The sequence below is a fragment of the Fibrella musci genome (assembly GCF_041321105.1).
Taxonomy (GTDB): domain Bacteria; phylum Bacteroidota; class Bacteroidia; order Cytophagales; family Spirosomataceae; genus Fibrella; species Fibrella musci.
The window spans coordinates 1-115,343 of record NZ_JBGGWD010000006.1; the positions used below are offsets into that span (position 1 = coordinate 1).

The 115,343-nt window shown below is 56.3% G+C and carries 82 protein-coding genes, 3 tRNA genes and 2 pseudogenes (1 of these 87 running past the window's edge); 49 read left to right on the forward strand and 38 right to left on the reverse strand.

Annotated elements, in window-relative coordinates; all coding sequences use genetic code 11:
- Positions 1–87: 87 nt before the first annotated feature.
- Complete coding sequence (locus tag ACAW74_RS19490; RefSeq protein WP_370699904.1) at positions 88–1,317, reverse strand: tetratricopeptide repeat protein; 1,230 nt, start codon at positions 1,315–1,317, stop codon at positions 88–90.
- A 338-nt stretch (positions 1,318–1,655) separates the two neighbouring features.
- On the opposite strand from ACAW74_RS19490, the gene fusA reads away from it, so the two are divergent.
- On the forward strand, positions 1,656–3,764 hold the full coding sequence (fusA, locus tag ACAW74_RS19495; RefSeq protein ID WP_370699905.1) for an elongation factor G: 2,109 nt from the start codon (positions 1,656–1,658) through the stop codon (positions 3,762–3,764).
- A gap of 125 nt (positions 3,765–3,889) precedes the next feature.
- Positions 3,890–4,195 carry a 30S ribosomal protein S10 gene (gene rpsJ, locus ACAW74_RS19500; protein ID WP_015329401.1) on the forward strand — a complete coding sequence of 102 codons (306 nt, stop codon included), beginning with the start codon at positions 3,890–3,892 and terminating at the stop codon, positions 4,193–4,195.
- A 59-nt stretch (positions 4,196–4,254) separates the two neighbouring features.
- Here the strand turns inward: rpsJ and ACAW74_RS19505 are convergent, their stop codons facing one another.
- The 7 genes from ACAW74_RS19505 to ACAW74_RS19535 form a co-directional block, all read right to left on the reverse strand.
- Entirely contained in the window at positions 4,255–5,133 is an 879-nt protein-coding gene (locus ACAW74_RS19505) for a MerR family transcriptional regulator (RefSeq protein WP_015329400.1), read from the reverse strand.
- Positions 5,134–5,334: 201 nt separating this feature from the next.
- Positions 5,335–5,889: a carotenoid biosynthesis protein gene (locus tag ACAW74_RS19510; protein ID WP_370699906.1), complete on the reverse strand. Its 555-nt coding sequence runs from the start codon at positions 5,887–5,889 to the stop codon at positions 5,335–5,337.
- 133 nt (positions 5,890–6,022) lie between these two features.
- Positions 6,023–6,101 (reverse strand) — tRNA-His (locus tag ACAW74_RS19515).
- A gap of 115 nt (positions 6,102–6,216) precedes the next feature.
- Entirely contained in the window at positions 6,217–6,831 is a 615-nt protein-coding gene (locus ACAW74_RS19520; RefSeq protein WP_370699907.1) for a superoxide dismutase, read from the reverse strand.
- Between the two features lie 113 nt (positions 6,832–6,944).
- Positions 6,945–7,382, reverse strand: coding sequence for a nucleoside deaminase (locus ACAW74_RS19525; protein ID WP_370699908.1), 438 nt, complete (start codon positions 7,380–7,382; stop codon positions 6,945–6,947).
- Between the two features lie 133 nt (positions 7,383–7,515).
- A complete protein-coding gene (locus tag ACAW74_RS19530) occupies positions 7,516–12,429 on the reverse strand; it encodes an Ig-like domain-containing protein (RefSeq protein ID WP_370699909.1) in 4,914 nt (1,637 codons plus the stop codon).
- A 221-nt stretch (positions 12,430–12,650) separates the two neighbouring features.
- Positions 12,651–14,210: an ABC transporter permease/substrate-binding protein gene (locus tag ACAW74_RS19535; protein ID WP_370699910.1), complete on the reverse strand. Its 1,560-nt coding sequence runs from the start codon at positions 14,208–14,210 to the stop codon at positions 12,651–12,653.
- A 58-nt stretch (positions 14,211–14,268) separates the two neighbouring features.
- On the opposite strand from ACAW74_RS19535, the gene ACAW74_RS19540 reads away from it, so the two are divergent.
- On the forward strand, positions 14,269–14,721 hold the full coding sequence (locus ACAW74_RS19540; protein ID WP_370699911.1) for a DUF1016 N-terminal domain-containing protein: 453 nt from the start codon (positions 14,269–14,271) through the stop codon (positions 14,719–14,721).
- A gap of 42 nt (positions 14,722–14,763) precedes the next feature.
- Positions 14,764–15,141 (forward strand): annotated as a pseudogene (locus tag ACAW74_RS19545) (PDDEXK nuclease domain-containing protein); the annotation flags it as partial.
- Between the two features lie 129 nt (positions 15,142–15,270).
- Here the strand turns inward: ACAW74_RS19545 and ACAW74_RS19550 are convergent.
- A complete protein-coding gene (locus ACAW74_RS19550) occupies positions 15,271–17,169 on the reverse strand; it encodes a YgiQ family radical SAM protein (protein ID WP_370699912.1) in 1,899 nt (632 codons plus the stop codon).
- Between the two features lie 234 nt (positions 17,170–17,403).
- On the opposite strand from ACAW74_RS19550, the gene ACAW74_RS19555 reads away from it, so the two are divergent.
- Positions 17,404–18,171, forward strand: a complete 768-nt coding sequence (locus ACAW74_RS19555) for a class I SAM-dependent methyltransferase (RefSeq protein ID WP_370699913.1) — start codon at positions 17,404–17,406, stop codon at positions 18,169–18,171.
- Between the two features lie 59 nt (positions 18,172–18,230).
- On the opposite strand, the gene ACAW74_RS19560 is transcribed toward ACAW74_RS19555, so the two are convergent.
- Positions 18,231–19,145 (reverse strand): SMP-30/gluconolactonase/LRE family protein, encoded by a 915-nt coding sequence (locus ACAW74_RS19560; protein ID WP_370699914.1) that lies wholly within the window; start codon positions 19,143–19,145, stop codon positions 18,231–18,233.
- A gap of 133 nt (positions 19,146–19,278) precedes the next feature.
- The gene (locus ACAW74_RS19565) at positions 19,279–20,547 is read right to left on the reverse strand and encodes an asparagine synthetase B (RefSeq protein ID WP_370699915.1); all 1,269 of its coding nucleotides are present in this window, start codon (positions 20,545–20,547) and stop codon (positions 19,279–19,281) included.
- 140 nt (positions 20,548–20,687) lie between these two features.
- Here ACAW74_RS19565 and ACAW74_RS19570 point away from each other — a divergent pair, with 140 nt between their 5' ends.
- The 4 genes from ACAW74_RS19570 (at position 20,688) to miaA (ending at position 26,407) form a co-directional block, all read left to right on the forward strand.
- Positions 20,688–22,124, forward strand: a complete 1,437-nt coding sequence (locus ACAW74_RS19570; RefSeq protein WP_370699916.1) for a Gfo/Idh/MocA family protein — start codon at positions 20,688–20,690, stop codon at positions 22,122–22,124.
- 186 nt (positions 22,125–22,310) lie between these two features.
- A complete protein-coding gene (msrB, locus tag ACAW74_RS19575; RefSeq protein ID WP_370699917.1) occupies positions 22,311–22,700 on the forward strand; it encodes a peptide-methionine (R)-S-oxide reductase MsrB in 390 nt (129 codons plus the stop codon).
- Positions 22,701–22,792: 92 nt separating this feature from the next.
- The gene (locus tag ACAW74_RS19580) at positions 22,793–25,429 is read left to right on the forward strand and encodes a T9SS type A sorting domain-containing protein (protein ID WP_370699918.1); all 2,637 of its coding nucleotides are present in this window, start codon (positions 22,793–22,795) and stop codon (positions 25,427–25,429) included.
- Between the two features lie 114 nt (positions 25,430–25,543).
- Positions 25,544–26,407, forward strand: a complete 864-nt coding sequence (gene miaA / locus ACAW74_RS19585) for a tRNA (adenosine(37)-N6)-dimethylallyltransferase MiaA (RefSeq protein ID WP_370699919.1) — start codon at positions 25,544–25,546, stop codon at positions 26,405–26,407.
- 103 nt (positions 26,408–26,510) lie between these two features.
- Here miaA and ACAW74_RS19590 read toward each other — a convergent pair whose 3' ends face one another.
- A complete protein-coding gene (locus ACAW74_RS19590; RefSeq protein ID WP_370699920.1) occupies positions 26,511–27,122 on the reverse strand; it encodes a thymidine kinase in 612 nt (203 codons plus the stop codon).
- Between the two features lie 147 nt (positions 27,123–27,269).
- On the opposite strand from ACAW74_RS19590, the gene ACAW74_RS19595 reads away from it, so the two are divergent.
- Positions 27,270–28,478 carry a DUF8457 domain-containing protein gene (locus ACAW74_RS19595; RefSeq protein WP_370699921.1) on the forward strand — a complete coding sequence of 403 codons (1,209 nt, stop codon included), beginning with the start codon at positions 27,270–27,272 and terminating at the stop codon, positions 28,476–28,478.
- Positions 28,479–28,570: 92 nt separating this feature from the next.
- Here the strand turns inward: ACAW74_RS19595 and ACAW74_RS19600 are convergent, their stop codons facing one another.
- From ACAW74_RS19600 to ACAW74_RS19630, 7 genes are all read right to left on the reverse strand, one after another.
- Positions 28,571–29,482, reverse strand: coding sequence for a TIGR01777 family oxidoreductase (locus tag ACAW74_RS19600; protein WP_370699922.1), 912 nt, complete (start codon positions 29,480–29,482; stop codon positions 28,571–28,573).
- A 107-nt stretch (positions 29,483–29,589) separates the two neighbouring features.
- Positions 29,590–30,147, reverse strand: a complete 558-nt coding sequence (locus tag ACAW74_RS19605; protein ID WP_370699923.1) for a hypothetical protein — start codon at positions 30,145–30,147, stop codon at positions 29,590–29,592.
- Between the two features lie 40 nt (positions 30,148–30,187).
- The gene (locus ACAW74_RS19610) at positions 30,188–31,348 is read right to left on the reverse strand and encodes a DNA polymerase III subunit (RefSeq protein ID WP_370699924.1); all 1,161 of its coding nucleotides are present in this window, start codon (positions 31,346–31,348) and stop codon (positions 30,188–30,190) included.
- 129 nt (positions 31,349–31,477) lie between these two features.
- A complete protein-coding gene (locus tag ACAW74_RS19615) occupies positions 31,478–32,671 on the reverse strand; it encodes a putative sugar nucleotidyl transferase (RefSeq protein WP_370699925.1) in 1,194 nt (397 codons plus the stop codon).
- Positions 32,672–32,811: 140 nt separating this feature from the next.
- Positions 32,812–33,414, reverse strand: coding sequence for a cytochrome c oxidase subunit 3 (locus ACAW74_RS19620; protein WP_370699926.1), 603 nt, complete (start codon positions 33,412–33,414; stop codon positions 32,812–32,814).
- Between the two features lie 105 nt (positions 33,415–33,519).
- Positions 33,520–34,347, reverse strand: a complete 828-nt coding sequence (locus ACAW74_RS19625; RefSeq protein WP_370699927.1) for a 4-(cytidine 5'-diphospho)-2-C-methyl-D-erythritol kinase — start codon at positions 34,345–34,347, stop codon at positions 33,520–33,522.
- Between the two features lie 46 nt (positions 34,348–34,393).
- Positions 34,394–34,897 (reverse strand): VOC family protein, encoded by a 504-nt coding sequence (locus ACAW74_RS19630; RefSeq protein ID WP_370699928.1) that lies wholly within the window; start codon positions 34,895–34,897, stop codon positions 34,394–34,396.
- Between the two features lie 225 nt (positions 34,898–35,122).
- On the opposite strand from ACAW74_RS19630, the gene ACAW74_RS19635 reads away from it, so the two are divergent.
- Entirely contained in the window at positions 35,123–35,335 is a 213-nt protein-coding gene (locus tag ACAW74_RS19635; protein WP_370699929.1) for a hypothetical protein, read from the forward strand.
- 28 nt (positions 35,336–35,363) lie between these two features.
- Complete coding sequence (locus tag ACAW74_RS19640) at positions 35,364–35,717, forward strand: DUF6970 domain-containing protein (protein ID WP_370699930.1); 354 nt, start codon at positions 35,364–35,366, stop codon at positions 35,715–35,717.
- A 3-nt stretch (positions 35,718–35,720) separates the two neighbouring features.
- Here the strand turns inward: ACAW74_RS19640 and ACAW74_RS19645 are convergent, their stop codons facing one another.
- Entirely contained in the window at positions 35,721–36,899 is a 1,179-nt protein-coding gene (locus ACAW74_RS19645; protein ID WP_370699931.1) for a glutathionylspermidine synthase family protein, read from the reverse strand.
- 130 nt (positions 36,900–37,029) lie between these two features.
- Between ACAW74_RS19645 and ACAW74_RS19650 the strand changes: the two genes are divergently transcribed.
- Together ACAW74_RS19650 and ACAW74_RS19655 are read left to right on the forward strand one after the other, a co-directional pair.
- Positions 37,030–39,777 (forward strand): DUF7133 domain-containing protein, encoded by a 2,748-nt coding sequence (locus ACAW74_RS19650; RefSeq protein ID WP_370699932.1) that lies wholly within the window; start codon positions 37,030–37,032, stop codon positions 39,775–39,777.
- A gap of 36 nt (positions 39,778–39,813) precedes the next feature.
- The gene (locus ACAW74_RS19655; RefSeq protein ID WP_370699933.1) at positions 39,814–40,851 is read left to right on the forward strand and encodes a sugar phosphate isomerase/epimerase family protein; all 1,038 of its coding nucleotides are present in this window, start codon (positions 39,814–39,816) and stop codon (positions 40,849–40,851) included.
- A gap of 109 nt (positions 40,852–40,960) precedes the next feature.
- On the opposite strand, the gene ACAW74_RS19660 is transcribed toward ACAW74_RS19655, so the two are convergent.
- The gene (locus ACAW74_RS19660) at positions 40,961–41,602 is read right to left on the reverse strand and encodes a Cj0371 family chemotaxis-regulating polar lipoprotein (protein ID WP_370699934.1); all 642 of its coding nucleotides are present in this window, start codon (positions 41,600–41,602) and stop codon (positions 40,961–40,963) included.
- Between the two features lie 347 nt (positions 41,603–41,949).
- Here ACAW74_RS19660 and ACAW74_RS19665 point away from each other — a divergent pair, with 347 nt between their 5' ends.
- From ACAW74_RS19665 to ACAW74_RS19685, 5 genes are all read left to right on the forward strand, one after another.
- Positions 41,950–42,318 carry a YtxH domain-containing protein gene (locus ACAW74_RS19665; protein ID WP_370699935.1) on the forward strand — a complete coding sequence of 123 codons (369 nt, stop codon included), beginning with the start codon at positions 41,950–41,952 and terminating at the stop codon, positions 42,316–42,318.
- Between the two features lie 396 nt (positions 42,319–42,714).
- Complete coding sequence (locus ACAW74_RS19670) at positions 42,715–45,948, forward strand: efflux RND transporter permease subunit (RefSeq protein ID WP_370699936.1); 3,234 nt, start codon at positions 42,715–42,717, stop codon at positions 45,946–45,948.
- A 12-nt stretch (positions 45,949–45,960) separates the two neighbouring features.
- Positions 45,961–46,272 (forward strand): DUF952 domain-containing protein, encoded by a 312-nt coding sequence (locus tag ACAW74_RS19675; protein ID WP_370699937.1) that lies wholly within the window; start codon positions 45,961–45,963, stop codon positions 46,270–46,272.
- A gap of 55 nt (positions 46,273–46,327) precedes the next feature.
- On the forward strand, positions 46,328–47,428 hold the full coding sequence (locus ACAW74_RS19680; protein ID WP_370699938.1) for an efflux RND transporter periplasmic adaptor subunit: 1,101 nt from the start codon (positions 46,328–46,330) through the stop codon (positions 47,426–47,428).
- A gap of 52 nt (positions 47,429–47,480) precedes the next feature.
- Complete coding sequence (locus tag ACAW74_RS19685) at positions 47,481–48,929, forward strand: efflux transporter outer membrane subunit (RefSeq protein WP_370699939.1); 1,449 nt, start codon at positions 47,481–47,483, stop codon at positions 48,927–48,929.
- A gap of 148 nt (positions 48,930–49,077) precedes the next feature.
- Here the strand turns inward: ACAW74_RS19685 and ACAW74_RS19690 are convergent, their stop codons facing one another.
- The 10 genes from ACAW74_RS19690 to ACAW74_RS19735 form a co-directional block, all read right to left on the reverse strand.
- Positions 49,078–49,848 carry a hypothetical protein gene (locus tag ACAW74_RS19690; RefSeq protein ID WP_370699940.1) on the reverse strand — a complete coding sequence of 257 codons (771 nt, stop codon included), beginning with the start codon at positions 49,846–49,848 and terminating at the stop codon, positions 49,078–49,080.
- Between the two features lie 78 nt (positions 49,849–49,926).
- Positions 49,927–50,553: a DedA family protein gene (locus ACAW74_RS19695; protein ID WP_370699941.1), complete on the reverse strand. Its 627-nt coding sequence runs from the start codon at positions 50,551–50,553 to the stop codon at positions 49,927–49,929.
- A 102-nt stretch (positions 50,554–50,655) separates the two neighbouring features.
- Positions 50,656–52,542: an ABC-F family ATP-binding cassette domain-containing protein gene (locus ACAW74_RS19700; RefSeq protein WP_370699942.1), complete on the reverse strand. Its 1,887-nt coding sequence runs from the start codon at positions 52,540–52,542 to the stop codon at positions 50,656–50,658.
- Positions 52,543–52,696: 154 nt separating this feature from the next.
- A tRNA-Gln gene (locus tag ACAW74_RS19705) sits at positions 52,697–52,767 on the reverse strand.
- A 218-nt stretch (positions 52,768–52,985) separates the two neighbouring features.
- Entirely contained in the window at positions 52,986–53,276 is a 291-nt protein-coding gene (gene gatC / locus ACAW74_RS19710; protein WP_370699943.1) for an Asp-tRNA(Asn)/Glu-tRNA(Gln) amidotransferase subunit GatC, read from the reverse strand.
- A gap of 29 nt (positions 53,277–53,305) precedes the next feature.
- Positions 53,306–54,073 carry a lysophospholipid acyltransferase family protein gene (locus tag ACAW74_RS19715; RefSeq protein ID WP_370699944.1) on the reverse strand — a complete coding sequence of 256 codons (768 nt, stop codon included), beginning with the start codon at positions 54,071–54,073 and terminating at the stop codon, positions 53,306–53,308.
- 13 nt (positions 54,074–54,086) lie between these two features.
- Entirely contained in the window at positions 54,087–54,440 is a 354-nt protein-coding gene (locus ACAW74_RS19720; protein WP_370699945.1) for a DUF5615 family PIN-like protein, read from the reverse strand.
- Positions 54,440–54,676: a DUF433 domain-containing protein gene (locus ACAW74_RS19725; protein ID WP_370699946.1), complete on the reverse strand. Its 237-nt coding sequence runs from the start codon at positions 54,674–54,676 to the stop codon at positions 54,440–54,442. Before ACAW74_RS19725 ends, ACAW74_RS19720 begins: the two co-directional genes overlap by 1 nt.
- A 60-nt stretch (positions 54,677–54,736) precedes the next feature.
- Positions 54,737–56,254, reverse strand: a complete 1,518-nt coding sequence (gene purH, locus ACAW74_RS19730) for a bifunctional phosphoribosylaminoimidazolecarboxamide formyltransferase/IMP cyclohydrolase (RefSeq protein WP_370699947.1) — start codon at positions 56,252–56,254, stop codon at positions 54,737–54,739.
- Positions 56,255–56,326: 72 nt separating this feature from the next.
- Positions 56,327–56,725 (reverse strand): hypothetical protein, encoded by a 399-nt coding sequence (locus tag ACAW74_RS19735; RefSeq protein ID WP_370699948.1) that lies wholly within the window; start codon positions 56,723–56,725, stop codon positions 56,327–56,329.
- A gap of 388 nt (positions 56,726–57,113) precedes the next feature.
- Between ACAW74_RS19735 and ACAW74_RS19740 the strand changes: the two genes are divergently transcribed.
- Positions 57,114–58,736 carry an MATE family efflux transporter gene (locus ACAW74_RS19740; RefSeq protein ID WP_370699949.1) on the forward strand — a complete coding sequence of 541 codons (1,623 nt, stop codon included), beginning with the start codon at positions 57,114–57,116 and terminating at the stop codon, positions 58,734–58,736.
- Positions 58,737–58,797: 61 nt separating this feature from the next.
- Here the strand turns inward: ACAW74_RS19740 and ACAW74_RS19745 are convergent, their stop codons facing one another.
- Positions 58,798–59,190: an Hsp20/alpha crystallin family protein gene (locus tag ACAW74_RS19745; RefSeq protein ID WP_370699950.1), complete on the reverse strand. Its 393-nt coding sequence runs from the start codon at positions 59,188–59,190 to the stop codon at positions 58,798–58,800.
- A gap of 264 nt (positions 59,191–59,454) precedes the next feature.
- Here ACAW74_RS19745 and hemC point away from each other — a divergent pair, with 264 nt between their 5' ends.
- The 3 genes from hemC (at position 59,455) to ACAW74_RS19760 (ending at position 62,230) form a co-directional block, all read left to right on the forward strand.
- The gene (gene hemC, locus ACAW74_RS19750) at positions 59,455–60,381 is read left to right on the forward strand and encodes a hydroxymethylbilane synthase (RefSeq protein ID WP_370699951.1); all 927 of its coding nucleotides are present in this window, start codon (positions 59,455–59,457) and stop codon (positions 60,379–60,381) included.
- Positions 60,382–60,409: 28 nt separating this feature from the next.
- Positions 60,410–60,850: a GNAT family N-acetyltransferase gene (locus ACAW74_RS19755; RefSeq protein ID WP_370699952.1), complete on the forward strand. Its 441-nt coding sequence runs from the start codon at positions 60,410–60,412 to the stop codon at positions 60,848–60,850.
- Between the two features lie 72 nt (positions 60,851–60,922).
- Positions 60,923–62,230: an ABC transporter permease gene (locus ACAW74_RS19760; protein WP_370699953.1), complete on the forward strand. Its 1,308-nt coding sequence runs from the start codon at positions 60,923–60,925 to the stop codon at positions 62,228–62,230.
- 103 nt (positions 62,231–62,333) lie between these two features.
- On the opposite strand, the gene ACAW74_RS19765 is transcribed toward ACAW74_RS19760, so the two are convergent.
- On the reverse strand, positions 62,334–63,740 hold the full coding sequence (locus tag ACAW74_RS19765) for a carbohydrate porin (RefSeq protein WP_370699954.1): 1,407 nt from the start codon (positions 63,738–63,740) through the stop codon (positions 62,334–62,336).
- Positions 63,741–63,964: 224 nt separating this feature from the next.
- On the opposite strand from ACAW74_RS19765, the gene ACAW74_RS19770 reads away from it, so the two are divergent.
- The 4 genes from ACAW74_RS19770 (at position 63,965) to ACAW74_RS19785 (ending at position 70,485) form a co-directional block, all read left to right on the forward strand.
- Positions 63,965–65,308 carry a TolC family protein gene (locus tag ACAW74_RS19770; RefSeq protein WP_370699955.1) on the forward strand — a complete coding sequence of 448 codons (1,344 nt, stop codon included), beginning with the start codon at positions 63,965–63,967 and terminating at the stop codon, positions 65,306–65,308.
- 11 nt (positions 65,309–65,319) lie between these two features.
- Positions 65,320–66,441, forward strand: a complete 1,122-nt coding sequence (locus ACAW74_RS19775) for an efflux RND transporter periplasmic adaptor subunit (RefSeq protein WP_370699956.1) — start codon at positions 65,320–65,322, stop codon at positions 66,439–66,441.
- A gap of 147 nt (positions 66,442–66,588) precedes the next feature.
- On the forward strand, positions 66,589–69,735 hold the full coding sequence (locus ACAW74_RS19780; protein WP_370699957.1) for an efflux RND transporter permease subunit: 3,147 nt from the start codon (positions 66,589–66,591) through the stop codon (positions 69,733–69,735).
- 210 nt (positions 69,736–69,945) lie between these two features.
- A complete protein-coding gene (locus tag ACAW74_RS19785; RefSeq protein ID WP_370699958.1) occupies positions 69,946–70,485 on the forward strand; it encodes a low affinity iron permease family protein in 540 nt (179 codons plus the stop codon).
- Positions 70,486–70,580: 95 nt separating this feature from the next.
- Here the strand turns inward: ACAW74_RS19785 and ACAW74_RS19790 are convergent, their stop codons facing one another.
- Both ACAW74_RS19790 and ACAW74_RS19795 read right to left on the reverse strand, forming a co-directional pair.
- Positions 70,581–71,759 carry an acetyl-CoA C-acyltransferase gene (locus ACAW74_RS19790; protein ID WP_370699959.1) on the reverse strand — a complete coding sequence of 393 codons (1,179 nt, stop codon included), beginning with the start codon at positions 71,757–71,759 and terminating at the stop codon, positions 70,581–70,583.
- 287 nt (positions 71,760–72,046) lie between these two features.
- Positions 72,047–72,119, reverse strand: a tRNA-Phe gene (locus ACAW74_RS19795).
- 207 nt (positions 72,120–72,326) lie between these two features.
- On the opposite strand from ACAW74_RS19795, the gene ACAW74_RS19800 reads away from it, so the two are divergent.
- From ACAW74_RS19800 to msrC, 5 genes are all read left to right on the forward strand, one after another.
- Positions 72,327–73,715 (forward strand): 4Fe-4S dicluster domain-containing protein, encoded by a 1,389-nt coding sequence (locus ACAW74_RS19800; protein ID WP_370699960.1) that lies wholly within the window; start codon positions 72,327–72,329, stop codon positions 73,713–73,715.
- Between the two features lie 93 nt (positions 73,716–73,808).
- Positions 73,809–75,080: a hypothetical protein gene (locus ACAW74_RS19805; protein ID WP_370699961.1), complete on the forward strand. Its 1,272-nt coding sequence runs from the start codon at positions 73,809–73,811 to the stop codon at positions 75,078–75,080.
- Positions 75,081–75,094: 14 nt separating this feature from the next.
- Positions 75,095–75,898 carry a (Fe-S)-binding protein gene (locus ACAW74_RS19810; RefSeq protein ID WP_370699962.1) on the forward strand — a complete coding sequence of 268 codons (804 nt, stop codon included), beginning with the start codon at positions 75,095–75,097 and terminating at the stop codon, positions 75,896–75,898.
- Between the two features lie 88 nt (positions 75,899–75,986).
- Positions 75,987–76,505, forward strand: a complete 519-nt coding sequence (locus tag ACAW74_RS19815) for a hypothetical protein (RefSeq protein WP_370699963.1) — start codon at positions 75,987–75,989, stop codon at positions 76,503–76,505.
- A 9-nt stretch (positions 76,506–76,514) separates the two neighbouring features.
- Positions 76,515–77,015 carry a free L-methionine (R)-S-oxide reductase MsrC gene (msrC, locus tag ACAW74_RS19820; RefSeq protein WP_370699964.1) on the forward strand — a complete coding sequence of 167 codons (501 nt, stop codon included), beginning with the start codon at positions 76,515–76,517 and terminating at the stop codon, positions 77,013–77,015.
- 27 nt (positions 77,016–77,042) lie between these two features.
- On the opposite strand, the gene ACAW74_RS19825 is transcribed toward msrC, so the two are convergent.
- The gene (locus ACAW74_RS19825; protein WP_370699965.1) at positions 77,043–77,993 is read right to left on the reverse strand and encodes a GNAT family N-acetyltransferase; all 951 of its coding nucleotides are present in this window, start codon (positions 77,991–77,993) and stop codon (positions 77,043–77,045) included.
- Between the two features lie 210 nt (positions 77,994–78,203).
- Here ACAW74_RS19825 and ACAW74_RS19830 point away from each other — a divergent pair, with 210 nt between their 5' ends.
- From ACAW74_RS19830 to ACAW74_RS19910, 17 genes and pseudogenes are all read left to right on the forward strand, one after another.
- The gene (locus ACAW74_RS19830; protein ID WP_370699966.1) at positions 78,204–80,642 is read left to right on the forward strand and encodes an SdrD B-like domain-containing protein; all 2,439 of its coding nucleotides are present in this window, start codon (positions 78,204–78,206) and stop codon (positions 80,640–80,642) included.
- Positions 80,643–80,805: 163 nt separating this feature from the next.
- On the forward strand, positions 80,806–83,217 hold the full coding sequence (locus tag ACAW74_RS19835; RefSeq protein ID WP_370699967.1) for an ABC transporter permease: 2,412 nt from the start codon (positions 80,806–80,808) through the stop codon (positions 83,215–83,217).
- Positions 83,218–83,238: 21 nt separating this feature from the next.
- Complete coding sequence (locus ACAW74_RS19840; RefSeq protein ID WP_370699968.1) at positions 83,239–85,620, forward strand: ABC transporter permease; 2,382 nt, start codon at positions 83,239–83,241, stop codon at positions 85,618–85,620.
- Positions 85,621–85,856: 236 nt separating this feature from the next.
- Complete coding sequence (locus ACAW74_RS19845) at positions 85,857–88,244, forward strand: FtsX-like permease family protein (protein WP_370699969.1); 2,388 nt, start codon at positions 85,857–85,859, stop codon at positions 88,242–88,244.
- Between the two features lie 37 nt (positions 88,245–88,281).
- Complete coding sequence (locus tag ACAW74_RS19850) at positions 88,282–90,672, forward strand: ABC transporter permease (RefSeq protein ID WP_370699970.1); 2,391 nt, start codon at positions 88,282–88,284, stop codon at positions 90,670–90,672.
- Positions 90,673–90,832: 160 nt separating this feature from the next.
- Positions 90,833–93,205, forward strand: a complete 2,373-nt coding sequence (locus tag ACAW74_RS19855) for an ABC transporter permease (protein ID WP_370699971.1) — start codon at positions 90,833–90,835, stop codon at positions 93,203–93,205.
- Positions 93,206–93,754: 549 nt separating this feature from the next.
- Positions 93,755–96,184: an ABC transporter permease gene (locus ACAW74_RS19860; protein ID WP_370699972.1), complete on the forward strand. Its 2,430-nt coding sequence runs from the start codon at positions 93,755–93,757 to the stop codon at positions 96,182–96,184.
- A gap of 146 nt (positions 96,185–96,330) precedes the next feature.
- Positions 96,331–98,736 (forward strand): FtsX-like permease family protein, encoded by a 2,406-nt coding sequence (locus ACAW74_RS19865; protein WP_370699973.1) that lies wholly within the window; start codon positions 96,331–96,333, stop codon positions 98,734–98,736.
- Positions 98,737–98,825: 89 nt separating this feature from the next.
- Positions 98,826–101,255 (forward strand): ABC transporter permease, encoded by a 2,430-nt coding sequence (locus ACAW74_RS19870; RefSeq protein WP_370699974.1) that lies wholly within the window; start codon positions 98,826–98,828, stop codon positions 101,253–101,255.
- 84 nt (positions 101,256–101,339) lie between these two features.
- The gene (locus tag ACAW74_RS19875) at positions 101,340–103,793 is read left to right on the forward strand and encodes an ABC transporter permease (RefSeq protein WP_370699975.1); all 2,454 of its coding nucleotides are present in this window, start codon (positions 101,340–101,342) and stop codon (positions 103,791–103,793) included.
- An 11-nt stretch (positions 103,794–103,804) separates the two neighbouring features.
- Entirely contained in the window at positions 103,805–104,446 is a 642-nt protein-coding gene (locus ACAW74_RS19880) for a GIN domain-containing protein (RefSeq protein WP_370699976.1), read from the forward strand.
- Positions 104,447–104,609: 163 nt separating this feature from the next.
- Positions 104,610–104,968 (forward strand): annotated as a pseudogene (locus ACAW74_RS19885) (ABC transporter permease); the annotation flags it as partial.
- A gap of 80 nt (positions 104,969–105,048) precedes the next feature.
- Positions 105,049–105,450, forward strand: a complete 402-nt coding sequence (locus ACAW74_RS19890) for a GlcG/HbpS family heme-binding protein (RefSeq protein WP_370699977.1) — start codon at positions 105,049–105,051, stop codon at positions 105,448–105,450.
- 245 nt (positions 105,451–105,695) lie between these two features.
- The gene (locus ACAW74_RS19895; protein ID WP_370699978.1) at positions 105,696–106,802 is read left to right on the forward strand and encodes an OmpA family protein; all 1,107 of its coding nucleotides are present in this window, start codon (positions 105,696–105,698) and stop codon (positions 106,800–106,802) included.
- A gap of 344 nt (positions 106,803–107,146) precedes the next feature.
- Positions 107,147–109,564, forward strand: a complete 2,418-nt coding sequence (locus ACAW74_RS19900) for an ABC transporter permease (protein WP_370699979.1) — start codon at positions 107,147–107,149, stop codon at positions 109,562–109,564.
- A 130-nt stretch (positions 109,565–109,694) separates the two neighbouring features.
- Positions 109,695–112,112: an ABC transporter permease gene (locus ACAW74_RS19905; RefSeq protein ID WP_370699980.1), complete on the forward strand. Its 2,418-nt coding sequence runs from the start codon at positions 109,695–109,697 to the stop codon at positions 112,110–112,112.
- A 23-nt stretch (positions 112,113–112,135) separates the two neighbouring features.
- Entirely contained in the window at positions 112,136–114,517 is a 2,382-nt protein-coding gene (locus ACAW74_RS19910; protein WP_370699981.1) for an ABC transporter permease, read from the forward strand.
- Between the two features lie 19 nt (positions 114,518–114,536).
- Here the strand turns inward: ACAW74_RS19910 and ACAW74_RS19915 are convergent, their stop codons facing one another.
- Both ACAW74_RS19915 and ACAW74_RS19920 read right to left on the reverse strand, forming a co-directional pair.
- Positions 114,537–115,124 (reverse strand): SH3 domain-containing protein, encoded by a 588-nt coding sequence (locus ACAW74_RS19915; RefSeq protein ID WP_370699982.1) that lies wholly within the window; start codon positions 115,122–115,124, stop codon positions 114,537–114,539.
- A 65-nt stretch (positions 115,125–115,189) separates the two neighbouring features.
- A protein-coding gene (locus ACAW74_RS19920; protein ID WP_370699983.1) for an efflux RND transporter periplasmic adaptor subunit crosses the window boundary here: on the reverse strand, positions 115,190–115,343 show its final stretch. It continues 983 nt past the right edge of the window; the window shows 154 of its 1,137 coding nt (coding positions 984–1,137); its start codon lies beyond the right edge, outside the window; it ends in the stop codon at positions 115,190–115,192.

Below are 115,343 nucleotides of genomic sequence, written 5' to 3' on the forward strand. Positions count from 1 at the left end.
GGCGGACCGCTGACGCTAGATGTTTTTGCGTCAGCGGTCCGCCGCCCGGCCCATTGTGCATCGTGCATTATTCATTGTGCATTAATTCTACTCCCTCCGCTTGCGGCGTTCGTCGCGGCGGGCCTGTTTGCCTTCTTTGATGGCTTTTTTGGCTTCCTGGTATTGAGCCGATTTCTTCTCGGCGTTGTCCATCACCTCCGTGTAATAGACTCGGGCCTGATCGTAATTTTTCTCGCTGTCGGCAATCCGTGCCAGACCCAGCAGCGACGACCAATAGTAGCCAGTGCCTTTCTGGTTGGTCTTCAACGCAAAATCGACCGACTGCTGATAATACTTCTTGGCTTCAGGTACGTTGCGGTAAAAATTTTGATAGATATACGCCAGAATGTAGGCCGCCGTTCGACCACTTACGCCCTCGTACCCATCCTTGCCCGCTGAGATCTTAGTCAGAATATCCTTTGAGATGGTTTCCGCCTCGGTGAGCCGCCCACGCACAAAGGCCGATCGGGCGTAATAGCGCTCGAAAAAGGGGTTATCAGGATACTGCTCAGCCATGAACTTGGCCATGTCGTAGGCCTTGTCATACTGGTTTTCCATGCTGTAGATCTGTAGCAGGAAGTACCGGGCCTCAACTCGAGTGTAAAACGCATTGTTAGCCGTTTTCTCCAACTGCTGAATCCCTTCCTGTTTGTTGCCTTTCGGGAAGAACATTAGAATCGGTTTGAGCAGCGCGTAGTTTTCGGGGATCCACTTGGCGTAGTAGTTGTACAGGCCATCGCCAAACATCAGCTCGGGGTTCAGATCGCCGTTGCCTTTGCACTTCTCGAAATACTTCAGCGCGTTTTTACCGGCGAAGGTGGCTTTGGTCCATTTCTTCCGCTCCGAATAGATACGCCCCTTGAACGCATAGGCGCCCGCCAGAAAGAAAGACGCTTCGAGCTTGTCTTCGCTTTTGTCGTACAGCTCTTCGGCCAATGTAATGGTGGTATCCATGAGGGCTAAGCAGCGATCATCATAATCCTCGACGTCGGTGTTGGGCACAATCTTCCACCACTCGGCCATGCCCATCAGGAAATAGGGCATCGGGTGGCTCGGGTAACGTACCCGGAGCCAGCGAAACTCGCGGTCGGCCAGCGCGAATTTGTAGTTATACATGTAGTTGATGGCTTCGGCCGACTCAATCTGCACGCCGGGGTGCTTCAGCAGGCCATCATACTTCTTATCAAAATCCGCCGACGAGTACAGCTGCGCTTGGGCCGGCAAGGTCGCCAGCAGGCTTAGGCAGCCGAAGAAGACAGACAATAGGAAAGACTTCATAGTTTGGTTACTGACGTTGAACAGGCACTGCGGGCGATGGGGCAGGGCTTGATTGGCTTGGAAATAAGCCCACCAGTGCTGTTGATTATCGGAATATTAACGTTGATGCAAAGCGATCCGTTTGTTTGGGTATAAAGAAGTTTGACGAGCGGCAAACGGCGGTTGGGAAAGGGCCTGTTTGCCGTTGTTTCCTGATGATACCTTTATACAACTTGCTTGATTTTGTCGTTGTAAGTCAGTAATTTTGCGTCCTGATTTGAAGGGGTGGCTTGTTTTGCAACTGCCTGAAGCCCTTTGAACTACCTTATTTTTACAAACATTCTCTGTTTAACAAGCTAATGGCTCGCGATCTATCATTGACGAGAAACATCGGTATCGCCGCTCACATTGATGCGGGCAAAACAACGACCACCGAACGTATTCTTTATTACGCTGGGGTAAGCCACAAAATTGGGGAGGTTCACGATGGAGCCGCCACCATGGACTGGATGGAGCAGGAGCAGGAGCGTGGTATCACGATCACCTCAGCTGCTACGACCGTTGACTGGACCTACCGCGATCAGAAATATCACATCAACATTATTGACACCCCCGGCCACGTTGACTTCACCGTTGAAGTAAACCGCTCACTGCGCGTATTGGACGGGCTGGTGTTTTTGTTCAGTGCTGTAGATGGCGTTGAGCCCCAGTCGGAAACCAACTGGCGTCTGGCCAACAACTATAACGTAGCTCGTCTGGGTTTCGTCAACAAGATGGACCGTGCCGGTGCCGACTTCCTGAACGTTTGCCGTCAGGTGAAGGAGATGCTGGGTAGCTACGCTGTACCCCTTCAATTGCCGATCGGCGAAGAGGATAGCTTCAAAGGGGTGGTTGACCTCGTTAACTTCCGTGGTATCCAATGGAACGAAGACGACAAAGGCATGACCTTCCGTGAGGTGCCCATCCCCGACGATATGTTGGACGAGGCGACCGAATGGCGCGAAAAACTGCTCGAAGCCGTTGCTGAATTCGACGACACGCTGATGGAGAAGTACTTCGAAGATCCCGAGTCGATCAGCGAAGACGAAATCCTGGCCGCCCTTCGTAAAGCAACGATCGCGATGAAGATCGTGCCGATGCTTTGCGGTTCGTCGTTCAAAAACAAAGGTGTACAAACGATGCTCGACTATGTGATGGCCCTGCTGCCGTCGCCGCTCGACAAAGACAACATCGTTGGTACAAACCCCGATACGGGTGCTGAAGCCGTGCGTAAGCCGTCGGTTTCTGATCCGTTCTCAGCGCTGGCCTTCAAGATCGCTACTGACCCCTATGTTGGTCGTCTGTGCTTTATCCGGTCATACTCAGGTGTGCTGGAGTCGGGTTCATATATCCTGAACAACCGCTCGGGCAACAAAGAGCGTATCTCGCGGATTTTCCAGATGCACGCCAACAAGCAGAACCAAATCGATCGCCTCGAAGCAGGCGACATCGGTGCGGTTGTGGGCTTCAAAGACATCAAAACCGGCGATACGCTGTCGGATGAGAAAAACCCGATCATCCTCGAATCAATGGTGTTCCCCGATCCCGTTATCGGTTACGCCATCGAGCCGAAGAAAACGGCCGACCAGGATAACTTCTCGAAAGCCATTGGTAAGCTGATCGAAGAAGATCCCACGCTGAAGGTTGAGTCGAACGAAGAAACTGGCCAAACCATCATCCGGGGTATGGGTGAGCTTCACCTCGAAATCATCATCGACCGGATGCGTCGTGAGTTCAAGGTAGAAGTGAACCAGGGTGCGCCGCAGGTGGCTTACAAAGAGACCATCACCAAGAAAGTTGAACACCGCGAGGTGTACAAAAAACAAACGGGTGGTCGTGGTAAGTTTGCCGACATCGTGTTTGAACTGATGCCGCGTGACCCCGAAGAAGATGGCTCAGTGAAAGCTGGTCTGCAATTCGACAACGCTATCGTGGGTGGTGTTATCCCCCGCGAATTCATCCCTGCCATCCAGAAAGGGTTTGCCGAAGCGATGAGCAACGGCCCGCTGGCTGGCTACCCGGTCGATGCCATGAAAGTGCGCCTGTTCCACGGTTCATTCCACGACGTTGACTCAGACTCATTGTCGTTTGAATTGGCTGCCCGGATGGGCTTCCGTGAAGCCGCTCGTCAGGCGGGCCCGAAACTGCTCGAACCGATCATGGCCGTTGAAGTACTAACGCCTGAAGAGTACACCGGTCCGATCACAGGTGACCTGAACCGCCGCCGCGGTATCATGAAAGGCATGGACACCCGCGCTGGCTCGCAGGTGATCAAAGCCGATGTACCTCTGTCGGAACTGTTCGGCTACATCACCGAACTCCGGACGATGTCATCAGGCCGTGCTACGGCTAACCTGACGTTCTCACACTACGAAATCGTTCCGCAAAACATCGCGGACGGCGTTGTGAAGAAAGAGAAAGGAAACTAGTTGTGTTTAAGGGTCAATCTCTACCGTTAACGAGTAGAGATTGACCCTTGAATTTAAAATATCCCCGCCCCGGAGTAAATGGCTCTTTCGGTGGCAGGTTTTATCGCTAAACGAGCCGCATTTTTATGAATCAGAAGATTCGCATCAAACTGAAGTCGTTCGACCACATGCTGGTTGATAAGTCGGCTGAAAAAATTGTTAAAGCCGTTAAATCAACGGGTGCGGTGGTAAGCGGGCCTATACCCCTGCCGACCGACAAAGAGATTTATACGGTGCTGCGTTCACCGCACGTCAACAAGAAGGCCCGCGAGCAGTTCCAGCTTTGCACCTACAAGCGGCTGGTAGACATCTACTCGACTTCAGCCAAAACGGTTGACGCTCTGATGAAACTCGAACTCCCCAGCGGAGTTGATGTTGAAATCAAAGTTTAATGAAATGAAAAAGCCCGGCTAAGTAGCCGGGCTTTTTCATTTCATTAAACTTTGAAAACCTACGTACTGGCTATTCGGATCAGATCGTCGATGTTATTGACGATGGTGCCATTTTCAGGCATCTGAATGTCTTGCCCAACTACCTGATAACCCGTCAGAAGCAGGTGTGATTCGGGAAACTGGGCCGCTAATTTATTGACGTAAAGCTGGGCTTCGTGGTTGGCCGGTACGGACGTAATGGCCGAGAAGATATAGTCGGGCTTGTGCACGTTATAAGCGAAAACAAGCTCGTTAAACGGCAGGCTTTGCCCCAGATACACTACTTTGTTGTAGCGTGCCCGGATGATATAGTTCGCAAAAAGCAGGCTGATTTCGTGCAGTTCGCCTTCGGGCAGGAATAGCATGTATTTCTTGCCGTTGGGCCGTTGCTTGCTCACCTGTCCATCAATCGCCACAATGAGCTTCTGCCGGATCAGGTTCGTGATGAAATGCTCCTGCGCCGGCCCGATCGACCCCGTCACCCACAACGTACCTATACGGCTCAGGAACGGGTAGATGATATGAATCATCGTATTCTCAAAACCGAATTGCAGGATATTGGTGCTAATGATCTTCTCGAAACGATCTTCGTCAAGGTCGATCATCGAAATCGTCAACGCATGAATCTGATCCGGGTAGTTAAGTTGCTTGTCGGAGATCTTGATAACCTCCTGATACATTTCCTCAACCGATAACTTCGATATCTCCGAAATTTTGTAACCGTGATCTTTCAGCAGCGAAATGTTCAGAACCAGTTTAAGATCCTGATCATCGTAAGTGCGAATATTGGTATCCGTTCGTTTGGGCGAAATGATATTGTAACGATGCTCCCAGATCCGCAACGTGTGGGCTTTGATGCCAGAAAGCTGCTCTAAATCTTTTATCGAGTAATTACTCATGGGGCAGTCGGATTATAGAACGGTGCACTAAGGAGAGAGAGGAGCGCAGAGCAAGCGATTTTAACTAGTTTTTGCTCTTTATACGAGAATGCAACGTCTAAGCTAATCAGCAGGTCAAACATTTGCAATAGCGACCTATAGAATCAACCGTTTATGTACGTTTTTTCTGTAAACAACTTAGTAGAAGGCTAGTTTGTTCAATCATTTTGTCAGGTGAAGCAGGATCAGGTTACCTGCGAAGAAGAAAACCTGCAAACCAATTAGTAAACCAGCCAGTCGATTTTCCTTGCGAAAAGGCAGGCCGTACCAGATGCTGAGCAACACGGAAGCTACCAGCCACCAGCCTACATAATTTTGAATAGGTATCGGCCGACTATACCAGTTCCAGAAGTCAAGATGAATGGCTACTGGCTCAATGATCAGATCGAGCGCGACCATACCCGTTGCCGCGATGGCCGTTTTGACGTAGACACGCCAGGGAAGCCGGTCGCATACCGAACCAAAGGCGTACGTCAAGACGAGCCAGTTGATACCAATTACGGGGGGCACGCCGAGGATTTTGGGGCCGAGTCCCGCCCCGTACACATAAGGACCGCCGAAGATAGTGCCTGTCTCAACCCCCAATACTTCAACGAAAAAACCCGTCAGGATAGCGAGCGCGATATAGAAATAAAAGGAGCGCTGCCAATCAGTATGGAAATAAAGCAGGGCGGCCAACGTACCCAGCAGGTTGAGGGGCGTGAGCAGCTTGAACAAGGGTGCTACGGCCGGAATTTGCAGCCCTATTAGCCCTGCGATATAGGCTAGAACCAGAACGATTGTTATCGGCTTTTCGTAACGCACAGCAGGTAAGGTCAACAAAAAAGTCCCGACAAGACTGCCAGGACTTTGGGGGTGGGAGACGGGGCTCGAACCCGCGACCTTCGGAACCACAATCCGACGCTCTAACCAACTGAGCTACAACCACCGTGTGTTTGGGAGTGCAAATTTAATGAAAAATGTAAAATGAAGCATGTAGAATGAGGTTTTTAGTCATTTTTTTCGACTAGACCATTTTACATGCTTCATTTTACATTTTTCATTCTAGGCGGCCTTGGCCTTCTGGTAAGCAGTTTCGGCGGCATTCCAGTCAACTACGTTCCAGAAAGCGGCAATATAATCGGGCCGTTTGTTCTGGTATTTGAGGTAGTATGCATGCTCCCACACGTCGAGTCCGATAATAGGCGTGCCTTTCGTATCGGCCACATCCATCAGCGGGTTATCCTGGTTGGGTGTCGACGTCACGGCCAATTCACCAGCAGGGGTCACAATCAGCCACGCCCAGCCTGAACCGAAACGCGTCGTAGCCGCTTTGGTGAACTCTTCTTTGAAGGCATCAAATGAGCCAAACTTCTGGTCGATGGCTTCGGCAAGCTGACCTGTGGGCTGACCACCGCCGTTGGCCGAGAGAATGTTCCAGAAAAGGGTGTGATTGAAATGGCCGCCGCCGTTGTTCCGAACGGCTACGGGGTACTTACTTACGTTAGCAACCAGCTCATCAATCGACAGGTTTTCCATTTCGGTCCCTGCGATTGCGTTGTTGAGGTTCGTTACGTATGCGTTATGGTGTTTACCATGGTGAATTTCCATGGTCTGCTTGTCGATGTTCGGTTCGAGCGCATCGCTCGGGTAGGGCAGCGGGTCTAATACAAAAGCCATAAAACTGTGTATAACCGGTACGCCGGCACGGTTTAAGGTTTGACGATTCATGTTGGCCAAAAGCACCTTAGGGCACTAGCGCAACTCACCGGAACTAACACGGCCCTTCTGGTTTATGTTCTTAGACGGCCGAAAAAGTTCGTCAACAACGCCCGACACTCGTCAGCCAGGACACCCGCCTCGAGTCGGGTTTTGGGATGCAGGGGTGAGGGCTGTAGACGCGAATAGCCGCGTTTGGGGTCGTCGGCGCCGATCACGATGCGGCCAATCTGTGCCCAAAAAAGGGCACCCGCACACATCACGCAGGGTTCGAGGGTTACGTAGAGGGTGCAGTCGGTGAGGTATTTGCCGCCGAGCGTCTGCGTGGCTGCCGTAATTGCCAGCATCTCGGCGTGGGCAGTTACGTCGGTGAGTTGCTCTGTCTGGTTACGCCCTTTTCCGATAATACGGTTCCGACAAACGACCAGCGCCCCCACCGGAATCTCGCCCGCTTCCCCCGCCTCTTCGGCCAATGCCAGCGCCATACTCATGAAATACTCGTCGGAAAACATAAACGTAAATGTGGGAAAAGTCGTAGGAAAAAGAAGTCCGAAGTCTGGAAAGTCGGTTGAGTGATTGTTTTTTCTCCACTCAACCGACTTTCCAGACTTCGGACTTCTTTTTCTAATCAACTCTTCAGACTACTTATAACTTCATCACCTTCCGGACAACACGTCGATCACCGACCTGCACGTTGAGCAGATAAATACCGGCGGGTTGCTGACTCAGATCGAGCTGCGTCTGCCGGGTCTCGGTGGTGCGGTTCAGGACAGGGCGACCGCTAAAGTCGCTCAGTAACAGTTCGGCTGGTTGTTGCGCCGACAAGGGCAGGTCGATAGAAACCGTCAACACGTTCTGGGTCGGAACCGGGTACAGCGAGAGCGCACCCGTAAGCGGGTCTTCAACCGCCAACAGCGGCAACACTGTCACGACTGCCGTACCGGATACCGGGCCTGATCCGCAGTTGTTGGTGACAGAAGTCAGCGTATAAGTTGTGTTTTTGGTCGGCTGGAAAGTCAGAATATGCGGATTTGCGTTGGTGTTAATGGTGCTCGTTTGGCCACCATCAATCGTATACGTAATGGCCCAAGGGCTGTCACCAACCAGTGCAATGCTCAAACTGGCTGGGTACGTTTCATACACATCCTGCGTACCGGTCAAAGTAGCCGCGGGTAACCCTTTCACCGTCAGGATCGTCGGGCTTCGCTCGCCGGGGACTTCGGCACCGGGGTTAGTGGCCAAGATCCGGATAAAATACGGCCCGCCTTTGAACGACGATGGAATCGTAGCCGTGATAGGGCTGGTTGCACTTTCTGCCGAAATATCCGTGTACACTTTTGCGGTCGAATCGGCAATCTGTACTTTGAAACGGTTACCCTGATTGAACGTACCTGCGGTCGAGAAAGCGACCGATAGGTTCGTGCCCGCGCAAAGGCTGGTTGATCCTGCCAGCGCCTGAGTCGTGATCGTCGGGATGTTAACGAATACAGTCGCCGTGGCCGGGTTGCCCGATAGGCCAATGCCACAGACGTTTGAGACGCTGGCTACCTGATAAATTGTTGTGCGCAGGGGCTTCACCGTCTGCCGGTAAACCGAGTCGGTTGTTGTGCCCGTGGTGCCATCAGAGAGCGTGAATGAATAAGGCGGCTGGCTGGTAAAGCGCAGTGTGAGCTGTGTCGTCAGGCCGTAGTTGACCGTGGTGGAGCCAAACAGGCTAAGCGTCGGGTTGGTGTTGACGACCAGCCCCACCGTGGCGCGTGAACTGAAGCAGCCGTTGTTGCCCTGCGCATACACCTGATAGGTCTCACCACCTTTGGTCGCGTTCAGCGTGGGCGGCGTAGGCGTCTGCGTGCTCACAAACCCATTCGGATCGATCCAGTAAAGCGTTGAGCCACTGGCGGCCGTTACATCGATGGGGCGCGACACGTCGTTGCGGCAATACGTCAGCAGCGAGGTGGCCAGAATGGGTGTTGGTGTGGTCACGATCCGGACGGTAACGGTAGCGTTGTTGCTCTGGCAATTGTTGACCGTCTGGGTCACGAAATACCGCTCAGTGCGCAGGCCATCGGGTTGTGGATTGGGTGCACCTCCCAGCACGGTATTGTCCGAATTGTACCAGCGAATGTTAGCTCCTTCAGCCGTAAGCGGCTTCACTTCCTGCTGAGGCTGGTCGCGCTGCACGAGGCAGTATTGAATGTCACGCACGGAAGGCGGGGCGGGTACGGCGTAAACGATGACGGGGTAGTCGACCTTCGGGCTTTCGCAGCCTTCGCTATTGGTCTGGCTCACTTTGTAAACAACCGTTGTCACCTGCGCCGTGCTGGGTGTGGGATTGCCACCCAGCAGATTGTTGTTGCTATCGTAATACTTAGGACGCTCTCCCTGCACGCTCAATTGCCGCGACGGTCCTCCCTGACAGAGCGTAAACAGGTTGACGCCCGGCTGTCCCGGCGTTGGCTTCACCCGGACTGTGAAGGGCGCGTTGTCGCTGCGGCAGCCGTTCAGCGTTTGGGCCACGGCGTAACTGTAGGTGGCAACGCGGTCGTTGGGAGCGGTTGGTGCGTTGGACGTTTCGCGACCATCGACCACCCAGATCAGGCTGGCACCGTTTTCGGTCGTGGCGGTCAGCGTTGGCGCACCGTAGGTCTGGCAGAATTCGGGATTGCCGGGTACGTTGCCGGGCAGGCCGGGTTTCCGCTTGATCGTTACCTGAATCTCGCGGCGATCACTTTCGCAGGAGGCAACGGTTTGCGTCACATAGTATGACCGGACGGCCGTCACGTCGCTGGGGTTGGGCGACGTGCTGGGTCGAATGGCATTCGTGCTGCCGTTGCCGCCGCTTGCCACATCATACCAGCGCAGATCCTGGCCGTTAGCGGCCAGCAGATCGGCAGTTTCGCCCGAACAATACTGGCGAGGCGTCGTAAAGGTGGGTTGCCCCGGCACAGCGTTGATCGTCACAGATACCAAAGCGGTGGTGCTGGTGCAACTGGCACTGTTGGTCTGGGTCACATAGTAGCGCTGGGTACCCAGATTGGTAGTCGATGGTGTTGGCGCGCCCGGAAGTGCAGTTCCAGTGGCATCGGTCCAAGCCAGGTTTTCGCCCGTAGCGACTAGTTGCTGCGCGCTGCGCGTCTGGCAAAAAATGGGGTTGGCGCTGGCCACAAGGGGCGCGCCGGGTGTTTGGCGTACAACCACGACCACGTCCAAAAATTCACTCTGGCAATTCCGGGCGTCGGTCTGGGTAACTTTGTAATTATACGTGTTGGCTGTATTTGGCGCTGGGTACGTACTGCCAGGGGCTAGAAACCCACCGGCCTGCGTATACCAGCGGATGGCGCTTCCCGATGCCGACAGCGTCGCTGGTGACTGCGCCGAGCAATAATTGTAGGTGCCAACCGTCGGCTTGTCGGGTAATCCATACACCGTTAACCGTAGCGTTTCGGCGGGGCCTTCGCAACCGTTGATAGTCTGCGTTACGGCAAAGGTTGTCGACGTACCCACCGAACTCGTGGCGGGCCGATACGTACCTGACCGTTCGGTGCTACCCTCAAACCAGCGCAAGCCTTGTCCCGTAGAGACATTGCTCAGCGTCTCGGCCTGGGCGTTCAGGCAGGCTGAATACGATTGGCTCACCGACGGCTTAGCGGGCGTGGGGTTGATCGTGATAGCGCGTGAAATGCGGGTACTGGCGCAGCCATCGACGCGCTGCTGAAAATAAACCAGCGGGTCAGGATCGGCTGTAGCAGTTGAGACTGTGAAGCTATTGCTGGCAGATAAAAGAGTCGAGGACGTTAGGTTGGCATACCACTCGATCGTTGCGTTGGCGTCACCAGCAGCGGTAATGGTCTGAACACTACCAGTGCCCGAGTTCTGGCAGAAAGCGGTAGCGCTGGTCAGCCGCAGCGAAGCCGTACCGGGATTGCCTTTTACCGTAACGGTAACCGTAGCGCTACGAGGACTTTCGCAGCTACCTAGTAACTGCGTCACCTGATACTGCTTGGTCGATGACGGAGCGGCCAGTGTCGCTTCCGTTGAGGTTGTGTTGTCTGTCAGGTTATACCATTTGATCGTAGCCCCACTGACTAGTGTAGCGTTCAGCCGGGGTTGAGCCCCAGCATCATTCGCGCAGTAGTTATTGGGCGCATTGATTGCCGTTGGCGCGGCGGGCGTAGGGTTGATCCGCACCGTTGCCGAAACAGGTGTTGCACTGCTGAAGCAGCCTTGTATGCTACGCTGCCGGAAATAGATAGCGACGTCGCCGCTGTTGGCTGTCGATACTGTGTAGCTGCTGCCTTCGGTAGGCGTTGTATCCGTAGGCGAGTCGTACCACAAAATCGTGCCTGCCCCTGAGGCCGTGATTGCTTGCACGTTGTTTGTTCCCGAAAACTGGCAGAACGGACCGCCATTAGTCAGTGCAGGGTTGTTGGGCGGCGTATTAATCGTTACCGTTACGGTAGTTGCTGCACTAAAACAGCCATTGCTATTACGTTGAACGACCGAATAGGTACCTGATGCCGTGGCAGAAACAGGCCCCGTAGTGGTTAGCTGGCTGTTGTTTGGGAAAGTCCAGAGCGCAGTGTTGTTCGCGCCAAGGTTTGTTACAGACAGGCTCGTTGGGGTGTCACCCTGGCAATACGCGGCAGCCGTTGTGTTTAGAACGGGTTTATCAGGAATACCGTAGACGGTGACGTTTACCTGTCCGCGCGGTCCTTCACATGTAACGCCGTTGGCTGTATTGAACTGGCTGACAGAATAGCTGGTCGTAGCTGATGGAGCATTGATCGTCGCCGTCGTCTGCGCGCTGTTATCGGTCAGGTTAATCCACCGAAACGACGTACCTGAGCCAGATGCTGTAAGTTGCCCACCAGCACCCGGGCAGTATTCCCGCAACCCAGACACGGTCGGTGTCGTGCTGGGTGGATCGGTCAAGACAACATTAATGGGACGCTTCTCGCTTTTGCACCCGCCTACTGTCTGCGTGACATAGTAAGTGCCCACGGCAGAGGTCGATACAGGGTAAGTTGTCCCTGAGAAATTCGGTGTTGTTGCCGCCGAGGTGTTGTACCATTCAAGGGTTGAACCGCTTGCCGTAAGGCTGAGAGAGCCGCTGTTTCTACAAGCGGCAAAGGTGGCGTCACCTCCGGGGAGGGTCGTACCGATGGTTACGCCCGCGGGGGTTTGTGCGCTTGTGCGCGCTGGTGCGCTTGACGTTACACGGAACCGATAACCCGTTCCGTAAGTGACGCTGCCCAACGTACCAGCTATCGACAGGGTGGTAGCGCTGGCGCTGGCAGGCGAGGCCGTCAACGTGGTGACACTGACGGGTGAGGCAGGGAAAGTGCCATCGGCTTCAGAACGCTCCAGTCTGAACACGTTGCCCGCCGTGAACGTACCTGATGTGGTAAACGTAAGCGTTACGGTAGAGCCGGTACAGAGGCCATTGGTGGGCGAAATGTTCTGGTTGACAGTGATAGTTTGCGCCAGCGAATGACCCACGAAGGCCATCATCAGCGCAAGAATTCCCAGAAATTGGCGACAGGTAAGCGTCCAATTCATATGCACTATTTATGAGTTAGTAAAACGCAATTAGCTATTATACTACAAATTTAGGCAGATAACGTCACCTTACGTGGCCGTTAGATGGTAAATTATCCGGGTTTCGTCCTATTCTATAGTACTTCGCTATAGTAAAAGCAAAAACTAGGCCGTTTGTCGAAAGTGCCTGAACGACAACGGTTCAGCTATCCGGTAACATCGGTCGCAAGGGGTAGTTGGCGTCAACGCCCCAGGTACTGGGTCAGCTGCGAGATCGTCTGGACGCCCAACTGTTGAGTATCGGCACCACGCATCATCAGGCAATATGCGTTGTTGAACCCAAGGGGTTGACCCCATCGCAGGCCATAGCGTTGCAGAAACTGGCGTTGAACGTACCCATATACGGCATCGGGCGTACTACCGATCGAGTCGAGTGTGGCCTGGCCTGGTTGCAGAATCACCAGCAATCCCGTGCCGGTGTATTCCGGGTAAAAATCGATGGCCCCGGTGCGTAGGGCGTCGAAACAGAGTTGGGTGCCGCCGAAGCCTGTTTTCAGCACCACGCGCAACGGCGTATGCCCCTCAATGAGTTGCCGGTAGATTTCGGCCAGAATGTACTGTTCGGTGAAAACCTTCGAGCCCATCACCACCTGTCCCACACGCTCGCCGGTCGGCTGCTGCCACAGGCCTGCCCGTTGCAGAAACTCGCGGGCGATGCGCTCGGGCGACTGATGCAGATAGTCGGCGCGGTAGTTCAGGTCAGTCATGACCGAGTCGGAAAGGCGACCCGCCAGCAAATCGAGCGCCGGACCGAGGGCTGGGTACGTTGCCAGCGTCTTTTCGCGCACGACCGGAGCGGCGGCGTAGGGCGGAAACGCATGTTTATCGTCAGTCAGCACGCGCAGGTCGAACGCCCGGATGCGCCCATCGGTCGAGTAGCCACTGATCACGTCGACCTTGCCCGTTCGGATAGCCTCATACATCAAGTTCTGATCGAGCAGGCGGTGGGTAATCTGAAGGTTGTAGGTCTTCTGCAAGCCGGGGTAGCCATCGGCCCGCCCGCCAAACTCATGGGCAAAACCGGCCAGTAGTTTCGTTTGCCGCCCCGCTGGCCACACGACCGCCGCCGAGCCTAGCAACAGCACCGCGAGTAGCCCCACTTTCACTCCGCGCCCCAAACGCTTTGCGCCTCGCCAGTTTACGCGCTGTAACTGGGCTAGCCCCACATCAAATAATACCGCCAATAGCGCCGCCGGAATAGCCCCGGCCAGAATCATGGGTGTGTTGTTGAGGGCAATGCCGCCGAAGATGAATTCGCCCAACCCGCCCGCCGCCACGTAAGCCGCCAGCGTAGCTACGCCCACGTTGACGACCGCCGCCGTGCGGATACCCGCAAAAATGACCGGCAACGCCAGCGGCAGTTCGACCTGCCAAAGCACCTGCCGGTCGGTCATGCCCATACCCCGCGCGGCCTCGGTGGTGTTGGGGTTCACCTCGGTGATGCCAACGTAGGTATTGCGGATAATGGGGAGGAGGGCATACAGAAACAGCGCCGTCAGCGCCGGGCCCGCCCCAATGCCCAGGAGCGGAATAAGCACGCCCAGCAGGGCAATGCTCGGTACGGTTTGCAACACTCCCGCGATGCCAAGCACCACCGTAGCGCTACGCCGGCGCTTGGCGATCAACGTACCCAGTGGCAGGCCAATCAGCAAGGCGAGCAGTAACGACCCGATCGTCAGCCCGATGTGTGTCAGCGTCAGGTCGGTGAGCTTAGCCCAGTTGTCGCGCAGGAAAGGGAGCATAATAGACAGTCAAGATTAAATACTAGTTTTAGCTGCCCACACAAACCGGCTATCAGCCATGACTCAGGAAACCAGTCCGTTGTTCGATGCCATAAAAGATGTAGTCAGTCAGGCCCGGCAGGCGGCTTACAGGTCCAGCAACACCATTTTGTTAACGATGTACTGGCAGGTAGGGCGACTCATTGTCGAAGATGAGCAGCAGGGGCAGACAAAGGCTACCTACGGGAAAGGTACACTCAAAAAGCTGTCGAAATTATTGACGCTCGAATTCGGAGCCGGTTTCGATGAAAGTAATCTTCGGAATATCCGCCAATTTTTTCTGGCTTTTCCAATTCGTGACGCACTGCGTCACGAATTGAGCTGGACACATTATCGGCTTATCAGCCGGGTCGAGGGCGCGACGCAGCGGAATCAGTATGTTCAATTAGCGGCTGAAGGGAACTGGGACACCCGTACGTTGCAACGAAACATTCAATCGCAGTATGTCGGCCGGATGTTGCCAACCGCCTAAGCGGCTACGCCTCAGCCGCAAAGCCTACTCAAAGACCCATACATTTTTGAATTTCTTGGCTTACCGACTCAAAGCAAACTATATGAAGGTGCGCTGGAAAAGGCGTTGATCACCCACATTCAGCAGTTTATAATGGAACTGGGCCGCGGGTTTGCCTTCGTGGCTCGTCAGCAGCACATCGTCACCGATACAGCCGATTTCTATATCGATCTCGTCTTCTACAACTACATCCTGAAATGCTTTGTCCTGATTGATTTGAAAACGAGTGCACTCTCGCATGCCGATATTGGGCAGATCGATATGTATGTGCGGATGTATGATGACCTTAAAAAAGGCACCGACGACAACCCCACCATCGGGATTATCCTTTGCACCGAAAAAGACGAGACTATCGTGAAGTACAGTGTACTGGCCGATAACGCACACCTATTCGCCAGCAAATACCGTCTCTATTTGCCCAAAGAAGAAGAACTGAAGCAGCTTATCGAGCGGGACCGGCTACAATTCGAGCTAAATCAGGAACAAGCCGACGAGTCACAGCAAAACGCGCTACTTCCGAAACTTGCCCCCGCCCTTCTTCTGCGCGTTCCGTTGCTGGTAGTTGGGCTGGTAATTACCGAGCAGTTGCTTCGCCAGATCGGGCCGTTTGAGCTTGGTGAGCCGGTTTTTGATCCAGTCCTTAAACTCGTGCTTATACCAGAAGAAATAGTTGTTCTGGTTCTGTTTCTCCTCGCGCGTTTTGGCCGTGTAGACTGGTTGGAGCGTATACGGATGCACACCCGTGTAATAGATCACCTCGGCGACGGTCATAGGCGTTGGCGTGAAATCCTGCACCTGTTCGAGCCGGAAACCGAGGTCTTTGGTTTCGGCGGCGAGGTTGGCCATATCCTGCTCTTCGCAGCCGGGGTGCGAGCTGATGAAGTACGGAATCAGCGGCTGATTCAGGTTGTGCTTGTCCTGAATCTGATCGTACTTCTCCTTAAACTTGCGGAAATATTTGAACGACGGTTTCCGCATCACCTTGAGCGTCGCGTCCGACGTATGCTCCGGCGCGACTTTCAACCGACCCGATACGTGGCGCGTGATGAGCTGCTCCATGTACTCGTCGTGGTTACCGTCGGCGTTGTTCTTGTTGAAATCATCGACCAGCAAATCGTAACGTACCCCGGAACCCACAAACGCTTTCTTGACCGACGGATGGTTATCGACCATCTTGTAGACTTCAGTGAGCGGGGTGTGGGACGTATCGAGGTTCGAGCAGATCACCGGGTTGATGCAGCTTGGGGCCTGGCAACGGGCGCAGATCGACTCGTCTTTGCCTTTCATCTTGTACATGTTGGCCGACGGGCCGCCCAAATCGGAGATATACCCCTTGAATTCGGGATGCTTCGCAATTTCATCAACCTCTTTCATGATCGACTCCTGCGAGCGCGACGCTACAAACTTGCCCTGGTGCGCCGAAATGGTGCAGAAGCTACAGCCGCCGAAACAGCCCCGGTGCATATTGACCGAGAACTTGATCATGTCGTAGGCCGGAATAGGCCCCCGGTTTTTGTATTTGGGGTGGGGCAGGCGCGTATAGGGCAGATCAAACGAACGGTCCATTTCTTTCTCGTCCATTGTCTTAAACGGCGGGTTGATCACCAGCGTCCGCTTGCCCACTTTCTGCAAAATGCGGTTGGCCTGCCACTTGTTCGACTCCACCTCGACGATCTTGAAGTTGGCGGCGTATTTCAGCTTGTCTTTCAGGCAGACCTCATGGCTCGCCAGCTCCACTGTGTTCCAGGCATCATGCTCAGGTACGTTGTGAGTCTCGTCGAGGTACGCAATCTGATTGACGTTACGTACCTGATTGAGCGGCACGCCGCTTTGCACCAGCCGCAGAATCTCGCGCAGGGGTTGTTCGCCCATGCCATACACGAGCAGGTCGGCACCCGAATCTTCCAGAATTGTCGGCATCAGGCGATCCTGCCAATAATCGTAGTGCGTGACGCGCCGTAGCGAGGCTTCGATGCCTCCAATCAGTACAGGTACGTCGGGGTACAGTTCTTTCAGAATTTTAGTGTACATGATGGTGGCGTAATCGGGTCGGAAACCCGCTTCGCCGCCGGGCGTGTAGGAGTCGTTGGAGCGCAGGCGTTTGTTGGCGGTGTAGTGGTTCACCATCGAATCCATACAGCCGGCCGTTACGCCAAAGAAATACTTGGGTCGCCCAAACTTCTTGAAGTCGCGGAAGTCGTCTTTCCAGTTGGGCTGGGGCACAATGGCCACCCGAAAACCCTCACTCTCAATGATCCGCCCGATTACAGCCGTGCCAAACGACGGGTGATCGACGTAAGCATCGCCGGAGATCAGCACCACATCGACGTCGTCCCAACCCCGCTGCTCAACCTCTTTCTTCGTAATGGGCAACCAATGTGTAATCGGCCTCTCGCGAACTGTGATCATACTACAAAAATACGTCTGTTGATTGTATTGTGGGAGGGCCGGTCGTGCCTGGATGCAGGTGCAGCAAGATCGTACCTCTTTACAAGCATCAGCAACGGGTTTGCCACTTACGAATGACAGGTACGTTATTAGCTGACGCCGGTGAGACGCAATTCGTTGCGTCTCTACGAGTGGCAACATTCCAAAGGCTGGGTACGTTCGGAATTGCCCGCTTAGACCCGTAATTTTGCCCCTATGTACAAGACCACTGAAATTACTTCCGCTGATATTACGTCGGACAACCCTGTTCACCAGCGGTTATTATATCCGTATACACAAGCTGCGCAATTGGTGAGCGGCAATGTGCTGGAAATCGGCTGTGGCTGGGGGCGTGGTCTGGAACTGCTCACCAAAGCCGCCGATCGGTACACCGGCATCGACAAAAACGCCGAGCTGATTGCCGCCCTAAGCAAAGCGTACCCCGAATCGACGTTTATTCAGGCCAATATTCCCCCGCTCGGTACGTTAGCCGACAACTCGTTCGACTATATCGTGACGTTTCAGGTGATTGAACACATTGAGAACGACGACCTGTTTATCCGCGAATGTTACCGGGTACTGAAACCCGGTGGTAAACTGCTGCTGACGACCGTCAACAAGACGTTTTCATTGACGCGTAACCCCTGGCACGTGCGCGAATACCTGGCCGATGAGCTGAAAGCGCTGATCGGGAAGTACTTCCCGACGGTGGTCACGGATGGCGTGCATGGTAACGAGAAAGTGATGACCTACTACGCCCAGAACAAAGCGTCGGTCGCCAAATTCACACGCTGGGACTTCCTGAACCTGCAACACCGACTGCCCCGCCGCCTGCTGCAAGTGCCTTACGATTTGATGAACCGGATGAACCGGAATCGCCTGCTGAAACAGGATGGCCTTGCCGCCGAAATCGCCGTCACCGATTACATGACAAGCCACGACCCGGCCGGAAGCCTCGATTTCTTCTACATCGCAACGAAGTAAGGCCTTAGGCGCGGGGATAGTATAGCCCCTGCTAGCCATGCGCCGAAGGCATTCCCTGCTCATTCCACCCCACGTACCTGCATGGCGATGGTGAATATGGCATCGGTGGCCGTGATGAAGAGCGTGCGGCGGTCGGCTCCGCTGAAACACAGATTACCCACCCACCGGGCTGGCACGGGTATGACCTGAAGTTTGACGCCCGCCGGGCTATAAATCGTTACGCCCCGCCCCGACAGATAGACGTTGCCCCGTTGATCGATGGTCATGCCGTCGGATCCCTGTTCGACAAACAACTGCCGGTCGGTTAGTCGGCCGTCGGGTTGGATGGTGTAGCGGTACGTTTTCCCGGCACCAGCATCCGCTACGTATAAGGTTTTACCGTCGGGCGAACCGACAATGCCATTCGGTTTCACCAGCGTGCTGTCGACAATGCGGGCTTCGGCGGCCCCTTTCGGCAGGTAATACACGTGCTGCCCCGCGAGTTCGGGCATTTTGTGGGTCCAGTAATCGCGGGGGTAAAGCGGGTCGGTGAAGTAAATGCCGCCCTTGGGCGTTATCCACAGATCATTGGGCCCGTTGAAGTGCTTGCCCTGATAATTCTTCAGCAACACCGTTACGCGTTTAGCCGGGCTGATCGACCAGAGTTCGTTGTTTTCGTCGGCGCAGGCGAGCAGGTTGCCTTTTGCATCGACGTACAGGCCGTTGGCGCGCCCCGTTTTGTCCATATACACCGACAGATTGCCTTTGGTGTCGTAGCGCCAGATTTTATCGTTGGGCTGATCGGTGAAGTAAACGTCGCCCTTTTTGTCGACAGCGGGCCCTTCGGTGAAGGTAAACTGCCGGGCCACCAACTTCAGCGCCGCGCTCGGTGCTGTAACAGAGTCGCCGGGAGCCAGCGAACGGCTCAGGCCAAGGTGAGATAACATCAGTAGACAACAGGCCGTCAGCAGTCGGGTAGGAGCAAAAGAAGTCATGCAGGTACGTTTTACGGGGAAAGTACCCGCCCCCCGCGCTTTACTAATCGAACAGAAGCCGCAGGCGTTTGCTGACGCCTTGGCCCGTTGCAGAGGCAGTCATCAGCAAATCGTTGCTAAGTAGGCAATTACCTTACGTTTTACGCTTCTTTTTCTTGGCCGAGGGGAACAGCACGTTGTTGAGGATCAGCCGGTAACCGGGCGAGTGGGGGTGTAGGTGCAGGTCGGTGGGAATGCGCCAGTTGCCACCGCCACGCAGGCCTTCGGGGTCGTGGCCACCGTAGAACGTCCATTGGCCGCGCCCCATTTCACCGTAGAGATAGCGGTCCGAGGTTTTGCCTTCGCCCATGACCAGCACATTGGATTTGACGGATGCCTTGCGGAAAGCGGTCGTCTGCCCAAAAAATTCCTTGATCACGTTTTCATGGTTCTGGGTCAACATGGCCGGCACGACATCGTAGCGGGCCGAGAAATTAAACAGCTGGAAATACCCGCTCGATTGGCCGTAGCCGCCACCCGACGTTGCGTTGATGTCAGAAAACGTCGAGAAGCCGCCGCCGTAGTCGCTCTCCAGCTTGAAGTTCTGGAAGGCAAACGTTTTGCTGAAGTCGAGCTTGGCCTGCCCGTCGGCATCTTCGCCGTCGCCGTCGTAGCTGCTGCCCACAATATCGAGGCCCTCGGCGGCCAGCGCAATATCCAGGGTTTCGGTGGCCGAACACATGGCAAACAGATAACCACCTCCCGCGCAAAACGCCTTGATGGCTTTGGCAACGGCCAGTTTCATCTGCGAAACTTTGGCGTAGCCAAACTGCTTGGCTATGGCTTCCTGCGCTTTCACGTCGGCCGGGCTGAGCCGGTTGAGGTTACGGCCAAACTGCCCCGTGAAATCTTCGTGGTGAAGGTGGAGCCAGTCGTATTTGGGCAGGTCGCCGCTCAATATCTCCTGATCGTAGACCACATCGTAGGGGATTTCGGCGTAGGTGAGCACCAACAGGACGGCGTCGGTATTCTCAAAGGCCGCCGGACTGGTTTTGATGGGCGAATACACCACAATCTTGGCCGCTTTGTGGAGCGACACCACGTCGGTGTTCTGGTCGGGGTTAGCGAGTTGTTGCTTCAGCGAGGCGGCCCCGCCGGTGGTCAACAACTGAAACGAGACGCCGCGAATCCGGCATTCCGATTCGAATTTGGTGCTGAAGTCGATAAGAAAACTGCCGCCCCGGTAATTGAGCAGCCAGTCGACGTCGCCGTCGGCCTGAAGTACGGCGTAGGCAATGCCGTAGGCTTTCAGGTGATCGGTCTGCTGATCGTCCATCGGGATCAGGATCGAATTGGCCCGGGCGGGCGCTGCCCAGCAGGCCATGGCCCAGCTAACTAGCAGAAACAGAGAGAGTCGCTTCATAACGGGATTGGTCTGACAGGTATATAGCCAAACGGATAAGGACGTCGTTTTTACCGCCTGCGAGCCAATATTCCAGCTTGCGGTACAGCAATCGGGGTAGTAATTGGAAACTCACGCTTTTTACGAAAAAAGACCCTGTTATGACCGCTACACGCAGGACATTTATCAAGACACTCTCGGCTGCTTCAGCACTAACGGCCGTGGGGGGCGCGCAAACCGTATTGGGCAATACGGCCCCGGCTTACATTCCTAATTTACGACGCGTTAGTCCAAACGACAAAATTCGCATCGCCACCATTGGCATGGGCATTCAGGGCAACTACGATACCATGGCCGCCCTGCGCAACCCCGACGTGGAGCTGGTAGCCGTGGCTGACCTCTACGACGGCCGGCTCGAACACGCCAAAACAGCCTTTGGTAAAGATAAAGACTTGTTTGCCACGCGCGATTACCGCGAAATACTCACTCGCCCCGACGTAGATGCCGTGCTGATCGTGACACCCGATCACTGGCACGATCACATCACCATCGCGGCCCTGCAGGCGGGTAAGCACGTATACTGCGAGAAGCCGATGGTACAACACCTCAACGAAGGGAAAGCCGTAATCGATGCGTGGAAAAAATCGGGTAAGACCATGCAGGTGGGTAGTCAGCGGATCAGTAGCGCGGCCTTTCAGGAAGCGAAGCGGATGGTGCAGGCGGGTGAGATCGGGCCGATCAACTACGTCGAGTCGAACAACGACCGATTCAATGCCATCGGGGCCTGGAACTACTCTATTCCGACCGACGCTTCGACTGCTACTCTCGACTGGGATCGCTTCCTGGGTGACGCGCCGAAGCGGCCGTTCGACGCCAAACGGTTCTTCCGGTGGCGCAACTACAAAGACTACGGTACGGGTGTCGCCGGCGATCTGTTTATCCACCTCATCACGGGCGTACATTTCGTAACCAACACACTCGGCCCCACGCGCATTTTCTCGTCGGGGAATCTGGCCTACTGGAAAGATGGCCGCGACGTACCTGACGTGATGACAAGCATCATGGATTACCCCAAAACCGATCAGCACGACGCCTTCCAGATGGTGTTGCGGGTAAACTTTGCCAACGCCGGGAAAATCAGCAACGTGACCCGTATCATCGGCAATGAAGGGACGATCGAGTTTTCGGAAGAAAACCTTATCCTGACGAAGAAAAAGCTGCCCAAAGCACCCGGCTACAATGGGTACGACAGCTTCTTTACCTTTACGCCGCAGGTGCAGGAAGAATTCAAGAAACAGTACGACACGCAGTACCCGCCCGAAACCCGCACGGCTGAACCGGTGAAGGAAATCAAGTTTGAGTCGCCCAAAAACGACGATGCGCATGCCGCCCACTTTGCCGATTTCTTCAAGAACGTGCGTGAAGGTAGCCAGGGTACCATCGAAGACCCAGTGTTTGGTTTCCGCGCCGCTGCGCCAGTGCTGGCCTGTAACGAAAGCTATTTCGAGCAGAAAGTGGTGGAGTGGGACCCCGTTACGATGACTAAAAAAGGCGGGGCGGCTAAAGGCGCGCCGCCAGTTGCCAAGCGAAAAAAATAGCGTTATCGAAACCCCGGTTCAGCCACGAGCCGGGGTTTCTTTTTGGCACGAACCGCCCACACGGCTACAGGTACGTTGGCAGGTTGGATAAATAGAACAAAGTGAGGCCAATACGGTATTTATCAGCAAAAGATGGCAACCCGCCATCAACGTTTCCCGTATAGATTACGTAAAACAGAGTAACCGATGGAAAAGGTGATCAAAACCGAAGAAGAATGGCGGCGCATCCTGACGCCGGAGCAATTCAGAGTAGCCCGCCAGAAAGGGACGGAGCGGCCTTTTACGGGCGAGTACTGCGAAAGCAAAGACCCTGGTATCTATGCCTGTGTCTGTTGCGGCACCGAGCTTTTTGAGGCAACGAGCAAATTTGAATCGGGCACGGGCTGGCCGAGCTTTACGGACCCAATCGACCCGGAGCGAATTCGCCTCGAAAAGGACTACAGCTACGGCATGTACCGGGTCGAAGTGCTTTGCAACGTATGCGATGCGCACCTGGGTCATGTGTTCGACGATGGCCCCCCGCCAACGGGCTTGCGATACTGCCTCAATTCGGTATCTTTATTATTGAAACAATAAGTAGTGGGTATTGCGCATTCGTCATTCGTGAAGATAACAGGCACAACTGACTGATGCCCAGTACTTATTACTCCGATGACCCAACTACGTTTATGACAAACTATTACGCGTTGCGTTTGCTGGCTTGCTTGCTCCTGCTGACGTCGCCTTTGCTGGCGCAGAAGAAACCGGCGTCGATCAAGACCCGGACTACTTACGAGGAGTTTGCTTTCCGGCAGCGGCAGGCCAAACTGGACCCGATTATCTGTTACGGCCTCAAAGAAAATGCCTTCACCAGCATTGGTGCGCCACAAGGCTTTGGCGACGGGCGCGCACGGCGGGCGGCCACGTCTACGTTCATCGTCGACTACATCGGCTATCCCGAAGATGCTAAGGCGGCCTTTCAGCGGGCGGTCGATATCTGGTCTACGCTCATCAGCAGTCCCGTACCCATTCGGATCAAAGCGACCTGGCAACCGCTGGGCAATGGCAGCGACCGGTTCGTGACGCTGGGTAGCGCCCGCCCGGCCACCTATTTCTATTCGTCGGACGGTGCCCAGAAAGCGCAAACGTTCTATCCGGTCGCTTTGGCGGAGAAGATCGCCCGCCGCGCCCTGAACCACCCCGACAGTGCCGACATCGTTGCCAACTTTAATAGCGAAAACAACTGGTATCGGGGCCTCGATGCCAAACCCACCGCGGGTACGTCGGACCTCGTGACGGTGATCCTGCACGAGTTGGGCCACGGGCTGGGCTTCACCGGGGGGATTTTCGGTGATGCAGATGCGCGCAGCGCGTCGGTGTCACCCGTCGTGTTCGACCGGTTTGTCGAGACCAATACCGGTGCCAAGCTAACCGACCCGACCGCTTTCAGCACAGGAGCACTGGTCTACAATCAGTTGATTGGCCGTAACCTGTTCCTCAACGGACCCGTACTGCAACAGAAAACCGGGGGCAAAGCCAGGCTGTATGCACCAGCTACCTACAGCGCGGGGTCTACGCTCTACCACCTCGACGAAGCAACCTACGGACAGGGAACGCCCAACTCGCTGATGACCCCCAACGTCAACAACGCGGAAGCTATCCATAATCCTGGCCCCATTGTGCTGGCCTTTTTTGAGGATATGGAGTGGAAAACAACCTCGCTGCTGCACGACCCCATTCTGGACACCGAATCACCCAGCGACATCATCGTGTCGGCCCGGATCATCAGCGATACGGCGCTGGGCAGTGCCCCGCCTAAATTCTTTTACCGTCAGGGCTACCCGACTCAACTCGACAATACCTTCCAGGGATTCGATATGACGCGGGTAGGTAACACCAACGAATACCGCTACACCATTCCCGCCGCCCAGCTGACCAACCGGATCGCCTACTTTCTGCGCGTACAGGACGTAGCTGGTCGCATTTATTCAAACCCGGGTCGCGACGTCAACGACAACCAGTTCTTCTATTCGTTTGTGCCGGGTGCCGACCGCAAAGCCCCAACCATTACCCACGTACCTGATCAGACGGTGCTATTTGCCGCTGCTGCCGATACCATTCCGATTATCGCCAAAATCGTCGACGATCGACGCTTAGGAACGCGGTTCAAGCAAGGCATTGATACGGCCTACGTGGAGTATCAGGTAAACGGCGTGGCACGTCCGGCGATACCGCTACGGTATTTCAATTCCGATCTGGTGCCCGACAGCACCTGGGTTGGGCTGCTCACGTTGCCCCAGAATTCACTGAAAGCAGGTGACAAAATCAGTTACCGCATTGTCGCCCGTGACTTGTCGGCAGCGCGAAATCAGGCCATCAGCCCGGCTACCGGTTTCTACGACATTACCATTGTGGGGCCACAAGCCACGGTTCGGTCGCAATACGTCAATGATTTTGCCTCGACGGCTACGGCATCTGACTTTGCGGGTAACAACTTCCGAATCGAAACACCGACGGGCTTTACCAACCCCAGCATCAACTCCGACCACCCGTATGCCAACGGCGCGGATATTTTCAACGAGAGCAACTTCACCTACTCACTGCTGGCACCGATTCGGGTGAAGGCTAACCCCGACAGCGCTAAGATTCGGTTTGACGAAATCGTACTGGTAGAACCGGGCGAATCTGGAACAACGTACCTGGACCAGGGATTTTATGATTACGTGATCGTGGAGGCCAGCAAAGACAACGGACGTACCTGGCTGCCGCTAATCGATGGGTATGACGCCACCAGCCGATCGGAGTGGTTAACGGCCTGGAATTCGCGGTCGTCGGCGCAGGACCCAACTACAGGCGAAGTGAATTCAACCGCTGTTGGTACCGCCGCTTTGCTCAAGCGCCGTGAGATTGGTATCTACGACAAAGGCTTGTTCCGGGCTAACGACGTCATCCTGATCCGGTTCCGGCTCTTCGCCGATCAGCTCGCCCACGGCTGGGGGTGGCAGATCGACAACCTTCAGATTCAGGTACCGGCACCAGTGGTGCTGGCGACCGAACCCACGCCCGTTGCCAATTTCGACGTCTTCCCGAACCCGGTCAGCAACACCGTTCGCGTAACGGCCGAACTAACGCAACCCGCCGCCAGCGGCACGCTCACGTTGAGCAGCCCCACCGGGCAGGCTCTGCGCCAGCTATCGATAGCCGTGCGCGATGGCAAGCAGATCAACGAGCAGATGGATTTGAGTCAACTGCCCACCGGCATGTATTTCCTGCAACTAAAAGCAGGCGAAGCCAGCCAGGTGAAAAAGATTATGGTCACGCATTGATCAAAGGCGTTCAACGGTCAAGGTCCCATGTTCAAGGTTGGCTGGCGCGTTAGTGATTGTGCGCCAGCCAACCTTGAACATGGGACCTTGACCGTTGAACGAACTCACACCCCTATGCTTGTAATCCTGGGGCCAACGGCTAGCGGAAAAACGGCGCTGGCTGTGCAGATGGCCCGGCAGTTGAACGGCGAGATCCTGAGCGCCGACTCGCGGCAGGTATACCGAGGCATGGACATCGGTGCAGGTAAAGATCTGGCCGAGTACAGTGTCGGGGGCCCGGCGATACCGTACCACCTCATCGATATTGTCGATGCGGGCGACGACTACAACGTGTTTCGGTATCAGCGCGATTTTGATGTAGCCTTGGCTGATGTGTTAAGCCGTGGGAAAACGCCCATCATCTGTGGTGGTTCGGGCCTGTACATTGAGGCGGCGCTGCGTCCCGAAGCGATGCTGCCCATTCCCCCCAACGACGAGTTGCGTGCCGAACTTGACCAGCTCACCGACGCCCAGCTACTCGACCGCTTTCGAGGCAATCCGTCGCCTCACACACCACTAGCCGACACCAGCACGCGCAAACGCCTGATCCGCGCCATCGAAATCGGAACGTACCTGAACGCAGTTGAAGGCTCTGGCAACGTACCTGCGTTGCGCCGCGACCTGCCGTCGTATCGGGTAATAGGCCTCGACCCGCCCGTGCCGGTTCGCCGGGAGCGTATCAGCCGCCGCCTGCGCGACCGCCTGCACCACGGCCTGATCGAGGAGGTCAACCGGCTGCTAGATGCAGGTATCTCGCCCGAAAAGCTGATTTTCTACGGTCTGGAATACAAGTTTGTGACGGAATATGTGCTGGGTACATTGCCCTACGACGCCATGGTGTCGCAGCTCGAAACCGCCATTCACCAGTTTGCCAAACGCCAGATGACCTTCTTCCGCAAACTTGAACGCGACGGCCTGGTGATTGAGTGGAAAGGGTAGTTTACCGTCCCCTGTCCAAGGTTCAACGTCCAAAGTTGGCTGGCGCGTTGGTAATCGTACGTTAGCCACCTTTGGACGTTGAACCCTGGACTTTGAGCATCAACTACTCGTACACCCACTCCCGGTGGGTGGCTTCGGTGCCGAGGTTGAAGCAGCGGCGGCAGCGGGCTTCGTAGCTGTTGGTTTCGCCGAGCAACACGCGCTCCTGTGATGGCACAAGCCGATAGGAATAATGGGCTACGTCGCCGCAGACGACGCAGATGGCATGAACTTTGGTCACAAACTCGGCAATCGCCATTAATTGCGGAATGCAGCCAAACGGTTTGCCCGAGAAATCCATGTCGAGCCCTGCTACGATCACCCGTTTGCCTTCGTCGGCTAGCTGATGGCAGACGTGCACCACATTCGGGTCGAAAAACTGCGCTTCGTCGATACCGACGACGTCGCAATCAGTGGCTAGGGAGAGGATATCGGCAGCTTGCGGTACCGGAATCGACGCGATCGCCGAGGCATTGTGCGACACAATGTCGTTGGCGTCGTAACGCGTGTCGAGACTCGGTTTGAAAATACCAACGTTGAGCTTGGCAATGCGCGCCCGGTTGAGTCGGCGGATTAGCTCTTCGGTTTTGCCCGAAAACATCGATCCGGCGATCACTTCGATCCAGCCGGTGCGAAGATGAGGCGGCTCCCGGTGGCGCGAGGGTTCAATAAACATGTACTGATTGACGAAGTTAGGCCCGGAAACAACTTACGATTTTATCGCCGGAAAAAGGCTTACTGGCCGAATTAGGCGCACATAATTGTAATTCGTATATCGTAAGTCGTAAATCCCAATATATTTACAAAGCAAAGCATTTACCCAATGTCGAACAAGTTCAATACTAACGCCCTCAACGAATACAGCAAGTCCTACGCCCGGCGCGTGACGGCCGATTTTTACCATGCTCATACGACTATCAGCGGTAAGCAAATCCTGAATCTGACGCCTATTCAGCAAGTTAATCTGTTCGTTGTAAGCACGTTGTTCGACAAATGGAAAGGGGAGGTCGAGAAGTTTCGTAGCCCGTATTTCGACTTCAGCAACCCGGAAGTGGAGGAGGCACTGCGGTCGTTTATGAACGTGGTCTCTCAGCACATTGCCGTGCGCCGCGAACACCTCGAACCGCTGCTCGCCGACGCCACCCGCCGCACCCTCATTGCCCTGTTCGACCCACGTTTTTACTACGACGATCTGCTGCGTAATCAGCCCGATTTCACCCTGACGGCCGATAACCTCAAGCACATCAATCGCTATACGCAGGTCAACAAGCTGATTCCGCTGACGTTGGAGCAGAAGATGAACGGCCGCCCGTTTGTGTACGTCAATCAGGCACTTGGGTTTCTCGACGAAATCCTGACGCAGCGGGCGCAGGACCTCGAACGCCCCGAAAAATACATCGAACTCTTCTCGGAAAAGGTGGCGATGGACCTCTCGACGCTGCTCCGTGGGCACGTAGTCGACAATTACGCGCCTACGGCAAAATCGTTTTTTGATCTGGACGAGGAAGCCCCCAAACAAAACCCCATACTGGTGCCGCCCCCACCGCCAGCGCCGGTTGCGCCGCCCGCCGCGGTTCAAAGCGCGTTGCCGCCAAGTCCACCGCCCTCCGACGACGACGTACATACGAGCGGAACGGTGGCGATCAATGGAGGGGGCTACCAGGCTGACCCAACGGCCCCGGCCAATCAGCCCAATGTGCTGTCGACCAATGCACCCGCCCCTACCCTGTCTACGCCGGTGAGCACACCGACCGTGACGCCCGAAGGGGTAGCCACGCTGGGTGATAGTCTGCAAAAAGCCTCAGGAAGTATTGCCAAGAGTATTTCGTTGAACCAGAAATTCCGGTTTATCAATCAACTGTTCAACGGTAGTGCCGACGCTTACAACGAAGCCATCGCCGAGCTTGATCAGCTCACTAATTACGGGCAGGCGCTCGACCTGATCTCGTATCGCTACGCCAACCAGTTTATGTGGAACATGGATAGCGACGAAGTAAGTGAACTGGTTGAGATCCTGAAACGGCGCTTCTAAAGAAAATTCACCACAGAGCCACGGAGAGCACAGAGTTGATGGTAATACTTCTGTGCTCTCCTTGGCTCTGTGGTAAACGCACGATCCAGCGATTATGTCAACAAATTCTCCAGCGCTTTACGCAGATCGGGGAATTTGTATTGAAAATTCGTTTCGTCGGCAACTCGTTTATTAAGTACGTAACTGCCTCCCAGCACGGTTATAGCCATTTCGCCAAACAGCAGCTTGATAGCAAACGCCGGGATGTTGGGCAAAATCTGGGGCTTGTCGAGGACGTCGGCGATGCGGCGCGTCAGGTCTGCGTTGGTGACCGGACCGGGAGCTACGCCATTATAGACGCCGCTCCACTGTTCATTTCGAATCGCTTCGATGTAGAGCTGGCAGATGTCGTCGAGGTGTATCCAGGAAATGTATTGATCGCCCGATCCAATGGGTGCGCCTACGCCCAGGCGAATCGGCTGCGCCAGCTTAGGCAGTGCTCCGCCGTCTTTTGCCAGCACAACACCCGTCCGGATGCGCACAGTGCGAATGCCCAAATCAGTAATCGGGTCGACAGAGCGCTCCCAGGCCCGCGTTACCTGCGCGAGAAAATCGCTACCAGCCGGGCTGTTTTCGCGTAGGGGGCGGTCGCCGGTATCGCTGCCGTAATACCCAATGGCCGACGACGATACGAAGCTCTTGACGTGATGATTCGTGCTCCGCAGGGCTTCGGCCAGCAGGGCTGTCGATTGGGTGCGGCTTTCCAGAATTTCTTTCTTGCGGGCATCGGTCCAACGACCATCGGCCACGCCAGCACCGGCCAGATGAACGATATGATCGGCGGTTTCAATGGCCCGCGGGTCCAGCTCGGAGGTATCGACATTCCACTGGTACGTCTGCACGCCATCGTGGTTAGCTTTCGGGCTTCGGCTCAGATGGGTTACGGTATACCCTTGTTGCAATAGCAGTTGGGTGAGCCGCCGACCAATGGTGCCGGTGCCGCCCGTGATGAGAACGGTGTTCATAATGCACAATGTATAAGGGACAATGGATAATGGCCGATAGCCGGACAAACGCTGGCCTACGTTCACCATCATACATCGTACACTATACCCTGTACATGCCTAATTGTTTAGGACCATTCCTTCGGAGTACCCAGTTGCCGGGCGTAGTGAAGGGGCGCGTTGTGATGCACAAACCGGAGCAGCCGGTTCATGTCGTCGGCAAATTCGAGGTGGTAATCCGGGTCAAGCTTGGTCAGCTTTTTTAGAATGGCGTCGGTGCGTTTGGCTACGTAAATGGCGCACTTCTCGGTTCGGCTATTGAGCTTCTGCAACAGATCGCCGTGCTGTTCCAGAAACCGATTAAGCATCAGAATCGTCAGGTCGACCTCGCCATAGGTGTCTTTCGTCACCTTTACATGCCGGGTGATGTAGCCGCTCACCGTCCGCATGTCCATCATCAGCCAACCGGCCGTGTCGGGGTCGAGGCGGGCTGTGCGTTCGATCAGGTCGCGGATGAGCTGACGGCGGTGGTCGAGCGTCGTCTTTTCCTCGACCAGTTCATACTCCATCTTCTCGGCCAGAATCGGATCTTTGGCAATCAGCCGAACAAGCAGTTTGTCTTTCTCTTTGTCGGGTAACTGCGCAATGGCGCGCTTCAGGTCGGGGCTAAGGGCGGTGGTGGGCATGGGCTAACGGTAATGGATGGTCATTGACAGTCAATGATGCCTATTTAATCAACCTCGTAAAGGTCAATGACATATCGAGCAGGATCATTTTGGCGCGGGCGTTTCGTTCGAGGTGGTAAGCGCCCTCGTTGATGTCGCTCACCATCCGCTCGATCAGAGCGGGCCGGAGCACTTTCCCGAAATTACGGACGAAGTTGAGTTCGTCGTCGGGTAGGCGCAGCAGTTGCTCGGCTCCCTGTTGCCATAGAAACAGATCGCGGCACAGGCGAAGACTGTAGTCGAACAAGCCTTTCTGGCGCTCCTTGGGCAATTTGTCGAACTCATCGGCCTGCTTTACCAGGTACGTTAGGTCCTGTCGGTAGCAGGCGCGCATCCAGTCGGCAAACCAGGTATGCTGCGTGTTGGTCGCGCCTTCGTCGGTTTTGGTCTGCGCCATGCTCATCGCTTCGGCCAGATCACCGTCGACCAGATACGCCACGCGGCGGGCGCGGGTTTCGTCGAAATTGAGCGTTTGCCGCAGGTACGTTGCCACTTCCGTATCCGAGAAATTCCGAACGGCCACCCGCTGGGTACGTGACAAGATGGTGATGAGCAGCTTATCGGGCTGGTTAGTCACGAGCAGAAAAAGGGTGCGTTCGGGTGGTTCTTCCAGTACCTTCAGCAGCGCGTTGGCCGATGTCACGTTCATCAGCTCGGGGAGCCAGATGAGCATGATCTTGTAGCCCCCCTCATACGACTTCAGCGACAGTTTTTGCAGGATATTCCGCGCTTCTTCAGCCGAGATGTTCGCCTGCTTGTTGTCGCCGCCGGTGGTGTCGAGCCACTCTGTAAGCGTGCGGTAGGGGCTTTCGATCAGAAATTTCCGCCACTCGGTGAGCAGGCTTTCGCTGGTGTTTTTGCCCTTACCGAGATTGGCCACCGGAAACACCATGTGCAGATCGGGGTGAACGAGCCGGGCCATTTTGGCGCAGGAGGCACATTGCCCGCAGCCGTCGGTAGCCGGGCCGGTGTTGCCAAACAGCGAATCGCCCCCGTTGCGGTTTTCGCAGTTGACGTAGGTGGCCAGCGCCAGCGCGAGCGCCAGATTGGCACTGCCCGTTCGCCCGTCGAACAACAACGCATGGGCAAGGTGGTTGGTCTGCACCGCCCGCACCAGCGTCTGTTTCGTGTCGTCGTGGCCTATAATGTCAGCGAAACGCATAGGTTAAGGGATGATGAGTAATGCACAATGAATAATGTACGATGTACAATGGGGGCTGGCGGCGGACCGCTGGCGCGAAGCTGCTCATGCGCCGGCCCCCATTGTACATCGTACATTATTCATTGTGCATTATTTAGAATGCATTGAATAAATCTCCCGCAGGATGGCCTCGTCCACTTCGGTAAAGGGCACATTGCGGCGGCTTACGGTCTCGCGGACGACCTGCAACGCTTTGTCGAGCCGGTATTGACTGAACCCTTCGGCAGCCCCGCCCCACGAAAACGACGGGACGTGCTTCGGCTGGAAACCCGCGCCAAACACGTTGACGTTGACGCCCACCACCGTGCCCGTGTTGAACATGGTACTGATACCCGCCTTCGTGTAATCGCCCATCATTAACCCGCAAAATAACCGTCCGGTGTCTTCCAACTGGCCCGTGGCGTAGCTGTGGAGCTTCACGTTGGTGTAGTCGTTCTTGAGGTTCGAGTTATTGACGTTGGCCCCCAGATTACACCATTCGCCTACCACCGAGTTGCCCAGAAAACCGTCGTGTCCTTTGTTGCTATAGCCGAAAAAGACCGAATTGCCCACCTCGCCGCCGACCTTGCAATAGGGGCCAATGGTGGTGTTATTGCGCATTTTACCGCCCCAGTTGACCGTAGCGTTGTCGCACAAGGCAAAGGGGCCGATCATAATCGTGCCCTCGCTGATGGTGGCGTTACGACCGATGTAGATAGGACCGGCTTCGGCATTCAGCACGGCAGCGCGGATAGTAGCCCCTTCTTCGATAAACAGGTTCTCGGCTCCGTAGACGCGGGTATAAGGGTCGGTGAGGGGGGCTGAGGTACGTCCAGCCCGTTCGTGGGCCGCCGTGAGTTTGGCAAAATCGGCCCGGATCTGATCGCCGTTTTGCAGAAAAATATCGGGCAATTGGCGCACCACCGTCGGGGTTTCGATAGTCGTTTGCACAACGTACCCAGCCGCCGTGGGGGCGGTGTCGAGCTGTTGCTGGGTACGTACCGCTACCAGCGTCTGATCGGCAAGCAGCAGCGCCTGTCCATCATTGAGTTGCTGAATGGCCGTTACCAGCGCGTCGGTCGGGCAAATAGCGCCGTTGATATAGACGTTATCGTCGGCAGTCTGTTGCGGAAATTTGGTTTGCAGATACGGTTCCGTCAGGTGCGAAACGGAGCTCCCGAGCCAGTTTTGCCACTTTTCAGTAAGCGTCCAGATGCCGATGCGGATATGTGCAACGGGCCGGGTAAACGTAAACGGCAGGAGCGCCGTTCGAATGCCCGGCTCATCAAAGAGAATGTATTGCATAGACTGCAAAGGTAAAACGCCAGCGAATGCACAATGAATAATGTACGATGCACAATGGGGGCTGGCGCATGAGCAGCTTCGCGTCAGCGGTCCGCCGCCCGGCCCATTGTGCATCGTACATTATTCATTGTGCATTCCCATTACACTAGCCGCCAGTCGACGCGATGGTGGAACAGCAGGAAGACAAATAGTACGATCCACAGCACATCGACAAAGTGCCAGTAGAGGGTCAGTAGTTTGATTTTAAGTTGATTGGGCGGGTTGACGCTGTACACGAACGCTTCGACGTAAGCCCGGCGGCGTAAAGCTTCTATCAGCGCGATGGTCAGGAAAATCAGGCCGATCAGAATATGGAGCAGGTGCAGCCCCGATAGCACATAGACAAAGCCGCCGGCCGGGTTGCCTTCCAGTCCAACGCCCGCCCTGACCATCTGCCGCCAGCCCCAAGCCTGCAACAAAATAAACAACGTACCCAGAATGAGCGTCGTAGCTACGTTGATGCGGTAATTGGCAAATTGCTCGTGTTGGAAAGCGCGCGTCGCGTTGTGCAGAGTCAGGCTACTGAGAAGAATGACCAACGTGCTCAGAATAAACACGTTCGGCAAGGCCACGTCGGCCCAGCCGGGACCGGTCTGCCGCACGATATAGATACCCAGGAGCACCGTAAACAGCAATACGCTGCCGCCGATACCCAGCCACAACATAAACCGAAACGGCTCCCGCCGCTTTGTCAGACGACTCATAGTGTACAGTTTCGAGTTTGTTGTTCATTGTTTGATGTTAACTGTGGCATCAAAAAAACTGCTGCGAGCCAACGTCAAACCCGAAACCCCAAACTCGAAACTATTTTAAAGCTTGCTTTCCCAGACTGTATAACCCGAAAAAGCGTCGGTTCTATCCGGGGGCGACGAAAAAATGCCGTAGATCGTCGAACCGCTGCCGCTCATGCTCGCGTAAACGGCCCCGGCGTCGTAAAGCTGTTGTTTCACTTGGGCCAAAACGGGGTATTTTGGAAAGAGGCTGTCCTCAAAATCGTTATGGACCGTATCGCGCCATTGGTCGATAGGCGCTTCGATCAGCGTGCGTAGCGGAACGGCTGGCTTACGGGGCGTCACGCCCGCGTAGGCTTCGGCGGTTGAGATAGCCAGATTGGGATACACCAACTGAATGAAATACCCTGATAAGTCGAGGTCGATGGCCTCGAACACATCGCCTTTCTCGACACAATACTGCGGCTTATTCTGAACGAAGAAAGCGCAGTCGCTACCCAACTGTCGGGCGTAGGCTTCGCGTTGGTCGGCCGTCAGTCCCAGCGAAAACTGGCTGTTGAGTAGATTGATCGTGGCCGCGGCATCGGCCGAACCGCCACCCAGCCCAGCGCCAATCGGTACTACTTTGTGTAACTGCATCTGAACCGGCGGCAGGTCGAAGTCGGCCCGGAGCAGGTTATAAGCCCGTACGCACAGATTTCGGCTCGGGTCCGGATCGCCCGGAATGGGCAGGCCGCTCGTAGTAAACTGAACCGCCGCCTTGGCTTCGGCCTGAGCGGGAATGATTTCGAGTACGTCGGACCAGTTGATCGGATAAAAGACCGACAGCAGGTTATGAAATCCGTCGGGGCGGCGCTCGGTAAGCTGAAGACCTAAATTGATTTTACAGGCCGGAAAGGCAAGCATAGACAGGTGTGAAGAGGATTACCGGTGGAAGTGGCACAATCGGTGTTTAGTCAACGGAAGTAATTGATTTCCAAAACCATTTGCCGGCCGACTGAATGAATCCTGGTTTATTGGCTTTGCCTTCATATAGCTCGATCAGATAGCCGTCGGGATCGTTCAGTTGCAGCACCGGCAGACCCGACGCGCCCGTTTGCCGGATTACGGCGGCGCTATGCTGTTTGAGCAGTTGCTCGGCTTGCCGCAACGAGCCAACCTGCAACGCCACGTGTACGCCGCTCGTCCGCAGGCTGCTCACGTCGGTTCGGCGCTCGACCAGCCGGAGCTGCTGCCCCCCGCCAATATCAAACCAGGCCTGACTACCCGAGAGCGTTCCCGGCACAGCCACGCCCGTCAGGCCCAGCACATTCCGATAGAAAGGCAAACTCACCCCAAGCTCCCGAATGGGCAACACCACATGACTGAATCCTTGTAAACTGGCCTGCGCCCGGGTGATGTTGGCCGAAAAAAGCAACAGCCCCACTAGCCCAACCCATAGCATTCGTTGTTTCATAAGTTGACGACGTCCTTTTGCAGGATCGTCCGCGAATATAGACTTCATTTGTACTGAGTAGCCCCGGAATTGTTGGCCCGCAGCCCATTCGGAAGATGCCAGCCCGCCGCGCCGCGTTGCACCGGCATCGGCTAAATAAAATAAACGGGCCAGCGTATTGGTTGCAACTACACCAACGTACCTACGCGACGACGCCGGTTTGTTCACACATAGAACGTACCTACCATGCAGACACTACCTCGCTACACAGCTTTGTTGCTCCTGATCGGTTGGCTAGCAGGCGCTGCCTGCTCATCACCCAAACAGACCCCCGCGAACGACCCCGCCGACCCGGCTGCTGACAGCGTAGCCGATGGGCTGATTCTGTCGGACACGACCGTCGTCGACGACGATACGCTGGAAGTGGCCCTTCCCGTTCAACCAAAAATTAACAAGTAACGTTATATGTAAAATCAATAAGCTGTTGATGATGAGTCGATTGGTTGTTTATCTGGTTCTCGTTGCCTTGGCGGGGTTGTCGTGTAAGAACGAACAGATCCTCGCCAACGTACCTGCGTGCATACGGCAACGTATTCAGCAACTGGAAGCCGCGCCCGTCCGGAATCCGCCGGGGAGCATCTATCGCTATACCTACAAAGGCAAAACGGTCTATTACATTCCTCCTGACTGTTGCGATGGGTTCAGCGAGTTAATCGACGAGAACTGCGCCTCGCTCTGTGCGCCCGATGGAGGGCTGGGTGGTGTAGGCGATGGTCGCTGCTCTGATTTTGGGAAAGAAGCGACCAATCGGGAGTTGATCTGGCAAGACCCGCGTAAGTAGCGCCTAGTCGACCACCACGTGCCCTACAAACTGGGCCGTGTTATCCAGAATCTTACCGCCCCGCCGAAACCCGAGCGCACAGGCTTCGCCCGCAAAAAATACGCCCGCCTGATACCGATGTCCCGCTGCATCGCCGGGGAAATCGATGTATTCCTGATAGATTTTGGGGTAATCGCCATAGTCACCCTCGGCGGTTTCGGTCGGGTGGCCGCCTGCGTCGAGCAACCGGATATTAGCTCCTTCGCGCCCGAACAGCACTTTTTCGACCGATGGTACACCGGCCAGTGGCTTCGTTTCGGTACGCAATAACAGCGGGTGGTTGGGGTATAACTCCCAGAGAACAGACAAAATGGCTTTCGACTGAAAGAGCAGCGCGTAAGCCGGGTTCAGCACTACGGCCTTCCGCCCTTTCACGATCTGGGTCAGCAATTGGGTAAGTTCGGGCTCATCCTCGGCGATGTATTCCCAGGGCACGAGCTTAAACCAGAAATCGTAGCGCGTAAACTGCGGACGGCCGTCTGGGTCTTTCTCGAAGCGGTAAATGCCTTCTTCCGCCGAAAACTCGACCTCATCGATGTAGGCAAAGGCCACCTCGAATCCGGCTTCCCGGGCGGCTTCACCCAGCAACGCCACATTGGTGTCGTCTTCAGGCGCTTCGCGCATGGCCGAAAGCAACAGCGTGGGCGTCAGGTCTGCGTTCTGTGCTTTCAGCTCGTTAAACTGGCTCACCAGCGCCTCAAACAGGCCATTGAACTGCTGATCATCGTCGAGACCATTAGCCCGCAGGTGCGCATATTGAACCACCGCCGTTTCGGGCAGGCAGGTTGCCGTATCGGCATTGAACTCGATCAGCTTGATACCCGAATCACCCCCGGCCAGATCGAACCGGCCGTAGAGCAGGATATTCCGGTCGTCGTCCCACGAGTGGCGGATCAGGTCGATCAGATTGGCCGGGATACCCAACTCGGCGAAGCGGTTCTGATCGATCACCTGCTGCCCCGCGGCTACCAGCATCTCAAACAGTTCGTTAGCCGCATCCGCATAGGCATCGGCCTGCGCGACCGAGACTTCTACGGCCTCGTTGGTCAGATAGGGGAGGGTGTCGGTGCCCAGCATCCATTCCCAGCCAAGCTGACGAAGCTGCGCGTTGGGCGATTGAGTAAGGGATCGTAGTGAAATCATAGTAGCTTCTGGCTGTATTTTCCTTAGGATAAATGGTAATTCAAGGTGGTCGATGCGCGCAGGCGCAAGGGCTATCCGGTAACAAATTTGATTCAGGATTATGTTGATACGTCCTATTAACCTCCTTTGTTTGACCGGTGCCCTGCTCATCGGCGGTTTATCGGCTTACGTCGACACCAACCCCGTCAGGCAGGTGCGCCTCCGGCAGCTGCAGGCGGCCGATACGCTCCCCAAACTGAGCCTGCCCGAAGGCGCCGACCCCAACGATCCCGACTGGAAAGACATCGATCTGGAGGCGAAAGCACCCGTGCAGCCGCTGTCGCCCGCCGACGAAGCGAAGCAGTTTCTGCTGCCGCCCGGCTACCAGATCGAACCTATCCTGACCGAGCCGGCCATTCAGCAGCCCGCCGCCATCTCGTTCGATGCCAACGGGCGAATGTACGTACTGGAACTACGTACCTACATGCTCGACGCCGACTCAAAAGGCGAATTAGCGCCCACTAGCCGCATTTCGCGGTGGGAAGACAAAAACAACGATGGGGTCTATGAAACCGGCACCACCTTCGTCGATAACCTCATCTTCCCGCGCTTTGTGCTGCCCTACGGCAAAGACTGCATCCTGACGATGGAGTCCGACGCCGACAATGTTTACAAATACACCGATACCAACGGCGACGGCAAAGCCGACAAAAAAGAGTTCTTCACGAACAAATATGGTCGGTCGGGCAACGTCGAGCATCAACAGGCCTTCATGTATTGGGGCATGGACAATTGGCTGTACAGCACGGTCAACGCCTTTCGGGTGCGGGAAACGCCCAACGGCGTGATCCGTGAGAAAACGGGCTTCAACCGGGCGCAGTGGGGCGTCACGCACGACGATAACGGCAAACTGTGGTTTCAGGGTGGGGCCAGTGGATTGCCCTCCTACTTCCAGTTTCCGATTCACTACGGCAATTTCGACGTACCCAACGAGTTTGCGAAGGGCTTCGACGTACCCTGGGGCGCGGCCGTCAAACTGGCCGATATGCAGGGCGGGATGGACGAAGTGCGTCAGCCCGACGGGTCGCTCAAGCGCGTGACGGGTTCGGCCGGTAACGACGTCTACCGGGGCGACCGCCTGCCCGCTGAGCTGAAAGGTCAATATTTCTACGGTGAACCCGTTGCCCGGATCGTCCGGCAGATCAACCCCGTCGTGAACGAGGGCCTCACTACCCTGCACAACGTCTATCAGGATCAGCAGTCGGAGTTTCTACGCTCGACCGATCCGCTGTTCCGCCCCGTCGACATGACTACCGCGCCAGATGGCACCCTGTACATTACCGATATGTACCACGGCATCATTCAGGAAGGGCAATGGACGCAGCGAGGAACGTACCTGCGCACCAAAATCGAACAGTATCAACTCGATAAAGTGGTGGGTCTGGGCCGTATCTGGCGCATCACCTACACCGGTAAGGAGCGCGACAAAACCCGGCCCAATATGTACGGTAGCCCGTCGGCGGCGCTGGTCAAGCACCTTGCCCACCCCAACGGCTGGTGGCGCGATGCGGCCCAACAGGTGCTGGTGCAACGCAAAGACCTGTCGGTGGTGCCGCAACTAACGGCGTTAGCCCGCACGAGTTCCAACCAGTTGGCACGTACCCACGCCCTCTGGACCCTCGAAGGGCTCGGCGCTTTATCCGCTGCCACTGTACAGCAACTGCTGAAAGACCCCGATCCGAAAATTCGGATTCAGGCCCTGCGCGCAGGTGAGACGCTTTACAAAACGGTCGATAAAACCCTGGAGCCCGCTTTCAAACAAGCGATGGCCGACACGGATACCGACGTGCAGATTCAGGCGATGCTGACGGCCAAAGTGCTGAAACTACCTGATCTGGAAACCGGCATCAAGGCAGCAATGGCAAGCAACACGGCGGCGGGTGTCAAACTGGTGGGCGAGCAGATTCTGACCCCGGCCCGTCCGCGCAACATGGGGCCGTTTGGTGCGCCAGAACTGAGTGCCGTGCAGAAAGCATCAGTCGAGCGGGGCGCGCTGATCTACAACGAACTCTGTTCGCAGTGCCACGGCAACACGGGCCTGGGTACACCGGCGGGTAACGGGCGGCTGCTGGCCCCGGCGCTGGCGGGATCGCTGCGGTTACAGGGGCATCCCGAATACGCCATTCGGGTGGTATTGCACGGGCTGGAAGGGCCTATCGAAGGCAAAACCTATGCGGGGGGTATGATGGCGAGTATGAAAGAGCAGTCCGACGAATGGGTGGCCGACGTGCTCTCCTACATCCGCAATGGGCTGTCCAACGATGCGCCGCTCGTATCGCCGCAGCAGGTGGCTGCCGTTCGGGCCAAAACCGCCGATCAGAAAGGATCATACCAATATGCCAGCCTGACTAAACTGACACCCTTTGAGTTGCAACCCCAGACATTGAAAGCCACCGCCAGCCATACCACGTCTACGCGTATCGGCGGCAACGTTTCGCCCGCCAGCGCCTTTACCTACGAAGGCTGGTCGACGGGGGGGCGGCAGGAGAAAGGCATGTGGTATCAGATTGAACTACCGCAGGATGTGCGCGTAGCCGAACTGCATTTCACGGCCAATCCGGTTCGTCGGCCGGGCTGGAAACCCACGCCTGGCGCACCACCCACGCCGCCCCCGATGATCCAGACGTACCCACGTACCTACACCGTCGAAACCTCGACCGATGGACAGCACTGGCAGGTGGCTAAAGCCGATCAGAAAGGTGTCGATGGCGACAATATTTTGCTGGTCAATACCCCCAAAACCCGGTACCTGCGGCTGAGCCTCGCCGAGAACGTACCCAGCAATCCCGATGACGTACCCTGGTCGATGCGTCAGCTAAAAGTATTCGCCCAACAATAAGACAGTCAAACACAGCATATAAACCGCCTTGCTCGCATGGATAATCAACAGTCACGTCGTCATTTTCTGGGTACGTCGGCGGCCCTCATCTCCGGTGCCGTTCTGGGTACCAACAAGTTGTTTGGCGCCCCCGCCATCGTGCGCCACCTCGACAAGCCCAACTCGCTCATCAGCGGCGTTCAGATCGGGGTCATCACCTACTCGTTCCGCGACATGCCCGACCAAACCGCCGAGGCTACGCTGCAATACGTGCTCGACAGCGGCATCAATGCCATTGAACTGATGGGTGGCCCCGCCGAAACTTTTGCCGGTGCACCCAAAAACACGGTCGATATGCGTGCGCTCTTCCCGCTAATGCGCAAGCGCCGGGAGAATCAGCCCCTGACCGACGACGAACAGAAGCAACTGGCCGAAGCCGATAAGCAAATGAAAGCCTATCGGGCTGAACTAGCTACCTGGCGGCAATCGGCATCGATGAGTAAGTTTGAGCAGCTTCGTAAGCTATACAACAAAGCCGGCGTGAGCATCTACGGCTTCAAGCCCGATGCGTTTGGCATGCAAAACTCCGATGCTGAAATTGCCTACGGCATGAAGGCTGCCAAAACGCTGGGCGCCAACCAGGTGACGCTCGAACACCCGGCTAACGACGCGCACACGCTCAAGCTGGGGCAGATGGCGCAGAAGCACGGTATCCGCGTAGGCTACCACGGCCACGAGCAGCAAACGCCGACGTTCTGGGATACGGCGCTGGCGCAGTCGCCCGGCAACGCCATGAATTTCGATCTGGGTCATTACGTGGCCGCTGGTCAGCCCGATCCGCTAGGATTGATCCGCCAGAAGCACGACCGGATCGCCAGCATGCACATCAAAGACCGGCAAGACCCGGCGCATGGCAAAGGCAACCTGCCGTGGGGGCAAGGCAACACACCCCTGACCGACGTGCTGAAGCTGCTGCGCGACCAGAAATACACGTTCCCGGCCACCGTCGAGCTGGAATACAAAGTGCCCGAAGGCTCAACCGCCGTTGCCGAAGTCAGAAAGTGCGTCGACTACTGCCGCAATTTGCTGGCGTAGGGTAAAGAATGAGTCTAAAGTTCAGGGTCCAAAGTCCAATGTAGCTGACGCCCAACTATTGATGCATGAGCCACATTGGACTTTGGACCCTGAACATTGAACTTAGTCCTCATCCGCCAAAGCCCCGGCTGAAGCCGCCACCGCTTCGGCTGCGGAAGAAACCGCTGCGACCACCGCTGGGGCGGCTCGTTACCACCCGCGATGAGGTGATGGTGCGGCCCAATTGCTGCGACCGGTTGTAGAGATTCGAGTTGGTATAAAAGCCCGAACTATAGCGCTGCTCGTTGTAGTTGGCGCTGTTTCGGCCCAGCATATAGCCCAGACCGCCCCAGAGCAGCGCGTTGGCCAGGCCATTGTGGTGGTAGCTGCCATACTGGTTTGGGTTATTAAAATACTGCTTCGTCGACGGGTCGTTCTGCACGAGGCGGCGGGCGGCTTCCACGCTCAGCGTATCAGAGTGCCCATCGCGGTACTTCACAATCGCCCCCGACTGACTGGGATCGGCCTCGACCTCGTCGGTAATCTTGAATTCGCCGGGTGCCATTTCGGTAATCACCGACCGCACACCTTTTTTATAGGTAACCACATCGCCTCCGGCACCATCGTCGTAGTCGCCCTCGGCGCGGTCGTTATTGTTACCGCAGCTTTGCAGCGTAATGGCCGCGCCCCCGAGCAGCGTCAGCGAGAGCGTAGCGCCCAGCGTGATGTCTTTTACGCGCCGGATCAAAGTGGATTGCCGAGTGGGTGTCATGGCGATGTATTGTTTATAGCTACTAAACTACATCGGCTGACAGGAGGTTGCAACGCGTTGGTTGGCAGGCGGCGTAAGGGTCGGATGAGGGGTCGCTGCTGATTACTAATCAACCTGAATTTGACGGGTAGTGCGCTGTTCGCTAGTTAGCGGACACAATCTGTGGTTGTTGTCCCGATCAAACCACAAAATCGAGTAACAATACCCACACTAGTAAGTTGTAGAGTTTATTCTACTTGGATATAAATTGTTGCTAGTCAGTGAGTTGATAAATTAAGCGATGTGTGGCACGATATTGACGACTGAGTAACCGTACCATCACTGTGCACTAGCACGTCAACAATACCATGAATTTCGAATCACGGAAAAGCCCACAGGACTATATCTCGGATCTCATCAGCAGCGATCGCGGTTACGTAACCGGCATCCTGACCGGTTTGGTAGCAGGCGTGGCTATCGGGCTGCTGTTTGCGCCGAAGTCAGGTAAAAAGCTGCGTCGGCAGATTGCCAAGGCGACAGGAGACCAAGCCGATGGATTGCAAAAAACGTGGCGTAAGACGACTGCCCGCACCCGCGAGACACTAGCCGACGCCAAAGACAGCGTTCAGGATAAAGTAAAAACGTACAGCCACGACGCTGAAGACAAAGCCAACAGCCTGATCGACGGCCTGAAATCCGGTATCGATAAGGCAAAAAATTCCCTGCATATCGGCTAAACTAGCCCGATACGCACCAATCAACTCAACGTTAGGAAAAGAAACACCCCGGTTAGCTCAGGCTATCCGGGGTGTTTTGCGTTTAAATCAATTCTCGTTCAAAATATGGTCATGTGCCAATTATCTCAAACGCCGACTCTGCCATAGCAATGCAGTTAATAGGCTATCAACTCTTTCTTGTTATTGTACAATTATATTTTTCGATTCTGCTCTTTCCTTGTTAAGATAACTATTTCGCTGGCAACCATTTTTGCCCATCAATTGTTGGCGGAATAGATTATTTTCGATCGATTTTCTTGAAAATATACAAATTTACTTACGCTGGTGCTATCGGCTAAGTAAATGCAGTTAGCGCTTTTACCTAGCCACCGTTTTTCATAAACCAGCTACGCCCTCATGTGGATTGTACGCCTCGCGCTTGAAAAAAAATATACCATTGCGGTGATGGCGCTGCTAATCCTCATTATGGGGACGGTAGCGAGCCTGCAAATGCCCACCGACATCTTTCCGCGTATCAACATCCCCGTCGTGACGGTGCTGTGGGGCTACTCGGGCCTGTCGACCAACGAGATGGAGAAGATGGTGACCAACTTCTCGGAAACCTCGCTGATTAACAACGTGTCGGATATCCAGCGGGTCGAATCGCAGACCTACAACGGTACCGCCGTTATCAAGCTTTATTTCCAGCCGACCGTCAAGATTGAAGAAGCACTGGCGCAGGTCGCGGCAATCTCGCAGACGATCATCGTCAGAATGCCACCCGGCACGCAGCCCCCACTCATCGTCCGCTATAACGCGACCGACGTACCTGTGTTGCAGCTTGGCCTCTCGTCGGACAGCCTGACCGAATCGCAGATTACCGACTACGCCGCTACGCGCATCCGGCCGCAGATTGCCACCGTGTCGGGGAGCCGGATGTCGCAACCCTTCGGCGGACGTACCCGGCAAATCATGGTTGATCTGGAACCCGAGCAGTTGCTGGCCCACGGACTTACGCCCGAAGACGTGACCAACGCCGTGTCGGCCCAAAACCTGACGCTGCCCAGTGGTTCGCTGCGGATGCAGGAACGCGAGTACACCGTGCGCCTCAACAGCAAACCCGACGTGATTTCGACGCTCAACGACGTACCTATCAAAGTGGTTGGCGGCACCACCGTTCACATGCGCGATGTCGCTAACGTACACGATGGCTCAGCCGTGCAGGCCAACGTGGTAAAGCAAGACGGTAGCCGGGGGGTGCTGCTGAGTATTGTGAAAACAGGGAACGCTTCCACCACGCGTGTAGTCGATGAAATCAAAAACCGGGTGCTGCCTACCGTGCGGGCCTCGGCACCGTCGGGGCTGCGGCTGGTCGATCTGTTCGATCAATCGGTGTTTGTGCGGGCGTCGATCAAGGGCGTCGTGGTCGAGGGCATTATCGCGGCTTTACTTACGGCGGCCATGATTCTGCTCTTTCTGGGCAGCTGGCGCTCCACGCTCATCGTCGCCACGTCGATTCCGCTGTCCATTCTGGCCTCACTCACAACGCTGTACCTGCTGGGTGAAACGCTCAACATTATGACCCTCGGCGGGCTGGCGCTGGCTATCGGGATCCTGGTCGATGACGCCACGGTAACCATCGAAAACATCCACCGAAACGAAGAGCTGGGCCTGCCACTCCGGGAAGCCATTCTGGTCGGGGCGGCGCAGATTGCCACGCCTACGCTGGTCGCAACGTCCACTATCTGTATTGTGTTCGTCTCGGTGCTCTTTCTGGAAGGACCGGCGCGGTTCCTGTTCGGGCCGCTGGCGATGGCCGTCGTGTTTGCCATGATCGCGTCGTATATACTCTCCCGGACGCTCGTGCCAATGATGGCCGACCTGATGCTGCGGGGGGAAAAGAAGCACGGGGCAGGGAATGCCTCTGGCGCAGGGATGGCGGGGGATGGCTTACAAGAAACCCCTGCGCTCCCTGCTACCCCTGCAATCCCCGCGCCAGAGGCACCCCATGCCCAAAGCGCTTTCAACCGGGGCTTTGATCGCTTCCAGAACAACTATATGAAAGGGCTGACCTGGGCGCTCAATAACCGCAAAACCGTATTGGTGCTGTTTGCGCTGATGGTAGGCGTTACGGTGGTGATGCTGCCGTTTGTAGGGCGTGATTTCTTCCCGCACGTCGATGCCGGGCAGATCAAACTACACTTGCGGGCTCCGGTGGGGGCTCGGCTCGAAGAAACCGAACGCGTAGCCGCCGAAACCGAAGCCATCGTGCGCGAAACCATTCCCGAATCGGCCATCGAATCGGTTATCAGCAACATCGGGATCACGTCGGAACGGTACAACTTCATCTTTACTGATAATGCCGCAGCCGGTCCGGGTGATGCCGAACTACTGATTTCGTTGCGGGAAGATCGTGAACTTCCTACCGACGACTACGTGCGTGAATTGCGTAGCCGCCTTCGCGACGAGATGCCCGACGTGACTTACTTCTTCCTGGCGGCCGATATCGTGAGTCAGATTCTAAACTTCGGGCTAACCTCGCCAATCGACGTGCAGGTGAGTGGGTTCGACCGGGGTAACAACCTCAAGATTGCGCGGGAGCTTCGGCAACGGATCGCCCAGATTCCTGGCACGGTCGACGTGCACCTGCACCAGGTTCTCGACGCCCCCGAACTATTCCTGACCGTCGACCGGGAGCGGGCGGCCCAGTTTGGACTGACCGAGCAGCGCGTGGCGACCAACCTGAACATTTCGCTCAGCGGCACGGCGCAGGTACGTCCCAACTTCTGGCCCGATCCGGTCACGGGCTTCCCTTACCTGATCGCCGTACAGACGCCGCCCTACCAGCTCGATTCCTACGATAAGCTGCTTCGCACGCCGCTCATCAGCAACCAGCAAACGCTCACGCCCCAACTGCTCAGCAACGTAGCGACGATCAAACGAAGCACCACGCCGCAGATTATCAACCGGGTGAACACACAGCCGACCTACGACGTATACGCCGCCGTCGAGCGTACCGACCTGGGTTCGGTGGCTAAGGAATTGGAAAAGCTGGCCAAGGAGTTCGAACCACAGCTCAAGCCGGGCAACAAGATTGCCATTCGTGGGCAGGTCGAGAGTATGGAAAGTGCCTTTAGCCGTCTGGGCATCGGTATCGTGTTTGCGGCGGTGCTGGTGTATCTGCTGATGGTCGTCAATTTTCAGTCGTTCAAATACCCGTTCATCATCATCACAGCGCTGCCCGGTGCGCTTTGCGGCATGGTCTGGATGCTCTTCCTGACCGGCACCACGTTCAGTATCCCATCGCTGATGGGCGCCATTATGAGCGTGGGGGTTGCCACGGCCAACTCCATCCTGATGGTGAGTTTCGCCAAAGACCACCTGCCCGACGTCGGTAACAACGCTTACGAAGCGGCCCTTGAAGCCGGCCGGACGCGTCTACGCCCCATCCTGATGACGGCCATCGCCATGATTATCGGGATGTTGCCGATGTCATTGGGTTTGGGTGAAGGGGGTGAACAGAACGCGCCCCTGGGCCGGGCCGTGATTGGCGGCCTGCTCCTGGCGACCTTTACCACACTGCTGTTTGTACCCACGGTATTTAGTTATTTAGCTACTTCCAAACCTATAAGGTCTTCTGAGACCTTATAGGTTTTCGCCAATATGATCTACCACATCACAACCCGCACGGATTGGGAAAAGCAGGCTAATGAACTGCTTTACGAAGCCGGCAGCCTGCACACAGAGGGGTTCATTCACCTGTCGACAAAAGAGCAGGTCGCGGGTGTATTAGACCGGTATTATCAACACGTACCTGACTTGTTGCTGTTGCACGTCGACCCCAATAAACTGACCGGCGATCTACGCTACGAAGTCGCAACGAATAACGAACACTTTCCGCACCTCTACGCGGCGCTCAACAAAGACGCCGTAGTGAAGGTGGAACCCATAACGCCGACGCTCCAGCTTCGGTGATAAAGGCATTTCGATTGAATCATGGCCGGGGCTGAAGCGTCGGCGTTACTGTCCTATGAAACGATTACTCCTCTTCCTGATTCCGCTCGGCCTGGTGGCGCTTTTTGTCTTTGTGGGTGTACTGCCGCGCATCAAAAACCAGCAGGAGCTTCGCGCTGAGGCCGAAGCCGAACGTACCCGTGAGCTGATTGTCAATGCCGTGCCGCTTCGGCAGGGTAACGACTCGACCGGCCTGACGCTGCCCGGGCAAATCCGGCCATTTATGGAAAGCCCTATTCGCGCCCGTTCACAGGGATTTGTGCGCAAGCGGACAGCCGACATTGGCAATACCGTTCGGCAGGGGCAGGTGCTGGCCATTCTCGACGTACCTGAAATTGAGCAGGACATCGCCCGCGCCCGCGCCGACCTGGATCTCGCTCAGACCAACCTCACCCGCGTAACGAGCGTGACGCTGGCCGGGGCCATTTCGAAGCAGGATATCGACAATCGCCGCGCCGCCGTGCAGGTAGCCGAAGCCAACCTGCGCCGTTTTCAGTCGGTGCGGGGCTTACAGGAAATCCGGGCGCCCTTTACGGGCATCATCACCACCCGGGGTGTGGAAGTGGGCGATCTGATCTCGCCAACGAGCCCGCAGCCCATGTATACACTCGCCCAACTCGACCGGCTGCGTGTGTTCGTAGATGTACCCCAGTCGTATTTTCAGCAAATCAGCGTGGGGATGCCCGCTGTCGTGCAGATTCCCGAATTGCAGAATCGCACCCTCACCGGTACCGTAGCCCGTACAGCTGGCTCGCTCAGCAGCGATTCGCGCACGTTGCTGACCGAAGTGGTTATTGCCAATCCGGGCCGTAAAATTCCGGCGGGGCTCTACGCGCAGGTGAAATTCGCACCCCGTGGCAGTGCTGGTGCTAGCGTAATGCTGCCGGCCAACGCCTTGAAAATGACGCCGCAGGGCGCACAGGTGGCTATTTTGGAGCCTGATATGAAAGTACGTTTTCAGGCCATCAAGCTAGGCCGCGACTACGGTAACATGATCGAAGTGACCACCGGCCTGACGGGCTCCGAGCGCGTGATCACCAACCCGAACGACCGCCTGCGCGACGGCATGAAGGTGCGCCTCCGCCAGCAAAAAGCAGCTAAGCCCAGCGCGGCCTAGCCTTAAGAGTAATGCCGTGTCGGACCTGGAATCCGGCGCCCTACCGAGACTTATGAATCGACTTATTTTACTCTTTTTAGTAACGGGCACGGTCACGTTCGCGCAGGTATCGCCACCGAGTGGGGCCGTGACCTTGCAGCCCGGTGCGGGCACTGTGCAGCCCTCGACCCCCGCTACATCGGCGAACGTACCTGTCGGGAACGGGACGGGCAATGCGAATGCCATTAGTGATCTACCGACTAACGGCGTGCTGCGTTTCAGCGATCCCATACTGGCCGATCTGGTGCAGCAGGGCCTGGCCAACAGCCCCAATCTGCGCGCCGCTGTCAGTCGCATTGAAGAGTCGCGGGGGCGTATCCGGATTGCGCAGTCGTTCCTGCAACCATCCATCCGCAGCAGCGCCCTCATCACCACGCAGAGCCTGTCGGAGCACCGCCCCGTAGCCATTCCAACCGCCACCGACCGGCTGCCGCGCTTTCAGCTCAATACGTTTCAGTTGTTGCCGGTCGATGCCAGTTGGGAACTCGACGTGTTCCGGCGCATTCGGGGGGGCGTCACGGTGGCGCAGTTGCAGGCACAGTCGTTCGAGGCCGATCTGAACGCGCTGCGCCTTACCCTCGCCGCCGACATTGCGCGGACGTACTATCTGATCCGGGGGAACGAAGCCGAGCAGGCTGTTTTCCTGCGCAACATCGCCGCCCGCGATTCAACCGTGCGGATCGTCCGCGAGCGTTTCCGGGTGGGGCTGGTCAATCAGATTGATGTGCAGCGGGCCGAAACCGATCTGGCCCAACTGCGGGTGCAAATCTCGGGCCTGCAACGGGCGCGGGTCGAGCTGGTCAATGCGCTGGCGCAACTCACGGCGCAGGACCCGGCTACGTTTACCTTGGCAACAGGTACGTTGCCTGCCTCGGTACCTACGTTTCCTTACGCCAACATTCCGCCCGATCTGCTCCGTCGTCGTCCCGATCTGTTGCAGGCCGAGCGCGCCATCCAGGTCGCTGACGCCCAACTGTTGGTGCAGCAGGCGAGTACGCAGCCGCGCGTTACGCTTGTGGGATCGGGCGGTGTGCTGTCGGGACAGATCGCGTCGTGGTTTGTGCCGACCAGTGCTACGTACCTGCTGGGCGTCAATGCGTCGGTACCGATCTATGAAGGGCGCCGTAACCGCGAAACCGTGGCCCTTTCGAAGCAGCAAACCCGCACGAGTCAGCAGGTGTACGAGCAGACGCTCCAACTCGCCCAGCGCGAAGCCGAAACAGCACTGGATAACCTGACGTACCTGCGCGAACAACTCAACCTGCAAAACCAGACTGTTGCGCTGGCCCGTACCACCGAACAGTATAACCGGGAACTGTATGTGAAAGGCTTTACCACGTACCTGGAAGTGCTCGACGCTCAGCGGACGGTATTGTCGGCCGAACAGCAGGCCGTTCAGCTACGCAGCCAGGAAGTACAATACGTAGTGTCCCTGCTGCGCGCACTGGGCGGTGATTTTTAAGTGCAGTCAACTACAATAGGTCCAGGCTGCTGGAAAATCAGATGCCGGAAGCATAGTTATGAAACTAAAAAGGACCTCGACACAATCGCGTCGAGGCCCTTTTTGATGATGTACTGGCGGCTCGGGGACTAGGTCCGTTGAGCCCATCTTATTTTTTCGCAAGACCCGCCGATGTAATGGCTAGGCTGGTCAGATCTAGTTTGAACAGCGAACGAAACGCCTTGTCGACCAGCGAGGCGTAGGCCGGTAGCCCGCCCACCTTCATGGCGTCTTTCCAGCCCGCATTAAGCAACACCGTTCTGATTTTTAATTCCTCGGCGTTGACCGTCCGGGCGGAGGCATCATTGGCCAGCTTCGTATCGGCAAGGGCATTGGCCCATTGCTGCCGTACCCCCGCAATCTGAGCTGACGATAAGTCCGTCTGTTTATTATTGACAATCATCCAGCTTTGCACCGTATAGGCAGCCAGCACGTCGGCCAAGTTGTTGGTCGCCAGGCCAGTGCCCGAAAGCAGCCCATTGAAGATAGCATCGTAACGGTACTTCGTGAATTGCTCACGTAACTTGGCGGCCAGACTAGCGTTCGTTTTAGCCACTGACTGAATATACCCATTGAGTATCGATGCTTTCTGGGCGTCGGTCGCTTTGTAGGTGTATGTAGCCACCGACACGGTACGGCTCGGGCTTGACGTAGTGGTCTTGCTGCGCGACCTGCTTTTCAGCTTATCGGCGCCCGTCATCCGCTCAATCTGATAATTCATGATGGCGGTGTTCGTCGTATTCATGGTCATGTTGGCGTAGTCCATGGGCGTCGGACCAATCCAGTCCTGAGCGAGTGTCGGAGCCGAAACGCCGAGAATCAAGCCTGCGCTGAGCGCAATGGCGAATCGCCGGGAAGCATTACTGCGTTCTTGGTTCATCTTCTTTGTCGTTTTACTACGGTTTACACTGAGCAGGCACAGTGCCACAAGAAGAGAAGTACACGTGCGGTTCTTGGGCTATGCCTGCTTTCGGGAGTTTAGATACCCCTTGATCACTGTAAACGTAGTAACACCCAGAAAGAAGAGAATGATCCAGTGAACATAGTTGATGATGCCCGGAAACTGCACGCCAAAGTAATAACCACCGCCTACCAGCACGAACGTCCACAGCGCGCCGCCGATGAGGTTGTAGCTCATGAAGCGGATAAAATTCATGTGGATGATGCCTGCCAGCAGGGGCGCAAACGTACGCACAACCGGCAGAAACCGAGCGACAATCAACGCCTGATTGCCGTAGCGCTCAAACGTCTTGCGTGTGTTGGTGATGTATTCCTGCTTGAAAAACAGCGAATCGGGCCGATTTTGAAGCCGTCTCCCAAAGAAATAGCCAACTCCGTAACCCAACAATGCGCCCAGTACCGCCGCGCTGAAAATGCAGGTCAGCAACAGCAGCAGCGATACCGCCAACACTTTGGTGCCCGCAAACACACCCGCCAGAAACAACAGGTAGTCGCCGGGCAGAAAGAAACCGAAAATGACGCCGTTCTCGATGAAAACGATCAGCGTTACAACAACCAGCCCTCCGGTTCGAATAATCTCCTCCGAGTTGAGCAGGTAGCGGAAAAAGTCAACGATCTCTTGCATACGTAGTGAATGAACAATGTAAAGTGAATAATGTACAACGGCCCTGCTTTAGCGCCTAATTGTACATTGTGCCGCGCGGCGGACCGCATCATACATTGTACATTAAATAAACTCCGCCAGCGTGAGCCAGCGGTCGGTTTTCTGGGCAATCTGGTTATCGAGTTGCTCGATCTCCGTGGCCCAGGCGGTGAGTTGTTCGTGGTGGCCGCCGCCGTTCAGCAAGTTAATCACCTCGGCCTTTCGTTGTTCCAACTGCTCGATTTCGCCCTCCAGCGACTCGTATTCGCGCTGTTCTTTAAAGCTTAGCTTTCTTTTCTGAGTAGGCGCTTCTGGTTTTGCTGCCGACAGGTCAGCCGGGGCCAGTTTATGGCTGGCTGAAGCCGATTCTTTAGTCGCTGTGTTTTTCTTCGGTTGGGCATCGCGCCACTCGCGGTAATCAGTGTAGTTGCCGGGGTAGTCGCGCACTTTACCCTGCCCTTCCAGCACAAACACGTGTTCTACGAGCCGATCCATGAAATAGCGGTCGTGGGTCACAATGAGCACGCAGCCGGGGAAATTCAGCAGAAAATCTTCCAGCACGTTGAGCGTCGTGATGTCAAGGTCGTTGGTCGGCTCGTCGAGAATCAGGAAGTTGGGGTTCTGCACCAGCACCAGCAGCAGTTGCAGCCGCCGTTTTTCGCCGCCACTCAGTTTGGCCACAAAGTCGTACTGCTTCTGCCGGTCGAACAGGAAGTGATGAAGCAGTTGGCTAGCCGTGATGGTTTGGCCGTCGGCCAGTTTCATCACTTCGGCCACGTCCTGCACCACGTCGATCACCCGCTGATTGTCGGGAATGTCGAGTTCGCTCTGCGTGTAGTAGCCAAATTTAACCGTACCCCCCGCCACAATCTTACCCGAATCGGGGCGCAACTCGCCGGTGAGCATGTTGAGCAGCGTGGTTTTGCCCATGCCGTTCTTACCGATCAGCCCTACGCGATCCTGCCGTTTGAAGGTGTAGGTGAAATGATCGAGCAGCACTTTATCGCCGAAACGTTTGCTCAGGTTCTCGACTTCCAGAATCTTGCTGCCCAGCCGTGACACACGCAGGTTCAGGTCGAGTTCGCCTTCCGTGCGCCGGCCTTTTACCTTGCCCTCCAGGTCTTCAAACGCATCCTCGCGGTATTTGGCTTTGGTGCCCCGTGCTTTGGGCTGACGACGCATCCACTCCAGCTCGCGACTGTACCGGTTTTTGTTCTTCTCGAATTCGGCGGCATCGGCGGCCAGCCGTTCGGTTTTCTTTTCCAGAAAATAGGCGTAATTACCCTTGTAAGCGTATAACTGCCCACCGTCGAGTTCGACAATCTGGTTGCAAACGCGATCGAGGAAATACCGGTCGTGCGACACCATCAGCAGCGTACCGTTCTGCGTATTCAGGAAGCTTTCGAGGTATTCGATGGCTTCCAGGTCGAGGTGGTTGGTGGGCTCGTCGAGAATCAGCAGGTCGGGATTCTGAATCAGCACCCGCGCCAGGGCCACGCGCTTCCGCTGCCCACCCGACAACGTACCCACGCGCTGCTCTACGTCCTGAATACCCAGCTCGCCCAGAATCTGCCGGATCTGGGCTTCGTAATCCCAGGCCTCGAGCTTCTCCATCTGGTTCATGGCGCGTTCCAGAGCGGCGGGGTCATCGTGGGTAAGCGCTTTCTCATAAGCGCGTACAGCGTCGAGTTGGGCACTTTCGCCCGCCAGCACTTCTTCCATCACCGTCAGCGCCTCGTTGAGGTCAGGCTGCTGATCAAGGTAGCCCACCGTGATGTCTTTCCGAACGCTCACCAGCCCGTCGTCGGGTGGGGTGGCTCCGGCCAGAATCGACAGCAGGCTCGTTTTACCCGACCCATTGGCCCCCACGATCGCAATTTTATCGCCCCGGCTAATGCCAAAATTGACGTTTCGGAAGAGGGTCCGGTCGCCGTATGTTTTCGACAGATTTTCGGCTGAAAGGTAATTCATGGTTATTGATCTTAACGCGAAGGCGCAAAGGATGTCGCAAAGAACGCAAAGCCCTTTTACAAGAAGATAAACGTCGCGGCCTTTGCGATGCTCTTTGCGCCTTCGCGTTGAAAAACAAAAAAAGCCGATTCGGTGAGGAATCGGCTTTTGTAAGTAGCTCGACCAGGATTCGAACCTAGACAAACAGAACCAAAATCTGTCGTACTACCCTTATACTATCGAGCTATTTCGCATTTGCGAGTGCAAAGATAACAAGCCGGAAGGTCTAAAATCAAGCCAATTCAGAAATTTTTTGCCCCTTGTAGAGACGCAATCCCTTGCGTCTCCCCCGCGTCAGCAATAGAATTTTCCTATCTGGTTGATTGGCAATACGTTATTGCTATCGCTGAGCAGACGCAAGGGATTGCCGCACCGGCGGACCGGTCTCTACGAAGGTCCAACCCTTACATAACCTTCGTTACTTTGAAAAACTGCTCGTCGTGGGCGGGGGCGTTGGCGAGGGCCTGCTCGCGCGGTAGCTGATTGGCCACGACATCATCGCGCAACACATGTTCGTCGTTCAGTTCCGACAGGTGCGTGAGGGGTTCAACGCCCGTAGTGTCTACTTCATTGAGTTGCTCCATCCAATCAAGCACGCTGTTGAGGCTGCTAAGCATGGCGGCTTCTTCGTCAGGCCTAACCTCGAGCCGGGCCAAATGGGCAATCTTGTGTAAGGTTTCAGTATCGACTTTCATAGGTACGTTCAAGGTGTAAAGTGCAAGGCTCAACGTTGAACACTGGACGTTGGACTTTGAACTAGTAATGCTTCTTCAATGACCCGGTAGGTACGTTCGCGGAGGTCATCGACGTCTTTGGAGGTCAGACCGGCGGTGGCGATGGGTTCGTGGACAATGATTTTGACGGCCCCCCAATGCACCCGAAACGGACTAGCATCGGGCAAGTGTCGGTAGTTATTCAGCAGCGTGACGGGCACGATGGGCACCTGCTGCTGAATCGCCATCGTAAAGGCGCCGTCTTTAAACGGATAAACCATCGTGGGGGGCGAACCATCGGGTTTCAGCGGGGCTTTGATGCCGCCTTCGGGGAAAATAATGATACTTCGCCCGCTCGCCAGCGTCCGCATGCATTTAGCGAGCGAGTAAGCGCGGCTCTCGGCGCTCGACCGGTCGACCATCACGTGCAGCTTGGCAAACATGTAGCCGAAGAGCGGGATCTTTTTCACCCCGATTTTCCCGATGAACGCGTAAAGGCCAGGGATAATCACGCCCAGCACGGCAATATCGAGGTAGGAGAAATGGTTGGCGCAGTAGACGTAGGCCTTGCCACGCTCGGGCCGGAACCGCCAGTCGACCCGGATGGGCATACCCACCAGCGGAAACGCCAGATACCCCCAGGTACGTATGGCACCGTGAGCTAGCCGCAGCCCGAACGAGCTTTTGTTTGAGGCCAGCCAGCTACCCAGCAGCACAAACGGCACCATCAACAGAAACGTCAGCGAAAAGACCAGTACGCACCAGGCCGTGTAAAGCATCGATTAATCAAGTTTAATGAAGTACCTGCATCCCGGCCTGACTCAATTCCACCACACTGTTCTGTGACAGCTGTTGTATCAACTCTGGAAGTATCTGACGGAAAAGGTCTAACAGGGCTTTGTTTTTTATGTTGCCGGTCACGACATAGATCAGCTTGGGCGGTTGATTACGCAGGATAAAACTAGCCAGGAAATCGGCGTCTTTAGTAATAACGGTATAGCCCTCTTCAACGCTTTTCTGGATGATGGCTGTATCGGTAATTTGATGTCCCGTTCCTAACGACAACGCGTGAATGGCTTCATGCCCTTTACTGATGAGTACCTCGCAAAGCAAAGGGGGCAGCTGCTCATCAACCAGAAAGCGCATCAGGCAGCAGATATATGTGGAATAAATTGAAAATTTACCAGGCGCGTGGCATAGGCCAGACACGCTCGCACGTCGTCTTCTTCAAGATTGGGGTAATCTTCTTTTAGCTCATCGAAGGTTGAGCCGGCACTCAATAACTCCAGGATCGTAGCCACCATAACACGCGAATGGCGAATGGTAGGCTTGCCGTGGCACACTGCCGGGTTGAGTGTAATGCGGTGAAGTAAGGAGTCCATAGAAGAAAACGGGTTCAACGTCCGGGAGTCGATGCTGACTCCCGGACGTTGAACGTCTTATTAATGTTTAAAATGCCGTATGCCGGTCGTGACCATGGCCAGCCCGTGCTGATTGCAATAGTCGATGCTGTCCTGATCGCGGATGGAGCCGCCGGGTTGCACAACCGCCGTAATGCCCGCTTTGTGCGCAATTTCGACGCAGTCGGGAAAGGGGAAGAACGCGTCGGACGCCATCACTGAACCCGTCAGGTCAAAGCCGAACGAATGGGCTTTCTCGATGGCCTGCCGCAACGCATCGACCCGGCTCGTCTGCCCGACGCCGCTTGCCAGCAACACACCGGGCTTAGCCAGTACGATGGTATTCGATTTGGTGTGTTTGCACACCTTGAGCGCGAATTCGAGGGCCGTCAGCTCGTCGGCTGTCGGGGCTTTTTCGGTAACGGTCTTAAACTGATCGGCGGTTTCGGCGACGTTATCCTTATCCTGCTCGAGCACCCCGTTCAGAATGGTTTTGACCAGCTTGGTAGGCAGCTCAACAGGCCGGCGGGTCAGCAGAATGCGGTTTTTCTTCGATTTGAGCAGTTCCAGAGCATCCGGTGCGTAGGCGGGCGCAATCAGGATTTCCATGAACAGCTTGTTCAGTTCCTGCGCCGTTTCCAGATCGACAGGTACGTTGGTAATGACCACGCCACCAAAGGCCGAAACCGGATCGCAGGCTAGTGCCTTGGTATAGGCTTCCACGGCCGTGGGGGCCGAGGCGATGCCGCAGGCGTTGGTGTGCTTAATGATCGCGAAGGTGGGGCCGTCGTTCCGGAACTCGTCGATCAGGCCTACGCAGGCGTCAACGTCGACCAGATTATTAAACGACAGCTCTTTGCCATGCAGCTTGTCGAACATGGCGTCGAGGTCGCCGTAGAACGTCGCTTTCTGATGCGGGTTTTCGCCGTAGCGTAACGAGACCCCACCCCGGCCCTCGCCTTGGTAAGGGGAGGGAGTTACTCCCGCAAACCAAGCGTTGATGGCGGTGTCGTAGTGCGACGTTGTGGCGAAGGCTTCCATCGCATAGCGCCGCCGCGTTTCCAGGTCGGGCTGCCCGTCTGTTTCGGTGAGTACGCGCAGCACGTCGGCGTATTGGGTACGTGACGAGACGATGAGCGAATCCTGGAAGTTTTTGGCGCCCGCCCGGATGAGCGAAATGCCCCCGATGTCGATTTTCTCGATGATATCGTCAGCCGATGCGCCAGACGCTACGGTTTCTTCAAACGGATACAGATCGACCACCGTCATGTCGATGGCGGGGATGCTGTGCTGTTGCGCCTGCGCAATGTCGCCCTCGTTGTCGCGGCGATAAAGAATGCCCCCAAAGACAGCCGGGTGTAGCGTTTTGACACGGCCTCCGAAGATCGACGGGTAGCCGGTGAGCGATTCGACGGGAATAACGGGAATGCCCAATTGTTCGATGAACGTCTGGGTACCGCCCGTCGAATAGAGTGTAACGCCCTGTTCGTGAAGCAGTCGGACAATGGGTTCGAGGCCATCTTTGTAATACACAGACAGCAGCGCAGCAGAAATTTTCATCAGGATTGTAAAATGGAGTAACCGAACCCGGCAGGCTCGCTACCCGGTTCATTAACAGGCCACAAAGATAACCTAATCTGCTGCGATCTTTTTGTATAAGCGCTGGGTACGTATCCGCAGATCGGCTTCGGTATGCTTTCCGCTGGCCAAATTAACCAGCTCGTCAGTGAGGGCCACCAGTTCACCCATCAACGAGTGCGGCGATGGCGAATAGGTTTTGCCAGACCAAACGCGCCCACCGTCTGAAGCCACGAAGTCGTAAGTAATGCCATCGACGCCCTCATCGAGTTCGAGTAACGCCGGTAACCCTGCCATCGCGATTGGGCGTTTGCGTTTCGGGTAATGCGCCTGATTCGTGCAGGTAATGAGCAACTCGGTTAACTGCGCAAACAGCGATGGGTCGATCAACCGCCGTCGCTCGACAAGCGGTAAACTAGCTACGCTATCAGTTCCATTCGGTTGCTTTAACAAGGACCAAATGATGCGATGACAAGTACGAAACGCAAGTGTGTAATCCGGCCCTTTCCGGGACAACAGGAGTATATATTCTGGCCGAAACGAAGGCCGAACTACGATTAAAGCCATCTGTCCTCTGTCGTCGCTCAAGCCGGTTAGCAATTTCTGCCGTACCGTGCGGTGGTAGGCCTGTTCAGAACCTGAAGTTGTATAATAGCCATCTGTGGGTACTAAATGAATCTGGGCTATTGCGGCGTGGCCTTTAAGGACCAATACGATAGGCAAGACGAGGCAGAAGCGCATGGCCCGTGAATGGGGTTATCGACAAGTGGATGCGTTAATTTTTCTCTTTTCATAAGGCGTCGGTATTGGTGGACGCGAAGAAGCCAGTTCTACGGACGGCATGTGTCATCGGGCTGATGTATGGTGTACTTTTGCAACGTACCTGGCGGGGCTGGGTACGTTCCCGACGAGACTTTTACTTCCCTTGAGTGCATTTAAGAAATTAGCCAGCGATACGGCCCTCTACGGTATCAGCACCATTGCGGCGCGGTCGGTCAATTTTTTGCTGACGCCCATCCAAACCTATGCGTTCAAGCGGGCAGGTACGTTGGCGTCGAACGTGACGCTGTATGCGTGGATCGGCGTCTTGCTAACAATTTACACGCTGGGGCTGGAAACGGCCTTCTTCCGGTTTGCGGCGCGCAACAAAGGAGCCGAAAATGAAGCCGAACGAACACTGGTCTTTAGCCGTACGCTGAGTATCGTAGCGACCATCAGCGTGGTGACGACCGCACTTATCCTGATTTTTTCGGTGCAGCTTGCGCAGGCAATGGGCTACCCCGACGAAGTGCTGTTCATTCAGTGGGCGGCCTTGCTCGTCGGGATCGACGCCATCATGGCGATTCCATTTGCGCGGCTGCGGGTCGAGGGGAAGGCAAAGCAGTTTGTGGTTGCCAAACTCATCAATATTGGCCTGAACGTGCTGCTAAACGTGTTTTTCGTGATTCTCTGCAAAGACATCACCGAGGGCGATTACCTGCCTCAACTGCAACCGCTGGCGGCGTTTTTCTATCGGCCCGGCATCGGCCCCGGCTACATCTTGCTGGCCAACCTGCTGGCCAATGCGCTTTATTTCCTGATTCTGCGTAATGCCTTCCGGGGCTTTCGGTTTACGCTGGCGTGGCCCGAAGCCCAAACGCTCATCGCGTATGCGTTCCCCATTATGCTGACGGGGCTGGCGGCCGTGCTCAATAACCTCACTGACCGGCTTTTCCTGCGCGAGTTTTTGCCCGATAACTTTTATCCCGGTCGCTCGGCTGACTGGGCGCTTGATGTGTACGGTCAATGCTTCAAGCTATCCGTCTTCATCAGTCTGGCGATTCAGTCGTTTAAGTTTGCGGCCGAGCCGTTCTTTTTTGGGCAGGCCGAAAACAAGGAAGCTCCCGATTTATTGGCGCGGGTCACCAAGTGGTTTATCATCGTGTGCGTATTGCTATGGGTAGCCGTGAGCCTGAACATGGATCTGGCCGGGCTGCTGATCAACGCCGAACGGCGGGTGGGGCTGAGTGTGGTGCCGCTCCTGATGCTGGGCAATCTGTTTCTAGGTGTGTATTATAATATATCATTCTGGTTCAAGCTATCAGACAAAACGAAGTATGGCACGCTGATCACCGTAGTGGGGCTCGGGGTAACCTTCCTGCTCAACTGGCTGCTGATTCCGCAAATGGGCTATATGGGTTGTGCCTGGGCGTTTCTGATTTCCAGTTTTGTGATGATGGCCCTGTGCTATGCACTGGGTGAGAAACATTATCCGGTACCTTACAACGTGGCGTCGGCAGTTGGGTACGTTGCCGGTGGGGGCCTGCTGATTTACCTGGCGTCGTTCATCCAGATTCATAACCTCTGGCTGGCCATACCGTATCATCTGGCCCTGTTTGGCCTGTTTATCGGCTGTATGGTGGCGGTAGAATGGGATACTATAGGGCCGTTGGTGCGTCGGGCAAAAAAAAGCCCAACCTCGTAAGGCTGGGCGGCACGCATCTATGGTTGACAGGGCAACTTAGGTAGCCCTGAGAGGCAAAACATTAGAAGAGATTTTTGATATCGATCTTGCGGTGCAGATGCTCTTCGTCTTTGAAAGGCAGGTACACCATCACCTGACCGTGTTCGTGCTCAGCTTCGATCTGCTCGGCATCGACAAACTCAGGAATGTCTACCACTTTCAGGAACATCGGTACGGCAAGACGTTGCGACGCTTCGTCGCTATCCTGTACCAGTAAGGTATACAGTACCAGTTTACTGCCTTCAACCAGCACATTGAATGCGTTGGCACTAACACCAGGGGCCGACAGCTTGATGACCAGACGCTCGTCTTCACGTTTTACGTCCATACTGGTCATACTCGACCCACCATATAAGGTGTTCAGCAGGTCGATCTGACCGCCGTTCCCTTTAAACACATGATCTATGGCTCTCATCGTATTGGTTGTTTACTGTTCGTACTACCCAATAGTCAAATCCTGTGCCGACCTGAAAAATGACCAGATTTAACGTCAATGTGGCAGGCGAAATGGCCTTTGTAGCTCAGAATCGGCCTTTTTGGCGGAATGTTGCTTCGTTTAGGGTATGTGTGGGGGTGCGGAAACAGTGTGGCAGAAATTACGCAGAATTGTAGAGACCACGACGGCCGACAATCCGCTGTGGCTCATCATGCATCAGCCAATGCGTTGTACCTTTGCACCATGCATATTCGGATTGGAACCCGTAGCAGTCGGCTGGCACTCTGGCAGGCTGAATACATACAGGAGTTGCTTCAGGCAGGCGGATTAACGTCTGAATTGGTATTGATTGAAACGAAAGGCGATCAGATTCTGGATCGGTCGCTGTCGAAAATCGGGAGCAAGGGCGTTTTTACGCAGGAACTGGAAGATCAGCTCCGCGCCGGACAGATCGACATCGCCGTACATTCGGCCAAAGATCTGCAATCGAGCCTCCCCGCCGACCTGAGCATCATTGCCTTTACGGAACGCGAACGGGTAAACGACGTGCTCGTTAGCCGTAATACTACACTCTCGCTCACAAGCGGGCAGCCTTTTGTGGTGGGTACGTCGTCGACACGCCGGGTTGCCATGCTGAGGCAGTATTGTCCCCATATTAAAGTCGTAGACATGCGTGGCAACCTGCAAACGCGCCTGCGTAAACTCGACGAGGGCCAATGCGATGCGCTGCTGCTCGCCTACGCTGGGGTTCACCGGATGCAGTACGACGACCTGATTGCCGAACATTTGCCCACCAACGAGTTTACGCCCGCCGTAGGGCAGGGGAGTGTGGCGATCGAAGCCGCCGATACATTGCCCCTCGACAAACTCGACGCCGTCCGCCGACTGACCAACCACGAACCGACCGAAGTATGCCTGAAAGCCGAACGCGCCTATCTGCGGCGGCTGGAAGGAGGGTGCAGCATTCCGGTGTTTGCCCTGGCTACCCACACGAGTGAAGGCGACGTTAGCCTGACGGGCGGCATCATCAGCCTTGATGGCGACGAGTGGCTACGCGAAACCTTTGTTGGTCCTCCCGCTGAGGCTGAGCAACTGGGGCACGACCTCGCCGAAGCCGTACTGACGCGAGGTGGCGACGACATTCTGCGCAGCATTCGGGCGGCACTGTAACGGCTTCACACGACTCTCATCCATCGTTATGCTTATTCGTCTTGCCCAAACCGAAGCCGATCTGCGCCGTTGCCTGACAGCCCTGTTGGCCCTGCGCCCCCACCTGACCGCCGAACAGATTTTGTCGCTTGTGCAGGAGCAGCAGGCCCACGAGCGGTTTAGTGTGGCTTTTGTGGATCTCGGCGACGAAACTGACGCGCCCGCGGTGATCACCTTCCGGAAGATGACCTTGCTGGTGTCGGGAAAAACAATCTATATCGACGATCTCTCGACGCTGCCTGCCGCGCGGGGCAATGGCTATGCGGGTGCGCTGCTCGACTTTGTGATCGACCACGCCCGGCAGGCTGGTTATCAGATGGTTTCGCTGGATTCGGGGCACGGCGAAAACCGGGCCGATGCACACCGCCTCTATCTGAATAAGCGGTTTCGGATTAGCAGCCATCATTTTTCTCTACCCATCAACGGCTAATCCACGTCCGCGAAGGGTTACGTTACCGAAGCCCCGCCATAGATCGTCCGTTTACTCGTTCACTCTTTACTTATGAACCTCGCCAAGATTTCGTGGAGTAACCTGAAAGACAAGCCACTGAGCAGCTTCCTGAGCGGGCTGCTGATGACGCTGGGTATTGCCATTATTTCGTTGCTGCTGCTGCTCAACAAGCAGTTGCAGGATCAGTTTAGCCGCAACGTGCGCGGCATCGACATGGTTATTGGGGCCAAAGGCTCGCCGCTGCAACTGATTCTGTCGAGTATCTATCAGATCGACTCGCCCACGGGCAATATTCCGCTTGAAGAGGCCCAGCACCTGACGCGCAACCCGCTTGTTAAAACGGCGATTCCGCTGGCGATGGGCGACAGCTACCGGTCTTTCCGGATTGTGGGCACCAACCAGAAATACCTCGACCACTTCGGGGCTACCGTCGGGCAGGGGAAACCCTTCTCGGCCGATCTGGAGGTGGTGATCGGCCCCCGCGTGGCCGACATTACGGGCCTGAAGGTAGGCGATTCGTTTGCCAGTCAGCACGGGCTGGATGCCAATGGGGAAGAACATGGCGACAAAAAATACAAGGTAGTGGGTATGCTGGCTCCCAGTAACAGCGTTTGCGATCAGCTCATCCTGACCAACGTATCGAGTATTTGGGCCGTGCACAACCACGAGGAACACGAAGAGGGTGAAGCCGGCCACGACGAGCATGAGGGCGAGGCGCACCATGAAGAGGTAGCCGCTAACGTACCTGCGGGCATGGCCGCGCCGGATGGCGCTGCGGTGGCGGACGAAGGCTCCGATGAGCACGAAGCTGGCCCCGGTCCCGAGATCACGGCCATGCTGATCAAATTCCGTAACCCGATGGGCATGATGCTCAAGCGGGGCATCGACAATAACTCGAAACTTCAGGCAGCCCTGCCTGCCATCGAAGTAAACCGGCTGTTTGAACTGTTGGGCGTTGGGGTACAAACCCTGCGCGGTCTGGCTCTGGCCATTATCATTGTGGCGGGGATCAGCGTGTTTGTATCGCTCTACAATTCGCTCAAGGAACGCCGCTACGAAATGGCGCTGATGCTCTCGATGGGGGCCACGCGGGCGCAGTTGTTCGGTATGTTATTGCTCGAAGGCCTGGTGCTGGCGCTAATCGGCTTTGTGGCCGGGCTGGCGATTAGTCGGCTGGGGCTGTGGTTGTTGTCGCAGTTTGTCGAGGGCAATTACCACTACAGCCTCGCCAACCTCGCTATCCTGCCCGACGAATGGTGGCTGCTGGCCGTGGCAGTTGGCATTGGCGTGATTTCTGCCGCCCTACCCGCGCTGGGCGTCTACCGCATGAACATCTCGCGCGTGCTGGCAGAAGAGTAAAAAAACAGTTCTCTGTTTACAGTTCACAGTCCACTGTTGGCTGGTGCAAGCTTACTCCGGCTTTAGCCAACAGTAGACTGTGAACTGCAAACAGAGGACTGTTTTAGAATTCGACGTGGGTACGTATGGCGAACAGGTTTACCGGACCGCGATCACCGTTGTAGCCGGGGTTGTCGATCAACTGGTAGTCGGCGGTTAAGAACAGAGTACGGGTGAGGCGGGTCTTGTAAAAGACTTCCAGAATCTGCTCGGTCTGGTAATTGGGTAGTCGGCCGTCGCCGAGCATAAAGGCTGTGCCCCCCGCATTCAGGAAAGCCACATGTTCGGGCGACAAGCCGTTGACGACCCCAGCGATACCCAGGGCGTCTTCGGGCCGCCCCCAGGCATGACCAGCCAGAAAAGCACCCGCTGCCAGGCTCCGGTCGATTTCGGTAAAAGCCCAGGTAGCCGTTTTACCATCGTTCCAGCTGACGCGGGCAAACAGACCACTATTCCGCGCGATAGGCTGCTCGAGACTCAGCCCAACGCCATATTTCACGCCTCCGTATTGCTCACCGTATATAATAAGCGGACGGTCCGGGTTGTAGGTGCCAGTAAGCAACCGTTGCGTGGCATCGGCATAGTTGGGCGCTTTCGAGGTGTTGCGGAACCCAAGCAACCGCACCGTACCGGGCTGTTTCAGCAGCCGATACCGGCTTTCCAATTCAACCGTTAGTCCGCCCGACTGCCCTATGTTCCAGTCGAGAATGCCTCCGTTGGCTGTCTTGGGCATGAGGCTGTATGCCATGCGTAGTTCGTAGGCGGGCCGAACGTATTCCATCGCCAGCCCCCAGGTGTAGCCACGGGTGTTGGCGGGGTAGTCCCAGGCGCCGTAGCTCATCAGCGACCAGTTCATAAACTGGGTACGTGGGTCGTGCGAATACCGATTATTGTCGAAAATGTCGGCCACCGAAAATTTGCCCGCCGTAACAACCACGCGGGCGTCGGGCCGTTGCTGCTTCACATGGTTGGCTTCCGACTCAATGTTTTCGGGCTGAGCGCCGGGCAGCGCAAATACCTGTTCCATATAAAAGCGAGCCACATATACAGCGGGTTTGGCACTCCCGATCCGAAACGACTCGCCGTTGGGAAAGCCCCCCAGTCCCACCGCCGCATTATACAGGTCTTCATCGTAGGGCGCAGCCGGGTCGCGGTGACCTACCCCCCGCCCCCCGGCAATCTCCGGGTTAAGATAAAGGCCGGCTCCCTTCCAGAGCCGACGGCCCACAAACAGAGTTGTCGTGACCGAAAGCGTGGTGTCGGGGAGGTCGCTGAGCGTATTGCGGCCAACGTACCCAGCGCCCCTGAATCCTGTATGGCCCTGCACAATGGTCGTGAATTGGTAATGCAAGCTCCAGTTGCGCGATGAATCCAGGTAGTTGTTGTTATTGTCTTTCTGCGCGTTGGCGGTATAGGAAAGCACGAAAAGAAGACTGGCAAAAAGAGGGGTACGACTGATAAAAAAGCGCATGGCTTGGCGTGTCTGACGAAAGCGCGCAACCTACCGGGGTGGTATTAAAGACAGATGAGGGGTTAATTAAAAGGCTATGATAAAACTAGGGAGAAACTACAAGGTATTTAAGACAGGCTTAATAGCTCTTTAAGCGGCCCTTAACAGCACCACGAGTACTTGCAGCCGGAAAGCCGATGTAATTCTACATAGAGCCGACTACTACATTGAACGCTGTGATCACTATGACTTTTAGCATTGGAAGCGGCCCCAAAATCTGGTTGTTTTCTAATCTGTTTTGGCTGGTCGGCCTTGCCGCTCAGGCCCAGCCCCACACCACTGATGTTCCTACCACGCCAGCGGCTACCGACACGATTCGCCTGAATTTGCCGCAACTGGAAGCGCAGGTGCTGGCTCGTAATTACCAGTTACTGGCTCAGAAGTACCAGATCGACATTGCCGGGGCCAACATCACGCAGGCCGGGTTACGCCCTAACCCAAACCTGTGGTTTCAGACCAACCTGTATAATCCGAACACAGGAAAAGTACTGCCGTTGGCAACGCCGTCGCAGGCCGAACTCAACGCGCAGACGTTCAACAGTGGGTACGTTGCCCTGCAACTTCAGCAGGTGATCCTGCTGGCCGGTAAGCGCAGCAAACTGATTGCACTGGCCGAGAGCAACCGGAGTCTGGCGCAGATTGCCTTTCGCGACGTACTGCGGTCGATCCGATACCAGTTGTATAGCACCTATGCCGATTTGTATTTCGACTTACAGGCGCTGAACCTGTTTCAGGCCGAATTGGCCCGGCAACAGCGCCTGGTTGAGTCGACGCGCATTGCGCTGCAAACGGGTGGGGCTGCCCAATATGAAGTAACCCGGCTCGACGTGGCCAACCGCGATCTGCAAGCCAATATCTCGAACTATCGGGCGCAGATTGCCGACGAGCAGGCAACGCTACGAGTGCTGCTTCGCCAAAGTGCAGGTACGTTCATTCTGCCAACCGAACTGCCCGTAACGTCCAAACCGATGCCTGTGCTGGCTTCGGCGATCGACTCGGCTCTGACCAACCGGCCCGACCTGGCCCTGACGCAGGAGCAGATTACCAATGCCCAACGCAGCCTGACCCTGGAAAAAGCCCGCCGCACACCCGACCTGACGCTGGGCGTGCTCTACGAGCGTTACGGTAACGCCTTTACCAATTTTACGGGTCTACAGGCGGCCATGGACCTGCCCGTACGAAATCGTAATCAGGGAGCTATCCGGGCCGCCGAACTAGCTACCAAAACGGCCGAAGCGGGGGTTGAAAATCAGCAGGCAGTCGTGCAGAGCGACGTGCTCAACGCCTATGATAAACTCAATGCCTATTACGAACAACTAAACGCCCGCCCGCCTGGCTACCTCGATCGCATTCAGACCATCTCGACGGAGGCGACCCGCGCCTACAATGGCCGGGTTATTGGTCTGCTCGATTACCTCGATAAGATCAGGACCTACCAGCAGGCGCAACTCAACCACATTAACCTGCTGAATAACCTGTTTCAAAGCCAGCAACAGCTCGATTACGTAACCAACACGCGCTTCTTTTAATGAGTGAACGAATGAAAACGACACACCTCATCATCCCCGCACTTCTCTTGCTGGCTGCCTGCGGGCATAAACAGGACGAAAAAGCCGCCAACGTACCCACGTCTGCCGCCGACTCCACGGCCAGCTTCCTGACGGATTCGGTACGGCGTATGAATCCTGAAAACGAGCTGACGCTCAACGGCACCGTTACCTTCGATCAGGACAACGTGGTACGGGTGTTTCCGCTGGTATCGGGTAACGTCGAGAAAGCCAACGTGACGCTGGGCGCTTACGTGAAAAAAGGGCAGGATCTGGCCGTGATCCGCTCGGGCGACATTTCTAATTATGTGAACAACTACCAGTCGGATAAGGCCGATCTGGAAGTGGCGCAGCAGGCGGTAAAGAATACCGACGCGCAGTTTAAGGCCGGGTTTGCCTCGCAGACCGATATGCTGACGGCCAAAAACAACCTCAAGAAAGCGCAGGAAGAGTTGGGCAAATCGGCCAACGTGCTACGGGTTTACGGCGGTACCAACGCCAGCAACGGGCAGCCGTATTTTACGGTGAAAGCGCCCATTGGCGGCTACATCGTCGAGAAGAACGTCAATACCGGGCAGGACCTACGGGCCGACAACCAGAACCCGCTCTACACGATTTCGAGCCTGCAACGGATCTGGGTGATGGCCAACGTGTATGAACAGGATATTCCGCAGATTCGGCAGGGTGAAGCCGTCGACGTACAGGTGCTGGCCTACCCCGACCGGACGTTTCGGGGGCATATCGATAACATCAGCAGTGTGCTCGATGACCAGGCACGGGTGCTGAAGGTGCGGATCGTGCTCGACAACAAAGACGGGATGCTTAAACCTGACATGTTTGCCACCATTCATGTGCATGTGGGCAACAATGGCGGCGCTGGCCCGGCGGGCGGTACGTCGGCCAACGCGCTGGCTGTTCCTCAGAAAGCCGTTGTGTTCGACCGCGATCATTACTATGTGATCTTACAGACGGGCAAAGACAAATACGAAGTGCGGGAAGTGACCGTGCAGAAAAACACCACCCGCTATGCCTTCGTGGAAGGTGGCAATCTGAAACCCGGCGATACCGTCGTGACGGAAGGTAGTCTGCTGTTATACAATGATTTAACGGATTAATACCCGTAGAGACGCAATCCCTTGCGTCTCATTGCCGGATGGTTTTTACACGATACTAATTCATTTGGTGGGTACAGGCCCATTGCTGACGCACGCCGAGACGCAACGGGCGGTCCGCCGCTGCGGTTGCGTCTCTACATAACGACCATGAACAAGTTCATTCGCAGTATCATCACCTTCTCGCTGACGAACCGCTTTGCGGTATTCTTCGGCATTCTGCTCCTGATTGTGGGCGGCGTGGTGAGCTTTCTCAATACCCCCGTCGAGACGTTTCCCGACGTGACCAACACCAACACCATTGTGATCACGCAATGGCCGGGCCGATCGGCCGAAGAGGTGGAGCGCTACGTGACCATCCCGCTCGAAACCGAGCTGAACTCGGTGCCGCGCAAGACGACCCTACGGTCGGTGTCGCTGTTTGGGCTATCGGTCGTCACCATGATCTTCGATGATGGCGTCGACAACTTTACGGCGCAGACCAACGTAGCCAACCGTATCGCCAACGTCGATTTGCCCGAAGGCGTACAGGCCGAAATTCAGCCGCCCTATGGCCCTACCGGTGAGATTTACCGCTTCACGCTCGAAAGCAAAACCAAAGACATCACCGAACTGAAATCCATTCAGGACTGGATCATCGAACGGCAAATCAAGAGCGTACCTGGCATTGCCGACGTGGTGAGTTTCGGCGGGAAAGTAAAAACTATCGAAGTGAGTCTCGACCCCACGTTGCTGGCCAACTACGGCTTCACAACCCTCGACGTCGACAACGCCATTCACCAGAGCAACATCAACGTGGGCGGCGATGTCATCAAACAGGGAAATCAGTCGCTGGTGGTGCGGGGCATTGGCCTGCTCACCAAACCTGAAGACGTGGCCGGCATCATCATCGATAACGTCAACGGCGTACCAGTGCGGGTACGTGATGTGGGCACGGTGCGCGAGTCGTTCCAGCCCCGGCTGGGTATCGTGGGGCGCAACAAGCAGGACGACGTGGTCGAGTGTATTGTGGTGATGCGGAAGGGCGAAAACCCCAACGAGGTGATCCCGGCCCTGAAAGAGAAGATCGACGAGCTAAATAACTCGATTCTGCCGAAGGACGTGAAGATCAAAACCTTCTACGACCGCACCACGCTGAATAACTACACCATGCATACGGTGGGCGAGAACGTGTTCCTGGGCATTTTCCTCGTCACGGTTATTCTGCTGCTGTTCCTGGCCGACTGGCGCACCACGCTCACCGTGGCCATTGTGATTCCGCTGGCGTTGCTCTTTGCCTTTGTCTGCCTCAAAGCGCGGGGCATGACCGCCAACCTGCTCAGCATCGGGGCGCTCGACTTCGGGATCATCATTGACGGGGCCGTGGTGATGGTCGAGGGTGTGTTTGTGATGCTGGCTCACCGCGCTGAACACCTCGGCATGATGCAGTTTAACAAGCGGGCGAAGCTAAGCTGGATTGCCGGTACCGCCACCGAGGTGGGCAAGTCGATCTTCATCGCCAAGATTATCATCATCACGGCGCTGCTGCCCATTTTCGCCTTCCAGAAAGTCGAAGGCAAGCTGTTTAGCCCCCTCGCCTGGACCATCGGCTTTGCCCTGCTCGGTGCTTTGATCGTGAGCCTTACGCTTATTCCGCTGCTGTGCTCGCTGTTCCTGAAGAAGAACGTACGCGAGCGCCACAACCCGCTTGTCGAAGGCCTCACGAAAGGCTACACGCCCGCCCTCGACTGGGCCATTCGTAAGCCCAAAACCATCATCGGTATCGCCGTAGGGGCCCTGCTGGTATCGGGTTTCCTATTCCTGACGCGTGTGGGCTCTGAGTTTCTGCCGGGGCTGAACGAAGGTTCGATTTACGTGCGGGCGTCGCTGCCTTACTCAGTATCGCTCGACGAAAGCTATGCCTATACCCGCAAGTTCCGGGCGGTGTTCAGCGAATTTCCCGAAGTGCGCGGCGTAATCTCGCAGACGGGCCGCCCCAACGACGGTACTGACCCGACGGGCTTCTTCAACAACGAATTCTTCGTAGACCTGTACCCGAAGGAAGACTGGCCCGAGCGCAACAACGGCAAAGCGGTGAGCAAAGAAGAGCTGATTGAGCAGATGCGCCAGAAACTGGCTCGGTTCCGGGGGGTCACGTTTGGTTTCTCGCAGCCTATTTCCGACAACGTCGAAGAAGCCGTATCGGGCGTGAAAGGGTCAATGGCAATTAAGATCATCGGGCAGGACTTGAACGTGCTCGATAAGGAAGCGACTCAAGTGTACAATGTGATGCGGACGATCAAGGGCGTGGAAGACCTCGGGGTGTTCCGCAACCTGGGGCAGCCGGAGTTCCGGATTACGCTCGATCCACAAAAACTCGCGCTGTATAACGTACCTACGGAAATGGCGCAGTCGGTCATCGAAACGGCGATTGGTGGTAAAACCGTGACGCAGTATTTTGAGGGCGAACGCCGGTACGACGTAAAGGTGCGCTACGGCGAACAGTTCCGCTACTCACCCGAGCTGATCGAGAACCTGCTGGTGCCCACCCGCTCGGGGGCCAAAGTGCCCCTGAAAGAGATTGCCACGATTGGTACGCAATCGGGTCCGGCGTTTGTGTATCGGGAAAACAGCGCCCGCTTTATCGCCATCAAATTTTCGGTGCGGGGTCGCGATTTGGGCAGCACCATCGCCGAAGCGCAGAAAACCGTGGCCCAGAAAGTAAAACTGCCCGATGGGTACCGGATGCGTTGGGCGGGTGAGTTTGAAAACCAGACCCGGGCCGAAAAAACGCTGGAAATGGTCGTGCCTATTTCCATCGTCATGATCTTCCTGATTCTGCTTTTCACGTTTGGCTCGGCCCTGGATGCCACATTGGTTATCCTGAACGTACCGTTTGCGCTGATTGGCGGATTTCTCTCGCTGTGGCTGACGGGCATCAACTTCAGTATTTCGGCAGGGGTTGGGTTTATCTGTCTCTTCGGGGTATCGGTGCTGAACGGGGTGATTCTGCTGGGACGTTTCAAGGAAAATCAGCATAACAAGATGAACATCAACGATGCCGTGCGTGAAGGGGCCATTTCGCTGGTACGACCCATCGTGATGACGGCCCTGATGGCTTCGTTGGGGCTGCTACCGGCGGCCCTCTCAACGGGCATCGGTTCCGAAACGCAGAAGCCGCTGGCCACGGTCATGATCGGCGGACTGATCACCAGTACCATCCTGTCGCTGCTGATCCTGCCGGTGATGTACGACCTGATTTACACCCGTCAGCATCGTAAAAAACAAGCGAAGCGGGAAGAGGCCCTGTCTGCCTGATTAGTTAAGTAATAGTAATGGGGGATTGATGTATTACTGACGCGTCAGCCTGAGCTTGTCGAGGGATTGCGCGTCAGTAATCATTTACAAGCGATAGCGACGGTACTCGTTACTCGGTTTAAGGGCAATTTAATGGATTGCGGCGGATGGCTTCGCCGGAGCAGGCGTTTATACGTAAGCCAACGTTCACAACAAAATAAGCCATTGAGTATGACAGACATGACCCTTTCCCATGACGCCAAGCCCCGTAAAGACTGGTCTGAACGGTTCGATCAGTTTGCGCTCAAGATTACGCGCATCACGGGCAGTTCAACGGCCTTTCTGCTGGCATTGGGCACCGTACTGATCTGGGCTATTACCGGCCCGATTTTTCATTATTCAGAAACCTGGCAACTGGTTATCAACACCGGGACCACGATCATCACTTTCCTGATGGTGTTTGTGATTCAGAAAGCCCAGAATAAAGAATCATTGGCGGTTCAACTCAAGCTGAACGAACTGATTGCCGCTACCAAAGGAGCCAGTAACCGGCTGGTTTCGGTTGAAGAACTCACGGAACAGGAGCTACAAATCCTGTGCGAACATTACCATACCATGGCCGAGCTGACCCGGCAGGCCAGCGATTTACGAAAATCGCACTCGGTAGAAGAGGCTATCAAAGAAACCGGCAAGAAGCTACGAAGCGACGATACACACGATCATCGGGGGCTGGTCAAATCACCCGACGAAACAGTACCGCCGGCTCGGTAAAGGGCTTTTCAGGTACGTTACGAAACAGGCCGGTCATCTGGCAGCACAAACGTGTGCTGCCAGATGACCGGCCTGTTATTGGATAAGCGTATGACTTAGTTGATGCGCTCGAAGATACCGGCAACGCCCTGCCCGCCACCTACGCAGGCCGATACCATGCCGTATTTCTCATCACGGCGGCGCATCTCGTTCAGCAGTTGAACCGACAGCCGTGCGCCGGTTGACCCGAGTGCATGACCCAGTGCGATGGCCCCACCGTTGTGGTTGATTTTGTTGCGATCGAGGCCCAGTTCCTGAATAACGGCCAGCGATTGGGCGGCAAACGCTTCGTTCAACTCAATCTGATCGATGTCATCCTGTTTCAGACCTGCTTTTTGCAACGCGATGGGAATTGCCGCCACGGGGCCGATGCCCATGATGCGCGGCTCAACCCCCGCCGTTGCGTAAGACATCATCCGGGCTACCGGTTTCAGGTTTAACTCATTCACCAGCCGTTCCGACATCACAATGACGAACGCCGCGCCATCCGACGTCTGCGACGAGTTACCGGCCGTCACCGAACCGCCCGCCGCGAAGACCGGCTTCAGTTTGGCCAGCCCGTCGGCGCTTGTGTCTTTACGAGGGCCTTCGTCCTGCGCTACCGTCCACTCGCGGGTTTTCTTCTTGCCACTGTCGGCGTCGAAGTACGTTTCTTTTACGTTGATCGGCACAATCTCCTCGGCAAACTTGCCGTCGGCTTGCGCTTTCAGCGCTTTCTGGTGCGATTCGAGCGCGAATTCATCCTGCGCGTCGCGGCTGATGTTGAACTGCTGTGCAACCTGCTCGGCGGTTAGGCCCATACCAATGTAATAATCGGGGTGTGCCTGCGCGATGTTGTAGTTGAGCGCCGTTTTCCAGCCCATCACCGGTACCATCGACATCGACTCGGTGCCGCCCGCAATGATGCAGTCGGCCAGACCAGCGTGGATTTTAGCCGATGCAATCGCGATAGCTTCCAAGCCTGACCCGCAGTAGCGGTTGATTGTCATGCCGGGTACGCTGTTGGGCAGTGAGAGCAGTGCGATATAGCGCGAAATCTGCATGCCCTGCTCGGCTTCAGGTACGGCATTACCCACGATCAGGTCTTCAACCCGGGCGGGGTCAAGGTTAGGCACCTGCGCCAGCAAATGCTTAATAACTTCTGCCGCAAGGTCGTCGGGGCGGGTCAGACGAAGGCCACCGCGCGGGGCTTTACCAACGGGGCTACGATAGCCAGCAACAATGTATGCGTCCATATTCGTAGAGGCGTAACCGCTGCCGTCTGCGTTCATCGACAGACCGCCTGTTACGTCTTTTCTGTAGTAACAAAAGTTAGTTCGGAATAAGCACAAATATAGCGGAAATAGTATGCATGCATACTATTCGAAAAAATATGTACCTTCGCTGCCATGAAAGTTAGTGTCAGTAATTCGCTTCCATCGCAAACCTCTGTTGCCGGTCTGTGGCCTGCAACGGCCACTTGGGCCAATAAAAAAGCCTTCCCGATGGGGAAGGCTTTCGTGAGCAGTGAGGCTCGGCGCGGTGGTGATGGACGGAATCGAACCGCCGACACAAGGATTTTCAGTCCTTTGCTCTACCAACTGAGCTACATCACCGCGACGTCTGTGTGTCAAACGTGGGTGCAAAAGTAGGGGGCAGATACAGGTTTTGCAACCCTAAGCCCGAAAAAAAGTTTGTAATACACGGTCCGCCTTGACTGGCTGGCTCGCTACACACTGTTGGTCAGTGGGTTTAGTTGTCTGGTCAGAGCATAAAATGATCGCTACTTTGTACATCGTCAGTCATACTTTATAAATCCTTACATGCACATCGTTCAACAAATTCTGTTTGCTGTTGCGCTGGCGGCGGCGGCCGTTATCATCACCCGGCGCGTGAAGTACATTGCCAGTGCCATCAACCTCGGCCGCCCGGAAGACCGCTCCGGCAACGCAGCCGAACGGTTTCAGGTGATGCTGCTGGTGGCGTTTGGGCAGAAAAAGATGTTTACTAATCTCACGGTGGCGCTAATGCACCTGGTCATCTACCTGGGGTTTGTGGTCATCAACCTGGAGATTCTGGAGATTATCATCGATGGGTTGCTGGGTACGCACCGGGTCTTTGCGCCCTACATTGCGCCTGTCTATCCGTTCCTGATCAATGTATTTGAGGTGCTGGCATTTGGGGTGCTGGCTGTCTGCGTAGTCTTCCTGTGCCGCCGTTATTTGACCCGGGTGCCGCGCCTACAAGCCGAAAATCACGAAGAAATGCGCCCGCGATGGCCCCGCCTTGACGCTACGCTTATTCTAGTCTTCGAAATCGTGCTCATGATTGCCTTCTTGACCTGGAACGCGTCGGATAGCGTGCTCCGCGACCGGGGTGTTGGCTACTATGGCGACCTCAAAGGCGTCGTTCCCGATTTCCTGATTAGCCAATACCTAAAACCCCTCTTTACGGGATTGAGCGACACGGCTCTGGTAGCCTATGAACGGTTCTCGTGGTGGTTTCACATCTTAGGCATTCTGTTCTTCGCCGCTTACGTAACTTACTCGAAGCACCTGCACATTGGCTTGGCGTTCCCCAATGTCTATTTCTCCGACCTTCAGCCGAAAGGCGAAATGAAAAACATGCCCAGCATTACCAAAGAGGTGCAACTGGCGCTGGGTATTCAAAACGAAACGGTAGAAGCCGACGGGAGTCAGCCTAACGAAAACGGCGAGCAACCGTCGGATATCGGGCGATTTGGCGCGAAGGACGTACCTGACCTGTCGTGGGTCGATGTGATGGGCGCGTTCTCCTGTACGCAATGCGGCCGCTGCACGGCCGCTTGTCCGGCCAATATCACGGGTAAGAAACTCTCGCCGCGCAAGATCATGATGGACACGCGCTGGAGGGCCGAAGAAATTATCAACAACCGGCAGCAGCACGGCAACGACCATGACGACGGTAAATCGCTGCTGGGTGATTACACGACGGTGGAAGAAATCAACGCCTGCACAACCTGCCAGGCTTGTGTAAACGCTTGCCCGGTCAACATCAATCCGCTGAACATCATTTTGCAAATGCGGCGGTATAAAGTGATGGAAGATGCGCAGGCCCCCGCTTCCTGGAACGCCATGTTCAGCAACGTAGAGAACAACATGGCTCCCTGGAAATTCTCGCCCAGCGATCGGTTCAACTGGGCGCAACAGGTCAACGAACCGGTTTCGAAGTAAAAAGGCCTAGTATTTACCTACTTACCTTTTGGCGTACTCGCGTATCAAAATAGGCGTAACTTTCGGCAATCGCCGTCTAGTACCTGCTTATTCATGAATACGCTTCTGTTAAAAATTACCCTCGTTGTGCTGGCTACCATCGGTTGCTTAACCGTTGGCTGGTTTAGAACGTACCTGGGTCTTTTGAAGCCACCACAGGCCAACCGCCTGCTGGCTGGCGCCTTTGTTCTTTGTCGTATTGTGCCATTTGTTGGCATCTATCTGGTGCTTGGGCTAGAACCTCGTTCCGACGTGCCGCTCTTTTACGAAGCCGCTACGCAGGCGCTTTGGGGCGACGTAGTCTATCGTGATTTCTGGTCGCCCTATAGCCCTCTATTCAGCTATTTTACGGCCCTACCGTTGCTGGTTTGGCACGACGTCAGGATGATCACCCTGCAAATGTTGTTGCTGGAAGGTGTGGCCTGGTGGCTGACCTATCGGCTGGCTCGCCAAATGATGCCTGATCGGAACCCGACGTTTCTGGCGGTTTTGTACCTGATGTTGCCGGCACCACTGGTGTTTGCCGTGCTGGGTGGACAGGAAGACATTCTGATGTGGTTATTTGCCGTCGGTAGCATACAGGTATGGCAGCGCTGGCGTAATGCCTTCTGGTTGGGTATCTGGTGGGCCGTTGCGCTGCTTGTTACCAAAGCGCTGACGCTATTTGTAGTGCTGGCGGTGCTGGCCTGGATAGCCCGTCCCTGGCGGTATGTGCTGGGGCTGGCTACCGTGGGTATACCCGCGCTGGCACTGACCGTCTGGCTGACGGGCGAAAAAATGCTCACGCCATTGGCTATGGGCGAAATGCGTTTCGCCCCGAACCTCTGGACGGTAGCAGCCCCCATCATCGGTGATTTTATGGCCTATGCGAGTCAGGTGAGCGCCATCGGACTGATTGCCATGCTGTTGATCTGCGGCGTTGGTGGCTGGAAAGTCCGGCAGGCATCGGCCTCTTACGAACGGGCGTTACCCATGCTGTGGATGTTCGTCTATGGCTCGTTGATGCTGGTGCATAAAAGCTCATTCGGCAACTATGCCTACATCATCCTCCTGCCGCTGGTGCTTCTGGTAATCGACTGGCGGCAGCGAAAAGACGTGGTGATGCTACTGACCTTGTCGGCGACCTCGGCCATTCATCCCACCCTGTGGTGGTTGATCAACGAGCCTATCTATACCCGCTTTGACCTGATACAAACCCCCTTAAACGTGGTCGAGTACGGTCTGGGTATGCTGATGCTGGTGAGCGTAGCGTATTTCGTCAGAAAATCCTTCCAACAAATGGTCACAAAGCGACAAATCCCCCGGCGACGGGCTGTTTTGACGTAATTGGACGAATTGATATGGATACTGCTGAAAGAGTTTTCTCGGTGCCTACCATGGCCGACATGATGGCCGCTGGTGAGGAACCCGAAATTTTGTTCTGGGTTGGCTGCGCTGGCTCTTTTGATGACCGCTATAAACGGGTGACGCTCGCTTTCGTGCGCATCCTCAACCACGTAGGTATCAAGTTCGCCGTGCTGGGGCCCGAAGAAGCCTGCACAGGCGACCCCGCCCGCCGGGCCGGTAACGAGTTTCTGTTTCAGATGCAGGCCGTCAGCAACATTCAGGTGCTGAACGGCTATAACGTGAAGAAGATCGTGACGGCCTGCCCGCACTGCTTCAACACGCTGAAAAACGAATACCCCGATCTGGGCGGCACCTACGAGGTGATTCACCACTCGCAATTTTTGCAGCAGCTTATCAACGAAGGCCGGGTGAAGGTCGAGGGTGGGCAATCGTTCAAGGGCCGCAAAATCACCTTCCACGATTCGTGTTATCTGGGCCGGGCCAACAAGGTTTACGAAGCCCCTCGCGAGGTACTGGCCGCGCTCGATGCCGATCTGGTGGAAATGAAGCGCGTTAAAGCCAACGGTCTGTGCTGCGGAGCGGGTGGCGCGCAGTATTTCAAAGAGCCTGAACCGGGCAAAAAAGACGTCAACGTCGAACGTACTCAGGAAGCGCTCGCCACGGGTGCCGATACCATCGCCGTAGCCTGCCCGTTTTGCATGACGATGATGAGCGACGGCGTCAAGAACCAGAACCGCGAAGACACCGTCCGGGTCTACGACATTTCGGAACTCATCGCCCAAGGGCAGGGGTTGTAGGGAGTGAATAATGTACAGTGGATATTGTGCGATAAACAGCCAGTCGAGCCCATTATACATTGTCCACTGTACATGTTCATTCGTCGTTATGTTCATTCCATTCGATCAAATCACGCCCAACGCCCGGCTTTGGGTCTATCAGGCCAACCGCGCCCTGACGGCTGCCGAAGTATCGGCTATCGAAACGGCCATCCGGCCCGCTTTGGATACGTGGGCTGCCCACGGCCATCCATTGCTGGCTTCGGCGCAGGTTGTCAATAAGCGGTTCCTGCTGTTGGCGGTCGACGAAGGGGCTGGTCTGCCGAGCGGTTGTTCTATCGACTCCTCGGTGCATACTGTGCAAGCCATTGGTCACCAGCTGAGCCGCAATGGCGCTCCCATCGACTTTATGGATCGCTCGGCAACGTACCTGGCGGCCGACGGATCGGTGCAGGCGTTGCCCCTCCCCGCCATCAAGGCCGCTGTTGCCGACGGCACACTCACACCCGATACGCCTGTTTTCAACACACTGGTTAAATCCAAGGCCGATTACCTGACGCAGTGGCAAGTGCCGGCTCAGTTGACCTGGCTGAAACGGTATTTCATACAGGCGCCCATCAACCAGTAACGAATCGCAATGGCTGAATCACTGATTCTTCCTCAGGTAGACCCGACCGACCGGCAGGCGCGGGCGGCTATTTATGATAGCCTGATTCCACAGGTGCAGGCCCTTATGGCTGGCGAGCCCGATCTGGTTGCTAACCTGGCTAACACGGCGGCGGCCCTCAAAGAAGCGTTCGGATTTTTCTGGGTCGGTTTTTACCTCAAAAAAGGTAACCAACTGGTGCTGGGGCCGTTTCAGGGGCCTATTGCCTGCACGCGCATAGCCTTCAACAAAGGTGTGTGCGGAGCGGCCTACACCCGCCGCGAAACCCTGCTAGTGCCCGACGTCGAAGCGTTTCCGGGGCACATTGCCTGTAGTTCGTTGTCTAAATCGGAAGTTGTAGTACCCATTTTCGATCAGGCGGGCGACGTCGCTATGGTGCTTGATGTGGATAGCGATCAGCTCGATGATTTCACGTCGATCGATGTGCGGGGGCTGGAAGCTATTGGGCGGCTGATCAGCGAAACCCTTTAGAATCAGGTACGTTGCCTGCAGTGTCGTTTAGACAGAAAGCTGTTTTTCCAGCACAAGTTTCCAACTGGCTACGGCTCCAAGGTTGCGTTTGAATCGCATCAGGCTGGGCTTGGGCGCTCGTTGGGCATCAAGGCAAACGCCGAGGTCGAGCAGCGTAATACCTTGTTGCTGGCAGAAATGATAGAGCCCTTGGGTTAGCAGAACGGCCGGGCTGTAGGTGCGGTAACGCTGATTATCGGCCGGCAGAAAATTATACAGAATATCGTGCCTGACCCGCACGGCAACGCTCAGGCTAGCCAAGGTGTCGGCGTCCCAAACCGCAAAAACGGGGTATTGATCCGGAAAAGCCCGTAGTAGCAGCTTCAGGCGGTCGGAGGCAATGGTAAGCGGGTAACCCTGCTGCTGCCGACTTTGCTCGATAAACCGAACCACCTCGTCGACGGGCGGATGCGCCCAATGCCCCACTATAAAACCACTTCGCTGGCATTTCGCCAGCCGCCGACGTTCCGACGGATGCATCCGCTCGGCCAGCGGGCGCTTTGATACATTGATGTGAAAATTGAGCCACTGATCGGCTACCCGATACCCGCGCCGCTGTAGCAGACTCACCAGCCGCTCGGCCTGCCGGACCGCGTAGGCGTGGGGGTAGTTGGTAAGCCGTAAGGTAGGTACGTTTAGGCGCTGCACCTCGGCTTCCAGCGAATCGATCAGGGCATTGAGTGCCGAATCGGGCAGGGTTTCCACGAATTCGATCGACCCAAAGGGAGCCGCTTTGGGACTAATGGCCAACTGATCGTCGATAAACAGCGCGCAACGGGCATCGGCCAGCCGGGTAAGCGGGTTATGCGCTGTCAATAACCGGAAATTACCCTGATCCTGCTGTCGAAGCTGGGCCTCTTCATTGAACAGAAATCCTGCTTCGCTGTAGGCGGGGAGGGTCGACGCGAAAGCAGGATCATGCGTTACGATGTGGTACATATTCGTCAACAAAACGCGCCCGACTGATTTTGGCCTAAGGTCTGCTAACCAGGCCAGTGGTTAGCAGGAAGCGCGTAGGCAACCCGCGAAGGCTCAGTCGTTTGAGTAAAAACAGGGGTAAGCGCTACGCAAGTATAGGCGAAAATACGAGGCATTGGAAATGGCACGGTTTTGGCTACGGCCTGTATATATCTGTAAATGTGGAAATTCATGAATCACGGCCTCGTAGCCTTAGCCCGGCGGACGCTTGTTCGACTGTGCCCTAGGTTCTTTTCGCAACATACGTGTCGGGTGGTCAGTGTCGTGTTGCTACTCGTTTGTGGCTTGGGTGCCCCGCGTGTATCGGCACAGGTCAGCGGTATCGTTTTCTGGGATTTTGATCGAAACGGCATGCAGTCAACGGCTGAACCGGCGGAGCTGGGTGTGTTCAATAAGTCGGTATTGGCCTACGTGGAAGGCATCCCGCAACCCTTCACGGCAACCACCGGTCTCGATGGCCATTTTGCATTCGATGCGAGCCAGATTGCCAGCGGTAAACGGGTCCGTCTGGAACTGGCTAATCAATCCCCCTACACCTTCGACTCGCCCGGTACTGGCTCCTCGGTGCAGTTTGTACAGGCTCCTAACTCATCCATCCTTTTTGGCTTGGGCGATCCCAGCGATTATTGCCAGGCCGACGCCCCGCTGGCGGTTCCGGTCTATCAGAGCGGTGCGCTACGCGATGCGCAGGGGATGGTTTCGTTTCCGGCCACGGTATTGACCACGGCACTCGCCGACAACGTATCGCCCACGCAGATAACGTCGAGCAACAGCATCGGCACGGTCTGGGGCACGGCCTATCAGCGGCAGTCGCAGAAATTGTTTACGCTCGGTGTGCTGAAACGGCATGCGGCGCTGGGGCCGCTGGGGCTGGGCGGCATCTATTGGGCCAATAGTGGCAACAACAGTACTGTCTCGTATGTCGACGCCGGTAATTTTCTAGCGCTGGCGTCTAACGCCGACAAAGCTTTGCTGGCCGCTCGTACGCTTCCGGCCTCGGTTGGCACCACCAGCATCGACGGGTCGGTGTTCTCGATGATCGGTAAAATTGGGTTCGGCGGTGCCACCTTCACGCCGCAGGAAGATCGTCTCTGGACCATCAACCTGTACGAAAAAACACTCGTCAGTATTTATCTGGGCACTCCGGCCCGGCCGGGTAGTCAGATTGGGGCGGGTGATTTCACCAGTTACGCCATTCCGCAACTCGATACGGATAAAGGCATCAACCGACCCTGGGCGGTGACCTATTACCGGGGGCAACTCTACGTGGGCGTTGTGAACGATGCCTCCATTAGCCGCAACCGGAACGATCTGAAAGCCTATGTTTACCAGTTCGATCTGGCTACGCAACAGTTCAACTCCACGCCGATTCTGACAATCTCGCTGGCTTACCAGAAAGGATGGACGCTGCGCGGAGCCGATGATCCGTCGTCGCTGGCCAACCATTGGGAATGGTGGAGCGACAACTGGGCCGACTACAGCACCAATGTGCTGAACGGAAGCAGTACGCCGCAGCTACTGCGCGTGGTGCGGCCGCAGCCCATTCTGTCGTCGATCGTCTTCGATGCCGAAGGGGCAATGGTGCTGGGCTTTATGGACCGCACGGGCCACCAGACCTCGCGTAACCAGCCGTCGCCGACGGAGTCGTCGGCATCACCCGCCATACTCTATAGTGGCTACTCGGGGGGCGACCTGCTTCGGGTCGCGCCCATCGGCGGTGCCTATACACTCGAAGCCAATGGCTCGGTGGGGTCGCATTCAGGTAGCGGCGTAGGCAATGGACAAGGGCCCAGCGATGGGACCAGTAGCGGGGAGTTTTATGCCTGGGAGCAATACAGCCCGCCTTTCGCTACGATCACCAACCAGGAAACCTTCACCGGCTCGTTGCTGGCGAATCCTAACCTGACTAACCTCATCGCTTCGATCTATAACCCGCTCACGACCTGGTCGGGCGGGGCGTCGATGTTCGATATGTACAATGGAGACCTGATCCGGCGTTACGAAATTTATCGCGATGGACTCAGCAGCGATCCTGCGGCGCCCCGGTCAACTTTTGGTTCGGCCAACGGCGTGGGCATGATCTGCGCCCTCTGCGATATGGCCCCGGTAGCCATCGGCAACCGGTTGTGGGTTGATACCAACGGCGATGGTGTGCAGGATCCCGACGAACCGGCACTGGCGGGCGTACGGCTCTCGCTTTACACGGCTGATGGCAACTGGCTGGCGTCGACCCGCACCAACGAAGAAGGCCGCTACACCTTCCGCTCAAGCTCGAGTCTGCCATTGCCCAGCAATGCAACGTACCTGATCGCCGTTGGGATCGATCTGGCTACGCAGCAGTTCGATACGCAGAATCAGCTGCTGCGCGTGGGCAATAAAGCGTACAAACTGACCGGCTGGAACCAGGGAACGGGCGATAATAAAACGTACAACGACTCCGACGCGTTTATCCTGACGGGGTCGTCGACAGCGCTGAACGGACTACCGGTTATTCAGTTCCGGCTCAACGTACCTGGCGAGGTAAACAACAGCCTCGATGCGGGTTTGCAGGAAGCCTGCGACCCCAACGCTACCGCCTGTATGCCCATCAGCTTCCGGCGCACCCGCTAGCCTACCCACACGACCCGATTTTTGCTGTCCGCCGACGAACGTAAGCCGTCCGTTAGCGGACATTTTTTTGTGCTATATGTTTAATTAAAGATTTGATAGTCAGGATATTAAATTGGCGGCATAGGCTTTGTGTAGCGGCTAGTCAACTACTAGCACCAACACTATGCTTCGCAGCTACGTCAACATCGCCCGTCGGAACTTACAGCGTAATAAAAGCTACACGCTCATCAATCTGGTTGGGTTAGGCCTGGGCATGGCTTGTGCCATCGTGGCCTTTGCCGTGGTTGGCTACCACCTCAATTTCGACACGTTTCATGCCGATAGCGACCGAATCTACCGGGTTGTGACTGAGTCGCATCGTGAAGACGTATCCTACGTCGGGGCGGTACCGTCTCCACTGGGCGCGCGGTTTCGGGCCGATTATGACCTGGCCGAACGGGTAGCCCGCGCTGCTCAGTTTGAAGAACAAACCATTACGGTCAAGCGCCAGAACGAATTACTGAAGTTCACCGAAGCAGCGGGCATTGCCTGTGTCGACCCTGACTTCTTTGCCATATTTAATTTCCCGCTGCTGGTGGGAAACGCCAAAACGGCCCTGACCGAGCCCAACACCGTGCTGATTACGCAGGACGTGGCCCTGCGCTATTTTGGAGCCACCACACCGCTGTCTACTGTACTCGGTAAAACCATTCGCTGGAACAACGATCTGGAGTTACGTGTGGCCGGGGTTTTGACCAACGTACCCAGCCAAACCGATTTTCCGCAGCAGCTCTACACGTCGTTTTCGACGCTCAAAGGGGCCAAAGATCCAATCATGCAATGGCTGTCCAGCAACGATAGCTGGGGTGGCATCTACAGCGGGATGCAGTGCTTCGTGAAGCTGCGGCCGGGCGTATCGGCAGCGAGTGTCGATCGCATCTTTCCGGCATTCGCCAAAAAATACGACAAACCCACCCCCGAGCGGTTCAACAAATACCTGCTGCAACCGCTGGCCGAGATGCATTTCGACCCTCGCTTCGGTGGTCGGGTCGAGCGAAAATACCTGCTGACGCTGGGCCTGATCGGGCTGGTACTGGTGGTTACGGCCTGCCTCAATTTCATCAATCTGGCCACGGCCCAGGCCCTGAAGCGCGCTAAGGAAGTGGGCGTTCGGAAAGTGTTGGGTGGTCATAAAGGCCAACTGCTGAGCCAGTTCATGGCCGAAACCGCGCTGCTGGTGCTGATTGCCACGATGGTGGCCTACGGGCTGGCCCACACGGCGATGCCGTTTGTGAACGAATGGTTCCAGACCCACATTTCCCTCGATCTGCTCCAGAACGGGCGGTTGCTGGGTTTTCTGGCCGGGCTGGCGGTGTTGGTGGTGGTGCTGGCAGGTGGCTACCCCGGTCTGGTGTTGGCCGGTTTTCAGCCCATTACGGCACTGCGGGGTAAAGTGAGTCAGCAGCAGGTTGGCGGCTTTTCGTTGCGGCGGGTGCTGGTGGTGGGTCAGTTTGTCATTGCGCAGGTGCTGGTCATCAGTACGCTGGTAATAACGAGCCAGATGCGGTATGCCAAGCAGGCCGATCTGGGCTTCACCAAAGATGCGGTTGTGCTGCTACCTATTCCCGAAGCCAACAAGGCCAACATCACGACCCTACAGAATCAGCTGGCGCAACTGCCGGCTGTTACCAGGATGTCGTTCTGCGCGGCAGCACCTGCTTCCGAATACAACCAGAGCACCAGCTTCCAGTTCGATAGCCGCACTAACCGCGAGGCCTTTAACATCAACCTCAAAAAAGTCGACGACCATTATCTGGAAACCTTTGGGCTTACGCTGGTGGCTGGCCGTAACCTGATGCCTTCCGACACGGTTCGGGAATACCTCATCAACCAGACCACCGCCCGGAAGCTGGGCCTGCGCTCGGCCGAGGAGGCGATTGGCAAAATCATGAAGGCCAATGAACAACCCGGCACCATTGTGGGCGTAGTCAAAGACTTCCACAATCTGTCATTCCACGAAGTGATCGAACCCCTTTGCCTGACCACCTCACTAACCGACTACAACCTGTGTGCGGTGAAGATCAATCTGGGCAACGTACCCAGCACGCTGGCGGCGATGGAACGTACCTGGAACGGCATTTTCCCGGCGTTTCCGTACGACTATCAGTTTCTGGATGAGCATATCGGCCGGTTTTACCAACTGGAAGATCAGATGCTGCGTCTCATTCTGGTGTTTGCGGGAATCGCGTTGCTGATCGGCTGTCTGGGGCTCTACGGGCTGGTAACCTTCGTGGTCGCGCAACGGACCAAAGAGATCGGTGTGCGCAAAGTGCTGGGGGCCAGCATCAGTAACGTCATTTGGCAGCTCGACCGGCAGTTTGTGGCGATGGTGCTGGTGGCCTTTACTATAGCGGCGCCGCTGGCCGGCTGGGCAATGCACACCTGGTTGCAGCGATTTACTTACCACATTGACCTGAACGTAGGCGTATTTGCCTCGGCCGTTGGCGGTACGTTGCTGCTGACGCTGCTGGTTGTGGGTTACCAATCGGTGCGAGCGGCGCTGATGAACCCGGTGACGTCGTTGAAAAGTGAATAAACCCTTTACCTGATTCCCTCTATGCTACGCAACTACCTCAAAATCGCCCTGCGCCAGTTGGTGCGCAATCGCCTGCTTACGGCCATTAATATGTTGGGGTTGTCGGTTGGGCTGGCCTGTGTGGTCGTGCTGGTGCTATTTGCCCAAAAAGGCCTGACCTGGGATTCATTCCACCCCAACATCGACCGGATCTACACCATTCAGACTCAGGAAGGCGAGAATGCCTATAACCAGAGCGTGTATCCGCTGCTCGATCAGTTGCTCCGCGACTACCCCGAAATCGAAGCCGGTACCCACGTGCAGAACTGGAGCCGCCCCTGGATCAGTTACGGCGGCAAAGACATGCAGGAGCCAACCGACTACGTGGATTCGACCTTTTTTGAGGTGTTCAAATTGCCCCTGAAGTACGGAAATCCGACCACGGCGCTGCAAAACCGATATTCGGTCGTGTTCAGCGAAAAAATGGCGCAGAAACTGTTTGGCGAGGTCAACCCGGTTGGGCGGCACGTGACCCTCAACGATACGCTGCAATACACCGTAACGGGGGTGCTGGCTCAGATTCCGGCCAACTCATCGCTTCAGTTTGAGGTGATGCTGCCCACCGCCAACCTACAGGCCGACGCCGGTTTTCGCGATAATGCCAACTGGTACAACAACTTCGCTACCATGTTTCTGGTGCTGAAAGAAGGGGCCGACAAAAACCGCCTGGAAGCCAAATTGCCGCAACTGGTGAAGAAGCATTTCAGCGCCGAAGCGCAGAACCGCACGCTGCGTCTGGCTGCTTTCAAGGATTTCATCCATACCAACAACCCAACGTTTAAAAACCTGATCGGCGGGGCCATTGCCATTGCGGTCTTTCTGTTGCTGATCCTGAGCATCAACCTCATCAACCTCAACACGGCCTCGGCGCTGCCCCGCGCCAAAGAGGTGGCCATGCGGCAGGTGGTGGGCGCCTCCAAATGGATGGTGCTGGGGCAATTCTGGGTCGAATCGGCGCTGGTCGTGCTGACGTCGTTGGCCTTGGCCGTGCCGTTCACGATCTACTACCTCATTCCCCGGTTCAACGCCCTGCGCGATGGCAACATGCAGCTCGACATCAACTGGACCACCGACTCGGCTACCATCCTGACCGTACTGGCGCTGGCGTTGCTGGTGGCGGCGGTGGCCGGTACGTACCCGGCGCTCTACCTGATGGGCCTCAAAACGACCGAGGCCGTGAAGGGCAAGATCTCGGCTAGCCCCAAGCAGGGGCGTTTGCGCCAGAACTCGCTCATCGTCTTGCAGTTTACGCTGGCCGTGCTCCTGATTCTGGGTACCATCGGTATGCGCTCGCAGCTTCAGTACATGAAACGCGCCGATGTGGGCTACAACCCCCACAATGTACTGGTGTTCAAAACCGATCTGGCCTACCGCAACGAAAAGACGGCTGCCGCGCAGGGGCAAAGCATCCTGAACAGCCTGCGCCAGAACCCCAACGTGGTGTCGTTCACGAGTTCAGATCTGACACCGGCTTATTACTGGGATAATTTCAATAGCTACTACCCCGATGGCGACGAGGGCCGACAGGTAAACGTTCGGCACGTGCAGGGGGCCGTCAACTACACCGAAACCTTCAACATCCCGATGCTGGAAGGCCGGAACTTCTCATCGGCCACGCCCGCCGACTCGGCCAACCGGGCCGTTGTCATCAACGAGGCCCTGATGAAGGCCTTCGGCTGGACGACCGCCGTTGGCAAAAAGCTCCGCCAGAAAAGCGACCCCAACGCTTTTACAATCATCGGCGTGACCAAAAATTACCACTACCGCGACCTCACCGACAAGGTTGGGCCGATGTTGCAGTGGTACGGTGGCCGCGAACGCCTCAGCACGTACCTGTCAGTGCGCCTGGCCAACGAAGCCAATGCTCCCGCCCTGATTGGGGATATGGAGCGCCAGTTTAAGAAGATACCGGCCCGGCGGGCACTATCGTATACGTACCTGACCGACGAGGTCGAGAAGGCGTACAAACCCATCGACAGCATTTGGCAGATGGTGAGCTTCGTTACGCTCATCGCCATCCTGACGGCCTGCGCGGGTATCTTCGGGCTGATTACGCTCGTGGCCCGGCAGCGGACCAAAGAGATCGGCGTGCGCAAAGTGCTGGGGGCCAGCGTGACCAACATCACCGTGCTGCTGTCGTCTGACTTTCTCAAACTAGTAGGGCTGGCGATCCTGATTGCGGCACCCATTGGCTGGTGGATGGGCGACGCCATGCTGAGCTACTTTGCCTACCACACGCAACCGCAATGGTGGCACATTGCCGTAGCCGGGCTGATGGCCGTTGGCATCGCGCTGGTATCGGTTGTGTTCCAGGCCCTCAAAGCCGCGCTGGCCAATCCGGTCAAGTCGATACGGACGGAGTAGGGCTAAAATAGCCTAGGTTTCATCGCTGCGCGAACAACCCCAATATCCGTACACTTTCGGACGTAAACGTGTCCAGTATCGGACAGGAATGTTAACCAAAAATGCCCTTTCTTGGCTAGAAAGGGCATTTTTGGTTGCTGGCACGGCTGTTGGGTAACCTGTACTGGCTTTGTGATCCTGTCCCGACGGCGTTTGTCCCGAGGGCCAATGAGCGCGACGCGTAACGACCACTCCCCATGATCTGGTTTACTCTTCGTTCAGCCTGGCGCAGTTGGCGCACCCATTCATCCACATCCACAATCAACCTGATCGGGTTGGCGTTGGGACTAGCCGGTTGCCTGCTGGTAACGGCCTATGTACTTGATGAAATCGACTACGACCGGTTTCACACCAACGCCGACCGGATCGTGTTGTTGCAGCAATTCGACAACGCGCCCAGCAGTGGCGGTAAATTCGCGACCGACCTGAAAAGCCGGTTTGCCACCATCGAGCAGGCGGTCCGGCTGACCCGCGCCAACCTGCTGATGACCACGCCCGCATTGGCCCGCTACGAACCACAAGTCTTCTTTGCCGATAGCAGCCTGTTTGACGTATTCTCGTACCGGCTGGCATCGGGCAATCCCAAAACAGCCCTACGCGAGCAATACGGCGTAGTACTGTCCGACGCGATGGCCCGGCAGTATTTTCCTAATCAGAACCCGCTGGGGCAACTGATCAAATGTGGGCCGAAAGCCACGCTACACGTGACCGGTGTGCTGGCTCCAACCCCCGCCAACACGCACCTTCGGCCCGATTTTCTGGTCAGCTATGCCAATGCTAATGAACTGGTTGGCGCTGACGTAACGACTAACTACTGGGGGGGCAGCGATACCTATACGTACCTGATGCTCGCCCCCAATACACAGGTCGCCGACCTGGCTGGTCAACTGCCCGCTTACGTGAAAAGCCTGGGCGATCCCAATGCAGCCATCTGGAAAATGGGCCTCGTGCCCCTGCGCGATCTGTACCTGCGTACCAACCTCATCGCCCAGAACCGGCTCACCTACGTTTACACCTTCGCGCTGGTGGCGCTGCTGATTCTGGGCCTGGCCGTGTTCAACTACATCAATCTGGCCACGGCCCGCGCCATGGCCCGGGCCAAAGAAGTGGGCATCCGCAAAGCACTGGGCTCGTCGGTCGAGCAATTGTGGCGACAATTCCTGGGCGAGGCGGCGCTGGCAATTGGTGTATCGCTGGTACTGGCGCTGCTGTTCGTAGCCCTGCTGACGCCTCTGCTCAACGAGATTGCGGGCAAAGACCTATCGATGCTGGCGCTGATTACACCTATGCGGCTGCTGGCGTTTGGATTGGGCATCGGGCTACTGGTACTGCTGGCGGGTAGCTACCCGGCCTTTGTGCTGGCGCGTTACCAGCCGGTGGTGGTCCTGCGCGGGCAAGCCACGGCGCAGGGCACGCGGGGGGCGGCTATCCGGCAGTCGCTGGTGGTGGGGCAGTTTGCCGTGTCGGTGGGCATGATCGTGGCCACGCTGGTTGTTTACGCCCAACTGCGGTATGTGCAACAGACCAACGTGGGCTACCAACGCGCGCAGGTGCTGACGCTTGACCTGCGCGATGCGCCCAACGAAGCCAAAGACCAGTTCAAACGGCAGGTCGAAACGCTGGCGGGTGTCCGGTCGGCTACGCGGGCCTTTGGCCTGCCGGGGTCCGGGGCGGCGATGGGGGCCAAACTGGTGAGCGAATTTGTTCCGAAAGGAGCACAAACCGGCGGTATCCAACGCCTGACGGTCGACGCCGATTTCCTGAAAACCTTCGGCATCCGGCTATTGGAAGGGCGCAACTTCGACCGGAATCGGGCCGCCGATAAAACGGCTTTTCTGGTCAACCGGGCTGCGATGCAATATTTCGGCTGGACAACCATCGCCGGGAAACGAACGGGCTATTACAATTTTGCCTACGACCCCAACAGCGCGGGCGGCTACAAGGAGGTACCGCAGGTTGGCGAGGTGGTGGGCCTGATCGACGACTACAACCACGCTGATCTGAAGCGCACTGTCGAGCCGATGATTTATTCACTAGCCGAAGGCTGGGAAAGCCAGATGGCTATTGGCCTACAGGCGGGCAACCTGCCGCAGACGATTCTGCAGATCGAACGTACCTGGAAGCAGCAATTCCCCAACCGCCCCTTCACCTACACGTTCCTGGACGATACCTTCAATAAAACCTACCAGTCTGACCTCCGGACGGGGCAGGTCTTCGGCGGCTTCGCGTCGCTGGCCTTGCTGATTTCGGGGCTGGGCCTGTTTGGCTTGGCTACATTCAGTACAGCCCGCCGAACGAAGGAAATTGGTGTGCGCAAGGTGCTGGGCGCCAGTGTGAGTAGCATCGTGGCCCTGCTGAGCAAAGACTTTCTTAAACTGGTGGTCATCGCCATCGTGATCGCCTCGCCGCTGGCGTGGTGGGCCATGACCCAATGGCTGGGTACGTTCGCCTACAAGATTCAGATCGAGTGGTGGGTATTTGCTTTGGCCGGTACGTTGGCCATCGCCATTGCCCTGGCAACGGTTTCGCTGCAAAGCATCCGCGCCGCCCTCTTGAATCCTGTCAAGTCGCTTCGGACTGAATAATCACCACAACCGGCTCACCACTGACGCCACCCGCTATATGCTTCGGAATCATCTCAAAATCGCGCTCCGCAACCTGTGGAAAAACCGCATCTATAGCGGCATCAATGTGTTTGGGCTGGCGGTGGGGCTAGCGACCTGCCTGCTGATTGCGCTGTACGTGGCCAATGAGCTGAGCTACGACCGCTTTAACGAAAAAGCCAACCGCATTGTGCGGGTAGTACACCACATGCAGTGGGAGGGGGGCGACCTGCACCTTGCCGTTACGTCGGCACCCTTCGCGCCCACCCTCAAACAAACGTACCCAGCCATCGAAGAGGCCGTGCGTATACTGCCCGAGGGCGGCGGTACGCTGCAATACGCCAACACGACCCTTAAAGCTGGTGATATCGTATTCGCCGACGCCAGCCTGTTTCGGGTGTTTACGCATTCGTTTCTGTACGGCGACCCGCAAACGGCGCTGAGCAAACCCCAATCCATCGTGCTGACCCAGACACTCGCCAGCCGCCTGTTTGGCGATCCGGCCAGGGCCTTGGGCAAAACGGTACTGTTCGAGAATAACTTCGGCAACGTCGTGACGGGCGTGATCGACGACGTACCCAGCAACGCGCACCTGACGTTTAGCGGTATCCGTTCACTCCCCACCAATTTTTCGGGCGAATGGCAGGAGTCGAGCCTGTATACGTACCTGCTGCTGCGCGAGGGAACAAACCGGGCCGCTCTGGAGGCGCAGTTTCCGACTTTCTTCCAGAAAATTCTTAAGGCAAAGCTGGGCGATATAGCCTACAAAATGGAGTTGCAGCCGCTCACGTCTATTCACCTGCACTCCAACCTCGATTATGAAGCCGGCCCCAATGGCAGCAGCCAGACGGTCTGGGTCTTTGCCATCATCGCCGGTCTGATTTTGCTCCTGGCCAGCATCAATTACATGAATCTCAGCACCGCCCGGTCGACCATCCGCATTCGGGAAGTGGGTATCCGGCAGGCGATCGGCTCCGGCCGGGGGCAGTTGGTGGGGCTCTTTCTGGCCGAAACGTTGCTACTGACCACGATGGCAACGGCTCTGGGGCTGTTGCTGGCACAGAGCGCCCTACCGCTATTCAACGACTTGACCGGCAAGCAACTGTCGCTGGAACGGTTTGGGGCTGGCTACAGTGCGCTGGCTGTGTTGGGTTTCCTGCTGCTGACCACGCTGCTGAGCGGCGCGTACCCGGCCCTGTTTATGTCGCGGGCGCGCACGGTTACGGCTCTGCGCGGGCAGTTGGGCGATCAGGCTGCGACGCTGGCCTTTCGGAAGTCGCTGGTTACGTTTCAGTTTGTGATCACGGTGGCGCTGATTGCCGCCTCGGGGATTATCTACCAGCAACTGCGGTTCGCGCTGGCCCAACCGCTCGGATTCAACAAAGAGCAGGTACTTACGTTCCACCTCAACCAGGAACAGACCCGCACGCAAATCCCGGCTGTCAAGGCCCAACTGCTAGGCAGCTCCCTGATCGAGCGCGTCGCAGCAGCGAGCAATCCCGTTGGTACCAACGATCTGGGCGGCAGCGGTTATTTCTTCGAAGTCGACGGCAAGATGAGCGAAGCGACCCGGATGACGCGCACGCTGAAAGTCGACCCCGATTTTCTGCCGACGATGGAAATCAAACTGGCGCAGGGCCGGAATTTCTCAGGCCAGAACGTGGCCGCCGACCGGCAACACGCTGTGCTGGTGAACGAAACGCTGGTGCGGGAACTGGGCTGGCAAAACCCAATCGGCAAACGCGTAAAGTTTTTCTCGAACCAAGGGCCTGCCGAGCGGCAGGTAGTCGGGGTGGTGAAGGATTTTCACACCCACTCGCTGCAACACAAAATTGAGCCGCTGGTGCTGCAACTCCCACCCGATGCCAACGACGAGGATAACGTCTACGTGCGCATACGGGCGGGGCAGACCGAAGCCGCGCTGGCGTTGATTCAGCAGGTATACCAGCAGGTCGAACCGGCGGGCGTTTTCGAGTATCAGTTTCTGGATCAGCGGTTTGCCCGCCATTACGCTGCCGAGCAGAAACAGGGGCGCTTATTGTTGATTTTCACCAGTCTGGCTATCCTGATTGCCTGTCTCGGCTTGTTTGGCCTGACCACCTTTATGGCCGAACAACGGACGAAGGAAATCGGCGTCAGGAAGGTACTGGGCGCTAGTGTGAGCAACATCGTGACCCTGCTGAGCAAAGACTTTCTTAAACTGGTGGTCATCGCCATCATGATCGCCTCGCCACTGGCCTGGTGGGCCATGACCCAATGGCTGGGTACGTTCGCCTACAAGATTCAAATCTCATGGTGGGTGTTTGGGCTGGCCGGTACATTAGCCATCGTCATTGCCATGCTCACCGTCAGTTACCAGAGCATCAAAGCCGCGCTGATGAATCCGGTGAAGAGTTTACGAACTGAGTAGAGACCGGCCTCTACCGATCAAACCGGACAACCATCTGTCCGAAACTGGACAACTTACCTGAAACTAAAGGCCATTTCTGTATTAGAAGTGGCCTTTTTATGTTTTGGCACGTACCTTGTATAACATACTACCGACGACTGATAGTGGGTACGTCGACTTTATGATGCTGAAAACATACGCTCTATTAGCTTGGCGGCACTTGCTTGCCAACAAAATAACCTCGACGATTAATATTGTGGGTCTGTCGGTGGCAGTGGCCTGCGCGATTACTACCTTCCTGATACTCAAAAACTTCTCCACCCTCGACGATTTTCATGCCAAAGGCGACCGCCTGTTTATGGTTGAATACACGACCGAAGAGAACGGCGAACTACGTACCTACGGCGATGCACCCGCGCTGCTGGCCAGTGCCCTGAAAACCGACTGTCCGCAGGTGAATCAGACCGTGCGGGTCGAGCGGGAGGGCGTGCAGGTGTTCAATAAAGAGACCATTGTCGATGAGCAGCTTACCTACGCCGATACCAACTTCTTCGATGCCTTCACGTTTCCCCTGCGCTACGGTACTCCGGTCCTGCTGCGCGACCCCAATGCACTCATTATCAGTGCAGAAATGGCCGAAAAATACTTTCCCGGCCAACTGCCGGTGGGGCAACCTTTCACCCTCGTGACAAGTACACGCGAGGCCAAACAATTTACCATTCAGGGCGTGGCCGAGGCGTTCCCTACCAACACCGGCTTCCGCTTCGACTTCCTGACGGGCTATCACCCAAGCCACACCGCCCTGAAAAACCAGGACTGGAGCACGCACATCCAGGCCGTGTTTGTGGAACTGAACCAACCCACCGACGTCGCCGCGCTTACGAAACAGATGAGCCGGTATGTAGCGCGTTACAATGCCAAAAACCGTGAAAACCCCATCCGGTCGCTTACGCTCGACAACCTGCGCCACCCCGCGCCCAACGCCTACGAGGTGCGCCGTCGCCCCGCCGAAGCCAACGATCCCTATGCGTCGGCGGTGTTTGTGGCCATTGCCTTCGTAATGATGGCTGTGTCGTGCGCCAACTACGTCAATATTGCGCTGGGCAGCGTGTCGCGGCGGCTGAAGGAAATTGGTATGCGGAAGGTGCTGGGCGGCACGCGGAGACAGCTCATTGGGCAGTTTATGGCCGAAAACCTCTTGCTCTGCGCCATCGCCCTGGGGTTGGGGCTGCTCATCACGCAGGTGTTTCTGGTACCCCTCTTCAACCGGATTATGGTGCTCGACATCGCGATGAATTTCGGCCAAAATAAGTCAATTTGGGTGTTTTTGGTTGGTATTCTGCTGTTTACGGCCCTGGCATCGGGGGCCTATCCGGCGCTGTACGTGTCGTCGTTTCGGCCGATCGTGATCTTTGCCGGGAGGCTGACGTTTAGTAGCAAGCGTAAATTGGGGCGGGCCTTGCTCGTGGGGCAGTTTGCGCTGGCGTTCGTAGCCGTTATCATCGGTGTGGTGCTGTCTAACGCGGGGAGGCAGTGGCAGCGGCTCCACTGGGGTTACGACCCCTCGCCCTCGCTCGTGCTGCGCCTAACCGATAGCACGCAGTACACAATCCTGAAAAATGAACTCCTCCAGAATGCCGCTGTTGAGGGGGTGGCCGCCGCCGAATTCCACGTCGGCGAGTCGCTGAATTCGCAGCAGCTAACCCTGGGCGGCGTCGAGAAGCGGGCAATGCGATACGATGTCAGCCCCGAATACGTACAAACGCTGGGGCTGGAACTGGCAAAAGGGCAGTTTTTCAGCCCGCAACGCCCCGCCGAAAACAAGCAATCGGTGCTTATCAACGAAACGTTTGTGCGCACGTTTGGCCTGAAAGAGCCGATCATTGGTCGGGCCATTCGGGTTGATAGTCAGCTGGTAACGGTGGCGGGTGTGCTCGCCGATGTGAAGCTGATGGGGTCAGGAGCGATGCGCCCGGCCCTGTTTCGGGTGGCCGAAGCAGCGCGGTATCAGTACATGCTCGTGCGGTTTGTGCCGGGTAGTGGCCCGCGTGTCGTGGCGGCGCTGGAACGTACCTGGAAAGCCAAATTCCCGCATATACCGCTATCGCATTTTTACCAGAAAGACGTGTTCGATTCGTTCAATTCAGCGGTGGAAACGATGGCCGTAAGCTTCGGCTACCTGTCGGGGCTGGCCCTGCTCATTGCCTGCATGGGCCTTTACGGACTGGCCACGCAGCATTTCGTGCAGCGTGTGAAGGAGGTGAGCGTCAGGAAGGTGCTGGGGGCCACGGTAGCGCAGGTGTTGTTGCTGGTGAACCGCGAATTCATGCTGCTGCTATTGCTGGCGAGTGGGCTGGCCAATGCGCTCTGCATGGCGGGTTTTGCGGCGTTGCTGCGGGCCACTGAGCAGTTTACGAGTGCGTTGCGGATCGAGGCGGGGCCGTTTTTGGTGGCCAACGCGCTGGTGCTGTTCACTGCGGTGGTGTCGGTCGGCTGGCAAAGTTGGAAAATCGCCACAATCCGGCTGGCCGAGTCGCTGAAAAACGTGGAGTGAGCAATAAGCCCGCTTTCAGGCCCCGACTAGCAACGGGTAACGCCATGACCGGTTGGTTACGCGATTTCGCCTGTAAAGTTGACCTCGACGGGTGGGGGTGTTCGCGCGCTCAGGTACGTTCGCCATTGGTGTTGCTATGCTCACGGTCAGTTTTCAGAATCTGAAAGCCGAGATGGCTAACCCGGTGAAAAGCCTGCCAACGCCTGATAGCTTGGTGAGTTGTGCGAGCATGCGTGAAAAGAGAAGTAAAGAGCAGAACGGGATAAGTCAGTGAGTACCGACGGGCCGTTACGGTTCTAATGACTGATTACTTTTTAAGGATTATTCATTCCGCTTGGCTGCCACGTACCCGAGAACTGCCCGGCCGGTTGACCTGTAAATCAACCTGACACAACACCTGCGCTGCTGTCCGTTTATAAAATCAAAACGTCCGAATGCGGACAGGTGTAAAGAGAATATCGATTTTAGTTAGCTGATTATCAGATATTTGAAATTGAGGTATCCGATTTGGATAACCCTTAGTGAATTAATGGCACTTGCCCGCATCTTATGTTCCAGAACCATCTCAAAATCGCCTGGCGGAACCTGATCCGTAATAAAGCCTTCTCGGCGATCAACATCGTTGGGTTAGCCCTGGGACTGGGTACGTGTCTGCTCATCGGCCTGTTTATTCTCGACGAACAGAGCTACGACCGTTACAACGAAAAGGCCGATCGTATTGTCCGGGTGGTGTTCAGGGCGTCGATCAACGGGCAGAAGATTCGGGAGGCACACGTGATGCCGCCCGTGGCGCAGATTCTAAAAGCCAATTACCCCGAAGTAGAGGCGTCTACCCGGCTGCGCGCCGCCTGGCCGTCGCTGATTAGCTACGGCGAAAAATCGTTTCCGAACGAACGTTTCGCGTATGTCGACGCCAACTTCTTCCAGGTCTTCACCCTGCCGCTCCTGTCTGGCGATGCCAAACGTGCGCTGGCAGAACCTAACTCGGTCGTTATCTCACAGTCGGCGGCGGCTAAATACTTTGGCAACGAAAACCCGATTGGAAAGCGGTTGACGGTAAAGGACTGGAAAACAGCCTTTATGGTGACCGGTGTAATGCAGGACGTACCTACGAACTCGCATTTCCACGGCGACTTTTTCGCGTCGCTGGTTGGGGTGCCCGACGCCAACTCCACGTCGATGATGACGTCGGAATACCATACGTACCTGCTGCTGCCCAAAGGCTACGACTATACGCAACTGGAAGCGAAACTGCCGAAGGTAGTGGCCACGTACATGGGTCCGCAGTTGCAGAAAGCGTTTGGCATGACCATGAACGAGTTCCTGCAAAAAGGGAATCAGATCGGCCTGTTCCTAAATCCCTTAATCGACATTCATCTGCATTCCGATACGACGGGGAACCTGGAAGCGGGAGGTAATATCCAGTACGTCTGGATTTTTGGAGCCATCGCCGTATTCATGCTCCTGATCGCCTGCATCAACTTTATGAACTTATCCACAGCCGGGGCGTCGAAACGTGGAAAAGAGGTGGGGGTTCGGAAAGTGCTGGGTTCGCTGCGCTCCAGCCTGACGACCCAGTTCCTGACCGAGTCGCTGCTGCTGACGGCCGTTTCACTGATTTTAGCGGTTGTACTGGTTGCCATATCCTTACCTTTCTTCGACGATCTGACGGGAAAAGAATTAAGCCTGAATCTGCTGAAAACACACTGGCTGGTGCCGGCTATCTTGCTGCTGGGTACGTTGGTGGGGCTTCTGGCGGGCAGTTACCCGGCTTTTTTCCTGTCGTCGTTCAAACCCATTGCGGTGCTGAAAGGAGGTACGCCGTTTAGTGGGGCAGGCAAGTCGGGCGTTGGCGTACGGTCCGGACTGGTCGTGTTCCAGTTCTTCATCGCTATGCTGCTGATGGTGGGCACTACGGTGGTTTACCAGCAACTCAACTTCATTCAACACACCAAGCTAGGCTACGATAAAGACCAGGTGCTGGTGCTGCGCGACGCGTGGCGACTGGGTAAAAACGAAGCCGTTTTCCGCCAGCAAGTGGAGCAGGATTCGCGGGTGGCCAATGTGAGCGTGTCAGGTTATTTACCGGCCGGACCAACCAACAACAACAACTTTATTTCGTATGCCGATGATAACTCGTCGAAGCTGATTACCACGCTACGCTATGACATCGACGGCCGGTATATTCCGACGATGGGCATGAAACTGGTGGCGGGTCGTAATTTCTCCCCGCAATTCCCGACCGATTCAACGGGCGTGATCCTGAACGAAACCGCTGCCCGTGTTTATGGTTGGGGAAATAATGCGCTGGGCCACATCATTACGCATGCCGAGAATGACGGGAGCCGACAAACGTACCGGGTCATTGGGGTGGTGAAGGATTTCCATTTCAAATCATTCCACGAACGCATTACGCCCCTGCTTATGGTGCTGGGAAAAGGCGAGGGGTCGATCATCATTAAAGCGAAAACAAAAGACGTGAGCGGGTTGCTCGCTAGTCTGAACAGGCAGTGGGCCGCGTTCAAACCCGACGTGCCATTCAGCTACACGTTTCTGGACGAAAGTCTGATGCAGACGTACCTGGCAGAGCAACGAACGGGCCGCGTGCTGGGCCTCTTTTCCGGGCTGACCATCTTCGTTGCCTGCCTGGGTCTGTTCGGGCTGGCGATGTTTACCGCCGAGCAACGCCGAAAAGAAATTGGGGTACGTAAGGTGCTGGGAGCCAGTGTTGCCAGCGTGGTTGGCCTGCTCTCGAAGGATACGCTGAAACCGGTGCTGATCGCCATTGCTCTCGCCACTCCCATGGCCTGGTACGCCATGACCCGCTGGCTGGCCGATTTTGCCTACCGAATCGACATCGAGTGGTGGATGTTTGCGCTGGCAGGTACGTTGTCGGTCGCCGTCGCGCTGCTGACGGTTTCGTTCCAAAGCGTGAAAGCCGCCCTGATGAACCCCGTCAAGTCGCTTGGAGCCGACTAACCCAAGACGCTGTTCCCATTCGGACAGCAAGTTGTCCAGTATCGGACAGGATTGATGAGCAAAAATGCCCTCTCTAGCTTAGAAAGGGCATTTTTGCGTCGTGGCACAACAGTTGACTTCTTTTGTTTACTCAACTTGTTTCGTTTATGTTTCGCTCCTACCTAACCATCGCCCTACGGACACTTCGCCGCAATCGGCTGTATGCCCTCATCAACATTTCGGGGCTGGGGTTAGGTATTGGCTGCGCCCTGTTGCTGTTCGCTCTTGTCCGCTATCACTACCGCACCGATACCCACCATCAGCACTACGACCGGATCTATCAGTTTACCTCGGTATTCAAAACGTCGGACGGCGATATATACACGCCTGGCGTGCCCGAGCGCTTTGGTGATGCGCTGCAACTCGACCATCCCGAGATTGAAGCGCTGGCGATGATCGAGGAGTGGGAAGAGCCGATGGTTGTGGTGCCCGGTAACACCAGAGGCGGGGTCGACGCGAAATTCAGAGAGCCCGAGGCCAAAGCCGCGTTTACCACGCCAACCTATTTCAAGCTATTCGATTATACCTGGCTATCGGGTGGCCCTGCCGGGCTGAATGAGCCGGGAACGGTGGTGCTCAGCGCCAAACTGGCCCGGAAGTTTTTGGGCAGTACCGACGTGCTGGGGCGCGTGCTGAAGCTCGATGGTCACACGTTGGCGCGGGTGGTGGGAGTCTTCACCGATTATGCCGACAACACCGATTATGCCTACGAGATCATTGGCTCGCGGGCGACGCTCCCCGACTTTCTGGGCCGACCACTCAACGACAATTTCGAAAATACAAACAGCAGTACGCACTGCTTCGTGTTGCTCAACGACCGCTACACGCCCGCCAACTGGAACCGGGATATGGTGGCCTTTCTGAAAAAACATAATCCCGATAACCTGAAAATTACGACGTACCCAATACACCCGCTGCGTGACCTTCACTTCAACACCGAATTTGGCGGGGTAAGCAAAAACCTGCTGGCCTCCCTATTCGTGATCGGGTTGTTTCTGGTCATTACGGCGAGTATCAATTTCGTGAATCTGGCTACGGCCCAGGCCCTGAACCGCTCGCGCGAGGTGGGCGTTCGGAAAGTACTGGGCAGCACCCGGCAGCAGTTGCTAGGTCAGTTTATGGGCGAAACGGCCCTAATCGTTACGCTGGCGATGGGGGTGGCGCTGCTGGTATTCAACTACGGCTTGTCGCTGGCGCAGACGTACCTGCACGGGGCCTTTCGGTTCACGTTCTACTTTTCGCCTTCGGTGGTTGGCTGGCTGTTGCTGCTGATGGCGGGCGTCATATTGCTGGCGGGCCTGTATCCGGCGCTGGTGCTGGCGGGGTTCAAGCCCGTGGTGGCGCTGGCCGGTCGGCTCACGACGCGGCAGGCGGGTGGTTTCTCCATCCGGCGCGGCCTGGTCGTGACGCAGTTTGCCATTTCGCAGATGCTCATTATCGGGCTCATTGTGGTCGCTAGCCAACTGCATTATGTACAGAACAAAGACTTGGGCTTCCGAAAAGAGGCTTTGCTGACGGTGCGGCTGCCGTCCGTCCAACAACAGGACCTGAGCAAAATGAGCACCTTCCGGAACCTGGCTACGGCGCTGCCCGAGGTGACGGGCTTCAGCTACTCGATGAGTGGTGCACCCCAGTCGGGCTGGCGGAGCACCACGAGCGTGCGGTTCGACACGCGCCCCGACGAAGAGAAATTCAGCCCACAGCAAACCTGGATCGACGATAAGTACGTGTCGCTCTTTGGTCTGAAACTGGTAGCCGGTCGCAACCTGAACCCATCAGACACCATGCGCGAGGCCTTGGTCAACGAGACGATGGTGCGCAAACTGGGCTACCGCGATCCCGCACAGGTGCTCGGCAAATTCCTGCACAAAGGCGGCCACGCACCGCTGACGATTGTGGGTGTGTTGAAAGACTACAATGAGAACGACCTGAAAATGCCGATTGGCCCATCGTTTTTCAGCACCGAAGCCGCTAATTATTACAGCGCCAGCCTGCAACTGCGAGCCGGTAATTACCAACGGGTGCTGGCGCAACTGGAAGCCATATATAACCGCCTCTACCCGGCCAACTACTTCATCCATGAGTTTGTCGACGACCAGATTCAGAAGAATTACCAAGAAGAGCAGACCATGGGGCGGCTGGTCAATTTCTTCGCCGGTATCGCCCTGCTGATTGGCTGTATGGGCCTGTATGGGCTGATTCTGTTTATGGTCAATCAGCGGACCAAAGAGATTGGCGTGCGCAAAGTGCTGGGCGCCAGTGTGCCCAGCATTCTATGGCTATTTAGCCGCGAGTTCGCCCGCCTGATCATCGTAGCCTTTGTGGTAGCCGCGCCGGTGGCCTGGTGGGTGATGAGCCACTGGCTCGAATCGTTTCAGTACCGCATCGATGTCGGGCCGGCCACGTTCATCGTTGCGCTGCTGGCAACGGTGCTGGTAGCAGCCATCACGGTCAGTTACCAAAGCCTGCGCGCGGCCCTGATGAATCCCGTCAAATCCCTTCGAGCCGACTAACTAGGGGCATGGGGCTTAGAGCAAGGGGTCAATAGGGGAAAATCCCCGCGCCCTCTGCCCGTTGCCCCACGCTCTAAACCCAAACACATATGTTTACGAACTATCTCAAAACGGCTTTTCGCAGCCTCCGCAAACAGGGGGGCTATACGGCCATCAACCTGTTTGGGCTGGCGCTTGGGCTAGCCTGTTGCCTGCTGATTATGCTGTACGTGGTGGACGAGTGGAGTTACGACCGCTACCACACCAAAGCCGACCGCATCTACCGCCTGAACGTCGATATCCGGTTCGGCGGCAACAACATGAACATGGCTGTAACGCCTGACCCGGTCGGACCAACGCTCAAGCAGGATTACCCGCAGGTAGAACAGTATGTGCGGCTCCATCAGCGGGGTACGTACCCCGTTAAACGGGCGGGTACGATCAACATGCTGCGTGAAGACAACATCACGTTTGCCGACTCTACGCTGTTTGATGTGTTTACACTGCCACTCATCAGCGGTGATCCTAAACAGGCGCTGACGCAGCCCTACACGGTGGTGATCAGCGAATCGGCCGCACGCCGCCATTTTGGAAAGCAGAACCCGATGGGACAAACACTGCTGTTCGACAAGCAGGATTACAAAGTGACGGGACTCATGCGCGACATGCCTACCAACACGCACTTCCACGCCGACTTTTTCCTGTCGATGGTGTCTGATGACTACACCTGGGGGCAATGGTTGAGCAACAATCACCATACGTACATCGTGCTGAAACCCGGTACCGATGCCGAGGCTTTTGCCAAAAATCTGGACGTGGTTACGGAGAAATACGGCGGGCCCCAGTTTCAGGCGGCTATCGGCTCCAGCTTCAGCCAGTTTAAGCAAGCAGGCAATCGGTTCCATCTCTGGATGACGCCGCTGAAAGACATTCATCTGCGCTCTAACCAGCAGATCGAACTGGCCCCCAACGGTAACATCCAGTATGTCTACATCTTCTCGGCGGTGGCGCTGTTTATTCTCCTGATTGCGGTCATCAACTTCATGAATCTGGCAACGGCCCGCTCGGCCGGGCGGGCCAAAGAAGTGGGCGTCCGGAAGGTGCTGGGGTCGGAGCGAAGCCAGCTGATGAGCCAGTTTATGGCCGAATCGGTGCTGATGACCGGCTTGGCAATGGTGCTGGCACTGGCCCTCGTAGCCCTGCTGATGCCCCTGTTCAACAACGTGGCGGCCAAAACGCTTAGCCTTCAGCAATTGCTGTCGCCCTACTGGCTGGTGATGCTGGTCTTGCTGCCCGTGGTGGTTGGCCTGCTGGCGGGTAGTTATCCGGCGCTGTTTCTGTCGTCGTTCCGGCCCATTGCGGTGCTCAAAGGCAATACCACCACCAACACCAGTCGGCGGGGTGTTAGTCTGCGAAGCGGGCTGGTGGTGTTTCAGTTTATGATGTCGGTGGTGCTCATCATTGGCACGCTGATCGTGTACCGGCAGATCACCTACATCCAGACCAAGAACCTGGGCTTTCAGCGCGATCACATGCTGACCATCAACGGGGTAAACGTGCTGGGTAACCGCGCCGAAACCTTCAAACAGGAAGTGCTGCAACTACCCGGTGTCGTGCAGGGGTCCGTGTCGGGGTATTTGCCCACACCCAGCAACCGAAGCAACACGTCGTTTTTCCCGGAAGGTCAGGTTGAACAGGCCAAGGCCGTCAACATGCAGAACTGGGGTATCGACCACGATTACATCAAAACGTTTGGCATGCAGATCGTGCAGGGGCGCGATTTCTCCCGCTCATTTGGCTCCGATTCATCGGCTATTCTGCTCAACGAAACGGCGGCTAAACTGTTTGGCGGCAACTCGGTGGTGGGTAAACGAATCGCCACGTTTGCTGATAATCAGCTCAAAACGTTCAAGACATACACGGTGATCGGGATCGTCAAGAATTTTCATTACGAATCGCTTCGGCAAAACATCGGCGGCCTGAGCATGGTGCTGAACCCGAATTCGGGCGGCGCGGCGTTCCGCATAAACAGCGACAACCTACCCGCGTTGGTGCGTCAGATCGAGGCGAAATGGAAGACGCTGGTGCCGGGGCAACCGTTTAGCTACGAGTTTATGGAAGATGGCTTCGACCAGATGTACCGCGCCGAACAGCGGGTCGGTACGCTGGCGCTAACCTTCGCCGCGCTGGCCGTGCTCATCGCCTGTCTGGGGTTGTTTGGGTTGGCGGCATTCACGGCCGAACAACGGACCAAAGAAATCGGCGTGCGTAAGGTGCTGGGCGCCAGCGTACCCAGCCTGATTGCGTTGCTGAGCAAAGACTTCCTTAAACTGGTGGTCATTGCCATCGTAATTGCCACACCGCTCGCCTGGTGGGCTATGCGCCAGTGGTTACAGGATTTCGCTTACAAGATCGATATCGAGTGGTGGGTGTTTGCCCTCGCCGGTACGTTGGCGGTGGCCATCGCTCTGCTCACGGTCAGCTTCCAGAGCATCCGCGCCGCCCTCATGAATCCCGTGAAATCATTACGAGCTGAATAGCATGGGGCTAGGGGCCGAGGGCACGAAGATCAGCAAATCCAAGCCCCCAGCCCTTCGCCTCCAGCCCCAATCCCCTACATCCTTATGTTATCGAACTACATCAAAATCAGCTGGCGGAATCTTGCCAAGCACAAGGCTTTTTCCTTGATCAACGTACTGGGGCTTGCGGCAGGTCTGTCGTGTTGCCTGCTCATCAGCCTTTACATCTTCGATGAACTGAGCTACGATACGCAGCATCCGGAGGTGAGCCGGCTGTACCAGATCGGGACGGTGTTTGTCAGGCCCGATGGGGAAAACAAAACGGCTGCCACTCCCTATCCCGTAGCCGATGCGCTCCGGCAGGAATACCCCGAGATCAGCAGTACGACGCGACTGGTAGGCCTTTTTGCCGAAGATAAAACCTTACTGCGCTACGACGGCCCCGCCAACACAAGGCGCGTTTTTTACGAAACCGACGGCTACCTCGCCGATCCTACATTTTTTGACTTCTTCAACTACGCGTTTGTCGAAGGGCAGGCTCAGGTAGCGTTGAAAGAGCCCAATGCCATTGTGCTCTCGGAAGAAATTGCCCATAAGCTGTTCGGAAACGAGTCGGCGCTCAATAAGGTGGTGCACGTGGAAAGCAACACCAACGGCGACAACAACTACACCGTCACGGGCGTGTTTCGGCCGGGTACGGTGCCGTCGCACATCAACGCACGCTTCTTCCTGTCGTTTGCGGGGGGCGGGCTGGAGCAATACGTGAAAAGCCAGACCGGTATGGCCGGTAACAACATGTTTTTTACGTACCTGAAGCTAAAGCCCGACACCGACGCCCGCAAGCTGGAAGCCAAGTTGCCCGCCTTTGTGGAGAAGTACATGCGTAAAGACCTGAAAGCAGCGGGTTTCGATAAGCGGCAGTTCCTGACGGCCGTAACCGACATTCACCTGCATACCGATCTGACCCACAACGTAACCCCCAACGGTAGCCTGACGTACCTGTACATTCTGTTTTCGGTAGCCGTTTTCACCCTGCTCATCGCCTGCATCAATTTCATGAACCTGAGCACGGCCCGGTCGGCCCGGCGGTCGGGAGAGGTAGGGATCCGGAAGGCGCTGGGAGCAGCGAAAGGGTCGCTGGTAGGGCAGTTTCTGAGCGAGTCGCTACTCGTCAGCCTGTTTGCCTTCGTGCTGGCGCTGGGCGTCACGTGGCTCTTGGTTCCGGTATTTGAACAGGTATCGGGCAAGACGGTCCACTTCTCAACGGGCCAGTTGCTGCTGTTGCTGGGTAGCTTTTTCGGGCTGAGTCTGCTCACCGGTGTGCTGGCGGGCAGTTACCCGGCTTTCTACCTGTCGTCATTCAGGCCCATACTGGCGCTGAAAGGCCGCGAAGGCCGCGCCAGCGGTGGGACTACCGTGTCGCTGCGGCGGGGGCTTGTGGTGTTCCAGTTCACGCTGTCGGCAATCCTGATCATTGCCTCGCTGGTGATTGGGCAGCAGATGACGTTCCTACGCTCGGCCGACCTTGGTTTTACTAAAGACCAGCAACTGGTAATTCCGCTGCGAAGTGCCAACGCCAAGGCCAGCTACACGGCGCTCAAAAATGCCCTAGCCAGCAACACACAGATCGCGGCGGTAGGGGCGTCGGCCTATTATCCGGGTATTTTCAACCCCGAAGATGCCTCGTTTTACGGCGAAGGACAGACAGTACAGCAGGCCGAACGTACCCGGACGAACCGCATCGACTTCGACTACCTGAATACGCTGGCAATTCGGCCCGTAGCGGGTCGGTTATTTTCGCGAACGTACCCAGCCGATACCGGTAACGTCATCCTGAACGAGCGGGCCGTGAAAGAATTGGGCTATGCGTCGCCGCAGGCGGCCATCGGTCAGAAAGCCTACACCGAGCGGAGCGGCACCCGCGAGGGTTTTACGATTGTAGGCGTGGTGAAGGATTTTCATTTTGAAGACCTGCACCTGCCCATCACGCCCTACGCCTTTACCTTGAACGGCGACGGTAACTACAACTACGTGGTGGCGCGGGTTAAGGCAGGTGATATACAGGCCGTATTGCGGTCGGTAGAAGCCGCCTGGCAAAAGACAAACCCCAGCGAGCCGTTTGCTTACAGCTTTCTGGACGATGAGTTTCAGAAAAACTACGTAGCCGAAACCCGGCTGGCAACCGTGGTGGGCTATTTCACGTTCATCGCGATCCTGATTTCGTGCCTAGGCCTGTTTGGGCTGGCGTCGTTCAATGTAGAGCAGCGAACCAAAGAGATCGGTATCCGGAAAGTGCTGGGTGCCACGGTGGGCAACGTCGTGCTGATGCTGTCGGGCGATTTTCTGAAACTGGTCGTCATCGCCATTGTGCTGGCCTCGCCGCTGGCCTGGTACGTGATGCAGCGCTGGCTCGAAAATTTTGCCTACCAGATTCATATCGGTCCGTCGGTCTTTGTGCTGACCGCGCTCGTAGCCCTGCTGATCACCCTCGCCACGGTGAGTTTTCAAAGCATCCGCGCCGCGCTGATGAACCCGGTCAAATCCCTACGGAGTGAATAAACCCATTTTCTATGAAAACGATAGCGATTCTAATGGCTTTGACATTGCCTCTCGGGCTTCAGGCACAAAGCGGGAAATATGATCCGGCAACGGAACTACGCGGCAGTGGTCAGATTATTCGGTCGACCAAAACCGTCGCGGCGTTCGACGCCATCGAAGTTTCGCAGTTCCCGGCCCAGATCACGGTGGAGGTCGGCGCGACGACGGAATCGTCGGTGACCTTGAGCGCCGACGATAACCTGCAACCGCTGGTTCGGATTGTGAGTGAAAACGGCACGCTGCGGCTGTTTGTGGAGGAGGCGCAGAATAAACGGTTCTGGATCAGCAAGGCATCGCTCCGGGTGGTGGTCAAAACCCCGCAGCTAAATCGCTTCACGCACGGTTCCAATAGCGACGTAGTAATCAGCGGCTTGCAGAACAAATCGTTTGATCTGGTCAACGAAGCCAACGGCGAAGTTACGCTACGAGGCCGGACCGATACCTTCAAGCTGGCTAGTTCGGCCAATGGAACCGTCCATGCAGAGACATTGACCACCCAAACTGCCGACATAGTCACGCAGGCCAATGCCACCATCCGGATCAACGCGCAGACGGTGAAAGCGGTTAGCTTAGCCAACGCCACAGTCATTAACGTGGCAAAACGGGGACGATGAAGTCGTAATGGCTTCAACACCCCCGTCACGATGTAGAATGAACGCCGACAGGTACGTTGTTTGGCTGGGTACGTTCAAGCCAAACAAATCAGGTACACCACCCCCAAATCGGCGCAGTTGATGTCGTTGCGACGGGCAGTATGGGCAGGTTTTTACGGCGGCTTCGGCATTGGCTATCCTGATCGCCTGCTTGGGCCTGTTTGGGCTGGCTACGTTTATGGCCCAGCAGCGCACCAAAGAAATCGGGGTACGTAAGGTACTGGGTGCCAGCGTAGCCAGTATCGTGGTTCTGCTTTCCAAAGACTTTGTGCAACTGGTGGTGATCGCCATCGTAATCGCCCCGCCACTGGCGTGGCGGGCCATGCACCGCTGGCTACAGGGGTTTGCCTACAAGATCGAGATCGAGTGGTGAGTTTTTGCAGGCGCAGGTACGTTGGCCATCGCTGTTGCCCTGCTGACGTGAGTTTCCAGAGTATCCGGGCAGCCCTGCTGAATCCGGTGACGAGTTTGCGGTCCGAATAAAGCCCCTACGGTAAGTTTGACAGGCATCCGCAACAAAGGGTTGTTAACACTCTGTTGTCTAACCAAACTACTAGCGCGTTATGAACATTACACTGGAACAGGCTGAAAAGGCGATTAAGGCGGCCAAAGCGAAAGCCGTTGACATCAATACGCTGATGAACATTGCCATTGTCGACGCGGGAGCGAATTTGGTCGCTTTTGCCCGCATGGATAACGCCTGGCTTGGCTCTGTCGATATTGCTCAGCGAAAAGCCCGTACGGCCCGCTATTTCGATATGCCGACGGGTGAGCTGGGCAAGCTGTCGCAGCCGGGGGGGGCACTTTATAACATCGAACACGCCAACGGCGGACTGATTACGTTTCCCGGTGGCCTTCCCATCAAGGATGCCAGCGGTACCATCATTGGCGCCATCGGCGTGTCGGGTAGTACGGTTGAAAACGACCATACCGTCGCGCAGGCGGGCGTCGAGGCGCTCAGTTAAGGGTCGCTGGATTTGCGCCATTCTGGGTTAAGTCGTAGTCGTCTGCCGCATTAGCGTGAAACGACGGGTGTTTGCAGGTGTAGGTACGTCGGCCGAGGGTCTCGTCGCGCTACCGGTGCCTCCGCCAGGCGGCGCTGATGCCGAGTCTACGGTCAGCGTAACGAATTCCGCCGGTTGATAGCTGGCGTGTGTGGAATCGGTCTGGTTACCGTATCTTATGGTATAGTCAAGTAACCAGACCGACCATGCTTCTGTCACGCCTGTTGCTACCGATGGCTCTGCTGGGTTGCTATCTGGCATCGTTTGGTCAGTCGGCCAAGCCTGCCTCAACGGCGGTGTCTGGCCTGACGGGCACCTATTACATGGGCCAAAATTTCGACCGTAAGGTGTTCACGCGGGTTGATCCTGCCATCAATTTTAAGTGGTGGCATAAGCCGCCGGGGCCGGGCCTTGAGGCGGAGTATTACTCGATTCGCTGGGTTGGTCGGCTCTTTGTGCCGGTTACCGGTCGCTATCGGTTCTCGGTGGAAGTCGACGACGGCATTCGCCTTTGGGTAGGGGGGCGCCGGATTATCGACTCTTGGGGGCTGCATAATAACGACCGGTTTGAAGGCAGTGTCGACCTCGTTGCCAATCACTACTACGATCTCCGCATCGACTATTTCAACGCCATCCTCGAAGGCGAAATCAAACTGTATTGGGTTATTCCCGACGAGAAATCGACAAATCCCTTCGTTGGGCCACCGAGGCAGCTCATCGGAGCGGAATACCTGGGCCGCGAGCCTGTCCGATTAGTAGTGAAACCGGCTAAACCAGCCTCCCTCTCGTCTACTCCGCCCCCCACCGTTGCCCGGTCAACGACTAAACCTGTCACCAAACCGACGATTACAGTACCGCCCGCCAGGCAGCAGACCCCCCGAACTCCGCCGCCTGCTCCAACGCGCACCGTCGCACCGCCTGTTGCCGAAAGCGCGGTGGCCCCGTCGGCACCCGTTTTCGAGCAGTTGACGGTGGGGAAGAAAGTCGTGCTTCAGCACGTCTTTTTTGAGCAGAGCGATTACCGCCTGCTGCCCGCATCCTACGCCGAACTGGATAAGCTGGTCCGCACCCTGCAACAGCAACCCACGCTGCGCCTCGAAATTGCTGGGCATACCGATAGTGTGGGTGATCCCCGCCTAAATATGGCCCTGTCGGAGAACCGCGCGAAGGTGGTCACCAATTACCTTGTCCGGCACGGCATTGGCGAAGAACGGCTCGAGCCTAAAGGGTACGGCGGGTCGCTGCCCCTCACCGACAACGGGGGAGAAGCCGCCCGCGCTCAGAACCGACGTGTCGAGTTTATTGTCAAGTAGTCTCAGTGGCCCCTGGCAACAGACTGTCCGCTCGTAGTCCAGAAACGGACAGGCGTTTCGGATAAAAAATCACCTTTATACGCTGAAACGAGCCTTGCTCACGATTTCTTTTCAGAGCGCCCGGGCGGCGCCGATGAATCCGGTGACGAGCTTGCGTATGGAGTAGGTGCAGGGGCATCGGGCCAAGTCGTGACTCGGTGCCTCTTGTCCGTAAATGCCGTTCGGCTGTCCATTTGCGGACAAATACGTTTGATTTTGGTGATGCAAGAAATTGATTTTCAAATAGTTGTGATTATGGTACGGCGTTTGGATTAACTTTCATCAAATCAATTAACGGGCGGCTTATGCTTACGAATTACCTCAAAATCGCGTTTCGCAGTCTCTGGAAAAACCGGGGTTATACGGCCATCAACGTGGTGGGGCTGGGTGTCGCTTTCTGTATCAGCGTATTTCTGCTGCTGACGGCCTATGTGCATCTGACGTACGACTCATTCCATGACGATGGCGACCGGATTTTTCAAACGTATTTCGCGGCCAACGATCCCGAACGCCCAACGAAGTCGGCCACGATGCCGATGCCGTTGGCCCCAACGCTGAAGGCGGAGTTTCCTGAACTGGAAGCCGTGGTGCGTGTGCAGGTGGGGCGCAAAACGCTGGTGGAGGCCAATGGGAAGTATGTCGACAAACTAATCAACTATACCGATCCTGATTTTCTGAAGCTGTTCACGTTTCCACTGATTAGTGGTAACCAGGATGGCGTACTGCGCGAGCTGGGCAGCGTTGTCATCAGCGAAAACATGGCTCACGATCTGTTTGGGGCGGCCAACCCGGTGGGGAAACGGCTGCGCATCGGTGGCAATGGGGCGCAGCGTGACTGTATCGTAACGGGTGTTTTGGCCGACGTACCTGATAATTCCACGATCCGGTTTGATGCGCTCGTTCGGATCGAAGACGCACCGGGTTACGCCAGCAGCAAAACCCGGTGGGAAGACCGGCTCCAACAGGTGTTTCTCAAACTGTCGCCTCAACTGAGTCAGGCTACGTTGGAAACGCGACTCAAAGCCTTCACCCAGAAATACTTTCAATCCGATATCGACGGGTTGAAACAGAAAAAGGCGCAGCCCGATGCGCACGGCGATCTGTTTGCCATTCGCCTGCAATCCCTTGCCGATGTGCATTTCAGCCGTGGGATGAGCGATAACAAAGGCACGCCCGTCGCCGTGATTTACGTGCTGATGGGGATGGCCTTTTTCATCCTGTCGATTGCCTCCATCAACTTCATCAACCTGAGCATTGCCCGGTCGTTTACGCGGGCGCGGGAGGTTGGGGTTCGCAAGTCGCTGGGAGCGCTTAAGGGCAATCTGTTCCTGCAGATCTGGAGCGAGTCCGGGCTGGTTTGCCTGTTGGGTTTTGTATTGGGGGCCGCGCTGGCCAACGGCCTGATGCCCGCTTTCAACGCTCAGTTTGGGGCTAAACTCAAGCTGGAGAGCGTGCTTCAGCCCGGCTTTATCGGGATGAGTCTGGCGGTGGTGGCGTTGGTGACGCTGGTGGCCGGTGGGTATCCCGCCTGGCAAATGGCCCGGTTCAATACCATCGAGGTCTTAAAAGGAAACGTGACGGCCAAACGGCCCGGTGCGCTGCGCAATGCGCTCATCGTCACGCAGTTTGCGCTGTCGTGCCTGCTGACCTGCTGCACCATCATCGCCTTTCAGCAGGTGGGGTATCTGCGCAGTAGCCCGCTCGGGTTTGATAAGGAGCAGGTAATCAGTATTCCGGTGGGCAATCAGGTAGATGGTCGGCAGGTGCTGAACCGGCTGCGTAACCGCCTTGCCAATGACCCGACGATACTGGCCGTAACGGGCACGGGCGTGAATCTGGGCCGGGGCAAAGACCGGGTTAGTTCGCGCAGCACGATCGGGTTTACGCACAAGGGCAAACAACTCAGCACCGACGGGCTGCTGATCGATTACGATTACCTGAAAACCCTGAACATCAAGCTGCTGGCCGGGCGCGATTTCAACCGCGCCTACGCCGCCGATTCGTCGCGTCGGGTCATCGTCACGCAGAGTCTGGCCCGGCAAATGGGGGTTGCCAACCCCGTAGGTACGTTGCTCGGCGACGATGCCGATAAGCTGCAAATCATTGGCGTAGTGCCCGATTTTCGGCTCTACTCGGTTGCCGAACAGGCCACCCCGATCATGATGTACCTCTCCAACAACGAACCCATCCACTACGTCTTTGTTCGGGTGTCGCCGCAGAGCTTGGCAAGCGCGATGGAGAAGCTGCAAAAAGCCTGGGCCGAGGTAGCACCGCAGTCGGAGTTTCTGGGGTCGTTCCTGGATGAAAACGTCGACGCCTGGTATCAGAACGAAGAGCAGCTTTCGCAGGTGTTGAGCCTGGCGGCCGGTATTGCCATCATGCTCTCGTGTATCGGGTTGTTTGCCATCGCCCTGCTGATGATCGAACAGCGGACCAAAGAAATTGGCGTGCGGAAAGTGCTGGGTGCCAGCATTCCCGGTCTGGTGCTGCTGCTCTCGCGTGACTTTGTCAAACTGGTGTTGATTGCGCTGGCGATTGCCGTGCCGCTGGCCTGGTTTGGGATGGACACCTGGCTGGCCAACTACGCCCGCCGCGTGGCTATCAGCCCGTGGGTATTTATGAGCGTGGGCGTATCGGCTCTGTTGATTGCCCTGCTGACGGTGTCTTTCCACAGCATCAAAGCCGCCCTGATGGATCCCGTAAAAACGCTTCGAAGCGAATAAGCGTAGGGTGGGAGAAAAGGCATGGATTGCAGGGATGGCATGGGTCGCACGGGCCCAATCCCCGCGCTGTGCTCTTCCCTGCCATCCTTGCCATCCCTGCTTTTCCCCCGCCTTTTAAACCCCAACGAATATGCTACGGAATTACCTGAAAATTGCAGTCCGGAACCTGTGGAAAAACAAGGTGTATTCGGGCATGAACATCGTTGGTCTGGCGCTGGGTCTGGCCTGCTGCACGGCCATCGGCCTTTACGTGGTCGATGAGTTTCAGTACGACCGCTTCCACACCAATTTCGACCGCATCTACCGCCTTGCCGAGCACCAGAAACAGGCAGACGGCTGGCACGATGTGGTCGTGACGCCGGGACCGCTCGCGCCTGCGCTCGCCCGTGACTTTCCCGAGGTGGCTCAAACGCTTCGGATTGGCAATTGGGGCGGCGTGCTCAGTCAGGGGCGGCAGGTAGCCGAAGCGGAGCACATGTTGATTGTCGACCCGTCGCTTTTTAGCCTGTTCGACTTCCCGCTGGTAGCTGGAAATCGGCAGCAGGTGCTGCGGAGCCCCAACGACCTGGTCATCAGCGAAAGCATGGCGGCGCGGCTGTTTGGCGCCAACTGGGCGCGGATGGGCATTATCGGGAAACCCGTTTCCTTCAACAACGAGCAAACCTTTACGTTGTCAGGCGTGGTAAAAAACCCGCCCGTTCGGTCGCACCTTCAGTTCGACGTGTTGCTGCCTTACGCTTGGCAGGAAAAAAACGATAAGTGGAGCCAAAAGTGGAACAGCAACAATTACCACACCTATATCCTGCTCAACACCGACCGCGTGGGTACGTCGACAAACCTCGCCGCCTTTGCCGACAAACTGAGCCACCAACTTAACCGCTATAATGGCGACAGCGAAACAACCCTATATCTGCAACCGCTGGCCGATATCTACCTCAAGTCGAAGTTTGATTTCCAGACCGATTGGGGAAAACGAAGCGACATTCTCTACGTGCGCATTTTTCTGGCTGTGGGGCTTATTGTGCTGCTGATTGCGGTGGTCAACTTCATCAATCTGGCTACGGCGCGGGCCTCGCAACGGGCGCGGGAGGTAGGTGTCCGCAAGGCTATCGGCGCGCAGCGGATTAGCCTGGTTGCGCAATTTCTGGGCGAATCGCTGCTGATGACGAGCCTGGCCGTGGGGGTGGCGTTGCTGTTGTTGCAGAGCCTGTTGCCGTTATTCAACGACCTGTCGGGTAAACAGTTGAGCATTCCGGCTGATGAACCTCGGTTCTGGCTGACGCTGGCCGGGCTGACGGGCGTGGTGAGCCTGCTGACGGGCCTCTATCCGGCGTTTTTCCTGTCGTCGTTCCGGCCGGCGCGGGTGTTGAAAAGCACGTCGCTCTCGCTGGGTTTATCGGTGAAGTCGGGGCAGGCGTTTCGGCAGTCGCTAGTGGTGGGGCAGTTTGCGCTGGCCGTGGGGCTGGTCATCGGCAGTGTGGTTATCTACCGCCAACTGGCGTTTATGCAAACCAAAAAACTCGGGTTCGACAAATCGCAACTACTATATGTGCGGATGAAAGGCGATCTGCGGACGAAGGCGTTGACGCTCAAACGCGAGATCGAACAACTGCCCGGCGTGGCGAGCGCCGCCGCTACCACCAGCAACCTGGTCGACATTACTAATTCGTCGGAAATCGAATGGGAAGGGCAGCGCGCCAACGACAAGTTCCTGATTACGCAGATGAACGTCGATGCTGATTTTATGAAAACGACGGGAATGCAACTGGCCGCCGGCCGGAATTTTTCATGGCGCATCCCGTCGGATACGTCAGGTACGTTGGGAGCCTTTATGATCAACGAAACGGCGGCCCGGCGGATGGGCTGGACACCCGCCACGGCCCTTGGTAAACGGGTCAAATTCTGGGGGCCGTCGGGGATCATCGTCGGGGTGCTGAAGGATTTCCACTTCCGGCCCCTGCGCGTGGCGATCGAGCCGTTTATCTTCCGGTTCCGGCCCGACAACCCGTATTTCACCCTGCTCGTAAAAACAAAAGCGGGCGCCTCCATGCCGCAAACCATCGCCGATCTGTCGAAGCGCTACAGCCAGTACGAGCGCAACAGCCCCATCAGCTACGGCTTCGTCGATCAGGAGCTGGATGCGCAATACCACGTTGAGCAACGCACGGGGCGGATCATCCTGTACTTTTCGATCCTGTCGGTATTCGTATCGTGTCTGGGCCTGTTTGGGCTGGCAACCTTCACCGCCGAAAGCCGAACCAAGGAGATTGGTATCCGGAAAGTGCTGGGAGCCAGTGTCGCCAACGTGGTAATATTGCTCTCGAAAGACTTCCTGAAACTGGTGGTGATCGCCATCGTGATTGCTTCGCCGCTGGCCTGGTGGGCCATGACCGAGTGGCTGACCGACTTCGTCTACAAAATTCAGATCGAGTGGTGGATGGTTGCGGGTGCAGGTACGTTGGCGGTTGGCATTGCCCTGCTGACCGTCAGTTTCCAGAGCGTAAAAGCGGCGCTGCTGAACCCGGTAAAGAGCCTGCGTACCGAATAAGTAACGTCTACTCTGACACACACATGCTGCGGAACTATTTAACGATCACCTTCCGGACACTGCTGCGGGCAAAAGGCTACACGTTTCTGAATATGGCTGGGCTGGCCGTGGGAATGGCAGCGTCTGCGCTCATTTTTTTATGGATACAGAGCGAGCTGACCTACGACCGCTTCTACCAGAAAACGGATCGGCTGTTTCAGGTCTACAACCAGGATGTCCTTAGCGGCGAGGCGCAGGTCTGGGAAACCACGCCACGCCCGCTGGCGCCTACGCTCAAACACAACTACCCCGATATTGAAGAGGCTGCCCGCTACCGCCCGGCAACCCTGCTGCTGGGCACCGGTGATAAGGCGCTCAATGTGGATGGCGCTTTCGTTGATCCCGCATTTCTGAGCCTGTTCGACGTTTCATTCCGCGCGGGCGATCCGCTAAAATCGCTGGCCGACAAGAGTGGCATCGTAATTACCAGGACGCTGGCACAAAAACTGTTTGGCAGCGCCGACGCCCTGGGTAAGGTCGTCCAGATCGACCATAAAGACAGCTTTTCGGTAACGGGCGTGCTAGACGACCTGCCAAACAACACCCGGTTTAACGGGGTGTCTTATCTGCTTCCGTATGCGTATTTTGTGTCCTTAGGCTGGGGATCCGACGAGTGGGTTTCCAACAACGATTACACCTTCGTCACACTAAAAAGCAAGGCCGACCCGGCGGCGGTTGGCGCGAAGATCAAAGGGGTTACGGCCGCTCAGCTTAAAGGAAAACTCGATGACGTTTCGCACCGGCAGCTTCTTCTGCATCCGGCCAGCAAGTGGCATCTGTATTCGAAGCAGGAAAACGGCCAATTAGTCGCTGGTAAGATCGTGACTGTGCGGCTGTTCGGGTTGGTGGCGGTGTTTATTCTGCTGATTGCCGCCGTCAATTTCATCAACCTGAGCACCGCCCGTAGCGAGAAACGCGCCAAAGAAGTGGGTATCCGGAAGGTAGCCGGTGCGCAGAAATCGTCGCTTGTGGTTCAGTTCATCGGTGAGTCGGTGATGCTTGCCTGCCTGGCGGGCCTGCTGGCGTTGCTGTTGATGGTAGTCTGCCTCCCCACGTTCAATACCCTTACGGGGAAAGCCCTCTCCCTGCACATCGATTCAGTGGGGTTCTGGCTTGCAGCTGTTGGTTTCGTCGTGCTCACGGGGCTACTGGCTGGTAGTTACCCCGCCTTTTTCCTCGCTGGCTTTCAGCCAATCAAGGTGATGAAGGGCACGTACCGCCCGCCGAAAGCCGCCTTTTCGCCCAGAAAAGGATTGGTGGTGATGCAGTTTACGTTTGCTGTTGTGCTGATTATGGCCACGTTGGTGATTCAGCAGCAGATTCGCCATGCCCAGCGCCGGGAAAGCGGTTATAACCCAACCAATCTGTTGTTTACGTACCTGTCGGGCGATCTGCCAAGCCACTACGGTACGTTGCAACAAGACCTGATTCGCAGCGGTGCTGCCGTGTCGGTCACGCAATCAATGGGCCCCATGACCGACATCAACACCCGCCAATGGGGGCTGGCGTGGCCGGGTAGTACCAAGGCGGATAAAGATATTGAGTTTGACCGCTTTGGGGCCGACGCCGATTTCCTGAAAACGACGGGGGCTGCGTTGCACAGCGGGCGGGACATCGACATCCGAACGTACCTGACCGATTCAACGGCGGTTTTGCTCAACGAAACGGCGGTCAAAACCATGCGCCTGAGCAATCCAATCGGGGCTAGTGTGCGGTTCATGGGCCGCGACTGGCATGTGGTGGGCGTGTTGAAGGATTTCATCTTTGCGTCGCCCTACGAACCCGTCAAACCGGTACTTGTGGCGGGGCCGGGCGGTCCGCTTTCGCTGGGTTGGTCAAGTATCCGGCTGAATCCGGCAAACCCAACGGCCGCCAATCTGGCGTTGATCGAAGCGGTTTTCAAGAAGCACAATCCGGACTATCCCTTCGAGTACTCGTTTGCCGACGAATCGTATAAAGCCAAGTTTGCTGATGAACAGCGCGTTGGCTCGCTGACGGGCCTGTTTTCTGGGCTGACCGTCTTCATTGCCTGTCTGGGTCTGTTCGGACTGGCGGCGTTCACCGCGCAGCAGCGAACCAAAGAAATTGGCGTGCGGAAAGTGCTGGGTGCCACGGTGGGCAGCGTCATTCAGCTCTTAACCAAAGAGTTTGTGCAACTCATGGGGCTGGCTTTTCTGATTGGGGCGCCCATTGGATGGTACGCCATGGAACGTTGGCTTCAGGATTACCAGTATCGTATCACCATCGGGGTCGGCGTGTTTGCCCTAACCCTGCTGATTGCCCTCCTGATCGTCTTGCTGACGGTTTCGTTCCAGAGTATTCGGGCTGCGCTGATGAACCCGGTGAAAAGTCTGCGGTCGGAGTAGGTACGTTGCCGCCAACGTATCAGGGTGCCGCACTGACAGACACAGGCTCTGCGGGCTGAAGCATACGCCGGGGAACATAGCCTTGGCCCAGGCGGCTTTGCACCAGATAGTAGCCCGGCACCGTTTGGAGCAGCGTAACCGGTTCGCCTCCCGGTAACAGGTGCAGCCGCCGTGAGTGGAAATCGGGCCGCCGAAACAGGGGCGTATGCGCCTGCGTCACGTACCCAGCCCCTGCCCAGATTGGCGGTTCGGGGCTGGGTACGTTGCTTCGCCGCCAGTCGATAAGGCTGCGTTTGGTCTGCTCCTGAATGCGTTGCAGAAATAGCATGGCCGATTCGTACACCGCCGGCTCGCCATAGTCGGCACCTATCGCTCTCAGCTGATACAGGTACGTTAGCAGCGACTCCTGAAGCGTTGAATAGGTCGGTGGGTCGACGGTCGATAGCTGGTTCAGCGCTTTGCCGACGGTGATAAGTTCTTCCTGAATCAGCCGGGCGTGGACCTGATAAGGCGTTTCGGGCTGATGCGGTTCAATCAGAATGCCCACACGGATAGGGTCGGTAGGCAGGTTGCCGTTGTCGATTTGCGCCATAGCGGGACTGGCCATCAACAGGCTAAATCCCAACCAGCGCAGCCATCGGGCCGAACCCGAAAACCACCCCCTTATCCCGCTCATTTCCGCGCCGAAACGGTCTGCCCGTCCCGGATTTCTTCCGACGCCGTGCGCACGATGGCCATGCCGGGTTTCAGGTCGCCGAACACTTCGACCAGACTATCCACGATGTTTCCCTTCTGCACCGTCACCCACTGCGCCCGTCCGTCGCTC

Bases quoted from the DNA above. Each gene is read 5' to 3' on its own strand.
- ACAW74_RS19490 (WP_370699904.1), bottom strand. From the start codon at position 1,317: ATGAAGTCTTTCCTATTGTCTGTCTTCTTCGGCTGCCTAAGCCTGCTG.
- fusA (WP_370699905.1), top strand. From the start codon at position 1,656: ATGGCTCGCGATCTATCATTGACGAGAAACATCGGTATCGCCGCTCAC.
- rpsJ (WP_015329401.1), top strand. From the start codon at position 3,890: ATGAATCAGAAGATTCGCATCAAACTGAAGTCGTTCGACCACATGCTG.
- ACAW74_RS19505 (WP_015329400.1), bottom strand. From the start codon at position 5,133: ATGAGTAATTACTCGATAAAAGATTTAGAGCAGCTTTCTGGCATCAAA.
- ACAW74_RS19520 (WP_370699907.1), bottom strand. From the start codon at position 6,831: ATGGCTTTTGTATTAGACCCGCTGCCCTACCCGAGCGATGCGCTCGAA.
- ACAW74_RS19525 (WP_370699908.1), bottom strand. From the start codon at position 7,382: ATGTTTTCCGACGAGTATTTCATGAGTATGGCGCTGGCATTGGCCGAA.
- ACAW74_RS19530 (WP_370699909.1), bottom strand. From the start codon at position 12,429: ATGAATTGGACGCTTACCTGTCGCCAATTTCTGGGAATTCTTGCGCTG.
- ACAW74_RS19535 (WP_370699910.1), bottom strand. From the start codon at position 14,210: ATGCTCCCTTTCCTGCGCGACAACTGGGCTAAGCTCACCGACCTGACG.
- ACAW74_RS19540 (WP_370699911.1), top strand. From the start codon at position 14,269: ATGACTCAGGAAACCAGTCCGTTGTTCGATGCCATAAAAGATGTAGTC.
- ACAW74_RS19550 (WP_370699912.1), bottom strand. From the start codon at position 17,169: ATGATCACAGTTCGCGAGAGGCCGATTACACATTGGTTGCCCATTACG.
- ACAW74_RS19555 (WP_370699913.1), top strand. From the start codon at position 17,404: ATGTACAAGACCACTGAAATTACTTCCGCTGATATTACGTCGGACAAC.
- ACAW74_RS19560 (WP_370699914.1), bottom strand. From the start codon at position 19,145: ATGACTTCTTTTGCTCCTACCCGACTGCTGACGGCCTGTTGTCTACTG.
- ACAW74_RS19565 (WP_370699915.1), bottom strand. From the start codon at position 20,547: ATGAAGCGACTCTCTCTGTTTCTGCTAGTTAGCTGGGCCATGGCCTGC.
- ACAW74_RS19570 (WP_370699916.1), top strand. From the start codon at position 20,688: ATGACCGCTACACGCAGGACATTTATCAAGACACTCTCGGCTGCTTCA.
- msrB (WP_370699917.1), top strand. From the start codon at position 22,311: ATGGAAAAGGTGATCAAAACCGAAGAAGAATGGCGGCGCATCCTGACG.
- ACAW74_RS19580 (WP_370699918.1), top strand. From the start codon at position 22,793: ATGACAAACTATTACGCGTTGCGTTTGCTGGCTTGCTTGCTCCTGCTG.
- miaA (WP_370699919.1), top strand. From the start codon at position 25,544: ATGCTTGTAATCCTGGGGCCAACGGCTAGCGGAAAAACGGCGCTGGCT.
- ACAW74_RS19590 (WP_370699920.1), bottom strand. From the start codon at position 27,122: ATGTTTATTGAACCCTCGCGCCACCGGGAGCCGCCTCATCTTCGCACC.
- ACAW74_RS19595 (WP_370699921.1), top strand. From the start codon at position 27,270: ATGTCGAACAAGTTCAATACTAACGCCCTCAACGAATACAGCAAGTCC.
- ACAW74_RS19600 (WP_370699922.1), bottom strand. From the start codon at position 29,482: ATGAACACCGTTCTCATCACGGGCGGCACCGGCACCATTGGTCGGCGG.
- ACAW74_RS19605 (WP_370699923.1), bottom strand. From the start codon at position 30,147: ATGCCCACCACCGCCCTTAGCCCCGACCTGAAGCGCGCCATTGCGCAG.
- ACAW74_RS19610 (WP_370699924.1), bottom strand. From the start codon at position 31,348: ATGCGTTTCGCTGACATTATAGGCCACGACGACACGAAACAGACGCTG.
- ACAW74_RS19615 (WP_370699925.1), bottom strand. From the start codon at position 32,671: ATGCAATACATTCTCTTTGATGAGCCGGGCATTCGAACGGCGCTCCTG.
- ACAW74_RS19620 (WP_370699926.1), bottom strand. From the start codon at position 33,414: ATGAGTCGTCTGACAAAGCGGCGGGAGCCGTTTCGGTTTATGTTGTGG.
- ACAW74_RS19625 (WP_370699927.1), bottom strand. From the start codon at position 34,347: ATGCTTGCCTTTCCGGCCTGTAAAATCAATTTAGGTCTTCAGCTTACC.
- ACAW74_RS19630 (WP_370699928.1), bottom strand. From the start codon at position 34,897: ATGAAACAACGAATGCTATGGGTTGGGCTAGTGGGGCTGTTGCTTTTT.
- ACAW74_RS19635 (WP_370699929.1), top strand. From the start codon at position 35,123: ATGCAGACACTACCTCGCTACACAGCTTTGTTGCTCCTGATCGGTTGG.
- ACAW74_RS19640 (WP_370699930.1), top strand. From the start codon at position 35,364: ATGATGAGTCGATTGGTTGTTTATCTGGTTCTCGTTGCCTTGGCGGGG.
- ACAW74_RS19645 (WP_370699931.1), bottom strand. From the start codon at position 36,899: ATGATTTCACTACGATCCCTTACTCAATCGCCCAACGCGCAGCTTCGT.
- ACAW74_RS19655 (WP_370699933.1), top strand. From the start codon at position 39,814: ATGGATAATCAACAGTCACGTCGTCATTTTCTGGGTACGTCGGCGGCC.
- ACAW74_RS19660 (WP_370699934.1), bottom strand. From the start codon at position 41,602: ATGACACCCACTCGGCAATCCACTTTGATCCGGCGCGTAAAAGACATC.
- ACAW74_RS19665 (WP_370699935.1), top strand. From the start codon at position 41,950: ATGAATTTCGAATCACGGAAAAGCCCACAGGACTATATCTCGGATCTC.
- ACAW74_RS19670 (WP_370699936.1), top strand. From the start codon at position 42,715: ATGTGGATTGTACGCCTCGCGCTTGAAAAAAAATATACCATTGCGGTG.
- ACAW74_RS19675 (WP_370699937.1), top strand. From the start codon at position 45,961: ATGATCTACCACATCACAACCCGCACGGATTGGGAAAAGCAGGCTAAT.
- ACAW74_RS19680 (WP_370699938.1), top strand. From the start codon at position 46,328: ATGAAACGATTACTCCTCTTCCTGATTCCGCTCGGCCTGGTGGCGCTT.
- ACAW74_RS19685 (WP_370699939.1), top strand. From the start codon at position 47,481: ATGAATCGACTTATTTTACTCTTTTTAGTAACGGGCACGGTCACGTTC.
- ACAW74_RS19690 (WP_370699940.1), bottom strand. From the start codon at position 49,848: ATGAACCAAGAACGCAGTAATGCTTCCCGGCGATTCGCCATTGCGCTC.
- ACAW74_RS19695 (WP_370699941.1), bottom strand. From the start codon at position 50,553: ATGCAAGAGATCGTTGACTTTTTCCGCTACCTGCTCAACTCGGAGGAG.
- ACAW74_RS19700 (WP_370699942.1), bottom strand. From the start codon at position 52,542: ATGAATTACCTTTCAGCCGAAAATCTGTCGAAAACATACGGCGACCGG.
- gatC (WP_370699943.1), bottom strand. From the start codon at position 53,276: ATGAAAGTCGATACTGAAACCTTACACAAGATTGCCCATTTGGCCCGG.
- ACAW74_RS19715 (WP_370699944.1), bottom strand. From the start codon at position 54,073: ATGCTTTACACGGCCTGGTGCGTACTGGTCTTTTCGCTGACGTTTCTG.
- ACAW74_RS19720 (WP_370699945.1), bottom strand. From the start codon at position 54,440: ATGCGCTTTCTGGTTGATGAGCAGCTGCCCCCTTTGCTTTGCGAGGTA.
- ACAW74_RS19725 (WP_370699946.1), bottom strand. From the start codon at position 54,676: ATGGACTCCTTACTTCACCGCATTACACTCAACCCGGCAGTGTGCCAC.
- purH (WP_370699947.1), bottom strand. From the start codon at position 56,254: ATGAAAATTTCTGCTGCGCTGCTGTCTGTGTATTACAAAGATGGCCTC.
- ACAW74_RS19740 (WP_370699949.1), top strand. From the start codon at position 57,114: ATGTGTCATCGGGCTGATGTATGGTGTACTTTTGCAACGTACCTGGCG.
- ACAW74_RS19745 (WP_370699950.1), bottom strand. From the start codon at position 59,190: ATGAGAGCCATAGATCATGTGTTTAAAGGGAACGGCGGTCAGATCGAC.
- hemC (WP_370699951.1), top strand. From the start codon at position 59,455: ATGCATATTCGGATTGGAACCCGTAGCAGTCGGCTGGCACTCTGGCAG.
- ACAW74_RS19755 (WP_370699952.1), top strand. From the start codon at position 60,410: ATGCTTATTCGTCTTGCCCAAACCGAAGCCGATCTGCGCCGTTGCCTG.
- ACAW74_RS19760 (WP_370699953.1), top strand. From the start codon at position 60,923: ATGAACCTCGCCAAGATTTCGTGGAGTAACCTGAAAGACAAGCCACTG.
- ACAW74_RS19765 (WP_370699954.1), bottom strand. From the start codon at position 63,740: ATGCGCTTTTTTATCAGTCGTACCCCTCTTTTTGCCAGTCTTCTTTTC.
- ACAW74_RS19770 (WP_370699955.1), top strand. From the start codon at position 63,965: ATGACTTTTAGCATTGGAAGCGGCCCCAAAATCTGGTTGTTTTCTAAT.
- ACAW74_RS19775 (WP_370699956.1), top strand. From the start codon at position 65,320: ATGAAAACGACACACCTCATCATCCCCGCACTTCTCTTGCTGGCTGCC.
- ACAW74_RS19780 (WP_370699957.1), top strand. From the start codon at position 66,589: ATGAACAAGTTCATTCGCAGTATCATCACCTTCTCGCTGACGAACCGC.
- ACAW74_RS19785 (WP_370699958.1), top strand. From the start codon at position 69,946: ATGACAGACATGACCCTTTCCCATGACGCCAAGCCCCGTAAAGACTGG.
- ACAW74_RS19790 (WP_370699959.1), bottom strand. From the start codon at position 71,759: ATGGACGCATACATTGTTGCTGGCTATCGTAGCCCCGTTGGTAAAGCC.
- ACAW74_RS19800 (WP_370699960.1), top strand. From the start codon at position 72,327: ATGCACATCGTTCAACAAATTCTGTTTGCTGTTGCGCTGGCGGCGGCG.
- ACAW74_RS19805 (WP_370699961.1), top strand. From the start codon at position 73,809: ATGAATACGCTTCTGTTAAAAATTACCCTCGTTGTGCTGGCTACCATC.
- ACAW74_RS19810 (WP_370699962.1), top strand. From the start codon at position 75,095: ATGGATACTGCTGAAAGAGTTTTCTCGGTGCCTACCATGGCCGACATG.
- ACAW74_RS19815 (WP_370699963.1), top strand. From the start codon at position 75,987: ATGTTCATTCCATTCGATCAAATCACGCCCAACGCCCGGCTTTGGGTC.
- msrC (WP_370699964.1), top strand. From the start codon at position 76,515: ATGGCTGAATCACTGATTCTTCCTCAGGTAGACCCGACCGACCGGCAG.
- ACAW74_RS19825 (WP_370699965.1), bottom strand. From the start codon at position 77,993: ATGTACCACATCGTAACGCATGATCCTGCTTTCGCGTCGACCCTCCCC.
- ACAW74_RS19830 (WP_370699966.1), top strand. From the start codon at position 78,204: ATGAATCACGGCCTCGTAGCCTTAGCCCGGCGGACGCTTGTTCGACTG.
- ACAW74_RS19835 (WP_370699967.1), top strand. From the start codon at position 80,806: ATGCTTCGCAGCTACGTCAACATCGCCCGTCGGAACTTACAGCGTAAT.
- ACAW74_RS19840 (WP_370699968.1), top strand. From the start codon at position 83,239: ATGCTACGCAACTACCTCAAAATCGCCCTGCGCCAGTTGGTGCGCAAT.
- ACAW74_RS19845 (WP_370699969.1), top strand. From the start codon at position 85,857: ATGATCTGGTTTACTCTTCGTTCAGCCTGGCGCAGTTGGCGCACCCAT.
- ACAW74_RS19850 (WP_370699970.1), top strand. From the start codon at position 88,282: ATGCTTCGGAATCATCTCAAAATCGCGCTCCGCAACCTGTGGAAAAAC.
- ACAW74_RS19855 (WP_370699971.1), top strand. From the start codon at position 90,833: ATGATGCTGAAAACATACGCTCTATTAGCTTGGCGGCACTTGCTTGCC.
- ACAW74_RS19860 (WP_370699972.1), top strand. From the start codon at position 93,755: ATGTTCCAGAACCATCTCAAAATCGCCTGGCGGAACCTGATCCGTAAT.
- ACAW74_RS19865 (WP_370699973.1), top strand. From the start codon at position 96,331: ATGTTTCGCTCCTACCTAACCATCGCCCTACGGACACTTCGCCGCAAT.
- ACAW74_RS19870 (WP_370699974.1), top strand. From the start codon at position 98,826: ATGTTTACGAACTATCTCAAAACGGCTTTTCGCAGCCTCCGCAAACAG.
- ACAW74_RS19875 (WP_370699975.1), top strand. From the start codon at position 101,340: ATGTTATCGAACTACATCAAAATCAGCTGGCGGAATCTTGCCAAGCAC.
- ACAW74_RS19880 (WP_370699976.1), top strand. From the start codon at position 103,805: ATGAAAACGATAGCGATTCTAATGGCTTTGACATTGCCTCTCGGGCTT.
- ACAW74_RS19890 (WP_370699977.1), top strand. From the start codon at position 105,049: ATGAACATTACACTGGAACAGGCTGAAAAGGCGATTAAGGCGGCCAAA.
- ACAW74_RS19895 (WP_370699978.1), top strand. From the start codon at position 105,696: ATGCTTCTGTCACGCCTGTTGCTACCGATGGCTCTGCTGGGTTGCTAT.
- ACAW74_RS19900 (WP_370699979.1), top strand. From the start codon at position 107,147: ATGCTTACGAATTACCTCAAAATCGCGTTTCGCAGTCTCTGGAAAAAC.
- ACAW74_RS19905 (WP_370699980.1), top strand. From the start codon at position 109,695: ATGCTACGGAATTACCTGAAAATTGCAGTCCGGAACCTGTGGAAAAAC.
- ACAW74_RS19910 (WP_370699981.1), top strand. From the start codon at position 112,136: ATGCTGCGGAACTATTTAACGATCACCTTCCGGACACTGCTGCGGGCA.
- ACAW74_RS19915 (WP_370699982.1), bottom strand. From the start codon at position 115,124: ATGGCCAGTCCCGCTATGGCGCAAATCGACAACGGCAACCTGCCTACC.